At 51.0% G+C, this 115,343-nt stretch carries 96 protein-coding genes, 11 tRNA genes, 2 rRNA genes and 2 riboswitches (1 of these 111 running past the window's edge); of the genes, 17 read left to right on the top strand and 92 right to left on the bottom strand.

Translation table 11 applies throughout. The annotated features are described in order from the left end of the window. The 5 genes from OIN60_RS00545 to OIN60_RS00525 all read right to left on the bottom strand — a co-directional run. On the bottom strand, positions 1-1,253 hold the 5' portion of the coding sequence (locus tag OIN60_RS00545; RefSeq protein WP_305752917.1) for a P-loop NTPase family protein. 619 nt of this gene lie to the left of the window's left edge; only the first 1,253 of its 1,872 coding nucleotides appear in the window; the start codon lies at positions 1,251-1,253; its stop codon lies beyond the left edge, outside the window. After that, positions 1,253-2,092 carry a CpaE/TadZ family protein gene (locus OIN60_RS00540; protein ID WP_305752916.1) on the bottom strand — a complete coding sequence of 280 codons (840 nt, stop codon included), beginning with the start codon at positions 2,090-2,092 and terminating at the stop codon, positions 1,253-1,255. The genes OIN60_RS00545 and OIN60_RS00540 overlap by 1 nt, the downstream gene beginning before the upstream one ends. 2 nt (positions 2,093-2,094) lie before the next feature. Next, entirely contained in the window at positions 2,095-2,850 is a 756-nt protein-coding gene (locus OIN60_RS00535; RefSeq protein WP_305752915.1) for a hypothetical protein, read from the bottom strand. Between the two features lie 12 nt (positions 2,851-2,862). Then, positions 2,863-3,954: an SAF domain-containing protein gene (locus tag OIN60_RS00530; protein ID WP_305752914.1), complete on the bottom strand. Its 1,092-nt coding sequence runs from the start codon at positions 3,952-3,954 to the stop codon at positions 2,863-2,865. Between the two features lie 171 nt (positions 3,955-4,125). Further along, positions 4,126-5,013: a serine/threonine protein kinase gene (locus OIN60_RS00525; protein ID WP_305752913.1), complete on the bottom strand. Its 888-nt coding sequence runs from the start codon at positions 5,011-5,013 to the stop codon at positions 4,126-4,128. Positions 5,014-5,424: 411 nt separating this feature from the next. Between OIN60_RS00525 and OIN60_RS00520 the strand changes: the two genes are divergently transcribed. Together OIN60_RS00520 and OIN60_RS00515 are read left to right on the top strand one after the other, a co-directional pair. Further along, positions 5,425-6,021 carry a DUF1349 domain-containing protein gene (locus tag OIN60_RS00520; RefSeq protein WP_305752912.1) on the top strand — a complete coding sequence of 199 codons (597 nt, stop codon included), beginning with the start codon at positions 5,425-5,427 and terminating at the stop codon, positions 6,019-6,021. 148 nt (positions 6,022-6,169) lie between these two features. Next, positions 6,170-7,738, top strand: coding sequence for a choice-of-anchor I domain-containing protein (locus OIN60_RS00515; RefSeq protein ID WP_305752911.1), 1,569 nt, complete (start codon positions 6,170-6,172; stop codon positions 7,736-7,738). 100 nt (positions 7,739-7,838) lie between these two features. On the opposite strand, the gene OIN60_RS00510 is transcribed toward OIN60_RS00515, so the two are convergent. From OIN60_RS00510 to gcvH, 18 genes are all read right to left on the bottom strand, one after another. Continuing rightward, a complete protein-coding gene (locus OIN60_RS00510; protein WP_305752910.1) occupies positions 7,839-9,203 on the bottom strand; it encodes a hypothetical protein in 1,365 nt (454 codons plus the stop codon). A 224-nt stretch (positions 9,204-9,427) separates the two neighbouring features. After that, a complete protein-coding gene (locus OIN60_RS00505) occupies positions 9,428-10,027 on the bottom strand; it encodes an MSMEG_1061 family FMN-dependent PPOX-type flavoprotein (RefSeq protein ID WP_305752909.1) in 600 nt (199 codons plus the stop codon). Positions 10,028-10,049: 22 nt separating this feature from the next. Beyond that, positions 10,050-11,453 carry a M14 family zinc carboxypeptidase gene (locus OIN60_RS00500; protein ID WP_305752908.1) on the bottom strand — a complete coding sequence of 468 codons (1,404 nt, stop codon included), beginning with the start codon at positions 11,451-11,453 and terminating at the stop codon, positions 10,050-10,052. 21 nt (positions 11,454-11,474) lie between these two features. Beyond that, positions 11,475-13,064, bottom strand: a complete 1,590-nt coding sequence (locus tag OIN60_RS00495) for an ABC transporter substrate-binding protein (protein WP_305752907.1) — start codon at positions 13,062-13,064, stop codon at positions 11,475-11,477. Positions 13,065-13,123: 59 nt separating this feature from the next. Beyond that, entirely contained in the window at positions 13,124-14,140 is a 1,017-nt protein-coding gene (locus tag OIN60_RS00490) for an oligopeptide/dipeptide ABC transporter ATP-binding protein (protein WP_305752906.1), read from the bottom strand. Beyond that, positions 14,127-15,110, bottom strand: a complete 984-nt coding sequence (locus tag OIN60_RS00485) for an ABC transporter ATP-binding protein (RefSeq protein WP_305752905.1) — start codon at positions 15,108-15,110, stop codon at positions 14,127-14,129. Before OIN60_RS00485 ends, OIN60_RS00490 begins: the two co-directional genes overlap by 14 nt. 22 nt (positions 15,111-15,132) lie before the next feature. Continuing rightward, the gene (locus OIN60_RS00480) at positions 15,133-15,990 is read right to left on the bottom strand and encodes an ABC transporter permease (RefSeq protein ID WP_305752904.1); all 858 of its coding nucleotides are present in this window, start codon (positions 15,988-15,990) and stop codon (positions 15,133-15,135) included. A 70-nt stretch (positions 15,991-16,060) separates the two neighbouring features. Continuing rightward, the gene (locus OIN60_RS00475) at positions 16,061-17,026 is read right to left on the bottom strand and encodes an ABC transporter permease (protein ID WP_305752903.1); all 966 of its coding nucleotides are present in this window, start codon (positions 17,024-17,026) and stop codon (positions 16,061-16,063) included. A 175-nt stretch (positions 17,027-17,201) separates the two neighbouring features. Continuing rightward, complete coding sequence (locus OIN60_RS00470) at positions 17,202-18,395, bottom strand: ornithine--oxo-acid transaminase (RefSeq protein ID WP_305753171.1); 1,194 nt, start codon at positions 18,393-18,395, stop codon at positions 17,202-17,204. Between the two features lie 100 nt (positions 18,396-18,495). Beyond that, positions 18,496-20,154, bottom strand: coding sequence for a M20/M25/M40 family metallo-hydrolase (locus OIN60_RS00465; RefSeq protein WP_305752902.1), 1,659 nt, complete (start codon positions 20,152-20,154; stop codon positions 18,496-18,498). A gap of 283 nt (positions 20,155-20,437) precedes the next feature. Beyond that, positions 20,438-21,190: an IclR family transcriptional regulator gene (locus OIN60_RS00460; RefSeq protein WP_305752901.1), complete on the bottom strand. Its 753-nt coding sequence runs from the start codon at positions 21,188-21,190 to the stop codon at positions 20,438-20,440. Positions 21,191-21,598: 408 nt separating this feature from the next. Continuing rightward, positions 21,599-22,225 carry a 50S ribosomal protein L25 gene (locus OIN60_RS00455; RefSeq protein ID WP_305752900.1) on the bottom strand — a complete coding sequence of 209 codons (627 nt, stop codon included), beginning with the start codon at positions 22,223-22,225 and terminating at the stop codon, positions 21,599-21,601. A 169-nt stretch (positions 22,226-22,394) separates the two neighbouring features. After that, positions 22,395-24,785 carry a type I pullulanase gene (gene pulA, locus OIN60_RS00450; protein WP_305752899.1) on the bottom strand — a complete coding sequence of 797 codons (2,391 nt, stop codon included), beginning with the start codon at positions 24,783-24,785 and terminating at the stop codon, positions 22,395-22,397. A gap of 356 nt (positions 24,786-25,141) precedes the next feature. Beyond that, complete coding sequence (locus OIN60_RS00445; protein WP_305752898.1) at positions 25,142-26,287, bottom strand: mannitol-1-phosphate 5-dehydrogenase; 1,146 nt, start codon at positions 26,285-26,287, stop codon at positions 25,142-25,144. Further along, a complete protein-coding gene (locus OIN60_RS00440) occupies positions 26,284-26,718 on the bottom strand; it encodes a PTS mannitol transporter subunit IIA (protein ID WP_305752897.1) in 435 nt (144 codons plus the stop codon). The genes OIN60_RS00445 and OIN60_RS00440 overlap by 4 nt, the downstream gene beginning before the upstream one ends. Beyond that, entirely contained in the window at positions 26,715-28,799 is a 2,085-nt protein-coding gene (locus OIN60_RS00435) for a BglG family transcription antiterminator (protein WP_305752896.1), read from the bottom strand. The genes OIN60_RS00440 and OIN60_RS00435 overlap by 4 nt, the downstream gene beginning before the upstream one ends. A 79-nt stretch (positions 28,800-28,878) precedes the next feature. Next, positions 28,879-30,336, bottom strand: coding sequence for a PTS mannitol transporter subunit IIBC (locus tag OIN60_RS00430; RefSeq protein WP_305752895.1), 1,458 nt, complete (start codon positions 30,334-30,336; stop codon positions 28,879-28,881). A gap of 485 nt (positions 30,337-30,821) precedes the next feature. Next, positions 30,822-31,217, bottom strand: a complete 396-nt coding sequence (gene gcvH, locus OIN60_RS00425; RefSeq protein ID WP_305752894.1) for a glycine cleavage system protein GcvH — start codon at positions 31,215-31,217, stop codon at positions 30,822-30,824. A 271-nt stretch (positions 31,218-31,488) separates the two neighbouring features. Continuing rightward, a riboswitch (glycine riboswitch) is annotated at positions 31,489-31,610 on the top strand. Further along, positions 31,611-31,704, top strand: a riboswitch (glycine riboswitch). Positions 31,705-31,793: 89 nt separating this feature from the next. Here gcvH and gcvT point away from each other — a divergent pair. The 5 genes from gcvT to OIN60_RS00400 all read left to right on the top strand — a co-directional run bounded on the left by gcvT (position 31,794) and on the right by OIN60_RS00400 (position 37,313). Next, complete coding sequence (gcvT, locus tag OIN60_RS00420) at positions 31,794-32,894, top strand: glycine cleavage system aminomethyltransferase GcvT (protein WP_305752893.1); 1,101 nt, start codon at positions 31,794-31,796, stop codon at positions 32,892-32,894. A 40-nt stretch (positions 32,895-32,934) separates the two neighbouring features. Continuing rightward, a complete protein-coding gene (gene gcvPA, locus OIN60_RS00415) occupies positions 32,935-34,290 on the top strand; it encodes an aminomethyl-transferring glycine dehydrogenase subunit GcvPA (RefSeq protein WP_305752892.1) in 1,356 nt (451 codons plus the stop codon). Continuing rightward, on the top strand, positions 34,287-35,753 hold the full coding sequence (gene gcvPB, locus OIN60_RS00410) for an aminomethyl-transferring glycine dehydrogenase subunit GcvPB (protein WP_305752891.1): 1,467 nt from the start codon (positions 34,287-34,289) through the stop codon (positions 35,751-35,753). The genes gcvPA and gcvPB overlap by 4 nt, the downstream gene beginning before the upstream one ends. Positions 35,754-36,313: 560 nt before the next feature. Then, positions 36,314-37,057: a hypothetical protein gene (locus tag OIN60_RS00405; RefSeq protein ID WP_305752890.1), complete on the top strand. Its 744-nt coding sequence runs from the start codon at positions 36,314-36,316 to the stop codon at positions 37,055-37,057. Beyond that, on the top strand, positions 37,038-37,313 hold the full coding sequence (locus OIN60_RS00400) for a hypothetical protein (protein WP_305752889.1): 276 nt from the start codon (positions 37,038-37,040) through the stop codon (positions 37,311-37,313). The genes OIN60_RS00405 and OIN60_RS00400 overlap by 20 nt, the downstream gene beginning before the upstream one ends. Positions 37,314-37,792: 479 nt before the next feature. On the opposite strand, the gene ptsP is transcribed toward OIN60_RS00400, so the two are convergent. The 8 genes from ptsP to OIN60_RS00360 all read right to left on the bottom strand — a co-directional run bounded on the left by ptsP (position 37,793) and on the right by OIN60_RS00360 (position 48,423). Further along, positions 37,793-39,505 (bottom strand): phosphoenolpyruvate--protein phosphotransferase, encoded by a 1,713-nt coding sequence (gene ptsP, locus OIN60_RS00395; protein ID WP_305752888.1) that lies wholly within the window; start codon positions 39,503-39,505, stop codon positions 37,793-37,795. Continuing rightward, entirely contained in the window at positions 39,498-39,773 is a 276-nt protein-coding gene (locus OIN60_RS00390) for an HPr family phosphocarrier protein (RefSeq protein WP_305752887.1), read from the bottom strand. Before OIN60_RS00390 ends, ptsP begins: the two co-directional genes overlap by 8 nt. 137 nt (positions 39,774-39,910) lie before the next feature. Further along, the gene (gene ptsG, locus OIN60_RS00385) at positions 39,911-41,956 is read right to left on the bottom strand and encodes a glucose-specific PTS transporter subunit IIBC (protein ID WP_305752886.1); all 2,046 of its coding nucleotides are present in this window, start codon (positions 41,954-41,956) and stop codon (positions 39,911-39,913) included. 254 nt (positions 41,957-42,210) lie between these two features. Further along, positions 42,211-43,059 carry a glucose PTS transporter transcription antiterminator GlcT gene (gene glcT / locus OIN60_RS00380; protein WP_305752885.1) on the bottom strand — a complete coding sequence of 283 codons (849 nt, stop codon included), beginning with the start codon at positions 43,057-43,059 and terminating at the stop codon, positions 42,211-42,213. A gap of 204 nt (positions 43,060-43,263) precedes the next feature. Further along, positions 43,264-44,427: an iron-containing alcohol dehydrogenase gene (locus tag OIN60_RS00375; protein WP_305752884.1), complete on the bottom strand. Its 1,164-nt coding sequence runs from the start codon at positions 44,425-44,427 to the stop codon at positions 43,264-43,266. Between the two features lie 209 nt (positions 44,428-44,636). Continuing rightward, positions 44,637-46,238 carry a UDP-glucose--hexose-1-phosphate uridylyltransferase gene (locus tag OIN60_RS00370; protein ID WP_305752883.1) on the bottom strand — a complete coding sequence of 534 codons (1,602 nt, stop codon included), beginning with the start codon at positions 46,236-46,238 and terminating at the stop codon, positions 44,637-44,639. Between the two features lie 14 nt (positions 46,239-46,252). Next, entirely contained in the window at positions 46,253-47,242 is a 990-nt protein-coding gene (gene galE, locus OIN60_RS00365) for a UDP-glucose 4-epimerase GalE (protein WP_305752882.1), read from the bottom strand. Positions 47,243-47,244: 2 nt separating this feature from the next. After that, positions 47,245-48,423 carry a galactokinase gene (locus tag OIN60_RS00360; RefSeq protein WP_305752881.1) on the bottom strand — a complete coding sequence of 393 codons (1,179 nt, stop codon included), beginning with the start codon at positions 48,421-48,423 and terminating at the stop codon, positions 47,245-47,247. Between the two features lie 242 nt (positions 48,424-48,665). Here OIN60_RS00360 and OIN60_RS00355 point away from each other — a divergent pair, with 242 nt between their 5' ends. After that, positions 48,666-49,520, top strand: a complete 855-nt coding sequence (locus OIN60_RS00355) for an AraC family transcriptional regulator (protein ID WP_305752880.1) — start codon at positions 48,666-48,668, stop codon at positions 49,518-49,520. A gap of 79 nt (positions 49,521-49,599) precedes the next feature. On the opposite strand, the gene mgrA is transcribed toward OIN60_RS00355, so the two are convergent. The 3 genes from mgrA to OIN60_RS00340 form a co-directional block, all read right to left on the bottom strand. Then, positions 49,600-50,616 (bottom strand): L-glyceraldehyde 3-phosphate reductase, encoded by a 1,017-nt coding sequence (gene mgrA, locus OIN60_RS00350; RefSeq protein ID WP_305753170.1) that lies wholly within the window; start codon positions 50,614-50,616, stop codon positions 49,600-49,602. 118 nt (positions 50,617-50,734) lie between these two features. After that, the gene (locus tag OIN60_RS00345) at positions 50,735-51,481 is read right to left on the bottom strand and encodes an NAD-dependent protein deacylase (RefSeq protein ID WP_305752879.1); all 747 of its coding nucleotides are present in this window, start codon (positions 51,479-51,481) and stop codon (positions 50,735-50,737) included. Next, a complete protein-coding gene (locus tag OIN60_RS00340) occupies positions 51,478-52,281 on the bottom strand; it encodes an HAD family hydrolase (protein WP_305752878.1) in 804 nt (267 codons plus the stop codon). The genes OIN60_RS00345 and OIN60_RS00340 overlap by 4 nt, the downstream gene beginning before the upstream one ends. Positions 52,282-52,490: 209 nt before the next feature. Here OIN60_RS00340 and OIN60_RS00335 point away from each other — a divergent pair, with 209 nt between their 5' ends. From OIN60_RS00335 to OIN60_RS00325, 3 genes are all read left to right on the top strand, one after another. Further along, positions 52,491-53,564, top strand: coding sequence for an acyltransferase family protein (locus tag OIN60_RS00335; protein ID WP_305752877.1), 1,074 nt, complete (start codon positions 52,491-52,493; stop codon positions 53,562-53,564). A 206-nt stretch (positions 53,565-53,770) separates the two neighbouring features. Continuing rightward, positions 53,771-55,462, top strand: a complete 1,692-nt coding sequence (gene ilvD, locus OIN60_RS00330; RefSeq protein ID WP_305752876.1) for a dihydroxy-acid dehydratase — start codon at positions 53,771-53,773, stop codon at positions 55,460-55,462. Positions 55,463-55,702: 240 nt separating this feature from the next. Further along, positions 55,703-56,650 carry an alpha/beta hydrolase gene (locus OIN60_RS00325; protein WP_305752875.1) on the top strand — a complete coding sequence of 316 codons (948 nt, stop codon included), beginning with the start codon at positions 55,703-55,705 and terminating at the stop codon, positions 56,648-56,650. 71 nt (positions 56,651-56,721) lie between these two features. On the opposite strand, the gene OIN60_RS00320 is transcribed toward OIN60_RS00325, so the two are convergent. After that, positions 56,722-58,134, bottom strand: a complete 1,413-nt coding sequence (locus tag OIN60_RS00320; RefSeq protein WP_305753169.1) for a polysaccharide deacetylase family protein — start codon at positions 58,132-58,134, stop codon at positions 56,722-56,724. 165 nt (positions 58,135-58,299) lie between these two features. On the opposite strand from OIN60_RS00320, the gene ytvI reads away from it, so the two are divergent. Next, positions 58,300-59,460, top strand: a complete 1,161-nt coding sequence (gene ytvI / locus OIN60_RS00315) for a sporulation integral membrane protein YtvI (RefSeq protein WP_305752874.1) — start codon at positions 58,300-58,302, stop codon at positions 59,458-59,460. On the opposite strand, the gene OIN60_RS00310 is transcribed toward ytvI, so the two are convergent. The 15 genes from OIN60_RS00310 to cymR form a co-directional block, all read right to left on the bottom strand. After that, a complete protein-coding gene (locus tag OIN60_RS00310; RefSeq protein ID WP_370872328.1) occupies positions 59,409-61,178 on the bottom strand; it encodes a peptidoglycan D,D-transpeptidase FtsI family protein in 1,770 nt (589 codons plus the stop codon). The genes ytvI and OIN60_RS00310 overlap by 52 nt on opposite strands. A 172-nt stretch (positions 61,179-61,350) precedes the next feature. Continuing rightward, positions 61,351-63,567, bottom strand: a complete 2,217-nt coding sequence (locus OIN60_RS00305) for a methyl-accepting chemotaxis protein (RefSeq protein ID WP_305752873.1) — start codon at positions 63,565-63,567, stop codon at positions 61,351-61,353. Positions 63,568-63,771: 204 nt separating this feature from the next. Continuing rightward, positions 63,772-65,100: a peptidase U32 family protein gene (locus OIN60_RS00300; RefSeq protein ID WP_305752872.1), complete on the bottom strand. Its 1,329-nt coding sequence runs from the start codon at positions 65,098-65,100 to the stop codon at positions 63,772-63,774. A 30-nt stretch (positions 65,101-65,130) separates the two neighbouring features. Beyond that, complete coding sequence (locus OIN60_RS00295) at positions 65,131-66,060, bottom strand: peptidase U32 family protein (protein ID WP_305752871.1); 930 nt, start codon at positions 66,058-66,060, stop codon at positions 65,131-65,133. Between the two features lie 12 nt (positions 66,061-66,072). Then, complete coding sequence (gene mltG, locus OIN60_RS00290; RefSeq protein ID WP_305752870.1) at positions 66,073-67,122, bottom strand: endolytic transglycosylase MltG; 1,050 nt, start codon at positions 67,120-67,122, stop codon at positions 66,073-66,075. A gap of 90 nt (positions 67,123-67,212) precedes the next feature. Further along, the gene (locus OIN60_RS00285; RefSeq protein ID WP_305752869.1) at positions 67,213-67,509 is read right to left on the bottom strand and encodes a DUF1292 domain-containing protein; all 297 of its coding nucleotides are present in this window, start codon (positions 67,507-67,509) and stop codon (positions 67,213-67,215) included. Next, entirely contained in the window at positions 67,506-67,811 is a 306-nt protein-coding gene (locus tag OIN60_RS00280; RefSeq protein WP_305752868.1) for a DUF1292 domain-containing protein, read from the bottom strand. The genes OIN60_RS00285 and OIN60_RS00280 overlap by 4 nt, the downstream gene beginning before the upstream one ends. A gap of 13 nt (positions 67,812-67,824) precedes the next feature. Continuing rightward, positions 67,825-68,241 (bottom strand): Holliday junction resolvase RuvX, encoded by a 417-nt coding sequence (gene ruvX, locus OIN60_RS00275; RefSeq protein WP_305752867.1) that lies wholly within the window; start codon positions 68,239-68,241, stop codon positions 67,825-67,827. A gap of 11 nt (positions 68,242-68,252) precedes the next feature. Then, positions 68,253-68,513 (bottom strand): IreB family regulatory phosphoprotein, encoded by a 261-nt coding sequence (locus OIN60_RS00270; protein WP_305752866.1) that lies wholly within the window; start codon positions 68,511-68,513, stop codon positions 68,253-68,255. Between the two features lie 146 nt (positions 68,514-68,659). Further along, the gene (gene alaS / locus OIN60_RS00265; protein ID WP_305752865.1) at positions 68,660-71,293 is read right to left on the bottom strand and encodes an alanine--tRNA ligase; all 2,634 of its coding nucleotides are present in this window, start codon (positions 71,291-71,293) and stop codon (positions 68,660-68,662) included. Positions 71,294-71,644: 351 nt separating this feature from the next. Continuing rightward, positions 71,645-72,712 (bottom strand): AI-2E family transporter, encoded by a 1,068-nt coding sequence (locus OIN60_RS00260; protein WP_305752864.1) that lies wholly within the window; start codon positions 72,710-72,712, stop codon positions 71,645-71,647. A gap of 171 nt (positions 72,713-72,883) precedes the next feature. Beyond that, complete coding sequence (locus OIN60_RS00255; protein WP_305752863.1) at positions 72,884-73,093, bottom strand: YrzR-like zinc ribbon domain; 210 nt, start codon at positions 73,091-73,093, stop codon at positions 72,884-72,886. A gap of 9 nt (positions 73,094-73,102) precedes the next feature. Further along, the gene (locus tag OIN60_RS00250) at positions 73,103-73,624 is read right to left on the bottom strand and encodes a PRC-barrel domain-containing protein (protein WP_305752862.1); all 522 of its coding nucleotides are present in this window, start codon (positions 73,622-73,624) and stop codon (positions 73,103-73,105) included. Between the two features lie 131 nt (positions 73,625-73,755). Next, positions 73,756-74,907 carry a cysteine desulfurase family protein gene (locus OIN60_RS00245; protein WP_305752861.1) on the bottom strand — a complete coding sequence of 384 codons (1,152 nt, stop codon included), beginning with the start codon at positions 74,905-74,907 and terminating at the stop codon, positions 73,756-73,758. A gap of 14 nt (positions 74,908-74,921) precedes the next feature. Next, entirely contained in the window at positions 74,922-75,341 is a 420-nt protein-coding gene (gene cymR / locus OIN60_RS00240) for a cysteine metabolism transcriptional regulator CymR (protein WP_305752860.1), read from the bottom strand. A 210-nt stretch (positions 75,342-75,551) separates the two neighbouring features. On the opposite strand from cymR, the gene mnmA reads away from it, so the two are divergent. After that, positions 75,552-76,682, top strand: coding sequence for a tRNA 2-thiouridine(34) synthase MnmA (gene mnmA / locus OIN60_RS00235; protein ID WP_305752859.1), 1,131 nt, complete (start codon positions 75,552-75,554; stop codon positions 76,680-76,682). A gap of 82 nt (positions 76,683-76,764) precedes the next feature. Here mnmA and crcB (OIN60_RS00230) read toward each other — a convergent pair whose 3' ends face one another. From crcB (OIN60_RS00230) to OIN60_RS00210, 5 genes are all read right to left on the bottom strand, one after another. Next, positions 76,765-77,136, bottom strand: a complete 372-nt coding sequence (gene crcB, locus OIN60_RS00230; protein WP_305752858.1) for a fluoride efflux transporter CrcB — start codon at positions 77,134-77,136, stop codon at positions 76,765-76,767. Further along, positions 77,133-77,534 (bottom strand): fluoride efflux transporter CrcB, encoded by a 402-nt coding sequence (gene crcB, locus OIN60_RS00225; protein ID WP_305753167.1) that lies wholly within the window; start codon positions 77,532-77,534, stop codon positions 77,133-77,135. The genes crcB (OIN60_RS00230) and crcB (OIN60_RS00225) overlap by 4 nt, the downstream gene beginning before the upstream one ends. 47 nt (positions 77,535-77,581) lie before the next feature. Further along, positions 77,582-78,892, bottom strand: a complete 1,311-nt coding sequence (locus OIN60_RS00220) for a replication-associated recombination protein A (protein WP_305752857.1) — start codon at positions 78,890-78,892, stop codon at positions 77,582-77,584. A gap of 318 nt (positions 78,893-79,210) precedes the next feature. Further along, positions 79,211-81,337 carry a HelD family protein gene (locus tag OIN60_RS00215; RefSeq protein WP_305752856.1) on the bottom strand — a complete coding sequence of 709 codons (2,127 nt, stop codon included), beginning with the start codon at positions 81,335-81,337 and terminating at the stop codon, positions 79,211-79,213. 157 nt (positions 81,338-81,494) lie between these two features. After that, the gene (locus OIN60_RS00210) at positions 81,495-82,256 is read right to left on the bottom strand and encodes an SDR family oxidoreductase (RefSeq protein ID WP_305752855.1); all 762 of its coding nucleotides are present in this window, start codon (positions 82,254-82,256) and stop codon (positions 81,495-81,497) included. 147 nt (positions 82,257-82,403) lie between these two features. On the opposite strand from OIN60_RS00210, the gene OIN60_RS00205 reads away from it, so the two are divergent. Beyond that, on the top strand, positions 82,404-82,985 hold the full coding sequence (locus OIN60_RS00205; RefSeq protein ID WP_305752854.1) for a TetR family transcriptional regulator: 582 nt from the start codon (positions 82,404-82,406) through the stop codon (positions 82,983-82,985). A 68-nt stretch (positions 82,986-83,053) separates the two neighbouring features. Here the strand turns inward: OIN60_RS00205 and OIN60_RS00200 are convergent, their stop codons facing one another. The 9 genes from OIN60_RS00200 to OIN60_RS00160 all read right to left on the bottom strand — a co-directional run bounded on the left by OIN60_RS00200 (position 83,054) and on the right by OIN60_RS00160 (position 94,483). Continuing rightward, a complete protein-coding gene (locus tag OIN60_RS00200; protein WP_305752853.1) occupies positions 83,054-84,841 on the bottom strand; it encodes an ABC transporter ATP-binding protein in 1,788 nt (595 codons plus the stop codon). Between the two features lie 72 nt (positions 84,842-84,913). Beyond that, entirely contained in the window at positions 84,914-86,212 is a 1,299-nt protein-coding gene (locus tag OIN60_RS00195) for an NCS2 family permease (RefSeq protein ID WP_305752852.1), read from the bottom strand. A gap of 123 nt (positions 86,213-86,335) precedes the next feature. After that, positions 86,336-87,082 (bottom strand): tRNA threonylcarbamoyladenosine dehydratase, encoded by a 747-nt coding sequence (locus tag OIN60_RS00190; RefSeq protein ID WP_305752851.1) that lies wholly within the window; start codon positions 87,080-87,082, stop codon positions 86,336-86,338. 100 nt (positions 87,083-87,182) lie between these two features. Then, on the bottom strand, positions 87,183-88,961 hold the full coding sequence (gene aspS, locus OIN60_RS00185; RefSeq protein ID WP_305752850.1) for an aspartate--tRNA ligase: 1,779 nt from the start codon (positions 88,959-88,961) through the stop codon (positions 87,183-87,185). 39 nt (positions 88,962-89,000) lie between these two features. Next, on the bottom strand, positions 89,001-90,254 hold the full coding sequence (gene hisS / locus OIN60_RS00180) for a histidine--tRNA ligase (protein WP_305752849.1): 1,254 nt from the start codon (positions 90,252-90,254) through the stop codon (positions 89,001-89,003). 626 nt (positions 90,255-90,880) lie between these two features. Beyond that, positions 90,881-91,324, bottom strand: coding sequence for a hypothetical protein (locus OIN60_RS00175; protein WP_305752848.1), 444 nt, complete (start codon positions 91,322-91,324; stop codon positions 90,881-90,883). A gap of 159 nt (positions 91,325-91,483) precedes the next feature. Beyond that, complete coding sequence (locus tag OIN60_RS00170; RefSeq protein ID WP_305752847.1) at positions 91,484-91,663, bottom strand: hypothetical protein; 180 nt, start codon at positions 91,661-91,663, stop codon at positions 91,484-91,486. A 154-nt stretch (positions 91,664-91,817) separates the two neighbouring features. Further along, positions 91,818-92,264: a D-aminoacyl-tRNA deacylase gene (dtd, locus tag OIN60_RS00165; RefSeq protein WP_305752846.1), complete on the bottom strand. Its 447-nt coding sequence runs from the start codon at positions 92,262-92,264 to the stop codon at positions 91,818-91,820. A gap of 32 nt (positions 92,265-92,296) precedes the next feature. After that, positions 92,297-94,483 (bottom strand): RelA/SpoT family protein, encoded by a 2,187-nt coding sequence (locus OIN60_RS00160; RefSeq protein ID WP_305752845.1) that lies wholly within the window; start codon positions 94,481-94,483, stop codon positions 92,297-92,299. A gap of 294 nt (positions 94,484-94,777) precedes the next feature. Here OIN60_RS00160 and uraA point away from each other — a divergent pair, with 294 nt between their 5' ends. Then, positions 94,778-96,085 carry a uracil permease gene (uraA, locus tag OIN60_RS00155; RefSeq protein WP_305752844.1) on the top strand — a complete coding sequence of 436 codons (1,308 nt, stop codon included), beginning with the start codon at positions 94,778-94,780 and terminating at the stop codon, positions 96,083-96,085. A 129-nt stretch (positions 96,086-96,214) separates the two neighbouring features. On the opposite strand, the gene OIN60_RS00150 is transcribed toward uraA, so the two are convergent. From OIN60_RS00150 to OIN60_RS00125, 6 genes are all read right to left on the bottom strand, one after another. Next, positions 96,215-96,727, bottom strand: a complete 513-nt coding sequence (locus tag OIN60_RS00150; RefSeq protein ID WP_305752843.1) for an adenine phosphoribosyltransferase — start codon at positions 96,725-96,727, stop codon at positions 96,215-96,217. Positions 96,728-96,784: 57 nt separating this feature from the next. Beyond that, positions 96,785-99,184, bottom strand: coding sequence for a single-stranded-DNA-specific exonuclease RecJ (gene recJ, locus OIN60_RS00145; protein ID WP_305752842.1), 2,400 nt, complete (start codon positions 99,182-99,184; stop codon positions 96,785-96,787). Positions 99,185-99,220: 36 nt separating this feature from the next. Beyond that, positions 99,221-100,174, bottom strand: a complete 954-nt coding sequence (locus OIN60_RS00140) for a cation diffusion facilitator family transporter (RefSeq protein WP_305752841.1) — start codon at positions 100,172-100,174, stop codon at positions 99,221-99,223. A 101-nt stretch (positions 100,175-100,275) separates the two neighbouring features. Beyond that, positions 100,276-101,187: a protein translocase subunit SecF gene (gene secF / locus OIN60_RS00135; RefSeq protein WP_305752840.1), complete on the bottom strand. Its 912-nt coding sequence runs from the start codon at positions 101,185-101,187 to the stop codon at positions 100,276-100,278. Beyond that, complete coding sequence (gene secD / locus OIN60_RS00130; protein WP_305752839.1) at positions 101,177-102,427, bottom strand: protein translocase subunit SecD; 1,251 nt, start codon at positions 102,425-102,427, stop codon at positions 101,177-101,179. Before secD ends, secF begins: the two co-directional genes overlap by 11 nt. An 88-nt stretch (positions 102,428-102,515) precedes the next feature. Next, positions 102,516-102,773 (bottom strand): post-transcriptional regulator, encoded by a 258-nt coding sequence (locus OIN60_RS00125; protein ID WP_305752838.1) that lies wholly within the window; start codon positions 102,771-102,773, stop codon positions 102,516-102,518. Positions 102,774-102,981: 208 nt separating this feature from the next. On the opposite strand from OIN60_RS00125, the gene spoVB reads away from it, so the two are divergent. Further along, on the top strand, positions 102,982-104,553 hold the full coding sequence (gene spoVB / locus OIN60_RS00120; protein ID WP_305752837.1) for a stage V sporulation protein B: 1,572 nt from the start codon (positions 102,982-102,984) through the stop codon (positions 104,551-104,553). Between the two features lie 21 nt (positions 104,554-104,574). Here spoVB and OIN60_RS00115 read toward each other — a convergent pair whose 3' ends face one another. Continuing rightward, positions 104,575-105,324: a DUF421 domain-containing protein gene (locus OIN60_RS00115; protein ID WP_305752836.1), complete on the bottom strand. Its 750-nt coding sequence runs from the start codon at positions 105,322-105,324 to the stop codon at positions 104,575-104,577. 203 nt (positions 105,325-105,527) lie between these two features. On the opposite strand from OIN60_RS00115, the gene OIN60_RS00110 reads away from it, so the two are divergent. Then, complete coding sequence (locus OIN60_RS00110; RefSeq protein WP_305752835.1) at positions 105,528-105,920, top strand: TIGR04086 family membrane protein; 393 nt, start codon at positions 105,528-105,530, stop codon at positions 105,918-105,920. Between the two features lie 74 nt (positions 105,921-105,994). Here OIN60_RS00110 and yajC read toward each other — a convergent pair whose 3' ends face one another. From yajC to OIN60_RS00005, 21 genes are all read right to left on the bottom strand, one after another. Beyond that, positions 105,995-106,318: a preprotein translocase subunit YajC gene (gene yajC / locus OIN60_RS00105; protein WP_305752834.1), complete on the bottom strand. Its 324-nt coding sequence runs from the start codon at positions 106,316-106,318 to the stop codon at positions 105,995-105,997. A 42-nt stretch (positions 106,319-106,360) separates the two neighbouring features. Then, entirely contained in the window at positions 106,361-107,500 is a 1,140-nt protein-coding gene (gene tgt, locus OIN60_RS00100; protein WP_305752833.1) for a tRNA guanosine(34) transglycosylase Tgt, read from the bottom strand. A 24-nt stretch (positions 107,501-107,524) separates the two neighbouring features. Beyond that, positions 107,525-108,553 carry a tRNA preQ1(34) S-adenosylmethionine ribosyltransferase-isomerase QueA gene (gene queA, locus OIN60_RS00095; protein ID WP_305752832.1) on the bottom strand — a complete coding sequence of 343 codons (1,029 nt, stop codon included), beginning with the start codon at positions 108,551-108,553 and terminating at the stop codon, positions 107,525-107,527. 8 nt (positions 108,554-108,561) lie between these two features. Next, positions 108,562-110,646, bottom strand: a complete 2,085-nt coding sequence (locus OIN60_RS00090) for a SpoIID/LytB domain-containing protein (RefSeq protein ID WP_370872318.1) — start codon at positions 110,644-110,646, stop codon at positions 108,562-108,564. 47 nt (positions 110,647-110,693) lie between these two features. Then, positions 110,694-111,698 carry a Holliday junction branch migration DNA helicase RuvB gene (gene ruvB, locus OIN60_RS00085; RefSeq protein WP_305752831.1) on the bottom strand — a complete coding sequence of 335 codons (1,005 nt, stop codon included), beginning with the start codon at positions 111,696-111,698 and terminating at the stop codon, positions 110,694-110,696. Positions 111,699-111,734: 36 nt separating this feature from the next. Further along, complete coding sequence (ruvA, locus tag OIN60_RS00080; RefSeq protein WP_305752830.1) at positions 111,735-112,349, bottom strand: Holliday junction branch migration protein RuvA; 615 nt, start codon at positions 112,347-112,349, stop codon at positions 111,735-111,737. Continuing rightward, the gene (ruvC, locus tag OIN60_RS00075) at positions 112,346-112,849 is read right to left on the bottom strand and encodes a crossover junction endodeoxyribonuclease RuvC (protein WP_305752829.1); all 504 of its coding nucleotides are present in this window, start codon (positions 112,847-112,849) and stop codon (positions 112,346-112,348) included. The genes ruvA and ruvC overlap by 4 nt, the downstream gene beginning before the upstream one ends. A 147-nt stretch (positions 112,850-112,996) precedes the next feature. After that, on the bottom strand, positions 112,997-113,692 hold the full coding sequence (locus OIN60_RS00070; RefSeq protein WP_305752828.1) for a BofC C-terminal domain-containing protein: 696 nt from the start codon (positions 113,690-113,692) through the stop codon (positions 112,997-112,999). Between the two features lie 184 nt (positions 113,693-113,876). Next, positions 113,877-113,950, bottom strand: a tRNA-Pro gene (locus tag OIN60_RS00065). Positions 113,951-113,956: 6 nt separating this feature from the next. Then, positions 113,957-114,036, bottom strand: a tRNA-Leu gene (locus OIN60_RS00060). Between the two features lie 32 nt (positions 114,037-114,068). Further along, positions 114,069-114,145, bottom strand: a tRNA-Arg gene (locus OIN60_RS00055). Positions 114,146-114,152: 7 nt separating this feature from the next. Then, positions 114,153-114,227: transfer RNA gene (locus OIN60_RS00050), tRNA-Gly, on the bottom strand. A gap of 22 nt (positions 114,228-114,249) precedes the next feature. Continuing rightward, positions 114,250-114,325 (bottom strand) — tRNA-Lys (locus tag OIN60_RS00045). A 37-nt stretch (positions 114,326-114,362) separates the two neighbouring features. Next, positions 114,363-114,439, bottom strand: a tRNA-Asp gene (locus tag OIN60_RS00040). A gap of 27 nt (positions 114,440-114,466) precedes the next feature. After that, positions 114,467-114,540, bottom strand: a tRNA-Met gene (locus OIN60_RS00035). Positions 114,541-114,551: 11 nt separating this feature from the next. Next, positions 114,552-114,627, bottom strand: a tRNA-Val gene (locus OIN60_RS00030). A 3-nt stretch (positions 114,628-114,630) separates the two neighbouring features. Beyond that, a tRNA-Glu gene (locus tag OIN60_RS00025) sits at positions 114,631-114,702 on the bottom strand. A gap of 27 nt (positions 114,703-114,729) precedes the next feature. Then, positions 114,730-114,818 (bottom strand) — tRNA-Ser (locus tag OIN60_RS00020). A 2-nt stretch (positions 114,819-114,820) separates the two neighbouring features. Further along, positions 114,821-114,896 (bottom strand) — tRNA-Asn (locus OIN60_RS00015). A gap of 33 nt (positions 114,897-114,929) precedes the next feature. Next, a 5S ribosomal RNA gene (gene rrf / locus OIN60_RS00010) occupies positions 114,930-115,046 on the bottom strand. A gap of 189 nt (positions 115,047-115,235) precedes the next feature. Next, positions 115,236-115,343: ribosomal RNA gene (locus OIN60_RS00005) — 23S ribosomal RNA — on the bottom strand; the annotation flags it as partial.

Raw genomic sequence — 115,343 nt, 5'->3', positions numbered from 1 at the left:
AGCTCAAAGGCCATTTCCTGCACCCGAATCGTCAAGTAACCGGCGATATAACGTGCCATAGCCATCATTAAGGTTGATTTACCGGTTCCCTGGTCCCCTGTCACGGTAGTTACTCTTGCCCCCTTCATAAGAAAGGGAATCAACCGAATGGGCAATTCGGTATTATCAAACGCATATCCCCGATCCTTCGGATTCAGGAAGTTTTCCAGATCCGTGTACGTGAGGTTGAACTTCCGGTTGAAAAACACCCATGATTCCGCAAATGGGGGACGCATGACAACAATCCGTGAATGATCCTTCATATCGTTGACGATAAAACCATTCTGCTCAGTTAGCTGGCCCGGATTGTTCCATTTGTAGATAGATTGACAGATTCGCTTCAGCTCCAGCTCGCTGCCAAAGGACAAGAAGGACAAATGTATGGTTTTACCTCGATACATAATCCATACTGAATGGGTATTATCCTGCTTGGAATGGGTTCTCATGGCCTGCAGCATCTGTTCTTCATCCTCAATGTCCCGCATGGCGGCAGGAATACCGGATACACCGCCGGACACACCGTCAATTTCCATGTATCGGATTTCATCTATGACCCCAAACCCTTTAAATCCCTGGTAAATCCGCTGCACGATGACTTGCATCTTATCCTCAAAGGACACTGGACCCCTGGCTTTCTCCCTGTAAATCTTGTTAATCTCATCCTCCGTGATGATGTAGGATTCCGTCTGCCCGCCCTCGATGACGGCTTTGAGTTCATCCATACGATACTCCTCGATCATCCTTGGCAGCGCCTTATAGTTGTGCTTTTTCTTATACAATTGCATTAAAATATCGAATTTATCCCGGGCTGTGAGCTTGTCCGCTTCCTCAAAGGGAAGAACATAGTTTATATTTCGCTCATCCAGACCGTAATCCCGAAGCAGCAAATCATAAATCAAATCCTTGACGTACATTTTGTCGTACAAATCACCGCTGTTGCAGCCCTTCAGCGCGGCTTTAAGCTCGGTGCGCATGTGCTTCTGGCGGTTGAAATCCTCAAGATCCAGGGCGAGATCGTACAGATTCGCGCCTGTCATTTCATTGAATTTGTCTTTAATGTACCGGCTAATCTGCTTCATGCTATACCGCTCCAGATCCTCCACATTTTTCTTTTCTCGCGATACAGAGAGAGGATTCCTTAGCTTATAAATCAGGTAAGACAGAAGAACGATCAAAAGAATTCCTATGCCGATGCCATTCCACACTACAAGCATCAGGATACTCCCCTCTCAATATGCTTGATCTCTGTGTTAACCCCAATTTGTGCCAGGATCTCCTTGGCAGTCTTCCTGACCTCCTGAAAGAAAGGGTAACTCCCATGGCGTCGGCCGGCATTGCGGGAGCGCCGGAACCACCCAAGCACATCCCTATCATTGAATGCATCCCGGTACTCGGAGCAGTATGGAAGAGCAAAGACCGGGTCCTTGATTCCAAATTTCCGCCTAATATTCGTCATGTTGTACTTGGAGTGGGGATCATATTGTCCAAGTAAAATCATTCTGTTTGTTTCCTGCAATCCGGATGGCCACTGCTCTTTACTGATGTAGCGTTCCAGTGACATGATATCCTGGCTGAGATTTACTACGACCAGGTCCGAGCTTTTTAAAAGCTGATTCGACACAGCGTTGGTGCTGCCGCCTTCAATATCCAAAATAATGGCTTGATAATACCGTTTAGCTTCTTCAAATATGGCTGCAATAACATGCTCAATACCTTCATAGGCAGATTCATAAGACTTGCTTGTTCCGGTCAAAAGATCCAGCCGACCTGGCTCAAGCGACAAGGTATGATTGCTGATACTCGCCGCTTCCAGCCGTTTCGTTTTAAACAGCCGCTCCAGTGCGTCCATACCGGATGCGGTTGAGGCAGCGAAATTTCTCAACTGCAGCTCTTTGGATTTAAGAAAAGCGCCCTCCAGACTCGAATCCCCGAATTGAGTCCGTGCGATCAGCGTCCGGATATCATAATCCAGCCCTATCATAGCTCCTACCGCGGCGCTGTTCGAAGTGTTTCCCCGCCCATGCTCCGGACTCCAGAATGAAATAATCGACATGTTTACCTGCCCCTTTCTGCCGCTTTTAAAGCTAGTCTCAACGAACTTCTTTCCAGATCGGTTATAGCCGCGAGTACGCTGAGCAGTATCTTTTTCGTGCTTCTCGATAACCCTCTTAGCTTCAATCTGCTCTCATACTGCATACGCACCCACGCTATGTAATCCATCTCATCGTAGTACAATTCCAAATCCTGCTCGTCAGGAAATACTACGTTCAGTTGCTCCATGGAGGCTTCCATAAAAGCCTCGCTAACCGGAGGATCTGCAGCAGGATAGCGAATACGGACCATTTGCAAGCCGTCCTTCTGTTGGTCCTGAAGCAGTTTTTGCAGTAGCTCTGCATTACGCTGGATCGTGTACCGTTCGCCGTTGGTGACAAGCGCATACCGGCTAATGCTTCCCCACGAAGCTAGAAGTGAAGCTTCTAGTGCCTCCGTATGATCCACATCAATGAACACATAATCATAGCTTGTGTAATGCTCGTTGTTTCTGTGGAAATAGCTTTCCAGCGACTCATGAATTGAAATCCCTTCTTTGAAGCTGTGTTCAAAGCCTGTCGCTACATCAAAACCATCAAACTCTATGACTTTGTTGCTTTGCACCTCTCCTGCAGATATTTCTGGGATCGCGAACTGATATTTTTGCAGCACCGTGGCATCGATAACCAGCACCTTTTCTCCAGCCGAAGCCAGCACCTTGCCGAGCCAGAGAAGCAACCCACCCTTATCACAAGCACCTATAAACATAATGTTTTGCACACCTGCACCTCCTCACGGTTGAACACTGCTCTTGGGCGTCTGGCCATAAATGACTTCATCACCCGCTGCGGCTGCTTCCTCGGCTTCCTCTACAGGCTTCGGACTTTCAGCTTCCCCATTTGCTGACAGGCCGACGGTGGGACTGGATGATTGTTGACCTTCTTCATAAGCGTTCGGATCTGTTGCCAGCGCATCTTTGACAGGAGGCAACTGTGAGGAGTACCCTGTGCCGTCACTCTCTGCTGCTCTACTTGAGACCGGAGGGCCCTCGCTGGAGCTCCCTGTACCCGAGCTTCGATCTTCCTCGGACATAGCCGCCAGGTTCATTTCAAGAACGGATCTTTTTCTCGATTCGAGCTGCTCTGTCGCTACTTTCACAATGTTCGGGTCGGACTGAATCAGCTTCTTCACCTCATCCTTAGGAGGGTAGGTTACGATAGCCTTATCCTGCATATAGGGATCGACATAACTCAGCGCATATATCGTTGCCTCGTTGATATAGGCATCCACTACAGCACTGGACATCATCAGGATCTCCTGCTCATCCATCTCATAGGAGATCAGATTATTGGACAGATCCTTTACCTTCTTCTTGGACAGCACGATATAGTCTTCACCGGTCGGGAATTTGATCCGGACATCGACAAATTGATCAGGGCCCAGAGTGGCAGGCAATTGGATGAGCTTGAACTCCTGATTTCTCAAATCATCCGGGGTGACACCATTCTCAAACAGCATAGATTTTGTAATTGCAGTGTTTTTGGGAAGAGCAATCTTGGTGTATTTGCCGACAACGTCCTCCTTATTCAAAATATTTTCAGGCACAGATGCGGCAGGGATATTTACAAGCGCGATATCTGTTTCCGCCAAGGCGTCCCCGGCCTTGTGATCATTAATAACGACAGGAATCTGCCTCATTTCCTGCTGTAAAACCTTCTTCGTATCCGCAAGCTCCTGCTCCAGCTCCGCTGTTTCCTGCGAATAATCCGTCTCAAAATTTCTAAACAGAAGCACTCCGATGGTCAGGCATATGATCAGCATGACAACGGCACCCACTGCACAAGCCAAAATCAATTGCCTGTGCCGCACACGTAATCTGGACATATCTTCTCTCCTTTGCCGGAACGGAAACAAAAAAACACCGACCATTCTCCCAAGGAGATGATCGGTGCTTCCGATAGGTTCCGCTATTCAAATTATTTCCATTATAAAAATAAACGCTCATGCCGTCAACCCCCCAAACCAGCCCGCTTGAGGTGATCATCGGTCCATTGACTAACGGGACTTTCCCAAATGAATGACGTATTCTGCTTTAAGGGCGGCTTTGAACCATTTCAGCGAGCGGATTCTTTTCGTCGATTGTACGGCGAGCCCACGCTTGATCACATAAGGCAGTGGTGAAATGCCTCTTTTGACTGGCTCCATTTCATCCGAAAACAAGCGCACGGGCACTTCAGGAGGCGGAGTCCCTTTGCAGCAGTAGTACAAGGTTGCGGCAAGACTGTAAATATCGGATGCAGGTCCCTGCCTGGAACGGTTGGCGTAAAACTCCGGCGGCGAATATCCTGCCGAGACCGCAATCTGGTTCTCCCTGCCTTTATAATGAATGGCCGAGCCGAAACCGATCAGCTTGACGCTGCCGCTGTCATGAATCAAAATGTGGGCTGGTTTGATATCGCGGTGAATAATGCCCTGCCGATGGATATACTCAAGTGTTTCAATCAGCGGCTCAAGCGTTCGGAGCAGGAAGGCTGTATCCGCCCCCTGCCCCTGCTGTCTGACCACCTCGTCAAGCGAGCTGCCCGCACAGTATTCCATGACAAAATAGCAGGTGCCGTTTTCTTCAAAATGATCAATATACTGCACAACTCCGGAATGCTTCAGTTCCTTGATCAACTGTGCTTCGCGTAAAAATTGATGCATCAGTTCAACATATTTCGATTTCAAGGCATCGTCCTGGCAGATCACTGTCTTTTTGTCCTGCCACCTGCGGACAAGCGCCGCCGGAAAAAACTCCTTCACGACCACTTTCTCCCCGGTCTCCAGCAGTCTGGCCCCATAAACGATCGCTGTATCGCTGCAGGATAACACGGACCGCACCTGATAAGTGTTCCGAAGCTTTGTATTGCGGGCAAGCTGTTCCCCGCTGGCTATGCTGCTCATTATGCTCCCTCCTGCCTGTATTTTTCCCGTTTATGAAAATTGTTATTTTTTTGTTATATGACATTTTTCTACAATTACATAGAATTTACAACACAAAAAAATAGGGATGATCGCAGTTATTCAACATAACCTGCAGTCACCCCTATTGTCAACGAAAGTACGGACAGGTTCAACCCGCTTTCGTACCTGTTCGCATATTTCGCAAGTGCGCATGTTTATTTTCGCATTAATCTCGATGACGTTGCATTCCTGCTATGGTTCTTCAATCCTAAGAAATTGGCAGCACTCTTTCACTTCCTTATAATTATATACAACTACCTGAATATTATATTTATAAACGAAATCAATAAATTTAGAATGACATTATATTTATATCAAGACAGTTTCTCAACAAATGGAGGAATGCGATCTATGAGTCATAATTTATTTCAACCGGGAGCAAGAGAACAATTAAAGTGGTTAAATGAGCCTCAGTACTGGACGTTTACCGCAGAAGACGAGCTAATCATCGACGCCCCTCCCAAGGCTGATTTTTTCAAGGATCCTGGGGGCACACACGTGGCCCATTCCGCCCCCTTTCTTCACACGGATGTGGCTTCGACATTCCAGCTTACAACGCAGCTTCAGGTAGACATGCGTCATTTGTATGATTCCGGCTGCTTAATGATGATGGCGGATGAAAACAATTGGGCTAAACTATGCTTTGAATTCAATGGCGAGTTTGCTACGATCGTATCTGTTGTCACTCAGAATGGCTCCTCGGATGATTGCAATTCGGAGCGCGTCCTGGTGGATCACCCTTATTTAAGAATGACGAAGACTGAGAAAATTGTTTCTTTTCACTACTCTCCCGATGGTGAGGCCTGGAAGTTGATCCGCTATTTTGGAATGGAATCCTCGGCCCGGTTTAAAGCGGGAATAGTGGCACAATCACCGATGGGAGCAGGCTGCCGAGTCCAGTTTACATCTTTGCTTCTATCATTACCTGAAGAGGAAAGCAGGTTTTAACACCTGCATTTTACATTCATCCGACAAATTTTACGCACACCCCCTTCTCCTTTAACATTAAGGAAATATAATTTTTACAATCGGAGAGCCGTTGGTGGTGTGTTAAGCCCCCGGACTCATCATTATTTGTTTAAAGGAGAAGATTCGCTTGAAAACGAAAAAATTGCTGTATGCCATGGCAGCAGCCTCCATCACTGTAAGTGCCGCTTCCGCCGTACCTGCCGCACATGCCGCCGAACAGAAGTCCGAGGGAACAGCCGTCCGTGCGATGGTCACTGACATGCAGGGAACCTTGAAGTGGAATACAGAGGATAAAAGCGCGAATGTCAGCCTCGGCAATACAACCGCTGTTTTGCAGGCAGGGTCTGCGAAGGCTGTTCTGCAGGGCGCAAAGGTTACGCTGGATCAGGCACCCTATATTAAAGAAGGAAAATTATACATATCCGCCGCTGCTGCCAAGCAGTTGCGCAGCGGCGTGATCGCCGCCCAAAACCGGACTGGCTACGAGCTCGCCGGCTCGTTCCAAATGCCGAGCGGCAAAGCGGAGATCGCAGCTTCTACTCCGGACGGCAGCCGCCTACTCGTAACCGAGGCGGACGAGGGCAGTGTCAGCGTGTTGGATATCACCTACACGGACCGGGTAAGTGAGCTAAAGAAGATCAGCTTCCACAGCCTCTCCGACAAGGCGGAGGTTACTAGCGTTGCAGTTATGCCTGATGGCAAGCATGCTATTGCCGTCATCCGCGCTGGCGACAACTTCAATGATCCGAATCCTGGCATGGCTGCCGTCATCGATTTGAGTACCTACGAGATCGTCAAGGTATACGAGATCGGTATCGGCCCGGACTCCATCGCCATCTCCCGTGACGGCAGCTATGCCGTGATCGCTATTGAGGATGAAGAGCTGGACCCGGAGACAGAGGAATTTGATTATGCGGCCAATACACGTCCGGGCAGCATCGCTGTGCTTCATTTCCAGGGGGGCGACGTACTCGCGGGTGAGCTGGTCCAGGTGCCTGTCGATTTGAGCGGTATTAAAGGCGCTGTGTATCCGCATGAGCCACAGCCGGAATATGTCTCCATCAGCCCGGATAGCACGACTGCCGCAGTAACGATGCAGGAGAATAATACCATTGCGATTGTTGATCTGCCGACGCAAAAGCTTGTGCGTGTGTTCGCCCTCGGCACGACCACTCATGCTGCAGATGCGAAGGATGACGACCGGGTATCGTTGACGGACGAAATTACAGCCCGCTATGAGCCGGACGGCATCGCCTTCACCTCCGATGGCCAATATTTGCTGACAGCCAATGAGGGCGACCTTAGCGAGGATGAATTTACAGACGGCGTAAAGGCTGGCGGACGCAACATCGCCGTGTGGAGCCTTGAGGGAGAGAAAATTTACGATAGCGCCGATTTGATTGATAAAGCTGCGGCCCAGGTTGGATTGTATCCGGATGGACGAAGCGAGAAGAAGGGCAGCGAGGTGGAAAACCTGACCATCGCCCAGGTCAATGGACGTGATATTGCGGCCGTTGCCTCCGAACGTGCAGATGCTATTCTGTTCTTCGATCTGTCTGATCCCAAATCCCCGGCCCTGCTTGGACTGATCCCAACGGCCGGTGAATCACCAGAGGGGATTCACCACGTGAGCACAAGAGATATGTTCATCAGTGCCGATGAAGGTACAGGCACAATCAGCTTCTACAAGCGCTAATCTTAACAGACCGCGATTATGGAACAAAAGGCAGCCAGTCGGAATGTCCCAACTCCGCTTGGTTGCCTTTGTTTTTTAACAGGTTATCTTCTTCTCCCTATCACTCTTCTCGTCTAATCTTAATCCCGATCGTATCCCTCAACCCATAGAAATCGCCGGTAATGTGAATGGTTCCCGCAGGCGCACCAAGTAAGACCGTAAGCACACCCTCACCACTGATCACCGCGGTATTCGGGTTAGAGCTTGTAAATTCCACATCTCCATCCGTCAAATCCAGTGCCCGTTCCTCTCCGCCTTCCAAGATGACAGACGCCTCAATTTGCAGCGTTTCCCCTGCGTATACCGCATCTGTCACCGAACTCAGCTTCAATCCCTGCTGCAGCTCATAACGGATGGTCGGTTCACCGCTAGTGTACAACCAGTAGCTTCCGGGCCCCGGCGCAGGGGCCGCATCCACAATCTGATCGGGGACGGTGTAGCTCCAGATCGGTTCTCCGGTCTGTGGATTCAGCTTCATCAAATTCTGTTGGCCGTTTCTTCCGAGGATCAGCACATCTCCGTCCTCCAGCAGCCGGGCACGGCTCACCTGATACGGAAAATCGCGGCTTGCGACCTCCGTGCCGCTGGCGTTCACAGTAAATATTTTGCCTTCCGCGAAAATATAAGCTCCTCCATCGGCCAGCCCGGCTGCCGCATCCACAATTCTCGAATAACCATGCTCTTCCGTTCCCGGATAATCGACACTCCATTTTTTACCACAAGAACCAATCCTCGCAACTGTATAGGAGGTATACCATGGATCCTGAACCGTCACGACGAGCCCCCTGTCTGGCGTTTCCGAAATGTTACTCACCACGCCTAAACCAAGAGAAGTATCACGATAGGAGCCATCACTACCGAGAAGGGTGACTTCCACAGACGATCTGTTCGTGCCATCACTGCCGTAGAGAGCAAAGCCGCCGGATTGCAACTGCACAATCCCATGAACGCTGTACCAGCCTACAGGGGCGCTCCATAACACATTTCCTTCACCGTCCAGTTTATAGAACACGTAAGCCATCCGATCGCTCGGAATATGAAAGTCCCTAATTGCCACTGTATATGTACCATCGTTGTTCTCATATAGAGCAGCGGAGTATGGACCAAAGTAGGAATTGAGCGGAGTAAACCATTCTGTCTGCCCATCCGCATTTTGCTTAGTAACCTTCCAGAACACCTCGTCTGTATCCTCTGATCTACCTACATTCTGCAGAAACAATTGTCCGCCGTCACTTGTCTTCAGTCCATATGCCTGCTGACCATTGAATACGGTGGATTCATAGTGCTTCAGCGTATCCGCCGTTGGAGCCCACCGGTGATCCGCAGTGGCTTGGGCCTGCGCCTCATGCTGGAGTACACCAAAAAAGAGAAACACCGCAAATATGAAAGCTTTGAACAGATACCTCATCCATCCGCCCAACAACATCGCTTTTCCATCTCCTTTTTGTAAATGTTTACATACATTTCCTGGCATGATTATGCTGGATCATCCCGCCTCAAGTCAATGATTTAGTTTCGACAGTATTCTTATGCTTGTGTTCAAGCAAAAAAAAGAGGCTTCTCATAAGGAGAGACCACCCCGTCCTCTGGTTTAAAAAAAGTCGAGCACAGGAAAAAGTGAACCCCTGTTCTCGACCTTTTGTTACATTCTCAATCCCCTATTTGCCCACTTTTGTTCAACTGCACGTGAGCGCGAAACATTTCCATTATAGACGGCAGATGCTCCTTTTCAGGCCAAGCGTCCGGATTCCACAGCTTCGACTGCTTGAACGCGCGCGGACAATGTATGAAGCATTCCTCCACCTCAACCACTACGCACATGTCCATCGTTTTGCCATCCCACTGCATCTGCTCCAGCAGCTCCGGACTGCGAGTAACCCAGGCTTTTCCATTGATGCGAAGCACTTCATCCAGACCAGGGATGAGAAAAATCAAGCCGACCTGCGGATTGGCAATAATATTCAGCAGCGAGTCTATCCGCTTGTTCCCCGGACGTTCGGGGAACACCAGCCTGCGCTCATCCAGCACCTTGACGAAGCCCGGCGTATCGCCGCGCGGGGACGCATCACACCGTCCTTCGGCGTCGCTCGTTGCGAGGAAAAAGAGCGGCGACTGCTGCAGATATCCCCGGATATGCTCCTCTATGACAGATACAACCTTATGCTGCACGAGATCACTCGGAGTCCCGACAAGCCCCCTGAGCTCATCTGGGGATGTGATGGCCTGCTGCATCCATGATGGTGAATTCATATTTCATCCTCCCGTCTTCAGGTCAGAGGCTAATTTCCGCATCCTTATGCTTTTCCGCGATACGGCTTGACACAATTAATCCTCCTTCAACCTGAATGCGCACCAGCTTTTGAATAGGAATGACCGAATAATTCATTTCCAGCTCCAGTCTATCACATAAACGCTTCAATAACTCCAAGCCATGGTCTCTGGCCGCTTCCAGACGCTGCACGGCTGCACTCTCTGTTGCGCTAACAGAAAGACGGTCCAGCTCATATTCACAGGTGCGGATACTCAGTCCCAGCGACAGCCCGTGGTAAAAAGAAGCGATCTGCAGGTTGTCGAACACATGCGATACCTTCGCCGGGTGCTTGAAAGACGGGTCGCTTTCCGCCCACTTCAGTTTGGCAGCCCCGCCGGATTCGCCGTAGCGGAGTATCTGGTCCACCAGCTTGACAAACGGGTTGTCCGGGTGAATGCAGGACCGGATGCCTACAAGAATACTTTCCAGGTCGGCGTGCTGTTTCCGGCTCTGCTCGACATTTTTCTGCACAGCTTCCAGTCTCGTCATCCCGCTGTCGCTTAAATCCTCAATTCTCGGATCAAAGAAATACGGAAGCTCCGTAAGAAAGGTGACGCACTCCCCCGTCTCGGTCAATGCATAATCCGCGCTACTGGTGCCACAGTCATACACGGATGGATCTCCACCATACTGCTCCAGATAGTCGTACTCTTGACCCGCGCTGATGCAGCCGTAAATGGCTGGCGCAAATTCGGTAACCGATGGCACCTCAGGCTCCCCGAGGCTGATCGAGACCTCTTGCCTGCGCGCCGATTCGTACAAGTTCTCGTACAGCTCCGGCATGTCTTCGGAGATATACCAATACGCGCCGCCGAACCCCGCATTGTGCAGGGAATACATGAATTTCGGCTTTTTGTCCTTAATCAGCTTCATCAGGGCTTCCGTCTCGGGCAGCGGACTGTTGAAATGCAACGATTTGTGATCGACCGGAAAGGTCCATTCGACCTGCTCTTTCCCCACCGGACGGAAATAGTTCCGCATATAATGATATAAATTAAAAGGCCCCTTGAACCAGTTTTCATTCAATCTTGTGCCGTCCGGATCAATACATTTGATAATATACCAGGTATATCCCAGTTCCTCCCGGAGCTCCTTGTCTTCGGCAAGCGCCCTTGAGAAATATTCCATCGTCATTGCGCCGATCGGCTCGTTCGGATGCGGACAGGCGAAGCAGAGGGCGTTCAGCGGACCGTCCCCGATTTGGATGCAAAGCAGGGGATGCCCCTGCCGGGATACGCCCGCTTCAAAAACCGTCACGATATCAGGATACTCCTCCGCCAGCCGGCGGGTGCTTGCATCCATCTCGTCCACCGTCATAAAAGTCCCGTAATCGGGAACGCTGTCAATAATACGATGAAAATCCATGTTTCTTTCTCCCCTTCCGTTTTATTTCTCAATGCGCACATAATTGTACTCGCTAAAACCGGTGTGACCGATGGCCTCGTCGGAAGTAGGGTCACCTTTAATATAGGAATGAACGGGGATGTTGCTTACCCACTCGGATATTGGATAAATCGGCATGTCCTCGGACATAATGCGCTGAACCTCTTCATAATACGGCTTACGTTCTTCTTCTGTCGTTCTCGTGACGCCTTCTGCCAGCGCTTTATCGAGATCAGGGTTGCTGTAGCCCATAAAGTTGCTTGCCCCTTTACTGCCGACCCGCGATCCGACGGCCCCGACATCCGGTCCCTGATAACCGCCCATCATCGTTAATTCAAAATCGCGGCTGTTCACGACCTCTTCCTCCCAGGTGGCGTAATCCATCACATTCAGCTTGACATCGATCCCGACCTGGCTTAACTGGTCTTTAACGACGGTTGCGATATCTGAAAAGGCTCCTCCCTCAAACATCTTGAAGGTGACGGACAAATAATTGCCACTGCCGTCAGGTGTGAGCCCGGCTTCTTCCAGCAACTGCTTGGCACGCTCGGGATCGTATCCCGGCACCTTGTATTCATCGCTGAGTGCCCACTCATACACTGGAGAAATAAACGTTGTTGACGCCTGCCCTTGGCCCTTCATGGCCCGCGTAACCATCTCCTCATTGTTCAACGCATAAGCAATCGCCTGCCGAACCTGAGGCTTATCAAACGGCGCTTTCTCCATATTGAAGGTCAGATAATAACGTGAAGGAAACACCCTGGGATTCACAGTGACGTCCGGGTTATCCATCATGCTCTGCACCTCGGAGCTTGGCGGGTCGGTACCCAGGATATCCAGCTCACCGTTGTAAAAAGCCTGCACCATCGTATTCGGGTCAGTCATGATGGAGAATACAAGTCGGTCGACACTCGGAACCTGGCCGAAATAGTCGTCATTGCGCTCCAGAGTCAGGCTCACGCCTGTTTGATACTCCGCAAATTTGAATGGACCGGTGCCGACAGGCTCAACCGACGTTCCCGCATCCCAGTTGTCTCCGCCATAAATGTGCTCAGGAACGATAAATGTCGCATACCAGGCCAGATACCCGATGAAGGTCGCATCAGGCTTGGACAGCTTGATGACCACCGTACTATCGTCAGGCGTGGTTACTTCCTCCATGCTGCTCAGGTTGCTGACGGCAAAACCCGCCTTCTCGCGGATGGAATCCAATGTGAATTTGACGTCCGCCGAGGTGAACGGCTCGCCGTCATGCCATTTCACATCTCCATGCAGCTTAAACGTGATTTCAGTACCGTCCTCGGATACCGTCCATTCCTTGGCCAGATCCGGAACGATCTCCTGGTTGTTGTTAATCTTGATCAGCCTGCTGAAAATATTTTGCGCGGCGGCGTAAAAGTTGTCGTCCGCTCTGGCGCTCGGGTTAAAGGTCTGCGGATCGCCGCTTGCTCCAACCACAAGTGTACCGCCTCCGCCGGAGCCATCATCGCTGCCCTCTGCTTTCTCGCCGTTGTTCCCTGATCCAGCGCAGCCTGCGAGCAGGGAAACCAGCAGCAGCATCGCCAGCCAAACCATAGTCACTTTCTTCATCATCGATCCACTCCCTCACAGTCAAAGTTGGTGGTCTGTTATGCCGCTCTACGGGTCGCCGCTTATGAACTTACATCAGCGGAAGAATAAGGACATGCTACCTGATGCTCTGGCGACACCGTCCGATAGGTGGGATAATGCAGCCTGCACTCCTCCCGCCGCTGATAGCAGCGGTCGTAAAAGTAACAGCCTGGCCCCGTGTCCACCGGAGTGGGTGGCTCACCGTCAATGCGGATAATCTCCTGTTCGCCCGTAGCATCCAATGGTGCCGAATTGGAGATTAGCGCTTTAGTGTACGGATGCTGCGGACGATGAAGCACCTCGTCGGTCGGGCCGATCTCCACAAACCGTCCCAAATACATAACCGCTATCCTGTCCGATATATACCTTGTCGTTGTAATATCGTGGCTGATGAACACCATAGAGGTGTTCTGACTCCTGCACATATCCGACAGCATATTGATGATGTCGGCGCGGATGGACACGTCCAGCATAGAGATCGGCTCATCCGCCACTAGAAACAACGGGTCCAGCAGCATCGAACGCAAAATCGAAATACGCTGCAGTTGCCCCCCGGATAACTCATGGGGAAACCGGTGCAGATAGTCTCTGGCCGGGAACAGCCCGGCCTGCTCCATCCGCTGCTCGCACAAAACCAGCCGTTCTTCATGACTTCGTCCCACACCGTGAAGCCGCAGCGTGTCTGTCAATATACGGGCGATCGTATGGCGCGGATCAAAGGTATCGAACGGATTCTGAAAAATGATCTGCGCCTTACGACGGAATGCCAGTGGGCTGCGCTTCAGCATATCCCCGGAGGGTTCACCCAGAATGCCGATTTCTCCGCTCGTCGGGCTTTCCAGGTGCACCAGCAGCTTGCCGAGCGTAGATTTGCCGCAGCCGCTCTCCCCGATGACCCCGAGTACCTCACCCTTGCCAAGCGCAAAGCTGACCCCGTCAACCGACTTGATGGTGCCCGTTTTTTTTCCTCTTCCGAACAGAGATAAGGAATGTCCGCGTTGCTTGAAGTGCTTTTTGACATCTGTTACTACAACGATGGACTCGTTATTGTGCGGCATGCGCCTCACCTCCTATTAAGTGGCAGGCAACGCGCCTTGACCCGGAATAAGCGGTGTCCACAGGCTGCGCTTGTCGGCAGATCGGCATGGCATGCTCGCACCGGTCAGCAAACACGCAGCCCTGCAGCGGAGAGCTAAGGTCCGGCAGCGATCCGGGAATACCGCGGATATGGTCCTTAGCACCCTTGAAAGAAGGCAGTGACCGCAGCAGCCCTTGCGTATAAGGATGAAGCGGATGTCGCAGGACATCCTGAACCGGCCCGAATTCGACGAGATGGCCGGCATACATGACCGCAACCTTCTTACAGGCCGCCGCTACCACGGACATATCGTGGGTGATCATTATGCGGGCGAGACGGAGCTCCTGTTCCAGCTCCATCATCTCTCTAAGGATCTGCCCCTGGGTAACCACGTCCAGCGCTGTTGTCGCTTCATCCAGAATAAGCAATCTGGGCCGGTGCATGAGACCGAGGGCTATGGACACCCGCTGCATCATACCGCCTGACAGCTCATGCGGGTACAGGTCGTACACCCTGGCCGGGAGCCTTACGGATTCCAGCAATTTAATGATCCGTTCACGAACCTGCTTTTTACTCAGTCTCGTCTCATGCTCATGCAGTCGGTAGACATCCGCCATTTGCGTCCCGATGCGGTGAACCGGGCTGAGAGAGTTCATCGATTTCTGGAACACGACTGCCAGTTCCTTCCATCGCAAACAGGACAACTCCCGCTCTCCCAGTTCCAGCAGCGGTTGGCCGCCGAACAGAACTTCTCCCTCCACCTTTGCCGTCCGGCCGGGCAGGAGACGCAGCAGTGCCATGGCCAGCGTAGATTTTCCAGAGCCTGATTCCCCTACGATGCCTACAGAATCCTGCTCCTCGACGTCCAGCGTTACTCCGTTTACAGCCGTGACCGTCCTGCTTCCATTATGATAGACAACCGATAAATTGCGGATTTGCAAAAGTGTCATATCGTGCACCTCCCTAAGTTGATCAATTATGGTCGCGTAGCTTCGGGCTGAGCACCTTGTTAAGTCCATCGCCGAGCAGATAAAAGGCTAGCACCGTAATTACGATCATCAGGCCAGAGAACGTTGAGATCCACCAGCCGTTCGTCAAATAGGATCGGCCATTGTATACAATTTGCCCCCAGCTTACGATATTCGGGTCTCCCAGGCCGAGAAAGCTCAAACTGGACTCTGTCAGAATGGCAGCCGAAATATTCATCGTCGTATTGGCAATAATCGGGAAGATTCCATTAGGCATGATGTGTCTGAACAATATTCTTGTCCGGCTCTCACCTACAGCAAACGAGCTGAGCACAAAGGTCCGTTCCCGCAGGGACATCGCCTGGGCCCGCATCAGACGGGCGTTGCCCACCCAACTGGTAAGCCCGATGACAATCATGACGTTCAGCATGCTGCTGCCGAAAAAAGCGATGACGATCAGAATGAGAAAAAAAGTCGGCATCATGAGAAAGACGTTGTTCAGCTCGGTCAATAACGTGTCGGTCCTGCCGCGGTAAAATCCCGCAATTCCGCCCAGCACCGTGCCGATCACGCCGGATATGAGCGCAGCGGTCACGCCGATGACAAGCGAGGTACGGGCTCCATACACAATCATACTGAACACGTCCCGCCCGAGCCCATCCGTTCCAAGCCAATGCCCGCTGCCAGGCGGTACGGTCAGGTCATCCGTCAGCTCCTGCGGTCCATGGGTCGCAATCAGCGGGGCAAATACCGCCATCACCAGCAGCAGACAGAGGATGACTAGCCCTGCCTTTAGCTGTGTTACAGAGTTGATATGTTGCAAGACGCGCTGCAGCGTATGCGGCCTGCGTGTGATTTCCATCGTTGTTCATCCTCCTTCTTCAGCGGCGTGCACAGACTGCGGCACAAAGTGACTTCCCCCATTCACGGACTCAGTTATAGCGGATCCGGGGATCGATCCATGCATAAACGATATCCGTAAGAATCATATTGACGGCCACCGATACGGATAAAATCAGATAGAGTCCCATCAACAGCGGATAGTCGCGGCGGGAGATGGCATTCATCATGAAATTGCCCATACCTGGCCAGGAGAACACAATTTCAATAATGGCTACACCGGTAATGATATAAGCAAGCATAATGCCGAATACCGTCACCGTCGGAAGAATTGAATTTTTGAAGATATATTTGCTGAAAATCCGGCTTTCCTTCATGCCTGCTGCACGAAAGGTCGTGACGAAATCCTCGGACATGACCTGAATGACCGAAGCGCGCGCAATCCGGAAAAAATAAGGGATATTCAGCAGCGTGAGCGTCAGAGCGGGGAGAAACAGATGCCTAAGCACGTCCGCAACATACTGTATTCCTTCATAATCAGCCCGCATGTCCACCATGCCCGCTGTCGGGAACAGCTTGAGTGTGGACGCAAATACAAGAATGAACATCATGCCGAGCCAGAACGGCGGCATCGCGTCGAATAGATAGGATACGCCGCTCAGCGTTGTATCGAGCTTCGAGCCCTGCCGTCTTGCGCAGTGAATGCCTAGCGCCGTGCCGATGATGACCGACAAAATCGCCGTTGTCAGCGCGAGGAGCAGCGTGGGTCCGATGCGCTCCCCTATCATTTCCGCTACAGGACGGCCACTGAGAATGGATTCTCCCAAATCGCCCTGAAGCAGCGTCCGGATATAAGCGCCAAACTGCACCAGCACAGGCTGATCCAGGCCGTATTTGGCGCGCAGCGCCGCCTCCATTTCAGGGGAAGGGCTGTCCTTCCCGGATAAGATGCTGACAGGATCACCGGGAGCCAAATGAATCAGCATGAAGTTGAGAAAAATGGATACGAGCACGATCAGGGTGCCGGTAAGTGCTCTTCTGGCGATGTATCTGGTCACTCGCGTCACCTCCACAGTCAAATACTTTGGCGCTTGCACGTCCGCACAATTACCATTTCTCGAAAATCAACTTGAGCTGCGTAAACTACAGCAATTAATCCATGAAATCAATGGCCTTGGATACACGCCCGATGACTTCAGTTTTACGGGAAGGATTGATGGAAACGAGGTTTTTTTAATTTTGACACACGCGCTCTATTCTCTCGATGGCCCAATCCAGCTCCAGTTCGGAAATCGTCAACGGCGGGGCCAATCGGATCACATGATCATGGGTCTCTTTGCAGAGCAGCCCTTCTTGCTGCAGTCGTTCGCAGTATGGACGCGCCAGACCACCCACCTCGATAGCGATAAATAGCCCGCGACCGCGTACCTGCACAATGTCGGGATGATCCAATCTCTGTAATCGTTCAAGCAGTCGTGCTCCCAGACGCAGCGAACGTTCTGCCAGCCCTTCTTCCTCAATCACCTTGAGGGCAGCCACGGCGACCGCGCTTGCCAACGGGTTGCCGCCGAAGGTCGAGCCGTGAGAGCCGGGCTCAAACAGGCCAAGAATACTGCGGTCTGCGGCAACCGCAGATACCGGCAGCACACCGCCACCCAACGCCTTGCCCATAATGTACACGTCGGGCACAACCTGCTCCCAGTCACAGGCAAACCGCCGACCTGTCCGGCCGAACCCTGTCTGGATTTCATCCGCCATCAGCAGCACATTGTGCTCCGAGCACAGACTGCGAACCTGCTGCAAATAACCTTCCGGCGGAATCACAATCCCCGCTTCCCCCTGGATCGGTTCCAGCAGGAAGGCTGCCGTGCTGGGGCTGATCGCTTGCTTCAACGCATCGATATCACCGTACGGAATGATGCGGAAGCCCGGTGTAAACGGACCGAACTCCGTGCGGTACGCAGACTCCGAGGAGAACGAGGTAACGGTCAGCGTCCTGCCGTGGAAATTACCTTGACACACTATGATCTCCGCCTGATTGTCGGGAATTCCCTTCACCCGGTATCCCCAGCGACGGGCTGCTTTGAGGGCAGTCTCGACCGCTTCCGCCCCCGTGTTCATCGGCAGGATCATCTCCTTGCCGGTCAGACCGGTCAGCAGCTCCAGCAGCTCCGCCAGCGGTTCGTTGTAGAAGGCCCGCGAAGTCAGCGTAACCCGGTCCGCCTGCCTCTTCAGCGCTTCTATAATCCGCGGGTGGCGATGCCCTTGGTTCAGGGCAGAGTAGCCGCTTAGCATATCCATGTACCGCTTCCCGGCCGGATCGGTTACCCACACCCCTTCCGCCTGGGCAATGACGATTGGCAGCGGATGATAATTATGCGCCCCCAGGCGCTCCGTCTGCTCCATGATGGATTCCATTGTAGACATCATGCACCCCATTCCTAAAGCCGTGTTAGCAGCGTTCAGTTATTGGTCTTACCGTTTAAACATCGATTTCAGCACAAATAATACCGTAGGCATTTGGATCTCAAATAGCCGAGGCCGAAGCCCCACCAGCAGCCTCAAAGGATCTGCGGAATGCGGCATGAACGGCTTCCGGAAGCATCAACGCAAGCTTATCAAAGGCGTAGGCGCGGTCCAGACGCTCAGTCCATTTATGCGCGTCTTTTCCAACCGGTCCCACATTTAACACAGGCGCAGAGATACGCTTTAAATCCTCAATTGGGATGCTGTAGCCACGCCCCCAATTCGGCATATTGCTGGCCAGGGATTGCAGGGATGCCACATCCGCGGCGCTGGTGTAGCTCAGATCAGTAATTCCCGGCATATAATGCCTTGTTGTCAGTTCCACATCACATTCCGCACCCGCGAAGGCCTGTAAGTCTTCAACCACCTTCTCGACGAACGGATTGCCGCTGGAGCACACGGCGGGGTAATAAGGCGGGGCGAAGAACAGAACAATCATCGGCGTCAGCTCTTTGCACAACAGCGCCAGCTCATCCGTGAGCATGATTGCCACATCGCGGTCGTCTGCCGTTCCTCTGTCAGCTACGAGGCGATCCATAAGCTGCTCTACCCGTTCTGTTCCTTTCGTACGGCAAGCATAATCATACAGCTCATCATACGTCAGTGTTCGGATCTTCAAGTCCTTCATGGCCATACCGCCATGGGACAAGGCGTACTCCGCCTTTTGCGCATAGGCTTCCTCCATTCGCCGGGCCGCCTGTCTGGCAGCCGTCAGCAGCGGTTCCTTCACTTCATCGGCGGTCTTGTTCATCGTAAGCAGGTTAAAAAGCGTCACCGCACGAAACGGAGTCTGAACCGAATATTCCTTTTTCAGTCCGCGTTGAATCAAATTCGTCGGCGGTGATGTCGCCTCACTGTCCACCTTTTCGCAAAAAGTGGTATTCAGCTCAATTTCACAAGTAATTTGGGATGCCATGTAATTAGCGTTCAGTCCTGCCATCGACTCGCCGACATGCGTCTCCTTGCCAAAGCACAGAAAACCGGGGAGCACCTTGCCGATCGTCCCCGTGTATATATACCGGTTTGGATCTTGCGCATTCTGAAAAAGCATCGGTTCCGAATTCAAAAACAGCTTATAGTTCAAGCCATACAACTGCGCAAGGTGTGCCAGTATGCTTACCGCCGCCCTCATGCCGCTCGAATTAACCTCTTCATCGGGAACGGCCAGCAGGAGGATGTTACCTTCAAACTCATCAAGAGACGCCCTTTCCAGTAGCGACAAATGCAGGACGAGCCCGCATTTCATATCCATGACGCCCCGGCCAAACACCCAGTCACCCTTGACCAAATCTTCCCTGGCATCCTCGGGAAGCAGCCCGGGATTGGCCCGAAAATGCTCCGTCAGCGCTGTCATTTCAAAAGCCTGCCCGTCGAGCTCACCGTAGTCCTCCACGTCCACCACGTCAAAATGGCTAAGCAGCACAACCGTACTCTCGGTAGCCTTTGACGAACGGACCAATGCGGTCAATACGCTATTCCCGTCATCCAGGTGATGGGTTTGCACCAAATCAGGGCTTGCCTGAAAATAATCAAGCTCTCTGATCCGCTGCGCAAGCAGAAGAGGAAACTCTTTCTCGGACGGGCTGCCGGTAATGCTGGGAATACGGATAAGGTCAGCGAGCAGCCGGGTGAGTTGGTCCGGTGTTGACCATTTTTTCATCTTCTCCACTCCTTGCGGCTAACCGCCACATACCGATCACTTGAAGGAGCCGGTACAGCGGTTCCTGCTAAAATGCATTTAATTACTCTCCGTATGCTCATGGTGTGGGATAAGTCATTCTATGGTGGGTTGATATAAGTGATATAAGTGTCTGGTAGTAAGGATTACTACTGTAGTGTGATCATGCTTAGAGGATAAGAAGAGATGCTGCAGTTAGAGCAGTACAATCGGAAAGTGATCCAGCATTTTTCCGCAATGCGGAAACACTTTCCAAAAACAAGAATCAATAAATGGCGGTCTTCAAACCGCCCATCTTGGCCGAGATTTCCTTGGCCGAATTGATCACCATTTTACTGAGATAATCCAGTCTGGCCTCGGGTATTTCTCCTTTGGGGACCCCGATGCTAAGTGAACCGACCACCTTCTGTCCGAAACCGATGATTGAAGCAGCGACAGAGGCTGTTCCTTCGGTTCGTTCACTGTAGCTGACACAGAAGCCAGCTTCCCTGATCTCAGGGAGCCTGTTTAACAATTTACCGCGCTCAGCCGGATCGGAAATAAGAACAGCCAGAATTTCCTCCGCCTCAGCAGACGGCATGGAAGCAAGCATCGTTTTGTTCGGCGCTCCAATATGCATATCTATGCGTTGCCCCAGCGTATCAATGACTTTTAAGCTTGAGGGGCTATCGATGCGCTCAATCAGAATTGCATACAGACCGCTTGGAATGCTTAAATAGATGCTTTCCTTGACTTCCTCCGCAAGCCTCTCCATCACAGGCCGTGCAGCGGAGCGCAAATCCATTTGCTCCAACTGGCGCAGGCCGATTTCCATCCAACGGGGGCCAATGGTGTAGTGCTTCGTTTCGGCAGCCTGGCTGACCAACTCATGCTTCATCAATGTAGCGATCAAGCGATGGGTAGTGCTAAGCGGCAGGCCAAGTCGGTCGGAAATATCCGAAATCGGCCAGTAGCTTCTTTTGGAATCAGAGGTCAGCAGTTGGATGACCTGCATCGCCCGGTCGAACGACTGAATCATAGTCAAACCCCTCTTTTTCAGCAGCCTTTTCATGTTGTCTTACGATAATGGAGCCTCAGCCATTCCTGTGCATGTCAGATTGTTGGCATTTCACTAAGATGATAATGGCTTTCTTATTGACGATGTTAATTTTTATTCTGTATATTGTCAATAACATTTTGATAATGAACTTAATTTTTGTCTTATAGTGTAAATCAGCGTAATGAAACATAACACATCATACACCAGAAGCATCCGCCGGCAAAGGTCGCGTTGTGTGTCATAAGTCCATTTCTCCTTCAGTGTCGTTTTTGCGTTCACAAGATACAAAAAAGAAGTATTCCCTTGCTCGGGAATACTTCTAACTGTTTTTCTCCCCCACTCACTGAGCATTCAACCTTCGGAGATACCTGGGGATATCAGTCTATATTACGAACCCTCTTCTGTCGCCCTTTCTTCCTCTGCCGTATTCTCAGCCGCTTCATTCTCCGCTTCAACCGCACGTGGAATGACGATGGAAGCGAGCAGCTCTTCTGCGGGGGAGATCAGATGTACTTTGTCAGGCAGCTTGATATCTCCCGCTGTCAATTTGTCACCAACTGCCATAGCTGAGATGTCCGCCTCAATCACGGATGGCAGATTATCCGGCAGCGCCTCGACCTCAAGCTCTGTTTCCTGCACCTGCAGGATGCCGCCTGTTTTGGTGCCTTCCGCAGTACCTTGGTAGTCGATGGCTATGCGGACACGGATCGGCTTGTTTTTGGAAATTTTCAAAAAATCAGCATGCAGCCCTTTGCCGTCACGCTCCTGATAATCTTTAATCAGCACCGGCACCTTGCGGCCGCCTTCCAAGACAAGATCAAACATCTCCGAACGTCCTGTCCGGATCAATTTCTTAAATTCCTTGGCATCCACACTTACCGGAGTCCCCTCCATATCGGAGCCATACACGACCGCTGGAATACGGCCATTCAATCTCAGCTTGCGCAGCGCCGAGCCTTTCGTCTCTGTTCTCGGCTCTGCTGTCAGTTGATTGCCTTTGTTACCGCTAGCCATAGTATATAACCTCCTTCTGGTTCTCTTCACAAGCAGCAATGCCTTACAATAGGACTGTCTGAAGCAGCAAGCCTGCAAGCATAACGAGCCCATAAATATACCTTAACCATTTTACAGGGCATTGACACCTATACCAGATAAAAACAAAGAAACTATCTCGAAGTTCACTTTATACCGCTTGTATCGCCACCGTCCCGCTGCGAATGATAACCCGGACAGTCTCGTTCCCGTCACCAAGCTCCAGGTAGCGGTCCAGATCGATATCCTTGTCCTCCCATTGGTTCAGCCTGAAAATATAGCCAATCTTCCGCACACGAGGCGCTACTTGAATACGGGCTATGGCCCGTCCGTCGTCGGTCAAAATAAGCGGAACATGTCCATCCTGCATACCAGTCCCCCATACCCAGACGTTCCACCCCTCATATCGTCTGTCTGGACGCTCGTAGCACATCTCGACCATACGGAAATATTCAGTCTGCTCTTCCTCTCTGAGCATTTCACTGTCTGTAGCCCCATCCTGGTCTGATAGTGGATCATCATGCAGCACCATCATCGACCAGCGCGGGATCGTCACCCTGTCCCCTTCTGCAATCGAGAGTGTCTCCGTACCTGCCAGGCAATCATTAACAACAATATGCCACCGCTCTGAATCGGCAGGCAGAAACATAGTTTCTTCCCGCTCAGAGCCGTTATAAATGACCACAATATTTCTCCAGCTATCCCCATTGGCATGCCCGTGCAGCCGAAAAGCGACCACATGATCGGAGGCACGCAATACTTCCAGATGCCGTTCGATCTGCCCCCGGGTCGTCATGCGAAAAGCCGGGTGACTTCGCCGCAACGCAATCAATCCCTGATAGTATTTGAAAACAGGCAGAAAACGGGCTTTATTCGCCCAACGAATGGCATTGACCTCGTCGCCGCTGCGGTAGCTGTTATGATCCCCGTACTTGGAACGAAGCATTTCTTCGCCGGCATGGATAAACGGAACGCCCTGTGAGGTCAGAACCATACCGTTGGCAAGCAGCGAGCGGCGCACCGACTCTTCTTTCAGCAGATGCTCTTCAGAAATTCCATGGTAAGGATCTGCGGCTTTAACCGCTTCCGCGGCACTCCGCCCGTCCACGGGCACCCCCTGATTCCAATCCGGGAAAGAGCAGGCATGACGCAGATGGCGGATCGTAATCATTTTATCCCATAAATTCAAATTATCATGAGCAGTAACATAGTTGATCGTTTCCGAAGGAATTTCAGTAAAATCATATATCGCCCCACGGATTCCCTGCACCACATCATCTTCCTTGCCCCAGGCACCGCTGGAAAATCCTGTACCGTAGCCGTCGCTGTCCCCTTTGATCGCCGTGCGATAATTGTCGTTGAATACGGCAAATCCTTTGCCACGCTGCGATCCTTTAAGCGTTTTGTGCTGAAGCGGTGAATCTCCGCCAGTCCACGGTTCCCCATAAATCATCATGCCGGGGTACACTTCACTGCGCAGCTCTTTCGTAAGTTCTTCCACCGTAGGTGTATCGATCAGGCCAAGCAGATCAAAACGGAAGCCGTCCACATGATACTCCTTGGCCCAGAATCGCAGCGAATCTTTGATATACTTGCGGACCATCGGCCGCTCTGTCGCAAGCTCATTACCTACTCCCGAACCGTTGGAAAGTCTTCCATGCTCATCGGTACGGTAAAAATAGCCGGGAACAATCGGCTCAAACGGCCCGTCATCCACAGTAAAGGTATGATTGTACACCACATCCATAATGACACCGATGCCTGCGGCATGAAATGTCTGCACAACCTGCTTGAACTCGCGGATTCGCACAGCCGGATCGGCAAGGTCGCTGGCATAGGAGCCTTCAGGCACATTGTAATGCTGGGGATCATAGCCCCAGTTATAGCCTGAACGATCCCCGGTGGCCACCGCCAGCTCATTCACCGTCTTGTAATCCGAGACAGGCAGTAAATGCACATGTGTAATACCCAGCTCCTGCAGATGATCGATACCGATGCTGTTGCCCTGCGCATCCTTCAGTCCACTTTGCAGGAAGGCCCGAAAGCCTCCGCGCCCGTATGCAAAAGGAGCAGCCGGATCGGACGAAAAATCCCGCACATGCAGCTCATAAATGACGGCGTCCACCGGATCGCCATGCCGTGGGCGGACGTCATTTTCCCAACCGCTGGGGTTCGTATCATCCAAATCGACAATGGCGGAACGCTGTCCATTCGCCGAAACAGCAATGCTGTACGGATCTGCGACATAATGCGGCTCTCTGTCCGCCACAGTAACCTGATACATATAAAAATAGCCTTTCCAATCCCCTTGCAGCCGCACCGACCATACACCATATTCATTCCGGGTCATTGGAAATTCGCGGCCTCCGCCATGATCTGTCACATTTCCGTGTTCATTATATTGACCTGCATCTTCGTATAAAGCAAGAACGACACGCTCCGCTGTGGGAGCCCATATGTTAAAAAGACAATCATCCTTCGTATAAGTCAAACCAAGATCCCGGCCGCTGTATACCGGAATCAGAGATGCTTCGTTTCTCATTTGCATCACCACCATATTTTCAATCTAAAGCATAAGGGTAAAAGCCGCTTTAAAAATCACATAATAACCTGATAAGCCGCTTCTGTCCATGGACCATACTACCATTTATGCTTCATGAGCTTCTTTCGTATACCTTCACTCCGGCAGCTTATCTATCGGACTTCTTTCCTGCTATACTAGCTTGCCTGATTCCAGCTTGTGGATGATGTTCTCCTCTATCCTATGTCATATTGCGGGTTGCTCGACATAAATGGGCTTAGAATACCGATTTTCAGGCTTATCAGGCTTATATGTAATAAAAAAGCATTCAGGCCCCCACATGAGGGGCCCAAATGCTTTTTGTTCAGTAAGTCATATTATGCGTTTAATGTCTCGTATTGCTCCAAAATTTGACGATGCACAGGATGATCCTGCGGGATTGAAGTATAACGTGTAATTGCAGCTGCTAAGCCCTCGTTGTGGATGGCTTCCTGCAATTCCACAACTTCTGGATCTTCAGTCACATTGAACTTGCAGGCAGCCGCCATGCCGAGAGCCAAATGATCCGGATTAATGCCATATTCATAAGCCTGCAGAGCTGGCCGAACGAGACGGTCATTCGGGGACAGCTTCCGCAGCGGCGAGCGGCCCACACGGCTCACTTCATCGGTCAGGTTCGGGTTGATGAACCGGCCCAAAATTTTGTTAATATATTTATCATGCTCCGCCTGATCAAAACCGAAGCGTTTAACGAGGACAGCGCCTGTTTCTTCCAGCGCTCCACGCACAGATGCAACTACCTTCTCGTCGGCAATGGCACTCTGTATCGTTTCGAAGCCTGCCACATAACCAAGGTAAGCTGCAACACAGTGTCCTGTGTTCACAGTGAACAGCTTTCGCTCAATATATGGCTCCAAGTTGTCGACGTACAGCACACCTTCGATTTCCGCATGATCCGGAGCCATTTGAGAACGGTCAACCACCCACTCATAGAATGGTTCCACCTGCACATGCAGCGGATCTTCATGGTGCTGTATCGGAACAATCCGGTCTACAGCCGCGTTCGGGAAGTAGATGGAAGTCTCCGCTTTTGCACGGACATCTTCTTCCAGCAGCGCAAACACATGCTCCTTCAGTTGTGCGCTGCCGCCGATTGCATTTTCGCAGGCGATCACATGAAGCGGGGACGCTCCATCGGCAATGCGCTGCGTAATGCCTTTGGCAATTCCCGGTGCGATATGCTTGAGAATATTGACACCAACCGCAGTGGTCACCAAATCCGCAGTCGCTACCGCACTGGCCACCTCATCCACATTTTTTCCGTCAATGGCGGTTACATTGGTTACGATTTCGGTATCCTTGGCATCATTGGCCAATTCCACAGTGTACTGCTTGCGGCTGCGCAGCTCGGACACAAGTGTATCGTTAACATCAGAGAAAATCACTTCATATCCGGCGCGCGACAGCAGCAATCCGATAAATCCACGTCCGATGTTCCCTGCTCCGAAGTGGACCGCTCTCATAGTTCCATCTCGCTTTCAAACAAGTCGATAATTTCCTGTGCAGAAGTCGCATTACGCAGCTTATCCATATTCTCTTCTTCGGAGCATACCACAGCGATTCCGGTCAGAATCTCCATGTGTTCTCCTCCCTGTGCCGCGATGCCGATCACCATATATGCTTTCTCCCCGTTGAAATCCACACCCTGCGGGTACTGGATAATGGAGATGCCAGTAGAATTGATAAATTCCTTGGATTCTTTCGTTCCATGCGGAATCGCCAGTCCGTTGCCTACATAAGTGGACACGATTTCCTCACGCTCAACCATCTTGTCGATGTATGCTTCCGTAATATGGCCTGCATCCAGCAGGATCTGGCCTGCCATGCGGATAGCCTCGTATTTGTCACTCGCTGTTGCGTTCATTTTTACTTTGTCTGTGGACATAATGCTCATTGTATGGTCCTCCCTGTCTCTAATTTGCTGCGAAAAAAATCAGCCAACTGATCTGCCATATAACTGGTGATCTCATCCCGGCTTCCGTATTCCAGCAGCGTGATCATTTCTCCTTGAAGCAGCAATGCGCTGATCTCGCTGAGCACCTCCAGGCTTTCCTTGGACAGCTCACGCGGGCCCAGCATTAACAGCACTTGTTTTACCGCTTCTTGTGCTCCTTCCAACTCCAGCGGCTCGCTCAGCCTGTACAGCGAAAGCGAAGGCGTGCGGATGTGTCGGCTGCGTGTATGAAACAAGGCAAGCGGTGTATCTGGAATCACCTGGCTGCCCTGCTGCTCTCTTCCGGCCAGAAGTTCAGCCACGGCTTCCGGATCATGGACGGTTCCCCGTCCGACCTCGGAAATACACATGGCGTACAAAACCTCATTCATATCCATTTCCCGGTTATCCAGCGGATAAATATGAAAATTCTGCACGATCCGCACAATCTCTTGCAGACTGTCCTTCAACCCGACCAGCCACCCCAATCCCTGGTTCGGTTCTACAACCTGCCCTTGCCTACCGCTAACCTTCTTGAGTGTTATGTTCTGGATAAAATGACGCAGGCGGTCACTCTCCTCCTGCGTCAGCAGTGGACTGATCTTCAGATACCGGTCCTTCTCCAGCGGCAGATCGACGGTAGAAATGACCAGATCATAATCCTTCTTAGGGATTCGAGCCGCCTCGAACCATGAAGCGCGGTCCACGATCTTGATTTGCGGGAGCTCCTTTGCCAGCCGTGTCGCCAGCAGCCTGGAAGAGCCGATTCCGCTGGTACATACCACAATGGCGCGCACCTCTCGCTGCAACTGGCGGAAACGTTCAATGGAAGCGCCAAAGTGCATGACCAGAAATCCCACTTCTTCATCAGGCACATCCAGCTCGGTTATGCCCGCCACCGCCCCCTTGACTGCTTCAAAGAGATCGGTGTAATCCTTGCGGATCTGCTGTAAAAGCGGATTGCGGATGGAGCTTCCATCCTTCAGCCTTTGCAATACCGGCTCAACATGGGCAATCAGCCCTTCACGCAGGAGGCGATCCTCTCCAAAATGCACACCTGCGCGTTCCTCCACCCGACGGATTAGCTCATTCACAATTTCCAGCAGCACGAGGTCATCCAGCGGCAGCAGCCTTGTCGAGCGATCCTCGGCGGAACGGAACAAATTTCTAAAATACCGTTTCTCCTGTTCCGAAAACTGAAGAGACAGCGCAACCGACAATTCATCGCATATGCGCTCAACCATCGCCGCACGAATCTTCTCCTCTTCTTCATTAGTGCCTGTGCCCAGGAGCATTTCCGATTCCAGCCGCTCTGCCCCGTAGCTTCGACGGATTCGGGCAACGGCCACCGAGAGCTGGATCAGCAGTTCCATATACTTGCTCTCCACCATGTTCTCGAGCCATTTTTCATTAGGCTGCCACAGAGCGTTTTCCACCGTCAGCATCACATCTCTTCCAATCAATTCCATTAGCTTATCCATAGCATGAGATGAATGTCTGACCGTGTCCCTTCCAAACAAGTCGGATTCATCCAAATGCTCTAGCCCAAGCTCGGAAATGGCGCGTCTGATGTCCGATTCTCTGCCTGTAATTTGTACACCGTATCCACGCTTGCGCACCAGGGTAAGCCCACGCTTGCCGATCCAGGATTGCAGCTCGTCAAGATCATGGCTGACGGTAGCCACCGTCACCTTTAAATCTGCCGCCAGCGACAACAGCTTGATCGGCTCGCTGTCATCCAGCAGCATGCACAAGCTGTAAATTTTTCGTTCTTCCGCCGAATACTCCACCGATTCCGAACGGAACAGTTGCTGGCGAAGCTGGAAAAGCCGAGAGGGATCGGCATCCAAATGGATTCCGATCCCGGATTTTTTCTCCAGCCTTACCCCATGGGGCTCCAGCCATTTCTCCACCGCACTTAGCTCGCGGAGAATGGTTCTCGTACTGACATTAATGCGGGCGGCAATGTCGCCCGCCGTCACCTCTCTGGTCTGCTGCAGCAGGAATTCAAGGATTTCGCTTTGTCGTTTGGTAATGTTCATGATACTGCTCCTCCCGATTTCGCTCTTGAACTGCCTGTGCGATTGACCTGGAAAGCTCTGCCGATAGGCGTATTACGAGTTATTTTTTCAGACGTTCCACGAGTTCCTCATATTCAGGGCTCTTCAGGAAGTTGTCGATGGAAATATGCTCCGCCTTCGGCGCAACCGTTTTGGCACGGTCAGTCAGCGTTTTCTGTGTAATAACGATGTCGGCGTCTTGCGGAATTTCGCTGATTGCCGTGTTCGTTACGACCACATCCACGCCGGCCTCCTTCATTTTCTTGCGGAGGATGGATGCGCCCATTGCGCTTGATCCCATACCCGCATCACAGGAGAATACGATTTTGTTGACATTTGTTTTCACATTGCTGGAAGCTACTGCTGCGGCACGATCCGCTTCACGGTTATCGGCTGCCACGGCTGCATTACCTGTTTTGCCTTGATTTTTCATATCTTTCATACGATCTGCGGCATCTTCCAGACTCTCTTCTGTTTGCTTACCGGTTTTGAGCAGGATAGCTGCAATAACGAAAGATACAACCGCTGCTACAACGACACCCGCCAGCATCGGCAGATAACCGCCTTTTGGTGTCATAAGGAAGTAAGCGAAAATACTTCCTGGCGAAGGAGCTGCTACCAGACCGGCGCCTGTAATCATAAATGTAAACGTACCTGCAACACCGCCTGCCATTGCGGCCAGGATCAAAATCGGTCTCATCAGAATGTACGGGAAGTAGATCTCATGAATACCACCAAAGAAGTGGATGATCGCTGCACCTGGAGCGGAAGCTTTAGCCGTTCCGCGACCCAGGAAGCAATAAGCAAGCAGAATACCAAGACCTGGACCAGGATTGGACTCCAGCATGAACAAAATCGATTTGCCCATCTGTGAGGCCTGCTCGGTTGCAAGTGGTGTCAAAATGCCGTGATTAATAGCATTGTTCAGGAACAATACTTTACCCGGCTCAATGAGCAGGTTAACGAGCGGCAGAAGTCCTGCATCCATCAAAAACTGTACACCAGCAGATAACACACTGCTGATCGCTTGAATAACTGGACCTATAATTGTATGCGCAAGCAGTGCAAGCGCCCCACCGATAATACCAGCGGAGAAGTTGTTGACCAGCATCTCAAAACCGGACTTTATTTTACCTTCAACCGCTTTGTCAAACTGTTTGATTACCCAGGCACCAAAGGGGCCTGCAGCCATTGCGCCGAGGAACATCGGAATGTCTGCGCCGACAATGACACCGATGGTCATGATCGCGCCGACCACGCCACCACGCTGACCATGTACCATGGTACCACCCGTGTAACCAATAAGCAGCGGCAGCAGGTACGTAATCATTGGACCGACCAACGCTCCAAATGTTTCATTCGGGAACCAGCCTGTTGGAATAAAGAGGGCCGTGATTAACCCCCAGGCGATAAAGGCGCCCATGTTCGGCATAACCATACCGCTCAGAAAGCGTCCGAATTTTTGCACGCCGACCCGCAGGCCTCCGCCGTTTCCGGACTTAGCGTCCACTGAACTCATTCTAAAAACCTCCTCAATGTATTGAAACCTTTAAGCAAGGATTCGTCAAAATTCGATACTAAAACGAAGTTATTTGTCGCTTTTTGTGATTTTGTCAAACCCTTAGGTAAAAGGCCTCATATCCTTTTGCTTATTTCATCCTAATTGAAAACGGTATCTCCATCAATAAAATGAAAATGCAATTTCGTCATGAACCTTGATGACAAAATTTAAATTTAAGATTTTATACTTCATTTTAATGCCTCCGGCCAGGTGATTAACGAAAGCCTATCTTTAATATAAACGGACATCCACGTTATTAACCGCAATTTCCCACACAACATTTCATTATTGCAATTTGACGGCCAAAACAGCAAAAAGCATGGCTGCTGTATCTCCTATAATGAGGCATAACAGCATCCATGCTTCTTAACATTCCTGAGAAAACAAAACCAGCTTCATGTCGTTTTTTGAAGGACGAGCTGTAATATAGGACAAATATCCTATTAAGCCTCTTCTACGAGGCGGCTGTATGCTTCCGCACTCAGCAGCTTGCTCACTGCATCATTCACGTCTCCATCAATCTGAATCTCAAACATCCAGCCTTCCTCATACGGTGAGCTGTTAACCAGCTCGGGCGAGTCCTGCAGCGACTCGTTCACTTTAATCACCGTGCCGCTCACCGGCGCATACAGATCAGATACCGTTTTTACCGATTCGATCGTACCAACGCTTGCACCGAGTTCCAGCGCGGCCCCCTGTTCAGGCAGTTCGACAAATACAATGTCGCCAAGCTGATGCTGGGCAAAATCGGAAATGCCGACCAGCAAGGTACCTTCTTCCGTAATTTTTACCCATTCATGCTCTTCACTGTACAAATAATTTTCCTTAACTTCGCTCATGTATACCGCTCCATTTCCACTGGAATTTCTCACCATGAAAAGACTTGATCGTTGCTTAACCTGCTCTTTGCGCCTTCTCGTTTTCAACGTAAGATTAAGCTAAGCAAGATTTAAATGTCAATATAGCTTACAGAAAATCACGTCTTTTTTTCCGGATAGAAGCACTGTAGGAAGGGTAATGGCTTACATTTAGGGATTAAACTAAAAATATGACAAATTTATTGACATATCCTCGGTGATCGCGTATTAATGTTTATAGATTCTATTGCGGATGAACGTATAGGGAGAGATTACCGACATTCCGGGAAGGATATCCGCGGGATCAGCAGGTAACGCCGAAGGAGTAAGCCGACGAACGGTGAATCTCTCAGGCAAAAGGACCTTTACCGGACGCGACTCTGGAGAGAATCCGCGGCAGCGGGTCACCCAAGGGGAAACCTGTCATCATACAGGGTAACTCTCAGGTATCAAGGACAGAGCTGAAGAATGGAATAGCTGGGAAGCTATTTACCGTTCTTTGGCCTGTCCTTTTTTGGTTTCCACAGCATTGCCAACACTTTTGTGAGGTGAATGAACTTGACCGCATTGAAAAGAACACCGCTGTACCCGCTTTATGCCGATTACCCCGGCGCGCGCTGCATTGACTTTGGCGGATGGGATCTGCCTGTCCAGTTCAGCGGGATTCAAAAGGAACACGAGGCTGTACGGGAACGTGCCGGACTGTTCGATGTCTCCCATATGGGAGAGTTCAACGTTACAGGCGCTGGTGCGGAAAGCTTTCTGCAGCATGTAACCACCAACGACGTATCCCAGCTTGAAGACGGCCAGGCCCAGTATACACTGATGTGTTATCCCGACGGGGGAGTCGTTGACGATCTGCTTGTCTACAAGCGGAGCAGCGATTCCTACATGCTCGTTGTGAATGCCTCCAACATCGAGAAGGACTGGGAATGGCTGCTGCAGCATAAGCCAGCGGATTTGCATATGGAAAATGTATCGGATCAGACCGCGCTGCTGGCCCTGCAGGGGCCAGTAGCAGCCGAAATTATATCCGGTGCTGCGGATCGCGACGTGGCCTCACTCAGCTCCTTCCGTTTTCATGAACATGTTGGCTTATTCGGCGCTTCCGCGCTCGTATCCCGCACAGGATATACCGGAGAAGACGGCTTCGAGATCTACTGCCGCGCCGAGGATGCCCCACAGATCTGGCAGGGACTGATGAGAGCAGGTGAAGCGCATGGTCTCGTGCCGACTGGTCTTGGTGCCCGGGATACGCTGCGCTTTGAAGCGAAGCTCCCGCTGTACGGCCAGGAACTGTCCTCCACGATTTCCCCCCTGGAAGCGGGACTCGGTTTCTTCGTCAAGCTGAATAAAAGTCCGTTTATCGGACAGGAAGCACTGCTGGCCCAGAAAGAACAGGGAACACCACGCAAGCTGGTCGGCCTGGAAATGCTGGACCGCGGCATTCCGCGTTCCCATTACCCCGTCTTCGCCGGGGACGCTCAGATTGGCGAAGTGACGACAGGTACACAATCCCCTACGCTTAAACGGAATTTGGGACTTGCGTTAATCGATAGCCGCTTTGCAGAGCTGGGCACGCAGGTTGAAGTGGAAATTAGAGGCAAACGCCTGCAGGCTGAAATTATCAAGGCACCGTTTTATAAACGCACGAAATAGAGATGGCCGGTTCAACCGGATTTTGAAAGGAGCGCAGTCAATGAATCAGCACAGATACCTACCGATGACCGAACAGGATCGCGCCGAAATGCTTCGTACTGTTGGCGCTGACAGCATTGAGGACCTGTTCAAGGATATTCCTGAAAAGATTCGTTTCCGGGGAGATCTTCCCGTTTCTTCCAGATTGAATGAACGGGCCCTGACCCGTCATATGTCCGCGCTGGCTGGCAAAAATGCCAGCAGCGAAACCCATGCCAGCTTTCTGGGAGCCGGCATCTACGATCACCATGTTCCTTCTGTCATCAATCATGTCATCTCCCGCTCGGAATTTTACACCGCCTACACCCCGTATCAGCCGGAGGTAAGCCAAGGTGAACTGCAGGCCATTTTTGAATTCCAATCCTATATATGCGAGCTGACCGGCATGGCCGTAGCCAATGCCAGTATGTATGACGGAGCAACCGCGCTGGCCGAAGCTGGCAATCTTGCAGCAGCCGCCACACGCCGCAAACGGCTCGTCGTATCCCGTGCGGTTCATCCCGAGGCCCGTCAGGTGCTGAGCACTTATGCGCACGGCCTTAACCTGGACATCGTTGAAGTAGGCTGCAAAAACGGTGTAACGGATTTTGAAGCGCTCGCTGCAGCGGTAACCGAAGATACCGCCGCCGTGCTGGTTCAGAATCCTAACTTCTTCGGTTCTATTGAAAATCTTCGCCCGATGGCCGAACTGATTCATGCGCAGAAAGGCCTGCTCGTGGTCAGTTCCAATCCGCTCTCACTCGGTCTGCTTGAAGCACCGGGCAAACTGGGCGCTGACATCGTAGTCGGTGACGCACAACCGCTTGGCATCTCCTCTTCGCTCGGCGGTCCGACCTGCGGTTACTTTGCCGTGTCGCAGGAGCATATGCGCCGCATTCCGGGAAGAATCGTCGGCCAAACGAAGGACCGCAACGGCAAGCGTGGCTTTGTCCTGACCCTTCAAGCACGCGAACAGCATATCCGCCGGGAAAAGGCGACGTCCAATATTTGCTCTAACCAAGCGCTGTTGGCGCTCTCTGCATCTGTCTACATGTCCGTTATGGGGAGAAATGGCATGATTGAGGTCGCTGAGCTAAACCTCCACAAAAGCCGGTATGCCTTTGAACGCCTCACCTCCCTGCCTGGGGTTACGACACCGTTCACGTCCCCGACCTTTAACGAGTTCGTGCTCGTTCTGCCGCAGGACACAGATTTGTCGGACCTGCAATCGCGTCTTCTGGATGCCGGTTTCATCGGAGGTTATGATCTGGGCAGAGACTACGAGGAGTATAAAAATCACATGCTGATTGCCGTAACAGAGCAAAGAAGCAAAGAAGAGATTGACCAATTCGCATCTGTGCTGGAGGAATTGCTATGACTCAATCCGAACACGATATGCCGCTGATTTTTGAACTGAGCAGTCCGGGACGCGTTGCCTTTTCGCTGCCTGAATGCGACGTTCCGCGCCGTCCGGCGGAGGAGCTCATTCCGTCCGAGCTGCTACGCAGTGAGCCTGCCGCGCTGCCGGAAGTCTATGAGGTGGACGTAATCCGTCATTACACCGAGCTGTCCCGCCGCAACTTCGGCGTAGATAACGGCTTTTATCCACTGGGCTCCTGTACGATGAAATACAATCCGAAAGTAAATGAAGACGTTGCTCGTTATGCCGGATTAGCGAAAATCCATCCTTATCAGCCGGAAGAAAGCATTCAGGGCGCGCTTGAGCTGCTGTATACGCTGCAAAACGATCTGGCGGGACTCACAGGCATGGATGCCGTAACACTGCAGCCTGCTGCCGGAGCCCATGGCGAATGGACCGGCCTGATGATGATCCGCGCTTATCACGAAAGCCGCGGCGAGCACCGCACCAAAGTCATTGTGCCCGATTCCTCGCACGGAACCAATCCGGCGAGCGCGACGGTTGCGGGCTTTGAGACGGTCACGATTCCGTCGACCGCTAAGGGACTTGTCGACCTGGACGCCCTGCGCGCCGCCGTTGGCAGCGACACCGCCGCGCTCATGCTGACAAATCCGAATACGTTGGGACTGTTCGAAGAACAGATCACAGAAATTGCGGAAATCGTGCATGAAGCGGGAGGACTGCTTTATTATGACGGAGCTAACTCCAACGCCATTATGGGCATCACCCGCCCGGGCGACATGGGATTTGACGTTGTGCATTTGAATCTGCACAAGACGATGAGTACCCCACACGGCGGAGGCGGCCCCGGAGCAGGCCCAGTCGGCGTCAAGCAGCTACTTGTTCCTTTTCTGCCTAAGCCGATGGTCGTTAAAAACGAGGATGACACGTACAGTTGGGATACGGAGCAGGCCAATTCTATCGGCCGAGTAAAAGCGTACTACGGCAATTTCGGCATTCTCGTCCGTGCTTATGCATATATCCGCACTTACGGACCAGACGGCTTACGTGCCGTATCGGAAAATGCCGTGCTGAATGCCAACTACATGATGCACCGCCTGGCACCCTACTATGAGATCCCTTATCCGGGTGTCTGCAAGCATGAATTCGTAATGTCAGGCCGGGGCTTGAAACAATACGGCGTTCGCACTCTTGATGTCGCCAAAAGACTGCTCGATTTCGGCTACCACCCGCCGACCGTATACTTCCCGCTCAATGTGGAGGAATGCATCATGATCGAGCCAACCGAAACAGAGAGCAAGGAAACACTCGACGGCTTTATAGATACGATGATTCGCATTGCCAAGGAAGCGGAGGAGAATCCGGAGCTGGTGATCAATGCTCCTTATACTACAGTGGTCACACGCCTGGATGAAACCACCGCCGCACGCAAGCCGGTTTTGAACTGCGCCTGCAGTTAATCCATTCCCCATTTCTGGGTGTCCCAGAAGGTCCATGGACCTTTTGGGACACCCTTTTGAACGTTTGAGACGCTCCGATAACGAAGCATTCCTCCAATCGCTACTACCTCCCAATTTCTGATAAATGATGTGTATTTCCTCGTTTTCGCCGTAAATCTCATTAACATCGACAAGATCTCATTAAGTAACATTGTATGTTACGAATATACAATTATTCCTAAAATGGTTCTTTTTCCCTATTCACGAGGTAAAAAAATCCTGTTAAATTGTTCTCATATGAAAAATTAATTAAAATTTTGACATCTTACGACAATAGTAAACTCATTAAACAGTGCGGACGAAAATCTGCAAGAGCTATGTTGGCCATTGTTACGCCAGTAAGCCGCCTAGTTTCGGAATTCGACGGAAACCTCCGTCTTATTCATATTATTCCACGAAAGATTAGGGGGGGTTGCGTGCAAATAAAGGCGGCACTTGATTGATTACTAGTGGTGAATGTTGAGCAGACAGCCTTACAAAAACTTTTATTATGAGACCGACAACTATGAAGGAGGCTAACTATGAGTAATCAAAGAGGAAATTACATCGACTTAACGGAAACGGTAAGCCTGTCTGAACCAGCGAGGCCGTACAGCCAATATGCGCCGGACATGCATGTTTCGGTCGGCTGTATCCCGTGTACCAGAGCCCACTTGTCGGCGGTTTCCGCTGCGCTCAAAGCCGGGGATGCAGAGACTGCCCGTGAAGAGATCGCTGCTTTGTTGGAGTACGATTTAACACCGGAGAAGCTGGCCGCCACACCGGAGAAAGACCGTGAGGTTTTAGCCAAATATGCGGCAAGTATTTCCTCTATTCAGAAAAAGTTAGCCGAACCTGTACCGGAGTTGACTGCGATCGCTGCATCACTCAAAGAAGCGCTCCGCTTCGCCAGAGCAGACGGTTTAGAGCATCCCGAAGTTCAAATACGGCTTGAACGATCAGAAGAACATGCGAATGGCTTGGAAAGGATTCGTTTCGCGCCTGAGAATCTGCAGCTGCTGGACGCGAAGATGCGCGAAGAAATTAAACAGGTGCTGCCTGAAATCCGTGAAGCGCGCCATAAACTTTTGAATGGCATTGTCACACCGGATGACCTTGAATGGGTGGCAGCCCGTTATGCTCAAATCTCGCGTAAAGTCAACGAAGAACCGGATCCGGAGACATTAGAACTTGCCCGGAAGGAAGCGACGGAACTGAACTCAAGGTTTCGCATGGATGTACTGAAAGCCTGGGGAGGCCAATCGTATGAGTCAACCAGACAATGAGAAAGTGTATGACTTGAGCACGGCATGCAGCCTCGAAGACCATCGCCAGTGCCAGTTTTCCACTGTTGTCGGCATGGCGGCTGATATCAGTGAACAGGAAGGTCTGGATCTGTCGCCACAGCTCAAGGTGATAATGGAAACGAAGAAGCTAACGGAGAGCAGCATGAAATCGGCTCTCCGCGAATGGGTGAATACCATTCCAGAGAGCCAAAAAGAAGTTGCCGCAGATCTGCTCAATATCGCTGAAAACGGATAATGTTTAATCCGGTAATACAACAAGCCGCTAGGTGCGCAAAACCACAGAGACTGCGCTAGTTAAATTAATGCCAGGATACCAGCCAGTTGCCGAATACTATGGAGGGGAGTCCACCCCTCCATTTCTTATGTTCGTTTAATCGTTTCTTACTTACCCAGATATCCAACATTGTGTTGATTCTCCTCGAACCCAGCCCAAACCTCAAAGCATCCTTTAAACAAGCGAAGCGTTCAAGGAAGATACTCCCCTGCCAAGTGCCCGGAATTCTTCTGAAGAAGCGAAGCGTTCGCCTTTGTCCCCGGATTTCTACCCTTATCTAATACAATTCAGGAAATCCGGGGACAACAGCGATCGGAAGAAGAATCCGGGTACGCCCCACATAAAAAAACCGGTATCCCCTTAGGAATACCGGTTGCTGAAGGACTCAGCATGAGTATGTTTTGGAAAAAGATAACACCTTGTGAAAAACGGATAAGATTTTAACCTTCAATGCTTTGAACCAATGCCACAACCTCTTCGGCTGTCTGCATGTCCAATGCTTGAGCGGCCAGCTTCTCCATGTCCGCGCGGGACAGCTTGGAAATCTGGCTGCGGGCAGGCAGGATGGATGTTGCGCTCATGCTGAACTCGTCAAGTCCAAGACCGAGCAGCAATGGAATCGCTGTAGCATCCCCTGCCATCTCACCACACATGCCAGCCCAACGGCCATTTGCATGAGCTGCATCAATAACCATTTTAACCAGACGCAGGATCGCAGGGTTGTATGGCTGATACAAGTAAGATACCCGCTCGTTCATACGGTCTGCCGCCATCGTATATTGAATCAGGTCATTGGTACCAATACTGAAGAAATCGACTTCCTTCGCGAACTGGTCGGCCAGAACGGCCGTTGATGGAATTTCCACCATGATGCCCAGCTGAATTTCCTCGGACACCGCAACACCTTCGGAAGCCAGCTTCGCTTTCTCCTCCAGCAGAACTGCCTTAGCTTCACGGAATTCACCCAATGTAGCAATCATAGGAAACATGATACGCAGGTTGCCGTGTACGCTTGCTCTCAGCAGAGCACGCAGCTGTGTCCGGAAAATATCCTGGCGGTCCAGGCAAAGACGAATCGCCCGGAAGCCCAGGAACGGGTTCATTTCTTTCGGCAGGTCCAGGTAAGGAAGCTCCTTGTCGCCGCCGATATCGAGTGTACGGACAACGACTGGCTTGCCTTCCATTTTCTCCAGAACGGTTTTGTAGGCATTGTACTGTACGTCTTCTGAAGGAAGCTTATCGCGTCCCATGTACAGGAATTCCGTACGATACAGGCCTACACCTTCTCCACCATTCTCAAGCACACCTGTAACGTCGTTCGGTGTTCCGATGTTGGCGGCCAGCTCGACGTGAACGCCGTCTGTCGATACGGTCGCTTCATCGCGCAATTTTCGCCATTCTTCGCGCTGCTTGTCATAAGCCTGCTGTTTTTGACGATATTCGGCAACCAGCTCTTCGCTCGGATTCACAAATACGTCTCCATCCAAACCGTCAACGATGATCAAATCACCGCTTTTTGCTTGGGAAAGAACGTTTTTTGTACCGACTACAGCCGGGATTTCGAGCGAACGTGCCATAATAGCGGAGTGTGATGTACGACCTCCAATATTTGTCGCAAAACCTTTGACATATTTACGGTTCAATTGCGCTGTGTCGGAAGGTGTCAAATCTTCTGCAAGCACAATTGTTTCTTCGCTGATTTCAGCAGGGCTCATAAACTTCAGTCCGAGCAGGTGATTCAGCACACGTTTGGTAACGTCGCGCATATCAGCCGCCCGCTCCTGCAGATATTCACTCTTCATATTTTCAAACATGACAATGAATTGCGACGCTGTTTCATCCAGCGCAAATTCTGCATTCACTTGTTCGTCTTTAATTTTAGCCTTAACCGGATCAATCAGCTCAGGATCGTTCAGGATCAGGAGGTGGGAAGCGAAAATTTCAGCCTTCTTCTCCCCCATTTCCTGAAGGGTCCGTTCCTTGATTTTCTCCAGCTCGGATTGCGACTGGGCCAATGCGGCGTCCAGCTTCGCGATTTCCGCTTCGACATCCGTTACCGTGCGTTTTTCTACAGAGTAATTAGGGTGCTCCAAGATAAACGCCTTGGCAATAGCGATGCCTGCCGAGGCAGCGATCCCGGAGATTTTAAGCATTTACTTCGCCCAGCCCTTCTTTAACCATAACATCTTCCAGCGCTTGCAGGGCTTCTGCCTCGTCTCCGCCTTCGCAGATGATGGTGATCGTATCGCCTTTTTCCAGGCCCAGGGACAGTACGCCCAGGATGGATTTCAAAGTTACTTTTTTGCCGTTAGCTTCAGCAAAGGATTCTACACCGCTGAATTTTGTCGCAGTGTTAACCAAGGCAGTTGCCGGACGAGCATGGATACCGTCTTCGTCAGTGATTGTAAATGTTCTTTGCATGATGATTCTCCCACTTTCTGAAATATATTATTTGTAAATCTGCCGCTTGCTGATATGGCATCAACCGCTTCTTCCCATAGAACGCTCCAGCGGTTCCCGAACCGTACAGGAACGTTCCTATCGGAAGCAGATCGTTATTATTTTATCGTAATAATTTTATCTTCGCCAGCTTTGAGTGTTCCGCTCTTGTCCAGCGTGACTCCAGCGCCCTGTGGCAGGTTGGAGAAGATGATCGAAGAGATGATCGATTTGGCATTGGCCTCCACGTACTCCAGATCGACTTTCATGATGGGCTGACCAGCAGATACAAGATCTCCCTCGTTCACCAAAACCTCAAAGCCCTGCCCTTTCAGCTTCACTGTGTTAACGCCGATATGAACCAGAACTTCCTTGCCTCCGTCAGACATAATGCCTATGGCGTGCTTGCTCGGGAATACGTTAAACACTTTACCATATACCGGAGAAACAATGCTGCCGTCATGTGGCAGCACCGCAAAACCATCACCGGTCATACGCTCGGAGAATACCGGATCCGGTACTTCCGTGATGGACAGCAGTTCGCCGTTCACCGGCATTACAATATCTTCGGCGATAATCGCTTGTCCCGACTCGCCTGCTGCTCTTTCTTCCTCAGGAGAAGGATTAGCTGGAGTTGGAGCCGGTGTACGACCTGCCATAATATCCTGCATTTGCGATTTAATCGTATCAGAACGTGTACCGAAAATAGCCTGCACGTTATTGCCGACTTCCAGCACACCGGATGCGCCGAGCTGCTTCAGACGGTTTTTGTCGACATTGGCTTTTTCATTGACTTCGATACGCAGACGCGTGATACAAGCATCCAGATGCTTGATGTTGGACGCACCGCCGAATGCCGCCAAAATATTATGTGGAAGATCATCGGTGCTTCCTCCGCCAGTCCCGCCTTCAGCCTCATCCGTTTGCTCTTCGCGTCCCGGTGTCTTGAGATTGAACTTGCGGATGATAAAGCGGAAGCCAAAGTAGTAGATCACTGCCAGCACAAGACCAACGATAATCACATACCACCAAGGGGTCCGATTAGGCAGAATACCGAAGATCAGGAAATCGATAAAACCGCCGGAGAACGTCATACCAATTTTTACATTCAGCAGATACATCGTCATGAAGGACAAACCCGCAAAGATCGTATGCACTGCGAACAGCAGCGGAGCCACGAACAGGAAGGAGAATTCCAGCGGCTCCGTAATACCTGTCAGGAACGAAGTCAATGCGGCGGAACCCATGATACCTGCCACATATTTCTTGTGCTCCGGTCTTGCTTCGTGATACATGGCCAAAGCTGCTGCAGGAAGTCCGAACATCATGAACGGGAACTTACCAACCTGGAATGCGCCTGCCGTGAAGTCTACACCATCTCTTAGCTGAGCCATGAAAATCCGCTGATCCCCGCGGATAACCTGACCTGCATTGTTGACATATTCGCCAAACTCGTACCAGAACGGCGAGTAGAAAATATGGTGCAAGCCGAAAGGAATAAGCGCTCGTTCGATCACACCGAAGATAAACGTTGCCAATACAGGATTCGAATCCACCATAAAGTGGGATACAGCATTCAGGAACCCTTGAATCGGCGGCCAGATGACAACCAGCAGCAGGCCGATGATCAGTGCGCCTAGCGAGGTTACAATCGGGACAAACCGTTTGCCGGCAAAAAAGCCGAGATAGGACGGCAGTTCGATTTTGAAAAAACGGTTATACATGGCTGCGGCCAGGATACCGATAATGATACCGCCGAAGACGCCTGTTGAAAGCGTCGGAATCCCCAGCACGGTTGCGTATCCTGTTACCGATGAAGCGAGCTGAGGAGTTACGCCAACCGCAGTCCCCAGCGTTACGTTCATGATCAGATAGCCGATGATGGCGGCCAGACCCGCGACACCTTCACCGTTGGCCAAACCGACGGCAACACCCACCGCGAACAACAGCGCCAGATTGTCAAAAACAATTTGACCGGCATTCATCATGATGGTAGCAATGGATTCTACCCAGCCCGCGCCCAGGAAAGGCATATACTGAATCAAATCCGGGTTAATCAGGGCGTTACCAATCCCCAGCAGCAAACCGGCTGCAGGGAGAATGGCTACGGGAAGCATCAAAGCTTTACCGACACGCTGTAAAACGCCGAAAAGCTTTTTGAACATGGAGCCCACATCCTTCTTTAAAATATTCATTTCAAAACAACAACAGAAAAAGGCATGAGCGAAATAAAGCACGTTATTGGCAACCTTGGGATGTAGCTTTCCCCTTGTAGGCTGTCTCCAATCATACTTTAATCAACTCATGCCTGATCGAATCAGTAACACGTTTTCATCTTCAATTGTTGTTTTGCTAATTGACGAGAGTCATTGTAGCACACGTTCGACAAAAAATGCAATCCTTTTCATTACAAAAGATTTCAGATTTCTTCCTTCCGTTGCTGCAGCCGCTGAAGGTGCATCGTCAGATAGCTGACTTCCGCCGGATAAACGGGCTGATGCAATCGATTTTCCATAATTTTGGTCAACTGCCACGCAAGCATGTACATTTCCGGATATTCCGCATGCAGAAGCTTATCGAGCTTATGCATTTCCTCTACCTTCTCACCGCGCCGGATTCTCTCCAGCGTAAATCTCAAATGGGTCAGCAGCCTGGAATAATCCAGCGAATCCATAGGGATTTTATAATCAAGTGTCGTTTCAACCACCTGCACCATATCCGAAATGAGCTGGGAGTGCTCTTTGACCTGTGAGATATGCTGATTGGTCATGGCGCTGTAAATATGGAGGGCGATAAAACCGATTTCGTCATTGCCCAAATCAATGTTCAGCTTATTGCGGATCTTCATAACCGCGGATTCAGCCAATTTATATTCTTCCGGGTAGATCTCCTTCGTCTCGTATAAAAATGGATTATGAATCGTAATTCCCTGCTCCTTACGCTTCATAGCGAAGGCAATATGGTCGGTTAAAGCAATATGGATATGCTGGTTCAGGGCAGCGTTAACCTGATTTTCAATATCATGTATCACTTCGCCGATAATTTCAATCAGCTTCTCATCGACCTGGGGAATGAGCTGTTTGTACTGCTCCTGCTCTTCCTGATTCGTCAGGATGAACATTTTCTCCACTGCAGCCAATGAAATCTGATCTCTGGATTTACGATTGAAACCGATTCCTTTTCCGATGACGACAACTTCCTGATACTCCGGATGAATGCCTATAATAACGTTATTATTGAGTACCTTGGACACTTGTAGGCTGCTCACATTCGCACCTCATTTTTCAAACCCACTTCTATCAGCTAAAAGTAACAAATATTGCGCTACAGGTCAAATAGAAGTGCTTACCGCCCTGCAGAAGTTGTAACAAGGGTATCCATTTGCTTTGGAAATGTCCAATGAACACAAAAAAGCTGCCCTCAGTCAATAAATGACTGAAAGCAGCCTGGATAGTCGAAATAGTATGGACACCTACAAGGAAGCTTTATAGATAGCTACAACATCCTCGCGCTGCAGCTTGTTGAAGCCGCCGAAAGGCCCGAAGCGCATGGCTTTATCCGCCATCAGCTCAATGTCCTTATCCCCGATATCATAATCAGCCAGACGGCTTGGGGCACCAATGGAGCTCCAGAAGTCACGCAGTGCCTGAATGCCTTCTTCAGCCACCTGCTCATCAGACTTACCTGTCGGATTTACATTGAACACATTAACCGCAAGCCGCTTGAAGCGTTCCGGCTTCACATGCAGGTTATATTTCATCCAGTTCGGGAAGATAATCGCAAGGCCTCCGCCATGCGGAATATCGTATACAGCCGACACCGCATGTTCAATGTTATGCGTTGCCCAATCGCCCGTGAGTCCCATGCTCAGGAATCCGTTCAGCGCCATCGTGCCGCAGTACATAATCGCCTCACGCAGCTCGTAGTTTTCAAGATCCTCCACAAGCTGCGGAGCCGTTTCAATAACGGTACGCAGAACGGCTTCACACCAGCCCAGCTGCACATGGGTATTCGTATCCAGATGGAAATAATGCTCCAGAACATGGGTCATCATATCAACCATGCCGTATACCGTCTGATCTTTAGGCAACGTGAAGGTAAACGTAGGATCGAGAATGGAAAACGCCGGAAATGTAAGCGGACTGCTCCAGCCCATTTTCTCCTGGGTAGCTTCATTCGTAATGACCGATCCGCTGTTCATTTCGGACCCGGTCGCCGCCATCGTCAGCACGGTACCAAACGGCAGCGCATCCTGAGGAACGGCTTTGCGTTCAACAAAATCCCACATGTCCCCGTCATATTTGGCACCCACAGCAATCGCCTTGACACAATCAAGCACGCTGCCGCCGCCCACCGCCAAAATCAGGTCAATATGGTTATCCTTACACATTTCTACGCCTTTATGTACTGTGGAGAGGCGCGGATTCGGTTCAACGCCTGCCAGTTCAGTAACTTCCGCATCACTTTCGCGCAGCAGTCCAATCACCTGATCATACAGGCCGCTACGCTTAATGCTGCCGCCGCCATATACAAGAAGGATACGTTTACCGTATTTCGGAACCTCGCGTTTGAGCAGTTCAAGCTGACCCTTGCCAAAAATTAAGCGGGTCGGATTACGAAATTCAAATGCTTTCATCGTAAACGTTCGCCTCCAATGTTTAGATTAGTTTTTTTATCCGTACTCTAATATTATATTCCGATCGGAAAGGATAAACAAATTACGCTCTTAGATTGCTGTCAATTTAAGAGCGCAAAAGTTAAAGGTATCAGCAAAAGAAGGCCGCATTGGGCATGGGAACAGCTCCATACCAAATGCGGCTTTTCTGGTTACTATGCTTTTTAATGTCAGACCGGAAGATAACCGAGGCTGGAGAGGAAACGGTGAAACGCCTGCTGCCCTTCGTCGTCTCTTTTGAATACACCGGCGTGCTCCAGAATTGTGCTGAATTTCTGTCCGACCTCGTTCTGCAGCAAGCTCACAGCAGCTTCCTTGTCCATACCAGCCCCATATTTCCCGACTAGTTCATCGATCCAGCCGGCATGCTTGTGCAGAGAATGTTCAACCTGTGCCGCTGCATCCGCAAGGGCCGCATCTCCAGACAGGATATCCGCGATTGCGTCCAATTCTTCCTTCAGGCGTCCTGGAAGAATCGCAAGGCCCATAACCTCGATCAGACCGATATTTTCTTTCTTCAGATGATGCATCTCCCGATGTGGGTGAAAAATCCCTTCCGGATGCTGCTCATCGGTACGATTATTGCGCAGCACCAGATCCATTTCATAACGTCCGTCCACCCCCCGGCGTACAATCGGGGTCACCGTATTATGCCGCACCTTTTCCCCATCCGCTTCGGTGAAGGACAGCACGCCTACAGACGGATCGCTGTACTGCTTCCAGGCTTCATACAAAGCATCCCCAGCTTCCAGTAATTGCTCCGCATCAGCAGAGGTGAAGCGCACTACCGACATTGGCCACTTCACGACAGCCGCCTGCACAGTTGGGTAGGAAGGATGTGTGAACACCTGCTCTTTGTCCGCTCTTTGAATCGCAAACGTGTGCCGTCCGCCCTGAAAATGGTCATGGGTAAGTATCGACCCTCCCACAATCGGCAGATCCGCATTCGAGCCGATAAAATAATGCGGATAGGAATCGGTGAACGACAACAGTCGCCGGAGCGTCTCACGCGTTAATTTCATAGGCACATGATCATGATGGAATATGATGCAGTGCTCGTTATAGTACACATACGGCGAGTATTGGAAAAACCAAGGCTCTCCGTTCATTTCCAGCGGAATAGTACGCAGGTTTTGCCGCGCCGGATGGTTCAGGCGACCCGCATAACCGACATTCTCCCTGCACAATTGGCACTTAGGATACACAGGAGGCGGCAGCAGCTTCGCCATAGCGATTTCCTCAGGACTCTTCTCCGGCTTGGACAGATTAATCGTAATTTCCATGTCCCCATAAGGAGTAGACTGCTTCCAGTATACATTTTTGTTCACACGATCCATCCGAATGTAGTTGGAGTCAATCGACAGGCGGTAGAACCAGTCCGTCGCCGCTTCAATCCCCTCTTCTGCCGCCTTTTCCCGGAATGTCCGCACCACTTCTGACGGTCTGGCCATCAGCAAGCCCATAATTTTGGCATCCAGCAAATCCCGATACGTATCTGTGTTCTCAGGAATCAGTCCGATCTCATAGCCGTAATCAATCAACACATCCAGCGCCGGCTGCGGACTGTCCAGCACCGCATTGTCCGTCTCCATGGCATAGGGCTCGTCAAAGCCGAAACGCTCAAGCAGCAGGTTACGACCGTAATCGATATCAGCCTCCTCAATTAACCTGTGGGCTGCCGCAAAGACGGTCAAACGCTCAATGGCCTGAAGGGCCGCTTCACGCAAGTTGGATTGCTCTTCAGATACGGAATTCTTCAATCCGTCAGTCATGATATAGATCCTCCCTAGTTGTCACCATATCCGTTGGGACGGGACTGATGCCAGTTCCAGGCGCCACGGATAATGTCCTCAAGCTTCGTGCGGTTTGGAGTCCAGCCCAGCACGCTGCGGGCTTTGTCCGAGGAAGCCACCAGCACCGCCGGGTCACCGGCACGCCGTGCTTCCATAACGACCGGTATATCCAGCCCTGTTACTTGCTTGGCCGTATCAATAACCTGCTTGACCGAGAAGCCCTGGCCGATTCCGAGGTTGAAAACATCACTATTATTACCCTTACGCAGGTAATCTACCGCAAGCAAATGGGCGTCTGCCAGGTCGCTGACATGAATATAGTCGCGTATGCAGGTACCATCAGGAGTGTCATAGTCTTCTCCGAACACCGAGATATGAGCACGCTGCTTCAGGGCTGCCTGGAGCACAAGCGGAATCAAGTGACTCTCCGGGCGGTGATCCTCGCCGATTTTGCCGCTCTCATGCGCTCCGGCTGCATTGAAGTAACGAAGGGATACGTACCTGATGCCCAGCACTTTATCAAACCAGGCCATCATGCGCTCCATCATCAGCTTGGTTTCACCATATACATTGGTAGGCTCCGTACGGTCTCCTTCTTCGATTGGCACCTTCTCTGGCTCGCCATAGGTCGCCGCTGTGGAAGAGAATACGATTTTGGAAACATTCGCCTCTTTCATCGCCTCAAGCAGGCACAGCGTGCCGAATACATTGTTGTCGTAATACTTGCCAGGGTTCTGCATGCTTTCTCCGACGAGTGAATTTGCAGCAAAGTGAATGACTGCATCGATCTCATTTTCGCGGAATACTTTGGCAAGCAGCTCCTTGTCACGCAGGTCGCCTTCATACAGCTTACCGCCCAGCAGCGCACCACGATGGCCTGTCTGCAGGTTGTCTACAACTACAACATCTTCGCCTCTGTCCAGCAAAGCCGCTACTGTGTGGGAACCGATATAGCCGGCTCCTCCCGTTACCAAAATCGCCATTGTTACATGTCCCCTTTCCGTTCTTTAACTCCGTCGCCTACTCCACAAACGTAAAAGCTGGCTTCAAGTTCAGTACGTGTCCGGTAGGCCTCGCCGACCCGCTTCACGAACTCTTCCACATCTCCTTCATGCACCAGGGAGACCGTACAGCCGCCAAAACCCGCGCCCGTCATACGTGAACCGAGCGTTCCAGGAATGCGCCGCGCTTCTTCAACCATCACATCCAGTTCCTTGCAGCTCACCTCATAGAGGTCCCGCAAAGAATCATGGGACGCGTTCATCAACTGTCCGAATGTGACCAGATCGTTGTCGGCCAACGCTTCAACCGAGGCAAGCACACGGGCATTTTCTTCAACGACATGCCGAGCCCGTCTTCTGACCGTTTCGTCCCCGATCAGATCCTCCAGCGTCTGGAACTGTTCCACACTAAGCTGTGCCAGATAATTCAGCGACGGATGTTCTTTGCGCAAAATATCCAGCGCCTCCACACATTGAGTCCGGCGTTCGTTATAAGCGGAATCCACCAGACCGCGCCGTTTGTTCGTATTGCCAATAATCAATTTATAACTGCCTGTCTTAAACGGTACTCTCTTATATTCCAGTGTGTCGCACATCAACAGGATCGCATGATCCTTCGCGCCATTGGCCACGGCAAACTGGTCCATGATGCCGCAATTCACACCGACATAACGGTTCTCGGCCCGCTGCGAGAGCAGAGCAATCTCAACCGTGTCCGTTGCCTGTCCCTCCAGGGAAAGCAGCGTATAAGCCGTAACCACTTCAATCGAGGCTGAAGAAGACAGTCCCGCACCGTTCGGGATCTCCCCGTGGAACAGCATGTCATACCCGTTGGACAGCTCAATGCCCTTTTCTATCAGTTCAACGATTACCCCGACTGGGTAGTCAACCCATTCGCCCGTTTTCTGTTTGCCAGCATCCTTGACGGATATCACCGACTCATATTCAAAATTGGTGGAGGCAAAATGAAGCTCGTCATCCTCTCTTGCCCGAATCACCAGCGTCGTTCCGAATTCCAGCGCGGCAGGCAGCACATATCCACCATTATAGTCGATATGCTCTCCAATCAGGTTAACCCTTCCCGGTGCCTGAAACAGGCGCACGGGATGGGACCCGTCCCCGTATTTTTGTTTAAATTGTTCCGTCAGCTCATGTGTGTTCACGTATTATCCACCCCACTGCAATAGTCAGATCGTGCATCATGCGCGGCTTCGGCATAACCCGGATACCGCCCGTGGTACATTAGCATTTGATGATTCTGCTTTATGTAGCCAGTATAAATGAAAAACGTTTCCGATGTAATGCAGTCATGTGTTATTCATATGGATAAATGTGACCTTGGACGGTACAATGGAGATGAACGCAACCTAAGTCCCACACCTGTCCTTGGAAAGGAGAAGACGTTATGGATCAACCGGCCCATACTTATTCCGTAGCCTCTAATCCGGTCTATTACGAGAACAGTTCACTTCATGTGCTGTTCGCCGGAGAGAGCCAAACAAAGCCGGGTCATGCGCTTGGCCCCAAGCTGTATGATTATTATCTGCTCCATTACGTGGAATCCGGTTACGGACAGTTCCGGACCGAGCAGCGGACATATCATTTAAGCACAGGAGACTGCTTTCTGATCCACCCAGGCCAATTGGTCAGCTATGTATCTGACACGAATGATCCATGGCGGTACAGATGGTCTGCCTTCACTGGCAGCGAGGCAGAGAATCTTGTTGACGAAGCCGGATTTGTAACGGATGTACCGATATTCAAGGCTTTCGGGAACAGCCGGATAGCGCATTGGATCCATGCCATGCAACAGGCTTTTTACAGCAGGAAAACGAGCTCCCATCCAGCCTCCATCGGCTATCTATACCTGATCCTCGCCGAGGCGGGAGAGCACCTGACGGAAGCGGCCAAGCTGCCCGGGCCAGACTCGCAAGTCAGGATCACGGTCAAACAGATGATCCAGTATATGTCCACACAGTATGCCCACCCGGTTTCCATCGAACAGATGGCCGTCGGCCTCGGCTATAACCGGGCCTACTTGTCCCGCATTTTCAAGAAGGAAACCGGCCTGTCGCCGGTGACCTATCTGCTTAAGCTGCGAATCGATAAGTCGCGGCAGCTTTTGCGTGAACGACCGGAGCTGTCCATCGAGCAGGTTGCCGCCTCCGTGGGTCTGCCGGACGCCCTTTATTTCTCCCGCCAGTTCCGCCGCTTCTACGGGCAATCCCCTAGGGAGTACCGGATAACGGTCGGTAAGTGAAGGGCGAATATGGCAGCAGCCCGCTCTCATAAGCGGGCTGCTTTTCGAACGGCTTCCGGTACCGTCCTTGTTATACAGTTTATTTACTGCCTTCCTGCCCCCCTGCGGGCTGGAGGATGGAATCAATTCTCTCCAATTCGTCACGGGAGAATTCCAGGTTCGAAAGAGTCGCAACATTCTCTTCAATCTGCGATACCCGGCTTGCGCCGATCAGGGCCGAGGTGACGCGTCCGCCCCGCAGCACCCAGGCCAGCGCGAACTGGGCCAGGCTCTGTCCGCGTGCAGCCGCCATCTGATTCAAGGCGCGCACCTTCCGGATCGCTTCCGGCGTAATATGTTCTTCATTTAAAAATACCGATGTGCCAGCCGCGCGGGAATCCTCCGGCACTCCGTTCAAGTATTTGTTCGTCAGCATGCCCTGCGCAAGCGGGCAAAAGGCGATGCTTCCCATTCCGTTCTCATCCAACACATCCTGCAGCCCAGGTTCAATCCAGCGGTCCAGCAGCGAATACTTCGGCTGATGGATCAGCAAGGGCGTGCCCAAGTCCTTCAGAATACGGGCCGCTTCGGCGGTCTGTTCGGCATTGTAATTCGACACGCCTACATACAGCGCCTTGCCTGACCGAACGATCTGGTCGAGCGCCATCATCGTCTCCTCCAGCGGGGTCTCTGGATCGAAACGGTGGGAATAGAAAATATCCACGTACTCCAGCCCCATCCTCTTCAGGCTCTGATCCAGGCTGGAGATCAAATATTTGCGCGAGCCCCACTCGCCGTAAGGACCAGGCCACATATAATAACCAGCCTTCGTGGAGATGACGAGCTCATCACGGTAAGGCTTCAAATCGCTGGAGAGTACCTGGCCGAAGAATTGCTCCGCAGACCCAGCCGGAGGCCCGTAGTTATTCGCCAGATCAAAGTGGGTAATGCCCAAGTCAAACGCCCGGGTAATCATGCTGCGGCCGTTCTCAGCGCTATTGATCCCGCCGAAGTTATGCCATAATCCCAGCGAAATGGCCGGCAGCTTCAGCCCGGATTTTCCGGTACGGTTGTATTTCATGCCTTCATAGCGTTCATCGCTAGCCAAGTAAACCATACCCATCCCCTGCCTCTCTGACCGAAATTGGTAACTGATAAATGCTTCTAAGGATCATCATAGCTCTTTTAGCCTGCCTTTGACAAGAAACCGATTACAGCCACTATCCAGCCCAAAATCAGCCTAGGGACAACATCATCCCAACCCGCTCCATCACCTCTCCAATTGGCTCGGTGATCAGCAGATTCGCCCTTGAATCATAAGGGGTTGGATCCGCATTCAGAAGCACGGTCCTCGCTCCCTGAAAATACGTGATCAGTGACGCCGCCGGATGAACGGTTAGAGAGGTTCCTCCGATCATCAACAGGTCCGCCTGCGAGATCGCTTCAATGGAACGATAAAGCGTTTCCTGATTCAGCGACTCCTCGTACAAAACCACATCCGGCTTGATGATGCCGTCATCATCCTTACAGCGCGGAACCGTGTCCTCCGCCGCCATCATTTGTTCCAGACTATAAAAGCGCGAGCATTTCATACAGTAATTCCGGTGCACCGAACCGTGAAGCTCCAGCACCCGGCTGCTGCCTGCTTTCTGATGAAGGCCGTCAATGTTCTGCGTAACGACCGCCTTCAGTCTGCCACTCGTTTCAAGTTCGGCCAGCAGCCTATGACAGCCATTCGGTTCAGCGGCAGGATGCAGCATTTTGCTGCGGTAAAAATCGAAAAAAACGTCTGCATGCTCCATAAAGAACGTTCTGCTCAGCATCACTTCCGGTGGGTAAGGCAGCTCTTCCTCCTGCCGGTACAGACCCGCCGCAGACCTGAAATCAGGGATGCCACTTTCCGTCGACGTTCCCGCCCCTCCGAAAAATACAATATTGCGGCTTTCGCCGATCCATTCTGCCAGCCTTTCTTCCGGCTTCATCGTTTATCCGCCTCCATCACGTTGAACTCGTTAAGGTCTCTTACCTTTAGATGCTCATAGCTGTGGAAAATAAGATCCGCATCTGCCAGATGCTCCGTCAGCTTCGAGTCGGGAGCAAAGCCGAGCTTCAGCCTCACACCCGCCTGCTTTCCCATCAGCATATCCCCACTGCTGTCCCCAATGACCACCGTTTCGGCAGGGGCTACGCCCATTTCCGCACAGGCTTTCATTACCATTTCCGGTGAAGGCTTCCCTTCTCTGACGTCATCATAACCGATAACCGAGTCAAAATAGTGACGGAATCCGAGCCAGCGCAAATGCTCCTCCGCTTCCCTCCTGGAGTCCGAAGTCACGACCCCGAGCTTCAGTCCTGCGGCCCGGCATTGTTCAAGAAATACAGACAGGCCCGGAAAAGCCTGAGCGGGGCGGCTACTTCGAAGATCGGCCATAGCCGTTTGGCTGAAATGCCTGACCTGCATCACCGCCTCATCCCAGGGCACTCCTGCGGCGTAGAGCTGCCAGGCCAGCAGGCCGATCGTTTCATCAATCGTGCCCATCGCCAGCGGTCCGCGCACATCATAGCCGATAACATGCCCTTCCCGGTCAAGCGTGGTGCCCAGGACACGTTCCTTGCCACCGATGAATTCGGCACCCATCACAGTCAAATGCTGCTCCAGCATACTCAGAACGGAACTTGACCAGCCTCCCCACATCTGCAGGAAATGGAGCAGAGTTCCGTCTTTATCAAACAAGATGGCTCCACATGGCTCCGCACGTGTCCCAATCTGCAATTCAGGCATGCTCTTCCTCCTTTTCGGTATTCCTATAATTAAGGGTATCACCCTGGCAAGAAGCCGGTCAAATTCAAACAAACGACACAAATCAGGGGAATGTGAGCGTTTACTATTGTGAATTTGATCACAATTCATATCGCCGGAATAGCGTATGTTTTAAATATAAGATTTTTAGAAAATACGGCAGAGGTACCGTCCGTATGGAGGGATAGAATATGAGCGGAGTGTCGGCGCAGAGCAAGGATTCATTTTTTCTAAATTTAAGGTTTTTACTGATCGTATGTGTGTTTATCGCTAACGCGCTTGAGCCTCTTATAGGGATCAACACTTGGGCTGATCGATGGTACACCTGGATCTTTATGTTTCATATGCCTCTATTCGTGTGGGTCACCGGTTATTTCGCACGTCTGAGCCTGAAAGGGGAAGCTGGCGGGAGAGTGCTGCTGCAGATCATGGCACAATACATTATTTTTCAGAGTCTCTACTCCCTGCTGGATAAAGCTTTCTTCCATGTGCAGGGTCTTCATCATTCCTTTTTTGCTCCCTATCTGCTGTTGTGGTTCCTTGCCAGTCATTTCTGCTGGAGGCTGCTCCTGCTGGCCATGCGGCGGCTGCCACCAGCTGTACAGTTGACTGCCTCTATTACGCTGGGGGGACTTGCCGGATACCTCCCTTTTGAGGGGACGTGGTTGAGCATATCCAGAACTTTTATATTTCTTCCTTTTTTTATACTTGGTTATCATATGACCTATGAAAAAATATCCTTGCTCCTAACCCCCCGCATCAGATCCGCAGCCATCGCGATGTCCCTGCTGCTGTTTGCAGGAGCAGTCTGGGTATCGGCACATCTGCAGACAGGCTGGTTGTACGGAAGCATGACCTATACCGAGCTGGGACATGGGGAATGGTATGCGGGCTTCTACCGGATCGGCATCTATATGCTGCAGCTTACGGCCTCGGCCGCCTTTCTCGGCCTCGTCCCCTTGACGTCAGGGTGGCTGTCCCGGATGGGAAGCCGGACGCTGTATGTTTTTCTGCTGCACGGATTCATCATTCGTGGGGCTGCCGCATCGGGAATATACACCTATGTTCATACAACCTATGGCATCGCGTTCATTATGATCACCGCCTGCCTGCTGACTGTTCTACTTTCACTGCCCGGGATCAAACGAGCAGCACATCTGTTTATAGAACCCAATGTGGATTGGCTCCTCATGCTGTTCAACAGACTTGCCGAATTTTGTCCCAAAAGCTGGCGCACGGCAAGCCGCATCGAAACGAAGTCCTGAAAGGATGCGCGCAACAAAAATATACCTAGAGAGCCTGTCCCGCAGCAGCGGCGGCGGGCTTCTTTTTTTCGGAAAGGCCTCTCACCTTCTGTAATATATATAGAAAAAAAGCCACAGTTATGATAGACTTTCTAGAAACCATTCACCGCTTTCAAGCGTTGCTTTGCAGCGCTAAACCAATATAGGATTTTGGGAGGACAGACTTCATGACAGCTAACAAGAAGAAGATGCGATCAGATATGATCAAAAAAGGCTTTGACCGTGCGCCACACCGCAGCCTTCTGCGAGCAGCAGGCGTAAAGGAAGAGGATTTTGACAAACCGTTCATTGCCGTGTGCAACTCCTACATTGATATTGTTCCCGGGCATGTGCACTTGCAGGAATTTGGCAAAATTGTTAAAGAGGCGATTCGTGAAGCAGGCGGTGTACCTTTCGAATTCAATACCATCGGTGTGGACGACGGAATTGCGATGGGACATATCGGTATGCGGTATTCCCTGCCAAGCCGTGAAATTATCGCTGACTCTCTCGAAACTGTTGTATCTGCACACTGGTTCGATGGCATGGTCTGCATTCCCAACTGTGACAAAATCACGCCCGGCATGATGATGGGTGCGCTGCGCGTGAACATTCCAACGATCTTCGTCAGCGGCGGTCCGATGCAAGCCGGTAAAGACAAGAACGGCCGTTCCATCTCCCTGACTTCCGTGTTTGAAGGCGTAGGAGCTTATCAGGCCGGCAAGATTGATGATCAAAGCCTGTTGGAGCTTGAACAGTACGGATGTCCAACCTGTGGCTCCTGCTCAGGCATGTTCACGGCTAACTCCATGAACTGTCTCGCTGAAGCGTTAGGTCTGGCGCTTCCAGGCAACGGAACGATCCTGGCCGTGGCTCCGGAACGCAGAGAATTTGTCAAGCAGTCTGCAAAACAATTGATGGAACTGATCAAAATGGACCTGAAGCCGCGTGACATCGTGACCAAAGAAGCGATCGACAACGCCTTCGCGCTTGATATGGCCATGGGCGGCTCCACAAATACGGTACTGCATACCCTTGCACTGGCCAATGAAGCCGAGGTTGACTATCCGATCGAACGCATCAATGAGGTAGCCAACCGTGTACCACATCTTTCCAAGTTGGCTCCCGCTTCCGATTATCATATCGAGGATGTTCATAATGCCGGTGGCGTGAGCGCTGTGCTGAACGAGTTGTTGAAAAAGCCGGGTGCCCTTCATGCGGATTGCATTACTGTTACCGGCAAAACACTGCGCGAGAATGTGCAGGATCAGCCGATTCTGGACGAGAATGTTATCCATCGTCTTGATAACCCTTATTCCGAGCGCGGCGGGCTTGCCGTTCTATTCGGCAATCTTGCTCCGGAAGGCTCCATTATCAAGGTTGGTGCCGTGGATGCGTCCGTCGGCGGCTACCACAGAGGCCCTGCCATCTGCTTTGATTCTCAGGAAGATGCGCTAGCTGGCATCGCCAACGGTAAAGTCAAGGAAGGACATGTCGTCGTTATCCGTTATGAAGGACCCAAGGGGGGACCGGGTATGCCGGAAATGCTCGCTCCAACTTCCCAAATTGTTGGCATGGGTCTTGGCGCCAAGGTCGGCCTGATTACGGACGGACGCTTCTCCGGCGCTTCCCGAGGTATCTCCATTGGCCATATTTCTCCAGAGGCGGCTGAAGGCGGACCGATCGCTTTTGTTGAAGACGGTGATTTCATTGAATTGGACCTCAACAACCGCACCATTCAACTGGAAATCAGCGAAGAGGAATTTGCCAGCCGTCGCGCCAACTGGAAGGGCTTCGAGCCGAAGGTAAAAACAGGTTACCTGGCCAGATACTCCAAGCTTGTCACGAATGCAAGCAACGGCGGTATCATGAAAATCTAATCATGCTTAACCGCAGAAGTCCTACTCAGTTTTTTAAGAAACTGAGGGATTCTTGGTCTAGATTTCACAGAGAAACACAAAAAATCAGCCTGTCGTTGGACTGGCTGATTTTTTGTGTTTCTTATATTGAACCATCGTATTCATTTTCTCAGAATTGACATCCATCATAGACGATGATAGTTTAACTGTGATACCTAGCCACTATCAAAGTGTAGAGGCATGATTTGAGGAGGCAGTTGGATGAATTTTGACAACAAAGTAGCACCAGAATTAAGACCGATCTTATCGATGATTCCGCCAATGAAGTTGCCTGATGACTTGGCCAGATTAAGACAATCTCGCTCAAAATCTCCTTCTCAAAAATCTGACGACGTTCTCACCACTTCTCGTCTTATTTCCGGGGCAGATGGAAGGGAAATCCCAGTAAATATTTATGAACCGACCAAAAAAAACCAAGATCAACTGCCGGCCGTGCTTTGGATGCATGGCGGAGGGTTCGTTTTTGGTCTTTCTCCCGTGGATGATGGTTTATGCGAAACCCTCGTCAAAACAGCAGATTGTGTTGTCGTTTCCGTGGATTATCGTCTGGCACCGGAACATCCGTATCCGGCGGCAATTGAAGACTGCTACGAGGCTTTACTATGGATGTCAGAGGCCTCCGAAGAACTGAACATTGATTTGTCCCGCTTAGCTATAGCTGGCCAAAGTGCGGGTGGTGGATTGACGGCCGCCTTATCTTTGATGGCTCGTGATAAAGGCGGACCTGCGATCGCTTTTCAAATGCCCCTCTATCCCATGATTGATGATCGGCATACGACCCCATCAAGCTACGAAATTGCGGATGAAGTACCAGTGTGGAATCGCTCGCATAGTTTGGCCGCTTGGAATTTGTATTTAGGAGAGCATGCAACAGGAGATATTTCACCGTATGCCGCCCCTGCCCGGGCGCAGAATCTGGCTGGCCTGCCGCCCACCTATACTTGTGTAGGTCAATTGGACCCGTTTCGTGATGAAACCATCGAATATGTAACGAGACTGGCACAAGCTGGAGTAAATGTGGAATTTCATTTGTATCCTGGATGTTTCCACGGTTTTGATGTCATGGTTCCTACTGCTGAAGTGAGTGAGCGTGCCAGAAACGGATACATCAACGCTCTTGCCGAAGCTTTGAATCCTAAACAAGAGTAAGCTGGCATACACCAGCAACAGCCCTGCTCCTTTTCACGGAAGCAGGGCTGTTTTGGTTCATACATCTAATCTTACGCAATTGTGCTCGTAGAGCTGTTCACAGTCTGCGCTGAAGCGGTCCCCATCCCCATCTCTTCCGGATGCTCTGGGAGCGGATGATCGTTCAAAGTCATACCAGACCCTACAGAATCATTCTTCAGGAAACGGCCTGTTAATACAGATACCGGCATGACAATAAGCTTTGGTACGAGAACATCAGAACGACGCTTCAGTCGTTCTTGCCCAGACGGATGGATAACACTCAGCAGCAGCCGCAGATACAGCTTAGAAGATGAGGCAAAAAGGCCGCTTGGAAGATCACGGACCATAAAACCGAGCTTCTCCGCGCCGCGGTTGATCATGCTAACTCCGTAAACGGCTTTAACCTTTTCAAGCTGCGAATCAGCAGCCAATCTGGCCGCCAGATCCGGGAGTTGCTTCTCTACAGAACGGATCATTTGTATTGCTACATGCATCGGCGTCTTGGCTGTAGAGCCAATCTGGTACAGCCTTTCATTGTCGAAATGCAGCTCAAGCACGTCATCCCCCTTAACAAGTGAGACCCCATCCGCAAAATCTACAGGCTGGCCCTTATATTTGCGCCGTCTGAAATGCAGCATAGGCTCCTGAGGGTTGGCCGGCTCCAGTCGAAACAGCGTATGAAATGCGCGTTCGTACAGCAGCCAACTGCGAACAATGACTTTTTTGAACCAGCCTTCCGAATGAGTCGCATTCATTTCCACTGCACCTCCTGCCAACTCGTCTATCCTTACACTGCGCAGACCTCTGCGCCCCGCCTCGATCAACACACGCTCCAGCGCAACCAGCATATTTTGGGGAGCATCCGCATTGGCGCCGAGCGTCCTACCGCAGTCATGAAGCAGCATGATTTCTCCTCCACGCAGCTTTTGCAGCATTCTTCGGGTCAACCGATCTACCCCCGTTCTGACACGCCAATCCCCGAACATGGAAGACCACAGCACGATACGGCGTCCGTTCGATTTGGCGAAATCAAACAGATTCACAATTCCCCAAGGCGGGCGATAATAGGCCGCGCGGTCACCGGTGACTTCACGGATGATTTGCTCCGTGCATAAAATCTGCTTGCGAACGGTCGCCGGACGCATGAACCAGTTAGATTTATGCACATAATTATGAATACCGATCAAATGCCCTTCGTCATGGATTCTCCGCAAAATAGCCGGGTGCTTCTCGGCGTTCACACCCACGACAAAAAAAGTCGCTTTGGCGTCGAAACGCTGCAGCAAATCCAGTAATTGAGGGGTATACACGGGATCGGGCCCGTCGTCAAAGGTTAGAGCGAAGGCTTGCTCTTCTTTCTTTCCCCGACGGAATACCCGGAAGCCGAACAGGCGGCTGATGAGTCCAGGTATAAAAGCATAAAATGATGTGATGTAAAAAAGCCATAGCAGTACATTCTGCAGCACGTTGTATTCCCCACTTCTCTATTTTGACATAGCGTGCCGTTAGCCTGAAGAAAACTCACTAACTTTATTTTAACATAAAAGGTCAGGAAATTAGGCTGACTTTCTTTAAATGGTGTACAATATACAAAAATGATTCAGCCAAAAAAGGAGTCGTTGTATTCTATGCTGCCTTTGTATAAAAAGTATTGGCGCACAGCCTTCGATATTGCATTGATTGCGCTGACCGTCTATCTGATTTTGTTCATATCCAGCCAGTTATACCACATCGCAGCGCCGGTTTTTCTGTCTTTCGTGGTATTCCTGTGTATTGAACCGATGGCCCGCTATCTTCACAAAAAAGGAATGCGCAAGCCTTTTGCTTCCGCTATCTCTGTACTGCTGTTTCTCGTCATCCTGCTCGCATTATTTTTTGGGCTGGGGCTCATCATCGTTACACAGTTTGCACGGCTCGCTGACGATCTGCCCAATTACATGTCTATTACGCAGCAGGCATTTAAGGAACTGACTGCTTTTTTACAGGGGAAGATCGCCAGCTTGCCGCCGACGATTACGGATCGTATGAACGAGTATTTTGAAACTGTCACAAAGCTGCTCTCCACCTGGGGAACCAATGCGCTGCAGCGGATCATTGCATTTCTCGGCTCATTCTCTACGTTCATGGCCAATTTTGGAATTGCCATTATCTTGGCTTTCTTTCTCAGCATGGAGATTGACCTGTGGAAGGTCATCGCGCGCAAGAAGACACCACATACGCTTAAAACCGCTGTTAGCTTTTTCAGAAACCATGTTTTAAAAGCGATCGGGTCGTATATCAAAGCTCAGGCTATACTCGTGTCCATCACGTTTGTCATTGTTTTTGTGGGTCTTCTGATTCTGGGTGCCGGCAATGCCTTTACAATCGCGCTTGTCGCGGCTGTGTTTGATATTTTACCGCTGCTCGGGGTGCCTGTCATCTTCATCCCGTGGGCCGTTTATCTGTTCATCGTTGGCAATACCAGCCTAGCGATCGGGCTGCTGATACTGCTGGCTGTTGCGATGCTCGTTCGACAACTGGCCGAGCCGAAAATTTCGGGTAATTCTATTGGCGTCAGCTCGGCCTTTCTGATGCTGTCGTTTATGATCATCTCCCTTTCGATCTTCGGGGTAGCCGGTCTGATTCTCTCCCCGATCCTGCTCATATTGATCAAGGAGCTGTGGCAGCAAGGTTATCTGCAGCAATGGATTCGTTTTCCGAAAGAAGAGTTTGATGAGCCTCCGTTTCTGGCCAAGCTTCAGGAGGGAGATGCTCCACCTTCGGAAGAAGCCAGCAAATCCATGACTTGACCAAATAACGCCGTCGCCTGATTCGACGAATTTGCCGGAACATTCTGCACAAGGACAGCCACCGCATATCGCGGCTGCTCCACCGGACCATACCCAATAAACCACTGATTATTAACCGCCCTGCCGGCCTGTCCGGTCTGGGCGGTTCCTGATTTCCCAGCAAGCTTCCACTTGGCGGAGGCCAGTCCTTTGCCGGTTCCCTCCTGCACGACCTTCTCCATCCAGTACAAAATGGTGCGGGCAGTATGGGGGCTTATTCTCCCCTTGGAAGCAGGCAAGGCATGAGCAGGTAGCTCAAGCAGGGTGCCTCCGTCCGCATACTGGATGCGGCGTACCAGCCGCGGCGAGCGTACTTCGCCGTTATGGAGCAGAGAGACAATCAAGTTTGCCGCCTGTAGAGGCGTTACTTTCACATCCCTCTGCCCGATGGCTGTCTGTACACGTGCTCCAGTATCCTCCGCCTTGGTGCGGCTATCGAATATACGGCCAGCCTCTTCGCCATCAAACAAGCGAAGCTGCTTCATCCCAGCCAGATCCTTCCCTGCCCAGCCAACCTCCCGTCCCAAACCAAGAGCCTCCGCCATTTGAGCAAGCTGACTGGAAGTTAATCGCTCAGCCAGCTTGGCAAATACGGTGTTGCAGGATTCTGCAAAGCCTTGCTCTAGGTTCAGTCTGCCGTGACCTTCTTCTTTCCAGCAAGCAAGGCCATAGGCGCCATACTCACCACGACAATGAAAGGTTTCCCCTTTTCTCGCCGCCCCTGTCTCCAATGCGGCCGCGGCCGTGACAATTTTGAAAATGGAGCCGGGCACGGCTGCCTTTACAGCACGGTTGGACCAATCAGAGCCTTCCGGATTGACATGGTAGGGATCATAAAAAGGGCGTGATATCATGGCGAGCACATCCGCATTGCCAGCATCCAGCACAACCACAGCGCCTTCCTTCATCGGGCTGTGTGCAGTCAAATTCTCAATTTTGCGCTGCAGGGCAAGGTCGATGGTCGTCTGTACCTGCAGCGGATAATGGTGGTTGGAGGGTGTGCTAATGCGCAGTCCCGTGTCAGGAAGCGTATGACGCTCTGCATCCACCAAATGGGATATAAACGTCGCCCCTTCCCCCTTAAGCAACGGCTCAAGAGTTTTCTCCAGACCGGCAGCTCCACTGAGTGAATTCCCGGGACGTTCGTAAAGAAATCCAAGCCACTGCATGCCGTTTACCGATTTGTCATATCTTCTTCTGTATGGCACTACCTCTGCGGCCCCGGGAGCAAGCCGGGAAATATGAGCAGCTTCCTGATCGGTCAATTCAACAGGCGTGCCGTGGCTGTCTTTCCAGACTACAGGTGAACCGAGACTTTTCCAGCGGCGGAGCAGTTCAGAAGCATCGGTGTGAAGGACCCTGGCCAGCCGTCCTACCCTGTCATCCTGCTTCGCAGGCCCACCAGGAAACAGTACAGGAACCTGCACCCAGGCACCTGTGATGCTGTGCCCGCTTCTGTCCGTAAAATGTCCCCTGCCTGTATCGACCACAACCCCCTCCTGCCGCTGGACAACGGATTGCTCTCTAACGGTTCGGCTCCCGTTAGGCACAATGCTTCTCCCGGCGGCGATCTGAAGCCATCCTAAACGGATAATAAGGACAGCGATCAGGAAAGAAATCACGGTCGTTATCAATTGGATACGCTGGTGCCGTTCGATTCGGTTTGATTGATGATGCAACCTCGGTCTGCCTCCTCTGAGCTGATCTTGGCAATAGTATGTCCTCGCAAAGTTGACGGCAAACACCCGCGTTCTCTGAAGTGCAAATCATTGCTTAAAAACAGAAAGAGGAGCATTCCCGGTAGAAAAATCTACTTTCGGGATGCTCCCCTCATTTATCATAACAGTTACCTTAAACTCTGAAATTGGATAACGTCTGCTTCAGACTGCCTGATACGTTTTCAAGCTTTTCTGAAAGCTGTACAAGCTGACTGGCGACATTTTCCTGCTCGCTGCTCAGCGAGGCAACCTCCTCCGAGGTTGCGGAGGATTGCTCTGCTACAGCGCTGACATTACCCATGGCATCGGACAATACCTCCTGCGATTGGTTAAGCTCTTCAATCGAGCTGGTCACCGCAGTCAAGCTGCTGATGAAATCTTGCATCTGCTGCTGTACCGATTGGAAAATTTCTGAAGTCTCTTCAACAGCCTCAATTTGCTGTCTGAACAAAGGATATGCCTCCGTCAACGCCTCGACCGTTTCATTCATTTCGGTAACGATGTTATTAACGATGCCGCCAGCCATAATAATGGCCTGTCGCGATTGGTCAGCCAGCTGTCGGATTTCATCCGCCACCACCATGAACCCGCGTCCGGCTGCGCCTGCCCGTGCTGCTTCAATGGTCGCATTCAGGGACAGGATATTCGTCTGCTTTGTGATGTTCTGCAGCGCATCCAGCACCTGAAATACGGTGGAAGTGGTGTCTTTCAGCTTGTCCACTTTCGTGACGAGCGCACGTGTCGTTTCTTCCGTTGCCTTGGTTTTGCCCATCAGTTGCTTCAGTTGTTCACTGCCTGTTTCACTGGAGCGCCCCACATCCCGCGCAGCTTCTCCCATTTCCGAATTGTGGGTAATAACGTTCTCCATCTGGCGTGTAATATTTTCGGTCAGCGTATTGCCGCGCTCCGCTTCCGTAGCAAGGCTGGAGGCGCCATTGGCGATTTCTTCGGTCGCAACGGCAATTTCTCTGGCCGAAATGGCCGTCTTTCTGGAAGCATCGCTCAACTCGGAGGCTGTCACCAGAACATCCTGGGCTGTTGAATTCGTCTGTTCTACCAGCTCGGTAATCTGCTCCATCATCGCATTAAAGCTGACAGAGAGCTGGCCAATCTCATCTTGGGAGCGGTAATCGGTGCGGACACCAAGGTTGCCTTTGGCACCTTCGTTCATCAGATCCTTCATGTGCTTCAACGGACGGCCGATCATGCGCACCATCCACAACCCCAGAAGTACGGCGACCACCGCAGCCGCAATCATAAACACCCAGGTAAGAATCAGAATGCCTTTGGTGCTTTGCAGCAACGTGGAAACAGGTACAATTCCGTTCAAGATCCATTGGGATGTGCCAAGTGTAGTATGAACAGACATCACTTTCTGGTTTTTACCATTGAAATCTACACTTACCATATTGCTGCCCTGAGGCGTTTTTATTTCTTTCACATAATCCAGCGTCTGCCCGCTGCCGATTAGATCCGCCTGATTAGATGCAGTCGGTATACCCTCGCTAGTCACGAGATGGATCGCTCCGCCTTCTCCCAGGTCCAATCCTTGCAATTGCTCTTCAAGAGAGCTCAACTTGAGATCCATCACAAGTATATACTTGGCGCCTAACACGGAAAGGTCGTTCATCGAACGCACCAGCCGGTAAGTCTTGATCCCGGAGCTGCTGACTTCTGTTGGCAACCACCGCACCCCTGTAGTTTGAAGCATTTCATTGAACCAAGGCTCCGATCGCACATCTCTTTTATTGCCGGTTCCCATGATCACTCCATCCGGGTCTTCGGGATACAAATAAATGGATTCGATCGCCTTATTGTTAAATGCTAAGTTAGTCAACTTCTTCGTTACCGAGTCTGTCGCAAGAAACGCGTCATAAGAGGAAACGTCCGAATTACTCATCGTCCGCAGCAGTTCTCCAATCTCGTTATCAAAGAAGATTTGGGTTGAGGTATCCAAAAAACGCTCCAAAATAATGTCCAGCTTTTCGGCCGTCTGATTTACCGTCTGCTGATAAGCCAACGCGGCATTTTGCTCAATCGTGTTGCGAGCGGTTACATAAGAAATAACCCCCAAGCTGACCACTGCGATCATTATCGTTACAAAGAAAATCAAAAACAGCTTCATCCCGACAGATTTTACAGGATTCGCTTGTTTGATCAAAGAGATATATTCCTTTGGCGATTTTTTGAAATTCCAGCCTGGTCCGTTTCTCTTACCACGCTCGGGCAGCTTCCACTTTACCTTCAATGCAGGCAATTTCAGCTTGCTCTTCAGGTTTGGAATAACTTCCTTCTTTTCGTTGCTTCGTGCTTCTCTACTTTTATTCTCTCTTTTTGGCGTTAAGCCCATCTCTCTCACCTGCCGGATGTTATTCTTCCCCACATTATCCCTGAGATGCTATCTATGTATGTAACGATATTATACGACAAAAGTCAGGCTTGTCAGCCGTAATCCCCAAAATAAACTGAAACTTTTTTCCTATAAAACTATAAAAAAAAGAGGCCTCCCGACCGATATAGGAGGACCTCTTCACAAACTTCGTTTTGATGTACTTTATTTTTTCTTACGCATCATATCAAAATAAGAAACCGGCTGTTCTACGACCATCTTCACCGGCTGCAGTGGATGACGTGCAGCGTCCAGCTCGTTGCCTTCTTCGTCCCAGAGCGTACCGACCGTTTGCTTGAAGAACGTCCCGTTAGGCCCAAAAAATTCAATCTGCTGGCCTGGCTTGAAATGGTTGCGCTGCTGAATCGTCGCCCTACGCGTCTCTGGATCGTAATCCAGCACCAATCCAGCGAAGTCATAAGGTACAGCCTTCTCTTCCGGCTCATAAATATGATCTTCATGGTCTGGCGTATCATAGAAGAAGCCTGTGTTCAACGGACGGTTGGCCGCCTTGTTCATTTCTTCAACCCACTCTGGCTTCAGCACATAGTTATCAGGATCAGCCATGTAAGAATCAATAGCCTGGCGGTATACATTGATCACTGTTGCCACGTAATGGATGGATTTCATGCGTCCTTCTACTTTAAAGCTGTCCACACCCGCATCAATCAGATCCGGTATATGCTCAATCATACACAAATCCTTGGAGCCCATGCTGAAAGGATTGTCTTTCTCATCATAAAGCGGCAGTTGGTTCACCCCAAGACGGAACTGCTCCAGAACTCTGTTATCTCTAGCTTCTTCCTCCGATACCCATATTTCGGCGGAGCGAGCGTCTTCAAACAGATCATACTTCCAGCGGCAGGACTGACAGCAGCCGCCCCGGTTGGAGTCCCTGTCCGTAAAGTGATTGGACAGCACACAACGTCCCGAGAAAGAAGAGCACATCGCACCATGGATGAATGCTTCAATTTCGATATCCACATGATCCTTGATTTCCGCAATCTCTTCCAAGCTCGTCTCGCGACCCAATACGACACGCGGCAAGCCTTCTTCTTTCCAAAACTTCACGGCCTGCCAATTCAGTGTGGACTGCTGTGTGCTCAAGTGCACCTCCAGCTCCGGCACGGCTTTACGTGCCACCTGGATAATCGCCGGGTCTGCCGCAATGATGGCGGATATTCCAGCCTCATACAGCTTGCGCAAATACGCTTCAATTCCCTCAATATCTTCATTGTGGGCATAAATATTCGTAGCTACAAATACTTTAGCACCATACTTTTTGGCAAACTCAACGCCCTCCTTCATTTCTTCGAAACTGAAGTTGTCGGCGTTGGAGCGAAGGCCGTAGTGCTGACCGCCAATGTAAACAGCATCAGCACCATAATGAATTGCAAATTTCAGCTTTTCCAGATTTCCTGCGGGAGCGAGCAGTTCCGGCTTATCCAGACGATAACGCTTGCCTGTATATTTACGCTTGGTTAAGGTCCCCATCGTTTCGTTCACCCCTTTGTTCTTTAATCTTTAATAGACCTGTTCTTTATAGAAAAACCCGAAAGAAAGTTCCCTTTCCGGGTCCTGTAGTTTGCGGACTTCATCCAGCCAGGCTTCGTCAAATGCGTAGGCTTCCGGGTTGCTGAAATAGCTGTCGATGGCTGTGCGGTAAGCCCTGACCACTGCCTCATTGTAGGCTGTCGGCTTCAGAAGGCCCTCAATTTTGAAACTGTGAACCTCTGCTGCCATGAGCAGATGAAGGTCCTCGATAATGCATATATCATCAGAACTCATAATATGAGTTCCGTTAATATCCTCATAGATCGGAAATTTCTCTTCTCTGCGTTCTGCCTCGATCAGGAACAAGTGGCGGTCCTTCCCGAGATTCCCTTCCACCGGCCTGCCCTGATGCTGCATGTAGCTGGCCACTAGTCTGCGCTTTGAATGGTAAATATTAGTCAATCCGTGCACTTGAATCTGGGCTTCTACCTTCAGACTCGGGATCATTTCGGTGATCTCATCCATGCTGAGCTCTCTTGCAAGCACAACGCGGGAGGCGCCCTTTTCTCCCCAGTAATTCGCGGTTGAATAGTTGGTCGAGGTCATCTCCGCATTCCAGAACAGCGATATGTGCGGGGCATGCTCCTTCACCGCAGCAAGCACGGACGGATCATTGAACTCTATCGCATCCACTCCAATGGAACCGAGCATCTGTACATAACCCGGAATTTCAGGGAGCAGCTCGTTGGTCATCAGATTATTCATGGAAACATATACTTTGGCGCCGCGTGCATGCGCAGCCTCCACCGTATTTTTGATTTCGTCGAGTGTAAAGCTGCCTGCCAGACGCATTCCGAATCGGTCTTCTCCGATCAGCAGCGCATCCGCGCCCGCATCCAGCATCTGCACAGCTTCTCCCGGCGAAGCTGCCGTAACGAGCAGCTCGGGTTTATCAGCCACTGGACTTACCTCCTATTGTGTCACACTTTGACTTTTTTCGATATTGTTTAAATGTTCCTGATAGGTCTTGGCGAATAAATGCTCACGGGAGCCATCCTTCTTCGTCACATAGAAGAAATAATCCGTCTCGGCAGGTTCCAGCACCGCCTGGATGGAACCCAGGCTCGGACTGGCAATCGGACCTGCAGGGAGCCCCTCATTCGTATACGTATTATAGGGTGAGTCCACTCTCAGATCCTTGAATAACAGCCGTTCCTTCTGCTTATCCAGCATATATTGAACGGTTGCATCGATTTCGAGCTTTTGCCCCTTCTCCAGCCTGTTATAGATGATTCCGGCTACAATAGGTCGTTCTTGATCCACAACCACCTCTCGCTCCACTAGTGAAGCCACGGTTAGCAGCTCGTGAACTGTCTCTTGGCGTTCCTCAAGCTTCTGCTGCAGGTCTGGAATGCTGTCCAGCTCTTTCTGTGTCTGCTCCAGCATAGCCGTCATAATGTCTTTCACCGTGCTGTCCTTAGGCAGCTCATAGGTTTCCGGAAACAGATAACCTTCCAGCTTGTAACGTAATGACTTGTCCTCCGGGGTATACTCCAGCAGTGGCATGTTAAATTGTACCGGATCGTTCGCGAGCTTCAGAAACTCATCCTTATCCACAATGCCTTCCTGCTGCAATCGATCAGCGATTTGCAGCACGGTGTACCCTTCAGGAACTGTAAACCGGATCATTTCCTCCGGCACAACATCTCCACTGGACAACTTAGCGATCAGCTCCTTAAACGTGGCCCCAGGCTGTGCCTCATAATTACCGGCCTGAAAACCTCTGCCCTGCTCCGTAAACTTCAGGTAAGCTTTAAAAACGGTAGAATTCCGAATAAGCCCTTTTTTTTCAAGCAAATCTGCAATTTGCGATGATCCCATTCCTTGTTCTACGGTAAACGCAACCGTTTCCGCTTGCGATTGGACAGGCTGCATCATTTGCCGAAAATAGAATACCGCCCCTGCCACGAGCAGTAATAAAATGAGCAGGAGCAGCACTCCAGTCCTAGCTTTGCGCTTCAAAACATCCAACCCCTTCACAACCAAAAAGAGCGGACAAGTCCGCCCTTTCCGGGAATACATTCAGGCTAAAAGTCATTTTATAACCTCGGGTTATTCCGGGAAGGTACATTCGTCGTACAACTCCGCAATATCCTCCCACTCGTCATCATCTTCGATGACCGTCAGCTCGGGCTTGCCGTCTTGCCATATCACCCTGAAAAGCTCATACTCTCTCGAAGCTGCGATCTGCCCACGCAGAACCGCATATGCCTGTCCCCCGACCTCAAACTCAGCCTCTAACGAGTAAGGAACAGAATGTCCTTCCTCATCTTCAAGCTCCACTTCGGAACCAAAGGCCTCCTTCAAGCCGGTCGTCCAGGTTAGATCATTACGGGAATACATCGTCATTTCTCAAAATCCTCATCGTCTGCTTCTACAAAAGTATTAAATGTTTCTTCGACAATTTCCCATTCAGCATCATCCGTAATCGGAAACAATTTAATATCATCACCGTCTTCCTCATACCGGAAGGCGTAAACATCCGTTTCATTCTCTTCAGGTTCGACCGGTGCAACCATCATATATTTGGCATCAGAGCCATCCACTTCGAATTTCATAATGACCTCGAATTCTTCTTCGTTGCCTTCTTCGTCGTCGATATAAATAATTTCCGGTTGCTCTTCTTCCAAGTCCACTCGATTATCCGCCATTGCGAAATCCCCCTCACCTTCTAATGTTAGCATCCAAATAATTTTGCAAAATCAAGCCTGCGGCCATTTTGTCTACAACCTGCTTGCGCTTCTTCCGGCTGACGTCCGCTTCCAATAGCGTCCGTTCAGCCGCGACGGTTGTAAGCCGCTCATCCCAAAGGTGAACGGGGATGTTCAATAACTCGCGTAATTTTTCGGCAAAAGCCATCGCAATCTCACCACGCGGACCAATGGTTCCGTTCATATTCTTGGGAAGCCCAACAACAATCTCGGACACCTCATTGCCCCGCACCAGCTCGGCAATTTTGCCATACTCGCTTTCGTCCTTACGCCGTTCAACAACTTCCAATCCTTGAGCGGTCCAGCCGAAGGCATCGCTTATTGCGACGCCGATTCTGCGGTCCCCATAATCCAGTCCCATGACTCTCATTCAGTCTTCCCCTAACGATGGTTGGCTAAATAGGAACGGACTAGTTCTTCAATCAGTTCATCACGTTCTTTCTTGCGAACCAGACTTCTGGCGTTGTTGTGCCGAGGGATATAAGCTGGATCCCCTGACAGCAGATAGCCGACGATTTGATTGATCGGATTATATTCCTTCTCGACCAAAGCATCGTATACCGTCAGCAATATTTCTTGCGATGAAGCTTCTTTCTCGTCGGCCTTGACGTTAAACTTGACCGTCTTATCCATGGAATCCATGTAGACACCTCGCTTCCACAAAAACACATACACATGTTTATGCCAGCTTTTCTTCTATATCATATCATAACCTGGTACCCGCAAGGAAACAAACGACCCGGATTTCCCAGATTTCTGTATATTTTTTTACCTTATGGCTTGTTTATTCAGTTGCTGGAAGCTTGGGTCACCAGTTTTACAGCAAGGGCAAGCGCTTCGTCCAGCTTGGAAGCATCCCGGCCTCCGGCCTGGGCCATATCCGGGCGTCCTCCCCCGCCACCACCGGTGACGGCGGCAATTTCTTTCACCAGCTTACCGGCATGAAGACCCGCCTTAACCTGTTCGACAGGCACGGCTACGACGAAGTTCACTTTGTCCTCCATTGCAGCTCCAAGCACAAGCACCGTGGACGGCAGCGTGACCTTGAGCTCGTCGGCAATCGCACGTAGGCTGTCCATTGTGGATGCCTGTACCCGAACTGCCAGCAACTGCGTGCCTCCGGCCTGTACAACCTTGTCGGTTAACTGACCGGCCTCAATGGCGCTCAGCTTGCCCTGCAGCGACTCGTTCTCGCGGCTGAGCTCTTTGATCTGCTGGTGCAGTCCCTCAATCCGTTTTGGCACTTCATTGACATTCGATTTCAGAAGTGCGGACGCGGTCTTCAGCAGCTCAAGCTGGCCTTCCGAATATTCGTAGGCATAACGTCCAGTTACTGCTTCAATTCTGCGCACGCCGGAGCCGATGCCGCTCTCACTCATCAGCTTGAACAACCCGATTTGGGAGGTATTACCCACATGACAGCCACCGCAAAGCTCAATACTGTAATCTCCCGCTTGGACGACCCGTACAATGTCCCCGTACTTCTCACCGAAGAGAGCCATCGCTCCCCGCGCCTTGGCTTCATCGATCGGCATTAGATCAATGACGACTTTATCCTGGCTCCAGATATGGGAGTTGACTCTGCGTTCGATATCCGCCAGCTCTTCGGCGGAAATGCTGCCAAAGTGCGAGAAGTCAAAACGCAGGCGTGAAGCTTCCACCAGGGAACCCGCCTGATTAACATGCTCGCCTAACACCTCTTTCAGCGCTTTATGAAGGAGATGTGTGGCGGTATGGTTTTTCTCGATATCCTGACGGGCCTCCGCGTTCACTTCAGCACGCACGGTATCGCCTACGCGCAGTTCGCCTGCTTCCACCAGAATCTGATGGACATGCTGGCCTTGCGGCGCTTTGCTCATTCCCTCAACCTTGGCAGTTACCGTTCCTCCATGCAGCATCCCGTGGTCGCTGACCTGTCCGCCACTTTCCGCATAAAATGGGGTAACATCCAGCACAATCTGAGCCGTCTGTCCTTCACCTATAGTATCGACAAGCGCTTCCTCATAAATTATAGCCAGCACCTTGGACTCAGTTACGAGGTCATTATATCCAACAAATTCGCTTTTAACCGTCAGTTCGGAGAGCGCTCCGCCCTGTATCTTCATGCTGCCGTTGTCCTGGCGTGCGGCGCGGGCGCGGTCCCGCTGCTCCTGCATCGCCTGGTCGAAGCCTTCACGGTCAACAGTCAAGCCATGCTCGCTTGCATAATCCTCCGTAAGGTCAAAAGGAAATCCATACGTATCGTAAAGCTTGAAAGCGTCCGCGCCGCTGATGACCGTTTGCCCGGCCGCTTGGGCGCGCTCGCTGATCTCGGCCAGAATGGCAAGGCCGTCGCTCAGCGTCTCATGGAAACGCTCTTCTTCCGTTTTGATAACCTTCACAATGAAGTCCCGCTTGTCTACAACCTCTGGATAGTAGCCCCCCATCACGTCGCCGACGGTCTCCACCAGATCGTACATAAACGGCCGATCCAGCCCCAGCATTTTGCCGTAACGGACCGCACGGCGCAGCAGACGGCGGATGACATAGCCGCGTCCTTCATTGGAAGGCAGCACCCCGTCCCCAACCGCGAAGGTCACTGTACGAATATGATCCGCGATTACCTTAAGGGCGATATCCTTCTCCAGATCTTCGTTGTATTTTACACCAGCCATGGCAGCCGTCTTCTGAATCATCGGCTGGAACAGATCCGTATCAAAGTTGGAGTTCACATCCTGCAGGATGGAAGCGAAACGCTCCAGGCCTGCGCCTGTATCGATATTTTTGTTCGGGAGCGGCGTATAGCTGCCGTCCTTGTTGTGGTTGAACTGAGAGAACACGAGGTTCCACACTTCCAGATAGCGTTCATTCTCGCCGCCCGGATACATTTCCGGATCGGACATATCGTTGCCGTAAGCCTCGCCGCGGTCATAGAAAATTTCCGTACACGGACCGCATGGACCCTCGCCGATATCCCAGAAGTTATCCTCCAGCTTAATGATGCGCTCCGCCGGAAGGCCGATTTTCTCATTCCAGTATCTGTAGGCCTCTTCATCCTCCGGATACACCGTGACAGACAGCCGTTCAGGATCAAAGCCGATCCACTTCGGACTGGTAAGGAATTCCCATGCCCAGGTAATGATTTCTTCTTTAAAATAGTCTCCGATGGAGAAGTTGCCCAGCATCTCGAAAAAAGTATGGTGTCTGCGCGTTTTGCCGACATTCTCAATGTCATTGGTGCGGATACATTTCTGCGAATTCGCAATGCGCGGATTTTCAGGCTTTACCCTTCCATCGAAATAAGGCTTTAAAGGCGCCATTCCCGCATTGATCCACAGCAGCGTTGGGTCATTGTGCGGAACAAGCGAAGCGCTCGGTTCAATCGTATGCCCTTTTTCCTCAAAAAACTCCAGCCATTTGGAGCGAATTTCACTGGCTTTCATAACACATGCCTCCATCGGTTCAAAAGTAGGTGAAAACAGAAAAAAGCCCCTGAAAAATCAGGGACGAATGTATCGCGGTACCACCCTGGTTATCGCTGTCTCTGCCTGAGCAGGCACGAGCGATCGCCTTGTACGGACCCGTAACGGGGTTCCTGCCGGCGGGGATGAGCCGCACTCCGAAATGAGCTTTCCGCCGTTATCTGACACAGGCTCTTTCAGCCTTCACGGAAGAACCTGTGAAGAAGCCCGCTCTCTGGGAAAGGAACCCGGCGTACTTAATTTCATCAACGTTTTATCCTGTAAACATACATATTTGATTATACTTACGAGCATAACCCCTGTCAATAAAGTCTAAACTGGTTTTCGTTTCAGATAATAGGCGAAAAGCCTCTGTATTACTACTTTCAGTACAGCCATCACCGGCACGGCCAAAATAAGCCCCGGAATGCCTGCCACCTCTCCACCTACCAGAAGGGCAAAAATGATCGCCAAGGGATGCAAATGCAGCGTCCTGCCTACCACCTGCGGCGACACCACATTACTCTCCAGAATTTGGCACACGATATTCACGATTATGACCACTATCACCATTTTCATCGATATCGTTGAAGCCATAATAACCGCCGGTGCAGCTCCTAGGAAAGGTCCCAGATACGGAATGATATTAAAGAGCGCCACAATGCTGGCAAGGAGCAGAGCATAGGGCATTCCGGCAATCATGTACCCCGCATAAGCCAGCGCACCCATAATGACGCATACCAGAAATTGGCCCCGAATATAATGGCCTAGCGCCGTATCGATTTCCTTCAGCATGACCACGATTCCCTTGCGATGGGCGCCAGGAAGAATCGACACCACGGCCCGTTCGAACACATCAAAATCCTTGAGAATATAGAAAATCAAGAACGGCACGATGAAAATATTAAGCAGCGTATTGATCATGCCGCCGATATTATCCATAATCCCCGAAATGACTGAGGAAATCCGGTTCTCCAGTTGGAAAAACCATTGATTCATTCCGCTGCGAACGCCGCCAGGCATCATTTGATTGTCCAGATCGGTCAGCAATCCTTGCGCATGCATTGTTATTTCGGGCAAATGCTCATTTAATTCTTCGAGCTGCTCAATCAGCATAGGGATAATGTTCATCAGCACAACGCCAAGGCTGGTCAGGAAAAAAGCATAGATGAGTAGAACCGCTACTCCCCTCGGAACCTTTCTGCTGCTGAGCATATTCACAACAGGGTTAAGGACATAGGAAATGATCATAGCCACCGCGAAGGGCGCAATAATCGTTTTAATAAAACGGTATGTAGTGAAGAACAGCGGACGCAGGAGCCACAGGAAGTATAAAATCATCAAACCCAGCAGCAGCAGCACACCGTAACGAAAATATCTGTTTTTGGCTAAATGCTCCATATTCTGCTTCACCTTCTTTTTGGGACTGGCTTTCCGATTCAGTATATGCCGAAGCAGACCGGATTAACCCCCCACATTCCCGCCGTACAAAAAACGCGCCTGATCCTCCGGTATCCGAAAGAACAAGCGCGTATTAAACCACACCATACGAAGCCCGCAAGCCGCCATCACTCAAGAGGATGCCTGTGCCTGCGGGAATTCCTGGGTGTATTCCTCGCCAAAGAACAGATCGTCCAGCGAGCTGAGCGTTCCATCTTCTTCAACTTGGTAGACGGACATTTTGTCGCCATTTACCTGCAGTTCAATGTAGCAGCCCCAGCAGTAAAACTGGTGAGAGCCGATTTTGCCTATATCTTTGGAATTACAATTTGGACATTTCATAATTTCACCCTATCCGTTAACAGAATGTATAACTTTCTCCAATCGCTGCTCGCTCAGCGGGGGAACCATAATGGCATTCTCCCCGATGGACATGTCGTCAGTGCAGGGCAACCATTTCCGCCCTTCGATCAAGTCCGAAACGAAGCCGTCGCTTATTTCCAACCCCTTTACTTTGTTTCCCAATTCCTGGTCAAAATAAACATCGGTGACATGTCCAAGCATAAGTCCCTCCTCCGTCAGAACGGACAGATCCTTAAGCTTGCTGCCGCCAAGAAGGTAAGTATAATGTATGTCGTCGGCCTCCGTATTGCGGACAGCCTGCTGATTGCGAATCATAACGGCGTCTTCTCCATAAGCTACGATATCTTCCCAATCAACGGTCTTGACGTGAGAGGAAAAGAGACCCTTGCCCTCCAATTCAATCCCTTGAATGGTCCAGTCCGCCGTAAGTATAAAATCATGTATTTTACCAATCTGCTTGCCGTCCTCCACATCGAAAACAGCAAGACCGATCATATCCTGAAGCTTCATGCCGGGTGCCTCCTCATCATGTATATTCCGAACATGCGGTGAAGTCTTGCTCTTGAATGCCAGTACCTTTGCCGTTCGGCTGATGAAATGGAAATTAGCGCTACCCTCCTTATCCATATGCAGAGTTTCCCCTAGTGTCTATTACGCAATCTTTTCGCTATGGTTGCAATTTTTTCAGCCACGTATTCCATTTCTTTCGTAGTATTACCCAAACCGAAGCTAAAACGAATCGCAGAACGCAAAACATCTTCGGGAAGATTCATGGCCTCCAGGACATGAGACAGCTCAATCGAGCCGGACGTGCAAGCTGAACCGCTTGCCGCCGCGATTCCTTCCATATCCAGATTCATTAGCATCGTCTCCGTGCCACAGCCAGGAAAGCTGAGATTCACGATGTGCGGCAGGAAATGCTCACTGCTGCCGTTCAACGTAAATCCGTCGCTGCCGAGTCTCTCCTCCAGACCGTTCAGCAGCGTGCTGCGGAGAGACAGATCATGCGCTCTCCGCCCATGCACCGAGGCCGTTGCAATCGTGGCAGCCTTTGCAAAACCAGCGATGCCCGCCATATTTTCAGTGCCCGCCCGCCGCTGCTTCTCTTGCAATCCTCCGTAAAGCCGAGGTTGAATGGCTGTGCCGCGGCGGATATACAGAGCTCCAACCCCCTGTGGGCCGTTGATTTTATGCGCGGACACGCTCAGCAGGTCCACCGGCAAATCACGGCATGAAATCGGCAACGCTCCTAAGGCTTGTACAGCATCGACGTGAAACAGGATGCCCCTGCTTTGCGCCAGCTCTCCGATCTGGGCGACTGGCTGAACCGTTCCTACTTCATTATTGGCATACATCATGCTGATCAGGAACGTATCCGGCCGGATGGCAGCCTCGATCTCTTCCGGAAGCACACGCCCAGTGTGATCCACAGGCACATATGTAACTTCATAGCCCAGATGCTCGAGCTCGGAACAGCTATGGAGCACCGCATGATGTTCTATCGCTGTTGTTATGATATGCCCGTTCTTGCGCCCTTTGGCGAAAGCCGCTCCGAAGAGGGCCAGATTGTCGCTTTCCGTGCCCCCGGACGTAAAAATCAATTCTTCCGGCAGACAGCCTAAAGAAGCCGCAACGACGTCGCGTGCTTCACTGACGGTGCGCTTGGCGGCACGACCGAAAGCGTGCACGCTTGAAGCGTTGCCAAATTGACCGGTCATGATGTCCATCATGACCTGCGCAACCTCAGGATGTACGGGAGTCGATGCGGCATGGTCTACATAAATCCGTTTCATGGCAAGCCACCTCGTCAGATATAGAACATGTAATTGTCATTTTGATCTTTTTCCTGATACGTTATCAAGTCTTTCAGGGTTGTCGAATCCAGTACTTCAGCAATGCTGTCCCGGATACGAAGCCACAAATTCCGTTTCGCCGGATCGTCCTCTTCCGTAAAATCAACAGGTGAAATCGGCCCTTCAAGCACGCGGATGATATCCCCTGCGGTTACTTCCGCCGGATCGCCAGACAGAATATATCCACCATATGCCCCTCGGATGCTCTTAACTAGACCGGCATTGCGGAGCGGAGCGATCAACTGCTCCAGATAGTGCTCGGAGAGTTGATTTCTCTCGGCAATACTTTTTAAAGAAGTCGGCCCTTCTCCGTATTTCGCGGCAAGCTCCATCATGATCGTCAATCCGTAACGTCCTTTAGTCGATATCTTCAAAGGTGCCACCTCTTCATTAATAAATTGCTGCATAATGCAATAAAAAATCATTCTATTCCGATCATACCTCTTATGGTATCATATCCAGATCGTTTATGGTAACCATTCCTTGACTGATTGTCAATTTGTTTTTTGAACTTGCAACAAATTGTGTTACAATATGAGGGTTAAGGATTCATTCCCTTAACCAATCCAACGAAAGAAACGGTGATGACGATGGTAAAAGCCAATCAAGATACCCGTGTCGTCGTCGGTATGTCGGGAGGCGTCGACTCCTCCGTAACGGCCCTTCTGTTGAAGCAGCAGGGTTATGACGTAATCGGCATCTTCATGAAAAACTGGGATGACACGGATGAGTTCGGTCACTGTACGGCCGAAGAAGATGCGGAAGATGTACGCCGTGTCTGCGAGCAAATAGATATCCCCTACTATACCGTCAATTTTGAAAAAGAATACTATGATAAAGTATTCTCCTATTTTCTTGATGAATATAAGTCCGGACGCACTCCAAATCCGGACGTCCTGTGCAACCGCGAGATCAAATTCGGCGAGTTTCTGAATAAAGCGCTCGACTTGGGGGCTGACTACGTGGCAACAGGCCATTACGCAAGAGTAGTGGAGAATAACGGAGTCTTTTCTCTTTTGCGTGGTGTGGATAATAACAAGGATCAAACCTATTTTCTGAACGCGCTCAACCAGAAGCAGTTGTCCAGAGCGATGTTTCCCATAGGTCATATCCCCAAACCGGAAGTGCGGCGGATCGCTGAAGAAGCCGGTCTGTACACAGCCAAGAAAAAAGACAGCACTGGCGTATGCTTCATCGGCGAGCGCAACTTCAAGGAGTTCCTGAGCAATTATCTGCCTGCCAAAGGCGGTGACATGGTCGATATCGTAAGCGGTGAGGTCAAAGGCCGCCATGACGGCCTGATGTATTATACACTCGGGCAGCGCCAAGGGCTGGGTATCGGCGGATCAGGCACAGGTGAGCCGTGGTTTGTAGCCGATAAAGATCTGGAACGTAACATTTTGTACGTTGTTCAGGGGGACAAGCATCCGAGCCTGTACTCGACAGGACTGATTGCCGAGAGTGTGAACTGGATCGCTGGCACGGACGCCATTCCGTCCGCGCCACTGCACTGCACAGCGAAATTCCGTTACCGCCAGCCGGATCAAGGGGTTACGCTGACCTGGCGCGAAGACGGTTCGGTGCACGTTGACTTTGATCAGCATCAAAAGGCGGTCACACCGGGTCAGGCGGTCGTGTTCTATGACGGTGATGTTTGTCTTGGCGGCGGCACCATCGACAAGATCGAGAAGCTGCAGCCGCAGCTTCAAGCCTGATCGACGCGTCAAAGCCGGGATCATTTGGGCAAGCTAATAGCCACCTTTCCTTCGGGAGGGTGGCTTTTTCGTTGCTCCGTAATTAATTTATGAGCCAGGATGAAAGCTCCATCCCGAGCGCTGCTCCCGCTATCCCGAGAACCACCGAAGATAGTACATACAGTGCCGCCCGGCCGTTGCGGCCGCTATCGATCAGTTGAATCGTCTCGTAGCCAAAGGTCGAAAAGGTCGTATAAGCACCACAAAAGCCGACGCCCAGCATCCCCCACAGCGCAGGAGACAAGCTCCCTTGCGAATACAAATAATACAGCGCACCGAGCAGCAGCGAGCCCGAAATGTTAATAACCCACGTGCCCCATGGAAAAGCAGCACCCCAGCGGGCGGATACCGCCTTTCCCAATCCGAAACGCAGCACAGCTCCGGCGATGCCGCCCATTCCCGTCCACCAGATCATACGGCTGTTCCCCCTCCAGAGCGCGTAGCCATGTTTTGCCCCAGCCGTATTCCGGCCAAGGACATCAGAAGTCCGCCGAGCAAGCTCAACAGGATATACAGCAACGAGGTGGCTGCTTCACCTTCGCCCCATAACCGCAGCGCATCTACAGTGAAGGTCGAGAATGTAGTAAAAGCACCGGTAAAGCCCGTGCCGAGCGCAAGACGCAGCCGTGGCGGGATTCGCCATATTCCTGGAGTGACGGTGAAGAACCATCCCAGGAACAAGCAGCCTGACAGGTTAACGAGCAGAACAGGCAGCGGGAACCCGCCGGCTCCCACAGGAAACCACTGCTGTACAGCATACCTGCAAAGTGTTCCAATCAGCCCGCCGGCGCCTACAAAGATTAAATCTTTAATCATTCGTACAACTCCCTTTTCACTATCCAGCAACGTATTTGTTCTCTTTATTTCTGTGATTCCCGCCACTGCTGATTTTGCCGGATTTTGTTCTCGTTCCCCTGCTCCGTCGCCTTGTAGAAGGTCCGGTCTGCAATCTCATCCGGCAAATATTGCTGTTTAACAAAATGATTAGGAAAATTATGCGGATATTTGTAGCCTACATGCCCCAGCTTCTCCGCTCCTTTATAGTGGGCGTCCCGCAAGTGCAGGGGAACCTCGGCCGACTTGATCTCGTCCATAGCAGACATTGCAGATGAAATGGCCATCACCACAGCATTGGATTTTGGGCTCTCCACCGCGAACAGAATCGCTTGGGCAATATTCAGCTTCGCTTCCGGCCAGCCGTTATTGCGGTACGCCTCCAGAGCGCTGACGGCTTGTACCATCGCCTGCGGATTCGCCAGCCCGATATCCTCACTGCTGGCTGCAATCAGCCGCCGTAGGAACGTCATTGGGTCCATGCCCAGCTTTTCCACCGCATACAGAAACCAGAACAGTGCCGCATCGCTGGAGCCGCGTATACTCTTGTGGAAGGCGGACAGCACATCATACTGTGTGGATTCATCCGCCTTGACGATCGGTCGCCGGATCGACTCCTCCGCAACATCAAGCGTGATATGCACTGTGCCATCCGCTAGAGGAGAGGTTGTCATCGCAGCCAGCTCAAAGGCGTTCAATGCGCGGCGAATGTCCCCATTGGCCATGGAAGCGATATGATCGAGCGCCTCCTCATCCACCCTCAGTTCCATAAAGCCGAGCCCTTTTTCCGCATCATCGAGGGCGCGGCGCATGGCGGCCAGCGAATGCTCCTTAGTGAGGGCTTCCAGTTGAAACAAGGTGGACCGGCTCAGCAAGGCCCCATTAACATAGTGGAACGGATTTTCAGTTGTCGCTCCGATAAAGATGATTGTTCCCTTCTCCACTGCAGGCAGCAAGGCATCCTGCCTGGAGCTATTGAACCGGTGCACCTCATCCAGGAACAGGATCGTTTTCGTACCGTACATCGCTTTATTATTCTGAGCCTGCTCAATTATCTCACGGACATCCTTCACCGAGGCGTCGACCGCGTTCAGACGTACAAAGTTCCCTTGCGTATGATTCGATATGATATGTGCCAGCGTCGTCTTGCCACAGCCGGGTGGCCCATACAGCAGGATAGATGACACCTGGTCGGCTTCAATCGCTCTTCGCAGCAGCTTGCCCGGGCCTATGATATGCTCTTGTCCAACATATTCATCCAGACTTACCGGCCTCATCCGGTCCGCAAGCAGACGGCCACCGGGGGTCGATTCCTGGGAATAAGAAAATAAATCCATACGTTCACATCCTTGAAAGTTTGCGTAACCGTCCTTAACACCGTCTTCTATTTTAACATACCGCCGGACACGCTTTCGTAGAATGATGCACAAAAAGTCGAGAACAGGGTGAAGTTCTCGACTTTATTTACCACCCAAAAATCGCAGGCGATTGACGATTTATGTCTGGCATTTATTAAGTAGAAGGATGCACGCAGCAGCGGAAAGAACGAAGCAATTCCGGAAAAGCGCAGCGTTCGCCTTTGGCCCGAAGGGTCAACAGCGATTGCAGGAATGCTTCGTTCTTGGAGCGCCTCAGAGCATCCCAGCCCCCTTCATCTATGCTTCGACATACGCCGGCAAACGCTCCGAGTACAGCAGCCACAGTTCATGCAGTGCGCGCGTGCAACCGACATACAGCAGCTTCGCATCCATAGCATCAGGGGCATAATGCTGCTCATCGGCATCAGCCACGATGACTGCGTCAAACTCCAGCCCTTTGGACAGATATACAGGCAGCACCGACAGGCCGCCCTCATACTGCTTCATAGAGCCGTCAATCAGATGAATATCCATCCCCTGCTCCAAGAAATAAGCGTGAAGCTCCTCAGCCTCCCGCAGCGTACGGGTAAGAACAGACACGGTCCGATATTCTTTGCCAGCCAGCTCCCGCAGCGCGGACAACAAGTGCTCCCTCCGCCCCTGCGGGCCGTAAGGAAGCACACGGACAGGATCGCCGCTGCGAAAGACAGGCACGGCTGTAATGCCGCTGCGCACGCCCCGTTCCAGGATGACATTCGCGAACTCAATAATTTCCAGCGTCGACCGGTAGCTCCTTGTCAGCGCAAAATAACCCGTATCCCCGCTGTTGAACAGGGAGCCGACCTCATCCCAGCTGTGAACGCCTTTGTATTCGTGAATACCCTGAGACAAATCACCGAGGATCGTAAACGAGTGACCTTTCACGAACAAATCCAGCAGCGCGGTGTGAAACGGCGAGAAATCCTGGGCTTCATCGATTACCACATGATCGAACCGACTGCCCGAATCGATGTCATGCGTCAGAACATGAAGATAGACAAGCGCCGGAAGATCCTCTTCGCGCAGTACATTCTTTTTCAAATCCGCGGCCGTCTGCTTCAGTACGTTGACCGGAATTTCATCCATAATCGATGAAGGGACCGGCTGGCCCTTAACCGCCTGAAAAAGCTGCTTGTACATGGTCACCGCTTCAAACCGGGGCCATTTCTTAGCGTATGCCTTTTCCCGCTGTGCTGCTTTCTTCTTCCTTTCCTTGAGCACCACGGCGGATACCGGCTTTTTCAGTTCCATTTCAATCCAGCGATGGATTCTGGCCAGCACACGCTCTGTGCGCTTGGCAAGCGGGTAGGGTTTATACTCTTCGTTGAACCAATGCAGGATTTCTTTCCTCGCAAGCACGGCCCCGTCCCACGGACTAAAATCGCCCTCTGGCACTGACAACGGCTCAAGCTGCTGCACATATCCTTCCAGAAGACGCATGAAAACTAGCGCCCCCTTAAATCGGCCCGGTGTTGTCTCATCCACCGCCGGCCGGTTCGTGCCTGCTTCGAACCAGGTTTGGAGCGCCTCCTCGGCAGGAGCTGTCTGAAACTCCGTATCCAGAATCCCGAGCGCCCAATCATTGAAAGTACGCTGCTGAATGCTGCCGACGCCCAATTCGGGCAGTACGTCGGATATATAATCGAGAAACATATGGTTAGGCGCAAAAATGATCATTTTTTCAGCCGATACCTGCTCTTTATACTGGTACAGCAGGAATGCAAGCCGATGCAGCGCCACGGTAGTTTTCCCGCTGCCCGCCACGCCCTGAATCACGAGCGCCTTGCTGCGCTCTGCGCGGATAATCTGATCCTGCTCCGCCTGAATGGTGGAAACGATATCGCGCAGGCGGTTATCCTTATTCTCTCCAAGCCGATAGACGAGGAATTCATCCGACACAGCCGGCTCATCGCTTTCCCGCTTATAGGTATCGGCAACTCTTTCCAGAATCTGCTGCCGGATGACGACATTTCGCTTCAGATAGACCAGCCCCTCAATCAGGCCTTCGGGCGCTTCATAAGAGGCAAGGTCCTGCCCGCCGGTGAAGGAATAAAATAGGCTGGCCACAGGGGCGCGCCAATCGATCACGAGCGGATACTCCCCCACCTCTTCACGGTCTACCCCTATTTTTCCAATATAAAGGGGCTTTCGTTCCCCCTTGCCCTTCTCCTCAAAATCCAGCCTTCCGAAATACGGCTCATGCACACTTTTGGACAAAGCCTGCCTCCGTTCTTCACGTCCCGCTTCCAGCGCCTGCTCCGTGAAGTCGTGGCCAGTGTAGACCGGAACCGAGCGCAGCTTCTGCAATCTCCGGTCGATCTCCTCCATCACCTGCGTCAATCGCTGCTTTTCTTCTTGATAGGCACTTTGAAAATCATTGACCACTTTCAGTTACCTCCTAAGAGAGATTATTGTGAGCCTTATACACTTTTCAAAAAAAAGGAAGCTAAATCATACCATATCGAATCAGAAAAAGCCATAAGTTATTGCTGGTCTGCGGACCTGCATACAACTTATGGCTGAACCCTCTGCGCACTTGCGGTTATTCAATTGTGCTTTTCAGCGCCTTGTACATCTTATCCGTGTATTCATCGATTTCATCCCGCGACATGCGCAAGCGGTCTATCGAAGAACCGTATCCGATTTCTTGTTTTCCTTCCTCCAATCCTTTGAAAATCCCGTCCGCGAAGGCGTCCAGCGGTTCTCCGTGCACGTGCAGGCCATCTCCGCCCAAATCTGTATTCACAGCTGGCGGAGCGACTTCAATTACTTCGACGGATGTCCCGGCAAGCTGATGTCTCAGACTTATCGTAAAGGAATGAAGCGCCGCCTTGGTAGCCGAGTAGATCGGGGCGATCGCGAGCGGCGTAAACGCGAGTCCGGACGTCACATTAAGGATGGCCGCTTCTTCCTTTGCCGCAAAAAATGGAGCGAACAGCATAGAAAGATGGAACGGCGCTTCGGCATTGGCGGCAAGCTCTTGGCCGAAATAACTCCAATCATCCTTCGCATTTGCTTTCAACACATGGAAACGCTGCTGAATTCCGGCATTGTTAACTAACACATTTACCTCCGGGTAGTTTGTCGTTACCCAATTGAACAATGCTACCCGGTCGGATTCGAGCGTCAAATCGCCGACACGTGTGATGAGGCTGGGGTATTTTTCTTTCGCTTGCTGCAGCGCGCTTTCGCGTCGTCCGCAAACAATCACTTGGTTTCCGGCTTTGATGAAACGTTCCGCAAAAGCCAGACCGATTCCGGCACTTCCGCCTGTAATAAGGATCGTGTTTCCCGACAGTTTCAAAAACGATTCCTTCTTTCATTAGAAATACCAGCCTCATTAATTAACTAACTGGTTGGTTATAATATATAATGAACTAACCGGTTTGTCAAACAATTAATTAAATGATAAATTGTTTGATGAAAAATTCATGTATAAGGGGAGTATTCTTTGAGAAATGCTGAAGCAACAAAAGAACGGATTTTAGAGGCAGCTATGGCGGAGTTCTCATCCTACGGCATCGCGGGTGCACGGGTTGACCGCATTGCCAAAAATGCCGGATGCAACAAAAATATGATCTACATTTACTTTGAGAATAAGGAGACGCTTTTTATAACAGTTCTACAAAAGCACCTTACTCGCGTCTATGAAGAAGTCACCTTTACTCCTGAGGACCTTCCCGGTTATGCGGCAAAGGTGTTCGATTTTGCCATCGCCAATCCCGATCTGTACAGACTATTGGCCTGGTACGGCCTGGAACAAAAGAACATTCATTTAACCGAGCGTGCCTCCGTCCAGCAGAAGAAAATAAAAGAAGTCACGAATGCGCAAAACGAGGGGCTGATAGGAACGACGTTCACTCCCGGTTTTCTTTTGACCGCGATCATGGCCTTAGCCACCGCATGGACAGCTTCAAGTCCTTATGGTCCATCGTATGCCCCGGATGCCTTGAATAAACCAAATGAGACAAGGGAAGCCATCGCCAAGGCGGTTAGCCTGCTAGCTCAAGGTAAAGAAAATACTCCTAAATGAAAAGAGACCCTCATCATAAGAGTCTCTTCCGAAAGCAGCGATAATACCTAAACGGATGGAACGTCTGCTCAAATAAGCTCGGACGTTTCTCCGGACTGTCCTGCTTCTACGAACTGTTTTTGCGCCAGCTCACGATACACCTCGTGGGATTGCAGCAGCTCCTGATGAGTCCCCTCACCGGTGATGCGGCCGTTCTCAAGCACAACAATCTTGTCTGAGTGGACAACCGTCGATAGCCTATGGGCAATGACGATGGTTGTGCGGCCTTTCATCAAATTGGCGAGCGCCTTCTGCACCTCATGCTCGGACGAGCTGTCCAGCGCCGAGGTCGCCTCGTCCAGCATCAGAATATCCGGGCTGCGCAGAAAGGCGCGGGCTATCGCGATGCGCTGTCTTTGTCCGCCCGAAAGCTTGATGCCCCGTTCACCCACCTCGGTTTGGTACTGCTGCGGCAGCTTGTCAATGAAGGGAGCCGCATACGCCAGCTCTGCTGCCTGCCGCACTTCCTCCAGGGTCACCTCACGGGAAATGCCATACGTAATATTTTCAAGAATTGTTCCGGCCATCATGGGACTTTCCTGGGACACATAACCGATCTTCGCCCGCCAGCTTGCCAGCGTATATTCATCGATCCGGTCCTGGCCGTATCTGATTTCTCCTTCCACGGGAACATAAAATCTTTCCAGCAGAGCGAACAGGGTCGACTTGCCGCTCCCGCTCGGCCCAACGATGGCGGTCGTCTGGCGTGCGGGAATCACCAGATTAACATTGCGCAGTACCTCTTCCCCCGGGTTATAAGCAAAGCTGACATTCCTGAGCTCAATAGCTTCTCCCTCGGGAGCCGCCATTTTCCGGCTATCCTGCGGCTCCTCTTCATGCGCCAGAATGGCTTGGATTCGCTCCGTTGCGCCCAGCACCTTCTGCACTCTTGAATACAGTGTCGTGAACTGCGCCATGGGCGTAATGACTTGGAAGAGCAGCAGAATAAACGCGACCAGATCTCCCGCCGTCAGCAGGCCCGAGGCCACCCGGATTCCGCCGACCCCAAGAATAAGGACGAGCACAGCCGTCATCACAAAGGTGGAGAGCGGTCCGATCAGCGCAAGTATTCTCGCCTCCTGCAGGCCGAAAGCGAACATACGGCGGATTCGGTCCTCGCCAGAGCGTGCTTCCCTGTTCTCCGTACCGTAAGCTTTAACAAGACGGATCTCCCCGATGACCTGCCCCAGTATAGATGTCAGATCAGCCATCTCATCCTGCTGTTTTTTTGAAATGCGATACATTTTCCGGCCTACCGGCATCAAAATCAGCGCAGTTACCGGTACCACGGCGAGGATGATCAGCGTCATCACCCAGTCCAGATAGAACAGCAGCGCAATGCCGCCGACAATGGCGATAATATTGGATACGAAGCTGACCAGATATTCGGTGATCAGATTCATGATCAGGCTGGTATCGTTGGTCACCCTGCTCATCGTGTCCCCGGTACGGTTGCGGTCGAAAAAAGGAATCGGCAGCGCCAGCACCTTTTCCCAAAGCCGGGTGCGCAGATTGGCCACGATCCGCTGTCCTGCGTAATTCAGCATATAGATAGATACGGCGGAAGCGGCAGCCTGGAGTATAAATGCGGCGGCAAGCCCGATCAGCACCTGCCTGTTCAGGGAATCGGCCGTAAGTCCGTCAATCAGGCCCTTGGTCATTAAGGGTACGATCAGACCGGCTGCGGTCTGAATAAGTGTCAGCAGCAAGGCCACAGTGAGCACAACACGTGGCGGGTTGGCGTCGCTGATGAGCCGGGCAAACCGGCGCAGGCCGGCTGCATCCGGTCTTGCAGTTGCTGGCATGTTGGTTTCCATAACGACTCCCTCCATATCCACATCATCTATTGAACAGCCCATACTTACATCATACCGGATCTACACACCCGCTCACAGATTGGCATGCAGCACAAAATTGGCAATAAACAGCAGGGAAATGACGTACAATACACGCGGAACGTCCCTGCCCTTACCTGCAGCCAGCTTGGCGAGCGGGTATGCAATGAAGCCAAAGGCCATTCCATCCACGATGCTGTAGGTGAAAGGAATCATCACCATAATCAAAAATGCAGGAAATGCGTCGGTGAAGCTGGAAAAATCCATTTCGCGCACATTCTGTACCATGAGCCCTCCGATGATAATCAGCACGGGTGCAATCGCGCTGTCAGGGATATATGTCAGCATAGGGATGAAGAAGAAGGTCAGCCCGAACATCAGCGCGGTGACCAGCGGGGTCATGCCTGTCCTTCCGCCAGCGGCGATCCCCGCCGTAGACTCCGCTGCGGCAACTGTTGGACTGCTCCCGAACACCCCGGCCAGGATGTTGCTGACTGCCAGAGCCCTCAAGCTGCCCTTAAAGGTCTCCGGTCTGCCAATCATTCCCGTCTGACCTGCGATGAGACCGATATTTTCAAAAACGACGATCAGCAGCAGCAGAAACACAGCAATCCAGAAAGCGAGAGATACGAAGCCGGACAACGTAAGATGCGCAAAAAGCTCTCCGAACTGCTGAACCGTATTTTCGCTCTTCGCCATGCCTTGCGGATGCACGGCTCCCAGCACGTAAGCCAGGGCGGTTCCTGCCAGCATGCTGATCAGCAGTCCACCTTGTACTCTGCGGATAAAAAGAACCAGCGCCAGCATCAGCGTCATACAGGCCGTGATTACCCCTGGATCGCTGAAATGCCCGATTGCGACAAACGTTGTTTGGTGGGCGATGACGATTCCGCTCTTTTGCAGCCCGATAAAGGTCAGGAACAGCCCGATCCCTACGGTAATGCCATGCTGCAGGTTGTGCGGAATAGCCTCGCTAATGGTCCGGTACAAGGATGTAAACGCCACTATGGCAAACAGGATGCCGGTAATCGAAACAACGGTCAAGGCTTCCTGCCAGCTCAGCTTCATCGAATGCACCAGTGTATAGGTGAAAAAAGCGTTGATGCCCATCCCAGGCACGACCACAATCGGCGACTTGCCGCCAAACGCCATCAGCAGGCAGCCTGCAGCGGAAGTAAGCAGCGTAGCCAGCATGGCTCCCTGCAGCGGCATCCCCGCGTCCGAGAGAATGGTTGCATTCACCAGCACAATATATACGACCGAGAAATATGAAATCAGTCCTGCCGCGACTTCCTTTTTCCATAGATCCCCGGGCTTCAGCCCTAGGCTGCGGGATAAGAATCCCTTATTCATAAACGTATTGCCTCCACATCTGTTGAGTAGTCTAAGGGTAAAAGGCCTGCGAGCCTATTCGGAGGCTTCGCAGGCCTTTCGTCATTTTCTCTTGAGCTTGCGCTCGCGTTGCTACTTGTACTTCTATTTTCCCACAGCAAGCAGTTCTTTAACCACAACGCTCACCATAATCAGCCCTGCTACCGGAGGAACAAAGGCATTGCTGGCAGGCGGCTGCTTGGCTTTGCGAATCTCAGGCGCGTTCTCGGGCACAATCCGCTGTGTCACATCCTGACGGGGCTTCATCGGCTCTTCTGTAGAGAACACGACTTTAACACCCTTTTTGATCCCATCTTTGCGCAGCTTGGTGCGAATCACCCGTGCGATCGGGTCCATGGACGTTTTGGAAATGTCCGCAACCTGGAACTTGGTCGGGTCCATTTTATTGGCTGCTCCCATGCTGGAAATGATCGGAATGTTCCGTTTAAGACATTCCTTTATCAGATGGATTTTGTAAATGATTGTATCAGAAGCATCGACCACATAATCAAGTTTGTATTTGAACAACTCCTCATATGTCTCTTCTGTGTAAAACATATTTAGTGCGATCGCTTCGCACTCCGGGTTGATCAGCTTCACACGTTCAACCATCAAATCCGCTTTCTTTTGACCGACGGTTGTCGTCAGGGCATGGATCTGCCGGTTAATGTTCGTAATATCCACAACATCCTTATCAATCAGGATGATGCGCCCGATGCCCGTACGCGCCAATGCTTCAACGGCTATGGAGCCGACACCGCCGATGCCGAGCACGGCCACCGTGCTATTCTTCATCTTTTCCAGGCCCTCAGGGCCGATAGCCAATTCCGTGCGGGAAAATTGATGCAGCATACCCAGTACCTCCTTATAACATGTTGTGTATAGATGCGGAAAAAACCGAAAGCCGAACAAGGCATGAACCCATTATCTCAGGGATAACGGGTTCACGGTTTTATGCTTTCGTGCTTGCAGGCTTCGGCGCCAGACGAATATGCAGTTGCTCCAACTGGCTGGAATCCACCTCGGACGGCGCGTTCATCAGCAGGTCGGTTGCGCTTGCCGTTTTCGGGAACGCGATCGTTTCACGCAGATTCGTGCGTCCCGCCAGCAGCATGACCAGACGGTCGAAGCCAAACGCAATGCCGCCATGCGGCGGTGTGCCATATTCAAAGGCATCCAGCAGGTAGCCAAATTTCTCGTTGGCTTCTTCAGGGGACAAGCCGATCGCCTTGAACATTTTCTCCTGCACATCCCGCTTATAGATCCGCATGGAGCCGCCGCCCACCTCGTACCCGTTCAGGACAATGTCATAAGCCATCGCGCGGATTTTGCCCGGATCTGTGTCGAAGAATTCCATGTCCTCTTGCTTCGGACGTGTGAACGGATGATGCTCCGCTACATAACGTTTTTGCTCTTCGTCGTATCCAAGCAGCGGGAAGTCCACCACCCATACAAACTTGAATTTGCTGTCATCGATCAGACCAAGCTGACGGCCGATTTTAAGACGAAGCGCGCCAAGGACGTCTGCGACCACTTTTTTGCTGTCTGCCGAGAAGAGCAGCAGGTCGCCCTCTTCAGCACCGGTGCGTTCTCTTACCGCTTCAATCTCCTCCGGCGTAAAGAACTTCACGATTGGCCCTTTGAACTCGCCGTCTTTCACCTGAATCCAGGCCAGTCCCTTTGCGCCGTAACGCGCGGCATAAGGTCCGAGATCATCAATCTCCTTGCGCGTCCAGGTTCCGCAGCCCTTGGCGTTCAGTACCTTCACTTCTCCGCCTTTCTCAATAATGGAGGAAAATACCTTGACACCACTGTTCGCCAGCAAATCGTTCATCTCCACGAGTTCCAGGCCGAAGCGAAGATCCGGCTTATCGGAGCCGTATTTGCCCATTGCTTCCGCATGGGTGATACGCTGGAACGGCGTCTCGAGCTCCACGCCAATCGTCTCACGGAACAGCTTCACCATCAACTGCTCCATCATGCCCAGCAGATCATCCTGCTGCATGAAGGAGGTTTCGATGTCGACCTGTGTGAATTCCGGTTGACGGTCTGCGCGCAAGTCCTCATCACGGAAGCAGCGAGCAATTTGATAGTAGCGCTCAAGACCGCCCACCATCAGGAGCTGCTTGTAAATTTGCGGCGATTGCGGCAGCGCGAAAAATTCGCCCTCATGCACACGACTCGGCAGCAGATAATCCCGCGCCCCTTCCGGGCTGCTCTTCGTCAATATTGGTGTCTCTACCTCGATAAAGTCCTCTCCATCCAGGAAGTCACGGAATATCTTGGCTGCTTTGGAACGCAGCTTCAGTGTCTGGTGCATTTCGGGACGGCGCAGGTCCAGATAGCGATATTTCAGGCGGAGCGATTCGTCTACTTCCACTCCGTCCTCAATGAAGAACGGAGGAGTTTTGGCTGCGTTCAGCACCTCAATCTCGGTAATGCGGACCTCGATCTGCCCTGTAGGCAGATTCGGATTCACCGTTTCAGGGTCACGCTGTACAACTTCACCTTTGACCTCAAGCACATATTCACTGCGGACACGGTCCGCCACCTTCAGCGCCTCTCCCGAATAAGCAGGGTTAAACACGATTTGCACGATTCCACTGCGGTCACGAAAATCGATAAACAGTACGCCTCCCAGGTCACGGCGCGTCTGCACCCATCCGTTCAGGACGACGGTTTCTCCGATGTTGGCTGTGGTCAGCTCTCCACAATGATGAGTCCTTTTCATGCTCATATCCCCTTTTCCATTTTGATTTCAACTGCTGTGTTACGATTGTGGTTCCAATTCGTTGACTAGATTATCGAGACGGACCGTACGCTGCTCACCGCTGTCCATTGCCTTTAAAGCAATCTCCCCGCGTTCCAACTCATCATCCCCGAGAATTGCGGTATAACGGACACGGAAGCGGTCGGCCGATTTCATCTGCGCCTTCATCTTGCGCCCCAGGTAATCCCGTTCTGCAGAAAAGCCTGCTTGGCGCAACTTAAAGAGCTGCTTTGTTACTTCACGGTCAGCGGCCTCCCCGAGAGCCACCAGATATACATCCAGCGGTTTAACCGCCTCAAGTCCGACAGACTGGTGCTCCAGAATGAGCTGAATGCGCTCCAACCCGATGCCGAAGCCGATTCCCGGCTGATCCGGTCCTCCAAGCTCGCTGACAAGGCCGTTATATCTGCCACCGCCGCCAATCGTATCAATCGCGCCTATGCCTTCGGCTTTGAGCTCGAAGGCAGTCATCGTATAGTAATCAAGACCACGCACGAGCCGAGAATTCAGCTTATATTCAACTCCCATATCTGTCAGATACTGCTGTAGCTTTTGAAAATGCACGGTGCATTCCTCATCCAGACTGTCGAGAATAGACGGCGCATCTGTAAACTTGTCCTGATCCACCTTACAATCCAGCACACGCAGCGGGTTACGGTCCATCCGGGCTTGGCAGTCCTTACACAGCGTATCGCGCAGCGGATTCAGGAAATCCAGCAGCTTCTGACGGTATGCGGCCCGACTGGCCGGGTTGCCGACGGAATTCAACTCTACTTGCACGCCCTTCAATCCTAGGTCCAGGCAAAATTGATAACTCAGGGCAATGGCTTCCGCATCAATCGCCGGGTCAATGGCTCCGAATGCCTCCACGCCGAATTGATGGAACTGCCGCTGGCGTCCGGCTTGAGGCCGCTCGTAGCGGAACATCGGACCGATATAATACAGCTTGGTTACATCCGGCTCACCATACAGCTTGTTCTCCACGTAAGAGCGCACCACACCGGCCGTACCTTCCGGACGAAGCGTCAAGCTGCGATCACCCTTATCCTTAAACGTGTACATTTCTTTCTCTACAACATCCGTCGTCTCGCCTACACCGCGGATGAACAGCTCCGTCTGTTCGAACATCGGAGTACGGATTTCCCGGTAGTTAAAACGGCGACATATATCCCGCGCTTTGTCTTCGACAAACTGCCACTTTTCCACAATACCAGGAATCAGGTCCTGCGTACCCGTCGGTTTTTGAAAAGCCATGCCATCATTCCTCCATTTTTTCATCAGTGAGTAAACAAAAAATCTCCCTCCCTGTTCAATAACAGGGACGAGAGATTGCATTTAATAACATCACCCGTGGTACCACCCACATTCCGGAATATGCCGCTTGGCTGAAAAAAATAAGCCCATATCCGCTCAACGTATAACGCCCGTGCCGCGCAGCACGGCTACTAACCTCCGCCACCATAGCAAGTGACACGGATGTTCGCCGTCTGTTCTCAGGGAAGTCATTCGTCCGCTCATCAAGGGAGCTCTTACAGCCTGGAAGCTCCTCTCTGCGCTTGTGGGTTCGGATTACTTGGTCCCGTCATCAAATCATTATGCAGATTATTATTTCCTGATTTTAATGAACCGGCGTGTTAAAGTCAAGATGGTGTATCATTCTATGTAAGAAAAACATCTATCGACGTACTTTCACTAATCATAAGAAAATTGGGTATTCTGGACAAAAAAAACCTGCGGAAACGGTCCGCAGGTCCATAAAGGATATATTAAAGGGGGTCATGGTCTTATTATATACACGCAATATTAAGGGATTATGTTTCTAATGTTACAATTGTATTACAGCGGTTATTTTGACGATATTTGTTGGGCTGTGGCTTGCTTTAATCGTCGAATCGTTCCACATAGGCATGGTTGGCACGCAGCTTATGGACAATTTCCTCAACATCGGCATCCTCCACCTTCGCTGACAGCACGTACTGCAGGTTGGCATTATCCTCTGAAGAGAACACGTCCGCTGCATCCAGCATACCTGGTGTATTAGCTGAATCACTCTTTCGTACTCCTTCATCCTCCCTGTCCGATACAACCGGTGCGATATGGTTGCCATAGCCCGTACCGGTTGCGACAGCGCCTGTAGCACCTCCCGTGTTGATGGAACCGCCTGTGTTGTACGTTACGAAGGGAATCAACAAGCGTCTGTCTCGTCCAAGCGTGCCTTCCAGCTGTCCTACCTCCAAATGCTCTGTACGATACGCTTGCAGAGAGGTTCTAGCTCCTTCCGCCTCATCCTCGGTCTTAAAATAGGCTTGAATTTGTTTTGGCATGTCAAACCCTCCTCATAGAAAAGCTACTTTACTCATGTATGCAAATGTATGCAAAACTCCTTTCCAGTAAAATATTCATGTGCGTTATTACCCGAAATTTCGTCATGTCTAACATGGATGCTCACGGATCTTTCGATAGCTCCTACTTGCTGCCCATATTTAATACAGTTGTGCTCGCCGTCTTCTGGGAAGGTTTCCACCCGTTTCACGCCCCATGCCGAATACGCAGAATTCTGACGACTTCTCCTCCGCCTTCATGATGCTGACCGCCTCATTCCTGGTTCCCGGAAAAAGGATCGCGACACTTCTAGTACCCGCTTCCTTCGGAGCTTGCCGCATGGATGTTCACTCTCCTGCCCTCGATTTAGATGCAGCTATTAGCTTGTCCCCAACAAAAGCAGCTTATTAAGCACAAAACGTCCGTAGACCCGATCCAATAGGATCAGGTCTACGGACGTAATTGCCGTTAACCTATTGTGAATTTGAATTTCTTTCATTCACTGCGGCTGTCCAAGATCATCGTTACAGGCCCCCAATTCGTCAGGGACACATCCATCATCGCTCCGAACCTGCCCGTGTCCACGGTCAAGCCCCGCTCGCGCAGACGGCGGTTAAATACTTCATAGAGGCCTTCAGCGATCTCCGGTTTAGCGGCTGCCATAAAGTTAGGTCTTCTCCCTTTACGGCAATCTCCGTAAAGCGTGAATTGGGACACGGAAAGCACAGCACCTCCGGCCTCCAGCACACTGTAATTCATTTTCCCCGCTTCATCCTCAAAAATGCGAAGGTCGGCTGCTTTGTCGGCCAGGTACAGGGCATCCTTCTCCGTATCCTCGTGTGTGACACCAACGAGAATCATAAGACCTTCGGCGATCTGTCCTACAACCGTACCCTCAACGGCAACCTCCGCTTTTTTGCAACGTTGAATGACGATTCTCATGTCACAATCTCCGTTTCTTGCCCAATAATCTGTTACTGCATAATCCGATGAACGGTATACACATCTTTCACCCGTTTGATCCGTTCCACGACAGAATGCAGATGCTCCGTGTTGCGGATCAGAATAGTCAGATGCATCATAGCCATCTTGTTCTTGTCGGAGCGGCCTGTGATCGCTGCAAGATTGGTCTTGCTCTCCGATATCGCCTGCAGCACCTCATTCATCAACCCATTGCGGTCATGGCCCGTAATTTCGATATCCACACTGTAGTTAGCTTCAACCGCTTCTTCCCATTCAACATCGATAACCCTTGCCTGTTCTTCCCCATCGCCGCTGCTCGGAATGTTAGGACAATCACTGCGATGTACGGAAACGCCACGTCCTCTTGTGATGTATCCGATGATATCGTCCCCAGGCACAGGATTACAACAGCGTGCAAAACGGACCAGCAAATTGTCGATTCCTTCAACACGGACACCATTGGTCGGGCGTCCTTTTCGTTCAGTGTTCGGTTTGATTTCTTTCAGCTCAGATGACAGCTCAAGCTGCTTCGCTTCCTCCAGCTCTCTCTCTCTGCGCAGCTTCTCCGTCAAGCGTGTGCACACCTGCGCAGCGGTAATTCCGCCAAAGCCGATCGCCGAAAGCATGTCCTCCGTGTCGTTGAAAGCGAATTTCTGAGCTACTTCCTGCAGCTTGTCATCGGTCATCCAGGCAGAAGGATCGATTCCAAGGCGCTTCAACTCGCGTTCCAGATTCTCCCGGCCTTTTTCCACGTTCTCTTCCCGTTTTTCCTTCTTGAACCATTGCTTGATTTTGCTGCGGGCATGAGAAGACTGTACGATTTTCAACCAGTCCTGACTCGGGCCATACGAATGCTTGGAAGTCATAATTTCGACAATATCTCCGGTTTTGAGACGGTAATCGAGCGGAACGATGCGGCCGTTAACCTTTGAACCAATCGTCCGGTTGCCGACCTCTGTATGAATCCGATAGGCAAAATCAAGCGGAACCGAACCGGCAGGCAGCTCGATAACTTCTCCTTTGGGTGTAAAAACAAACACCAGATCTGAGAAAAAGTCCATTTTGAGCGATTCCACGAATTCTGAAGCATCCTGTGTTTCGTTCTGAAGCTCCAGAATTTCGCGAAAAAAAGTGATGGTATCTTCAGGATTCACATTTCCGTTGCTGCTGCCTTCTTTATATGCCCAGTGGGCTGCAATACCGTATTCGGCCGTCCGGTGCATCTCCGTGGTACGAATCTGCACCTCGGTAGGCTCACCGTTTGGTCCCACGACAGTCGTATGCAGAGATTGGTACATATTGGCCTTAGGCATGGCAATGTAATCCTTGAAACGCCCAGGCATCGGTTTCCAAAGCGTGTGGATAATACCCAATGTCGCATAGCAGTCCTTGATGTTGTCGACAATAATACGAATAGCAAGCAGATCGTAAATTTCGTTAAACTGCTTGTTCTTGGTCGTCATTTTCTTAAAGACGCTGTATATGTGCTTGGGACGTCCGGATAAATCGGCATGAATGCTCATTTCGTCCAATTTTTCCCGAATCCTAGCGATAACATTTTCTATAAATTGCTCCCGTTCCGCCCGCTTTTTGTGCATCAGATTAGCAATACGGTAATACTGCTGCGGGTTCAAATAACGGAGAGCGATGTCTTCCATCTCCCATTTGATGGCCGATATACCGAGACGGTTCGCCACAGGACAGAAGATCTCCAACGTCTCATAAGAAATCCGGCGCTGGCTCTCCTCTGACTGATATTTCAGCGTTCGCATATTGTGCAGACGATCCGCAAGCTTAATGACAATAACCCTGATATCCTGGGCCATTGCAATGAACATTTTGCGGTAGTTTTCATTCTGCTGCTCTTCCTTGGAGCGGAACTGGATGCGTTCGAGCTTCGTGAGTCCGTCCACCAGCATCGCGCAGGTATCGCCAAAATGTTCACGGATCTCATCCAGCGCTACCGTCGTATCCTCCACCACATCATGCAAAAGAGCCGCGATGATGGAAATTGTATCCATCTGCATGTTTACGACAATATCAGCTACAGCCAGCGGGTGAAGAATATAGGGTTCACCCGATTTACGAGTCTGGCCATGGTGAGCCTGATCTGCGAAGTCATATGCTTCCCGGATGCGGAGAAGATCGGGTTCCCGGATATAGGCTCCAGCCCTTTCAAGTAATTGCTCTATGCCCATTCTGCTCTTATCCGTGTCCTTTCTATACAAAATGGAACCCGACGGTTTACATAGCTCGTGCAGGTTCCCCCAAAAGTGATTTCCTATAATTATGACGGTTGCAGCCCGGAACGTCAACTGTCGGAGCATGAAGATTAATTAAGGGGATATATGACGAAAATCAGTGAATGAATGGATCATTTGATATTGAAAAAAAAGTTGAAAGTCTTTAATGTAAATAAGAATGACCAGAGGCAGGATTAAAGCTATGATTTTTTCCCGCCAACTATGTATCACTTAAGGAGTGAAATGGCTTTGCAGCGCGAAATTCAAGTACAAGAAAAGCTTTCGCTGGGCCCTGGGTTCCTACTCAGCCTTCAGCACCTGTTTGCGATGTTCGGTAGCACTGTGCTCGTGCCGAACATATTCGGTGTCGATCCAGGCATGATTCTGCTCATGAACGGCATCGGTACCCTGCTTTATATTTTCCTCTGCCGCGGTAAAATCCCTGCTTATCTCGGCTCCAGCTTTGCCTTCCTCGCTCCAGTGGGTTTGGTGCTGGCCGCCAACCCGGAATCGGGTTATTCGATGGCGCTCAGCGCATTTATTGTCACTGGCGTTGTTTTTTGCATCGTGGCTCTCATTGTAAAATTTGCGGGCTCCGCATGGCTGGATGTGGTATTCCCTCCGGCTGTCATGGGTGCAATCGTGGCCTTGATCGGCCTTGAGCTCGTTCCAACGGCGGCCGGTATGGCCGGTTTTATCAGCACCAATCCAACGCAACCCTGGACTCCCGATCCAAAGAGTATAACACTTGCAGTGGTTACGATGGCCGTGACCGTGCTGGGAGCTGTCCTGTTCCGCGGCTTTGCCAAAATCATTCATATCCTGCTTGGCATTATTGTCGGTTATTTGCTCGCTTACGCCATGGGGATGGTGAATACGGAAAATATTGCATCAGCAAAATTCCTTGATTTCCCGACTGTTACAACACCTACCTGGGATCTCACAGCCATTTTGACGATTCTGCCAGTAGCTCTTGTTGTCATCGTAGAGCATATCGGCCATCTGCTGGTAACCGGAAATATTGTCGGCAAGGATTTGTCCAAAGACCCCGGGCTTCATCGCTCCCTGCTCGGCAACGGAATATCAACCATTCTGTCCGGCTTTGTAGGCTCAACACCAAATACAACCTACGGGGAAAATATCGGTGTGATGGCTCTTACCAAAGTATATTCCGTATGGGTGATCGGGGGTGCAGCCATTATTGCGATATTGCTCTCCTTTTCCGGCACGTTCTCAGCGATCATCGCCAACATTCCGACTCCGGTCATGGGCGGCGTATCCTTACTGCTGTTTGGTGTCATCGCCGCATCCGGATTGCGTATCTTCGTAGAACAGAGAGTTGATTTCTCCAAAGCGACCAATATGCTGTTAACCACGCTCGTTCTGGTTATAGGCATCAGCGGTGTCAAGCTGACATTGGGAAGCGTTGAATTGAAAGGAATGGCTTTGGCCACTGTTGTGGGCATGCTGCTTAGCCTGCTGTTCAAGCTGTTTGAAGTGACTGGCTTATCCAATGACAGAAGCGATAAGCCCCTTGACGAAAAAGCAACGGATTGATCCTACACGAAAAAAGCCATCGTTTTCCGCTGTGGAAAACGATGGCTTTTTTTCTATCCGCCAAAGCACAGTATTTCCCGGGAAAAGCGGGGAATGTACAGTGGCCCTCAGCATGAAAGCTACTCTATTTTAATACGTAATCAACGAAGACACGTTCACATCAGGCAGCTTGGCCCGACCGTTCAGCTCAGCAAGCTCGATCAAAAAGGCTGCCCCTGCCACATTACCACCCAGCTGACGAACCAGGCTGACAGAAGTAGCGATTGTACCGCCGGTTGCCAGCAGATCATCCGCGATCAGCACATTTTGTCCAGGTTTAATGGCATCCTTATGCATGGCCAGTTTATCTGCTCCGTACTCCAGGTCATAACCGGTTTCAATCGTTTCGCCCGGCAGCTTGCCGCTTTTGCGAATCGGAACGAATCCCACGCCCAAGGCATAAGCCAAAGGAGCGCCTATCACAAAACCTCTAGCTTCAGGTCCGGCAATCAGATCGATTTTCAAATCCGATACCATAGCTCTCAGCTCGTCAATCGCTTTGCGGTAAATCTCTCCCTGATTCATCAACGTAGTAATGTCCTTAAAGCTGATGCCCGGCTGCGGAAAATCAGGAATAACACGAATATACTGTTTGTAGTCCAAAATAAATCCTCCTACCTGAAATAAAAATCTTTATGAAATGAACTGAATCGGTTCTGCTCAGGAAGCCCCTTTCAGCCTGGACATCATCCAACTGGCCAGTTGGGACGTTTCTGCATCCAGCAGATAACGCTCCATTTCGGCGGTTTCGTTTAGCTCATGAAATCGATGGGAAGCGGTCAGCTCTTTTTTAGGCGGATTGGGGACAAAGCTTAATTCCCCACCCGCTCTATGTACAAAACCGAGCTCTTCGAACACTTCCAGCACTTTGGACATCATTCTCATGGAAATCGAGCATTGCCGGCTTAATGCCGGAAGCATCGTTTTTTCATCAAGCGGGCCTGGTCCCATCTTCTTCAGCAGCACATAAATGCGCTTAAACTGCTCTCGGTCCGGGGCTTCCAGACGGCCCTGATAGCCATTTATCGAATGCATGACAACAATATTCTCCACCCTGCGAAATGTCATCCACAGAGCATTGAATTGTTCCTTAGTCTCCGGAGGGTCAAGCAGAAATACAGTGCGTACGGTGTCTTTAAGCATCAGACCCGCTGAGTCGTTCTCCGGTAAAATGCCGCCAGTCTTATCATATACCCAAATCCGGCCATCATTCAATGAACCTGCCTTCCGAAAAGGCGAAGTGGAATGAACAAGCGCAGCCACAGGTGCCTGATCAGCACTAGCCTGATGGAAGATGCGTATATAACGTTCAATTAGGGCGACCGGGTTCGCTTCTCCACGGAAATCAAATACCTGTGAAGCCGTGATCTGGATATCCTGCAGCATGAGCTGCAGTGAACGCTTGCCGTTCCACTCGTTGATGGACAACTCTCCAAGCACATCCACAAGGGAACCAGGCTGCAGAAAATCAGCAAGCTCACCGCGCCCGAAGGCGACCACATCCAGCGTAGAGCCATCCTGCTCCAGAACAAGCTTCAAGTGATTTTTCTCCTTGCCCATTTTCCTGGCCTCACGAAGCTGCAATTTACGCAGCACCAAGCGTGGGGACGGATTGGCCATACCAAACGGCTGCATCAGCTCAAGCTGCTCTGCCACGCTTACGTTAAGCTCGCCTAATCTGCACTCCGCATCCGCCTCGGCAACCGGAACGAAATGCTCAGGCAACAAACGAGCAGTCGCGAAGCGATGGAGGCTCTGCTCAAACAGCTCCAGCTCATCACGATGAAGACTCATTCCTGCGGCTGAAGGATGACCGCCGAAGTGGTGCATCAGCTCTTTGCAATCGGTCAGGGCCTCATAAATATCAAGGCCGGGAATCGAGCGGGCGGAGCCTTTACAGTTCCCGGTCTCCGGGTCCATATCTAAAATAATCGTTGGCCGGTAGTAACGTTCGAGCAGCTTGGATGCCACAATACCGACAACACCCACGTTCCATCCTTCCCCCGCCAGCACAATCACTGGTGGCAGCCCGGAGCCGTTCATTTTGGCTTCCAGCATATCAACAGCCTGATGCACGATATCGTTGACCACCTGCTGGCGTTCCTTATTCAGTAGATCAAGCTCATGGGCAAGCTTGTCCGCTTCCTCGGCATCTTCGGTCGTCAGAAGCGCCACTGCCCGTCCAGCATGATCCAGGCGTCCGCTCGCATTAATGCGCGGGGCAAGCGCAAACGCTATATTAACGGAGCTGACTGCGGCCATATCGACCCCGCTTATTTGCAGCAGCGATTCGATCCCTGGAAAAGCAGAAGCTCTCATCGACTCGATGCCGCGCCGGACAATGGTTCGGTTTTCATCATGCAACGGCATGAGATCAGCAACCGTTCCAATCGCCGCGATCTCGAACCATTCTGCTGGAACCTCTCCCAGTATTGCTTGGGCCAGCTTCAGCGCTACGCCAACCCCGGCAAGTCCTTTAAACGGATACGGACATCCGGGAAGCTTCGGATTGATCAATGCATAAGCCTCCGGCAGCACGGCCGGCGGCTCATGGTGGTCGGTCACAATCACATCCATACCGAGTGCCGAGGCATATGCAATTTGCTCCACCGCGCTGATTCCGGTATCCACCGTAATGGCAAGACTTACTCCCTGCTGATGAGCCCAATCCAGAGCATGATTATGGAGACCGTACCCTTCATTGGATCGATGAGGGATATAAATGTCATATGAAGCTCCTAAACGTTTCATTAAATGAATCATAAGCGCTGTACTAGACACCCCGTCCGCATCATAATCCCCGTAGATCAGTATATGCTCTTTACGCTCAAGAGCCTCCCGTATACGTGGGATCGCCTTCTCCATACCCAACAGCAAAAACGGGTCATGCAGCGATTCATCACGGCCGTGTAAAAAGCTTCTTGCTAATTCAGGCGTGTCTACTCCCCGATTGGCCAGCAGTGAAGCCAGCAGAGGAGAAACTTGCAGCTCACGGGCCAGTTCATCACTTACATAACGATCAGGCTCCGCGATTCTCCAGCGGTACTGCGATTGAAGCAATGGATTTCACCTTACTTTCCGTGCCGGCCTTCTCACTCACTGGATCAGTGGTGAAACATCATTCTCCGGCAGTTCATGATTCGTCTTGTACGGATAGACCGACTGATATGGGCTAAACTGTATTTTAACATCCGTTACCCTGGCGAAACGGGTCATCAGCAGCGTCTTGGCACGGTCCGCAATCTCCTGTGCCTCCTGCACTGTGATGCGCGGACTTACGCTAATCACAGCATCAATGGCTACCGTATCGCCAAGCTCCAATGCCTTCAGGCTTTCAATGGTAACAATACCACGTACTCTCTGGATCGTCTCCTTATATTGGCGGACATCCTCTTCCCGGAGTTCCTCGCCAAGGGAACCGTAAACGGGTTGAACAATCAACACATAACCCTTGCGTAACACCAGACAGGCAATCAGCAGGCTTGCAACTGGATCCAGATAGAGCAAAAACTCCACACCGAAAGCCTGACCAGCCATGGCTCCGATCATCCCAAGAAGTGCGGCTAAAGAAGAATATAAAGAGAAACGATGTCCATTAATGTGTGCATTGATTTCCGCTTCACCTTTTTTTTTGGCGAACCGATATTGAAACTGAAAAAAGGCTTCCTTCAATGCCAAACCGGCAAATGCGGTAACCAGCGCATACATCCCCGGCACAGAAGGCTCATCCGCACCCAGAGACCGGATAGCCGCGCTTGCCAGCTCCAGACCCGTCATCAATAACAGGACGGAAAACAATATAGGAACAGCTTGCCGCACCTTTGGATTACCGTAATGGAGACGGTCTTGTCCGCGCTCTTTAAGTTTGCCGGTAGTTAGGACTCGAGCCAGACTTGTGGCGGCATCCGAAGCCGCATACAGCCCATCCCCCATCAAAGCCTTACTGTTGAAAATGTATCCTGCGGAGCCTTTTAACAGGGCTAATATCAGGTCACCGGCGATCCCTGTCCACGCCGCCGTCTCCGATGACCGGCTACGTTCGCTTTTCACAACAGCTCCCCCTCATTCCTGTGCTCTACCTTAGACAAATGGACGGATATTAACTAGAAAACCGCGCCCTGTCAGACGCGGCTTCCTATGCTCAGTTACATTTATGGATTGACTGGCTTTGCTGCTTTTGCCGCAGGCGGCTTCTGCTTGGATTTCAAGCCAAGCCACAACGGTGCAGCGATAAAGATGGAGGAGTAGGCCCCGAACAGCAAACCAATAACCATAGAAAGCGAGAACATCCGGATGGAAGCACCGCCGAAAATCAGCAGACACACCGATGCAATAAAAACAGTAAAGACGGTGGCCAGTGACCGTGTCATCGTTTGGGCGATACTTTGGTTGACAATAGCCGCCAGGTCTGCCTTGGATTTTTTCTTGGCAAAGCGCAGATTTTCACGGATACGGTCAAAAATAACAATCGTATCGTTAATAGAGAAACCAACGATGGTCAAGATCGCGGTAATAAAGGTCAGGTCAATCTCCAGCCGGAAAATGGCAAAGATGGCGATGACCAGAATCGCGTCATGCAGCAGTGATACAATCGCCGCAATAGCAAAGCGCCATTCGAAACGGATAGATACGAAGATCGCGATCGCCACACAGGCAATAAGCACCGCGTATATAGCGTTGCGCTCCAATTCCTTGGCCATTTCCGTATCTACGGTATTGACCTCAAAGGAAGCGCCTTGATCCAGCTTCGAGTTAAAGGCAGTCTTTAACTGATTCACCTGTTGATCGGTAAGCACCTCGGAGAAACGGATCCCGAAGCGTTCATTCCCCGGGGTGTAATCGACATCTTCACCAATTCCTTGTGAATCCAGCAAGGATTGAATCTGAGCCTGACTTACCTGCTTGGTCAGATTTACGTCCACATTCGATCCGGAACGGAAATCAACGCCGTAGTTAAGGCCGAAGATGGACACGCATATCATACCAACGATAGCCAGCGCAATCGAGAATCCGTAAAAATACTTGCTGGCTTTCATGTAATCCCAATTCCAATTAAAGCGCACGAATCTCACTCTCCTTTACACCGAAATACTTCGGCTTCTTAATCACATCCGCCTTTATCAGGAGATTAAGCAGGAAGCGTGAGAAGAACACATTGGTGAGAATACTTACGACAATGTCCACAATCAGTACCAGCGCGAAACCTCTGACTGAGCCTGTACCGAGCGCAAACATGACGAGACCCGCGATGATCGTTGTAATATTTGCATCCATAACAGTACGGAAGGAGTTCTTGCCCCCTGCTTTCATGGAAGAACGGATGGACTTGCCGCTCAAAATTTCCTCTTTGATCCGTTCATAAGTTATGATGTTCGCATCTACCGCCATACCAATCCCGAGCACAAAGGCCGCAATGCCCGGCAATGTCAGCACAAAATCCCCCAGATAGAAGATGGCAAGCACCAACCAGGTGTGCAGGATCAGACAGAAGCTGGCAATCAGACCCGGTACACGGTACATCGCAATCATAAACAGCAAAATAATGACAGATGCGATCAGACCCGCACGTACGGTCTGCTGCAAAGACAGTTGGCCCAATGTCGCGCCCACACTCTGCGAATATTTTTCTGTAAGGCTGAGCGGCAGAGCACCCAGGTTGATCGTATCAGCGATCTTGTTCGCTTCTTCACGGGTATAACTCCCGGTGATTGACGCAGTGCCGTCTGTCAGTTGCTGTTGAACGGTCGGAGCCGAAAGTGGTACCTCATCCAGAAAAATCGCAAGTTCTTTACCGATCAACCGCTTAGTAATTTCGGCAAATTTTGCGCTATCCTTCACTTTGATGCTGATTTCAGGCTGATTTAGCTGATTTGAAACAACCGTTGCGCCATTTTCTACAAAATCCTCGCCACGCAATTCAACTTTGCTGTAGATCCCTGCAGGATCGCCTTCAGCCGCACTGCGGAAAGTCAATTCAGCCGGCTTCTTCAGCATTGCGCGCATTTCCGCTTCATTCGTGACACCAGCGATCCGTACACGGATACGATTAGTGCCCTCTGTGGTCACTTCAGGCTCGCTCGTCCCCATCGCATTGATTCGCGCCTCAAGACTTTGTGCAGTTTGCAAAAGCGACTCGCCGGTTACTGCTTGTCCTGCCTGCATGGGCTGAGCTTCATATAGAACTTCAAAGCCTCCCTTTAAGTCGAGGCCTAATTTTAAACTGTTCAATAAGCCCGGGCTTGTCCCGATCATAACCCCAGCGGTTACGAGCACGACCAGGATGAAACTTACCACTCTCTTCATGCCGTCCCATGATCCCCTTTCAATTCTCAATATTCCTATTATAGCACCTCAGCAAATGCAGTCAATTTGGCAAAAAAAGATCCTCTTTCTATTCGAAAGTGGATCCCCGGAGTGCGGACATCGTTAAATAGTTCATGAAATTGGTCGCTTTGAGAGAAAGAATGTCGTTTACAAGCTTATGCAGCGGGGGTATTCCTTCTTTCTCGTACTTTTCGCTAACACAGTCCCAGACATCCTTACTGGTCACATGCTCATAACCTACCATCCTGAGCTCCTCGGCTTTGCTGCGGCAAAGCATCTCGACGGCTTCTTCCAGATAGTTCTCATCCAGTTCTTCCATACCCATAACTTCAACCTCCTGAACCGTGCTATATAAACCGTACATGCAAACAATATATGTAATCCGCTATCCCGTCAATACTGCGAGCCTGCCTTTCTTAATTTACCATCAGGATATTTAGAGGCTTGTCATGAAAGGGGACAGGTTGGGCATATCCATTTACTACATGCTGTAAGCGGGTCCAGCCCAAATCTGACGGAAGAGGGAGTTGCGGTTGAGAAAACAAACCTTTATTCAAGGAGCCATTATACTGCTTGCCGCAGGCATCATCAACCGGCTGCTTGGCTTCGTTCCGCGCATTGTGCTTCCCCGAATTATCGGGCCTGAAGGTGTCGGATTGTACCAGCAAGGATATCCGTTTTTCATCGTCATTATAACACTGATAACAGGTGGAATTCCTTTAGCTGTGGCCAAGCTGGTCGCTGAAGCCGAGACGGAGGGTCGTCCGGAACGATCCAGACAAATCCTTCACACGGCTCTCCAGTTTACGGTAACCCTAGGCACAATATTTCTGATTCTCTGTCTTGTCTTCGCCCCTTGGATTACGAACCATATTCTTACGGATAACCGTGTATATCATACTTTTGTCAGCATGACGCCTATGATCATCATTGTGGCGGTATCATCCGTATACCGCGGTTATTTTCAAGGAAAACAAAACATGATTCCGTCCGCTGCCTCTTCTATAGCCGAAACCGTGATCCGCATCATTTGTGTCATCTGGTTTTCCTATCTTCTTTTGCCCAAGGGAATTGCTTTCGCTGCGGCCGGCGCCATGCTCGGAGCTATGGTTGGCGAATTGATTGGCATGTTCGTGCTGCTGTGGCAGTATGCCAGACACCATAATGATCCCCCTAAAGAAATAGGGAGTGTTCCACAGAAGGAAGAGAACAATTCCGCGAAAGGTAAAATACTTAAACCCATGCTCTCTTTATCCATACCAGTTACCGCCAGCAGGCTGGTCGGTTCATTTTCTTATCTGCTTGAATCTATCGTGCTCATGCGCAGCCTTGCGGCGGCTGGAATTGCAACCGCGGTTGCAACCGCCCAGTACGGAGCACTACAGGGCATGATCATTCCTTTGCTGCTCCTTCCCGGCGCCTTGACCACTTCACTTGCTATCTCGCTCGTTCCTTCTCTATCGGAGGCTTCAGCAGGCGGAAGTTGGGCGGTTGTTCACAGCAGGCTGAACCAGTCCCTCCGCCTATCTCTTGTAGCCGGCGCTCCGTTCGCCGTACTGATGTACGTGCTTGCTGATCCAGTATGCATGCTGCTGTACAACAGCACGGAGGCCGCAGGAATGCTAAAACTTATGGCACCATTTGCGCTCTTCATCTATATTCAGGCCCCGCTGCAAGCTGCCTTGCAGGCTCTGAACCGTCCCGGCCAGGCGCTCATAAATACCGCTGTCGGCGCTATTATCAAAATCGCCCTGATCATTGCCCTCGCTTCCCGGCCCGAATACGGCATTTACGGCGGCGTAGCCGCCATTTGTGTGAACAGCACGGCAGTAACCCTACTCCATGGATACAGCGTAAGCAGACTGCTAGGCTATCAAATGAAGGCAGGGGACTGGTTCAAAACAGCCGCAGGGATGCTTTTGATGGGCGGAGCCGTGTTATATGCTTATCTCCATCTGCCTTTCGGTGGTACGCTTTGGCTGCAGTTTATCTGTTCGTCTCTGATCGGAATAGCCCTGTATTTGGTGTTTATGAGTTGTACAGGCATGATCCTCTGGGATCAGTTACACCGCATTCCAATTGTGCGGAGGTGGTTTAGAACCTGAAGGGGATACCTTTAAGGCCGCCTATTCCTTCTTGTCCCCCATACTACTGACATAAAGCTTACCATTATGGTCCACGGAGCAAAGAAAAATATCCTTGAAATCGTTATGCCCCTGAAGCTGAATTTGATTTTTCAGCCAGAACCTGGTTTTGTCGATTTTTTCGAGATTCGCATCCTGCACTTTTCCATCCATGATCAACGGAATCGGCAGTCCTTCGTACTTGAATTTCTGCAATTCTTTCCTGCCGATGGGGGGGACATTCGTCTCATCGGCTGCCTGTCGGCTACCCTGTGGGTTACCCGTTTCCTGAGCCTTGTCCATTTTCGGAATAACTGTAAGCTTACCGCTTGTCTCCAGAACCGCATAATCAACCTCCGATATGCTGGCTATATTTTGCTCCCTGAGCTGCAGCATCAAATCGTCCAGATTGTATCGCTGCTTTGCCATCATGCCGCGGTTCAGCTTCCCTCCAGAAATAAGAACGGCAGGTTTTCCGTCGAACAGCAGCCGTATGCTGCGGTTTTTGAGACTTATATAAGCTATGCTGATCTGAAGGATCACCAGCGTTGCTAGAGGTATGAACGCATCGTAAAGGGGGCGTTTAATATCCTCCAGCGCAAAGACGGCGATCTCCGCCATCATGATTGAAATAATCAAATCAAACAGGGACAGCTTGCCGATTTCCCGTTTACCCATAATCCGCATAATTACAACCAGCACTGCGTACATCAGCACCGTCCGAAAGATATGCATTCCTACATGGTTCAGCATAGCAAATCTCATCCTCCTGTGTTCCCGGCTTGGGAGATCAGAATGCGTATTTGGTATTCTCACCCTCAACTTGATGCAGCATACAAAAAAATAGCTTTTAAATTAATGGAAAAAGAATTGATAAAGGAGCTTAAGCTTGTACTATCCGCTGCGGTCCGGCCATAGAATGGGATATATCATTTTTTTCGGAGGAGGTCTGTAAAATGGATATGATCCGCCGCTGGTCCTATCGAGTGTCGAGCCCCCTTTTATCCGGTCTGTTCTATGCTTTTATATGGATGATGGCCGGGGCGCTTGTGTTATCTCTGCTCCTTTGGCTCACCGGCATGCAGGAGCAGGATTTATCCCTTTTCACCTACATTATTCATGGCATCTCCATGCTGGCGGGCGGTTTTGTATCAGGCAAGAGATCGGGGAAAAAAGGCTGGTACCGGGGGGGAGTGACGGGCTTGGTTTACGGGGTAGCCGTCCTGGTCATCGGCTTTTTGGCCTTGGATTCACGTATGAACGTACAGGATCTGTTGCATCTATCCGCAGCCTTTATCCTAGGTGCCTTTGGAGGAATGCTGGGGATCAACTTAAGTAAAACAGCCTAAAGCTGTGATAAGTTATATAAAATGCAAAAAACCGGACTCTCCCCAAGAAGAGCTCGGTTTTTTTAGAAAGTAGATTATTTGCTCGCTCCGCCCGTTGCATCATTCACGACGGTCGCCGTGCTAATCGCGCTGCGGTCGAATGTCAGCTTGGTAACGTCGTTTACACGCAGAACCACGATATCATCTGTGATCTCTGCGATTGTACCATGAAGTCCACCGATGGTAACGACCTTATCCCCTTTTTTCAAAGCATTCAGCATGGAGTTACGCTGTTTCTGTTTCTTTTGCTGTGGACGGATGAGCAGGAAGTAAAAGATAGCAAACATCAAAACGAACGGCAGTACCATTCCCCAGATGCTGTTAGTCCCACCAGCAGCCGCTGCTGTAAAATTCAACATATTATAGTTTCCCCCCTTTCAAGACTTATACATTCTTATCTTTCAGAATCCTTTATCATTATCATGAAGACCATACTGCTCGAAAAATTCGTCCCTGAAGTCCAGCAATCTGTCATCCATGATGGCCTGTCTCACATTGCGCATCAGGTTAAGCAGAAAATGCAGATTATGATATGTTGTCAGCCGGAGGCCAAATGTTTCGTCAGCTTTGATCAAATGACGCAAATAAGCGCGTGAATAATTTCTGCATGTATAGCAGTCGCAGGCGGGGTCCAGAGGACCGAAATCACGCATATATTGGGCATTGCGAACTACCAGGCGTCCCTGGCTTGTCATCGTGGTGCCATTACGGGCAATGCGAGTAGGAAGCACACAGTCAAACATATCGATACCGCGGATAGCGCCTTCAATCAGCGCGTCAGGCGATCCTACGCCCATCAAATAGCGGGGCTTCCCTGAAGGAAGCAGCGGCACAGTAGACTCCAGCACCTCATACATCATATGCTTCGGCTCGCCTACGCTCAGTCCACCAATAGCATACCCCGGGAAATCCATGGAAGTCAAATCAGCCGCACTTTGCTTTCTGAGGTCTGCATGCATGCCGCCCTGTACAATCGCGAACAAACCTTGATCATGCGGACGAGCATGACTTGTAAGGCAACGTTCCGCCCAACGGCTCGTGCGTTCCAGAGACTTTTTGACATATTCGTAATCCGCCGGATATGGAGGACATTCATCAAATGCCATCATAATATCTGAGCCGAGCGCATTCTGAATTTCCATAGCGACTTCCGGTGAGAGGAATTTTTTATCCCCGTTTAGATGGGAGCGGAATTGAACCCCTTCCTCAGTGATTTTGCGCATTTCGCTCAATGAAAAGACCTGGAAGCCGCCGCTGTCCGTCAGGATTGGCCGGTCCCAGTTCATGAATTTATGCAGTCCGCCAGCTTCCTTTACGATATCGTGACCGGGACGAAGAAACAAATGATAAGTATTGCTCAGGATAATCTGGGCATCCATCTCTTTCAGCTCTTCGGGACTCATCGTCTTGACCGTTGCTTGGGTCCCTACCGGCATGAACGTCGGGGTTTCAATTACGCCGTGCGGCGTATGCACTCTTCCGAGCCGTGCTCCGGATTGCTTGCAGGTTTTGATATGCTCATACGTAATTGCTGGTGCCATTATATATACTCCTCTAGGCTTAAATTAATAAATAAACATGGCATCTCCGAAGCTGAAAAACCGGTATTTACGGTCAATCGCTTCTTCATAGGCTGTCATGATATGCTCGCGGCCGGCAAGAGCGCTGACCAGCATGACGAGTGTAGACTTGGGCAGATGAAAGTTGGTGATCAGCGCATCAACCACTTTAAACTCATAACCCGGATACATAAAAATCTTGGTCCAACCACTCATTTCCTTAAGCGGACCACCCTCGCACACGCCGCCCACCGTCTCAAGCGTTCTGCAGCTTGTCGTTCCGATAGCTATAATACGACCGCCCCGTGCCTTCGTAGCATTCAACAGCTCAGCCGTTTCCTTGGACAAAGAGTAATATTCCTCATGCATTTCATGCTCTTCGACCACTTCAGCCGACACGGGCCGGAATGTGCCCAATCCGACATGAAGCGTAACAAATGCAATGGATACCCCACGACTGCGGATCTTATCCAATAGCTCTTCGGTAAAATGTAATCCGGCCGTCGGAGCGGCGGCAGACCCTTCGTGCTTCGCATACACAGTCTGATAGCGTTCCTTGTCATCCAGCTTCTCACGGATGTACGGAGGCAGCGGCATTTGCCCCAGCCGGTCTAAAATCTCCTGGAACACTCCCTGATATGAAAAGGTAATGGTTCTGGCACCCATGTCGCCTTCTTCTTCGATTTGTGCCTTTAATTCTTCACCAAAAAGGATCACGGTACCCTTTTTTAGTTTTTTGCCCGGTTTCACGAGCGCTTCCCATCGGTCACCCTCCAGATTCTTGAGCAGCAGCACTTCGGCCTTGGCTCCCGTATCCTCCTTGACGCCGAATAGGCGGGCCGGTATTACCCTGGTATCATTCAACACCAAGGTATCTCCCGGATTCAGAAAATTCACTATATCCTTAAACGTATGATGCCCGAGTTCACCGTTTTGCTTGTTTAAAGTCAGCAGTCTGGAAGAGCTTCGCTCCTTCAGCGGTGTCTGCGCAATCAGTTCTTCTGGAAGATGAAAATCATATAAGTTTACGTCCATCTATATCTTCATTCCTTAACTATAGAAACATTTTGGTAATAGTGTTGCAAAATTTGCTTATAATCATACCCTTCATCCGCCATGCCTTTGGCCCCCCATTGGGATAATCCAAGGCCGTGACCATTACCCTGACCGGTAATAATGAAGCGCTGCTCCTTATCAATTACACGAGCTTCATGAGACCCGTTCATGACAACCATTCCACTCCCGGACCATGTGCTCTTTCCGCTGCCGAAAATCAGGTCAGCCCCCGCAGCACCGCTGATATGGCTGGTTTGTCCATCAGCGCCTAATACAGTATAACTGCCCGTTCCGCTAATATCAAACTTCGTGCTTGGCAGACTGCCCATTGCCGAACGGTACATATCCGGATATTTTACAGTCAGCGGCTGTCCGTTGGCTTCCACTTCCATGACTCTGCCGGAAGGCCCCCGCTCCGTGACATCCAAATGCTGAATCTCTGCAGGAAGCGTGCTGGTGATTTTTCCCTGCATGGATTTCAGAAGCTGGTCTGATGTAAACGGTCCTCTTACCCAGGCGTAGCTTCCAGACTCAGGCACCTTGCCAAGCACCACGGCCTCATCCCCGGGATTCATCTGTGCCACAGCCGCCACAGCCGACTGGATTTGTGGGATCGGCCGCACATTCGTGCTGTCCGCTGTAACGGTCATTTGTGCCAGCCCCGCTCCGGTTACACCCTCAATCTCGCTTACGTTGTCTTCCCGGACGTAACCGGTTTTGCCATTGTCCAGCAGAACGTGATACCACATCTTGGTACCTTCCTGCGCACTCGCATCCCCCAGGCTGTCCACGCTTGCAAACACTGTGCCTCCCCCATTCCATACTTCAGAAGGATCAGCGGTAGCACCACCGGCGTTGGCGGAAAAAACGGCTTCAATCACTTCGCCCCCGCTCATCAATACTTCACCTGAGGTGGCATCCACAGCATCACTTACATCTTCATTCTCGCTGCCCAGCCCGTTATAGGCCTGACTGAGCGTTGTATCCACCACATCCGCAATGTTAAACTTATTGCTTTTATACAGCGCATAACTGCGGGCAGCTACCGCTTGAGCCTTCAATGCTTCATCCGGCCAGGATGCATAAACCTCTGCTCCTACTACGGAATACAGGTATTGATCCACAGGCAGTTCATTAACTAAGGCTACTTGCCCGGACACTTTGCTGATTTCAAAATCGCCACGGTATGTACGTTCGGATCTCTCAATGACCTGAATACCCTTTCCATCACCGTGGACCGTGACTTTTCCGTTATCCGAACCGCTCAACATGTAATGCCTCAGGTTCTGTGCACTGCCACCCACCGTACCTGCATCCTGTCTGATAATAAGGGCGGTCCCGGACAAGTCGGCGTCCATAAAAATAATTTCCGGCAAAGCTCCGGCTAATGCTTCACGGATACTGGACAACTGGCCGCTTGATGCCGCTTCGCCGACCCATACCGCATAATCGCCGCTGGACATCAGAACCGTATATGCGTCAAATCCGACTGACTGGATATCGTTCCTCACCCTGTTTGCTTCTTGCTCATCTGCAAACGTTCCCGCAGACAAATGATAATTGCCTGTTGCCACTGGCATCTGTCCGTTCAACTGAGCAGCCGCAGACACAGCAATCCTGGCTGCAGCCGTCTGCGCCGCCGCTGCGCTAGCATACATGCCGGTGTACAACTGATACACCGTTCCTCCGTTCTTCGAATCCGTAAATATCATCGGTTTATCACTCGTACCCTGCAGTACCTTTGCGGCGGCGGCCGCTGCTTGGTAATCCCAAGTCTCCATGACCTTTACCCGAAAGCCGTCAACACTGAAACGAACGGCTTGCCCGGACGAGAGCTGAAGCCACGCCCGGTGCTCGTCGCCGATTCCTTCTCCTATACTCCAGTCGCCATTCGATTTCAAAGTAACCGCAGGAGTAGTTGATTTATACGTGCTTCCAAGATCAGCGAACATGGCTACCCGTATTGTGTCCGGTGTATCGTCACCATACGCCGGATTGTACATGCTGCCAGTAGACATCAATACGGTCGCTCCCAGCACGATATAACGCATCCATTTGTAACCTTTTTTCATTTCCGCCGTATTCCTCCCCAAAGTTGCATACCGCTTTTTATAGCTGTTCAGTTCCCCTCCGGTATAGGCAGTCCCAAATGAGCGTAGGCCGCCGGTGTAGCGATTCTTCCACGTGGTGTCCTTTGCAGCATGCCGATCTGCAGCAAATACGGCTCATATACATCCTCGATCGTCTGACTTTCTTCTCCGATCGTCGCCGCAATGGTATCCAGCCCGACAGGTCCTCCACGGAAATTCAGAATCATCGCTTTCAACATTTTATGGTCAATTTCATCCATACCGCGCGGATCGATCTGCAGGCGCTTGAGGGCCTCTTCAGCAACAGTCTGAGTAATCATTCCGTCCCCTTGGACCTGTGCAAAATCTCTGACTCTCTTGAGCAGCCTATTGGCGATCCGTGGTGTCCCGCGTGAACGCAGCGCAATTTCTTCGGCTGCATTTCCAACAATGCCGATCCCCAAAATATCAGCCCCACGCGACACAATATAAGCAAGCTCGTCCGTTGTATAGAATTCCAGACGGCTGATCACACCGAAACGGTCGCGAAGCGGGGCCGATAGAAGGCCTGCCCTGGTTGTTGCTCCTATTAGAGTGAAGGGGGGCAGATCCAATCTCACCGAGCGTGCGCTAGGGCCTTTGCCGATCATGATATCCAGGGCAAAATCCTCCATTGCCGGGTACATCACCTCTTCAACGGTTCTATGCAGCCGGTGAATCTCATCGATAAACAGAACATCGCCTTCCTGAAGATTGGTGAGCAGAGCAGCCAGATCACCCGGACGCTCAATGGCAGGTCCTGATGTCGTTCTTAAATTCACGCCCAATTCATTGGCGATAATGTTAGCCAGCGTTGTTTTCCCTAGCCCGGGAGGGCCATACAAAAGCACATGATCCAGCGCCTCACTCCGCATTTTTGCGGCTTCTATATAGATTTTAAGATTTTCCTTGATCTGATTCTGTCCGATATATTCATTCAAAAAGCGGGGACGCAAACTCAGCTCCACCGCCTGGTCTTCCATCATTAAATTCGCCGAAATAATCCGGTCTTCCATATGGCATCGCTCCTATTCTGCTGTCAGTCTTTCCGACTAACCTGCGAACAGCATCTGCAGCGCCCGTTTCATCAGGATATCTACAGAGTCGTCCGGCGAAGTATCTTTCTTCATCTTGGCCCATGCTTTATCCAATTCCGTGTCCGTATAGCCTAGAGCTTTCAAGGCTTCGCGGGCCTCACTCCAGTACGAGCCATCCCCTTCCTCCACGACCGGAGGCGCAAACAATCCGGTAGCCATAGAAGCCGAACCGATTCCATCCAGCTTGTCCTTCAGATCCAGAATCATACGCTGCGCCGTCTTCTTGCCGATGCCCGGCAGTTTCGTCAGGAAAGTTATATTCTCCTGGTAAATAGCGGACACAACATGTGCAGGCGTTCCGCCCCCCAAAATACCCAAAGCAACCTTCGGTCCGATTCCGGATACTTCAATCAGCTTCCGGAACAGTTGCTGCTCCTCACGGGTAGGAAAGCCAAACAGCAGGATGGCGTCCTCACGCACATGATGGTGGATATACACCGTTACTCCTCCCTCAGTCTTGGCAAAGGCATAAGGATTGGGGCAAAATACGCGGTATCCAACCCCCTGAACGTCCACTACAATATATTCATTCTCCAAATGGGCGACATGCCCCCGTAAAAAATCGATCATCTTCTCAATACCTCATTCAGTTTGGAATTTAAAGTATAGGAATGCGCGTGACATATGGCAACAGCCAATGCGTCGGCTACATCATCCGGCTTGGGCACGACCTGCAGTTTCAGAAACATCCGGACCATCTCCTGCACTTGCTTCTTCTCTGCTTTGCCATAACCTACAATGGCCTGCTTGACCTGCATTGGCGTGTATTCAGCAACCGGCAGGCCACTCTGGACGGCAGCAAGCACAAGCACTCCCCGAGCCTGGCTGACCGCCATCGCGGTCGTGACATTCCGGTTAAAAAAAAGCTTTTCCAATGCGACAGCATCGGGTTTATATTTATCAATGAGCTGCTTCATTCCTTCATAGACATGCAGCAGACGTTCCTCTTCAGGTGTATGTGCTTCCGTCTGGATACATCCGTATTGAACCGGAACCACTTTACTGCCCTGCTTATCCACAAATCCGAAGCCCACAATAGCGATGCCCGGATCTATCCCCAAAATGCGCAAAACCATCTCTCCTCTACGTACAAAAGCGAACATATGTATTGTTCATTTCATTATAACAAATGTTAGGGTCCACGGTCGAAAAAGTTTCTTTTTCTATGCACAACAAAAAGAGACGCGTTCTGCGCCTCTCCGAAGTGTGAACAATTATTAATATTCCTGTCCCATTACTTTACGCGTCTGTTCCACCGCATAATCGCTAAAGGTCGAGATCACACTGTTATATTCCTCTATATCCTGTATTCGGATCCCCTCTCGCAGTTGTTGAAAAACACCTTCAGGCAGGGACGTTTCCATGCTCCCGATATCAAGCTGAAAAAAAGTACGGATCACCTTTTCCTTTTGCGGTGGTCCCTCAAACAGAGTTAACTGCTTCCCGGAGCCGATGCCCATATACGAGTTTTTCTTGCACATCGGCGAAAGATCTGCAACCTCCCGTTCAAGCCACACTTCGCCCTTGGCGTTCAAACGTCCGCTCCAATCCGGATGCTGCTCCAGCAATGAAGCCAGATCCTCAGCCCGGTAATTCCCGAGCAACGCAGTTTCAACCCCGCAGACATAGTTTGTAAGCAAATGAACTTCTCTGTTTAAACCGGTACTCCGTACCGTTCCGATAAACTTCTTCTGCTGCTGGGAGAGTTCATCCTTCGAATCACCCTCTGTGACTTGCACCATAGCCTCCATCGCCGCGGGTCCCTCATCTGTCAGAAGGTCCTCAAGATTATCCGACAGTATCACCGTATAAAAAGCAAAAGCTGCAGCGCCCGCCATAAAGAAGGTCCAAAGTGCCTTTCTCCATTGTCTCCATCGGCGTCTGAACTGTTTTTTCAGTTTGAATCGATTCATATGAATCCCTTCTATCCCACTTTTTGTGTTAGTGTGACCGAGGGAACATGAATTTATACGTTTACAACGCGGCTAACTCCTTCATTACAAATGGTGGCGTTCACCAGCTAAATGACGCTCATGCTGAGTGTGCAACAAAAAGAAGTCCGCTAAGATGTTTAGCGGACTTCTTTTTGTTTATGAATCGGGACGACACGATTTGAACATGCGACCCCCTGGTCCCAAACCAGGTGCTCTACCAAGCTGAGCTACGTCCCGTTATAATGCCGGTAAGAGGACTCGAACCTCCACGGTTTCCCTCACGATTTTGAGTCGCGCGCGTCTGCCAATTCCGCCATACCGGCTTATTTAAATTATAATTTCATTGAAGTAAGAATGGCGTCCCCTGAGAGATTCGAACTCCCGACCTTTTGATTCGTAGTCAAACGCTCTATCCAGCTGAGCTAAGGGGACAAACTAATGGAGCGGACGACGGGAATCGAACCCGCGACCCTCGCCTTGGCAAGGCGATGCTCTACCGCTGAGCCACGTCCGCAATTCATTATGAAAATTTAAACTGGTGAGCCATGAAGGACTCGAACCTTCGACACCCTGATTAAAAGTCAGGTGCTCTACCGACTGAGCTAATGGCTCGCAATACTTGGATTCTCATTTCTGAAGCATGTTATTATGGCGGAACCGACGGGATTCGAACCCGCGATCTCCTGCGTGACAGGCAGGCATGTTAGGCCTCTACACCACGGTTCCAAAGGTGTTTTCTTAAATTAAAAACAATTGCGGGGGCAGGATTTGAACCTGCGACCTTCGGGTTATGAGCCCGACGAGCTACCGAACTGCTCCACCCCGCGATATTAAGTTATGGTGGAGGCTGAGGGGATCGAACCCCCGACCCTCTGCTTGTAAGGCAGATGCTCTCCCAGCTGAGCTAAGCCTCCATATGACCCGTAGGGGATTCGAACCCCTGTTACCTCCGTGAAAGGGAGGTGTCTTAACCCCTTGACCAACGGGCCACACATCTACAAAGAAATGAATCAGAACGGAGAGAGAGGGATTCGAACCCTCGAGACGCTTTTGGCGCCTACACGATTTCCAATCGTGCTCCTTCGGCCAACTCGGACACCTCTCCAATGGCTCCCCGAACAGGACTCGAACCTGTGACAACTCGATTAACAGTCGAGTGCTCTACCAACTGAGCTATCAGGGAATACTACGCTTGTTGAACAAGCATAAGGGCTTTGCCTGGCAACGTCCTACTCTCCCAGGACCCTTCGGTCCAAGTACCATCGGCGCTGGAGGGCTTAACGGTCGTGTTCGGGATGGGTACGTGTGGAACCCCTCCGCTATCGCCACCAGACAGGTTTTTTCCGGTCGAATTACTCCCCGAATCACTTCAGGAAAATAACCAACTACAGAAAAGACATGCAGCTTCATGTTGCCGCGAGAAATTCGGTACATCACGTACAGTGTGTATGAATTTCATAGCGCTCAAGGCTATTACGCCCTGAAAACTGGATCCGAAACGTCCATTGCCTTTTAGAACCTTTAGGATAAGCCCTCGACCGATTAGTACTGGTCAGCTCCATGCATTGCTGCACTTCCACCCCCAGCCTATCTACCTCGTCGTCTTCAAGGGGTCTTACATACTGGGAAA

The sequence above is a fragment of the Paenibacillus zeirhizosphaerae genome (assembly GCF_030705605.1).
Taxonomy (GTDB): domain Bacteria; phylum Bacillota; class Bacilli; order Paenibacillales; family Paenibacillaceae; genus Paenibacillus; species Paenibacillus zeirhizosphaerae.
The sequence above is the reverse complement of the archived record's forward strand: the minus strand, read 5'-3'. Positions and strand labels throughout refer to the sequence as shown.

Coding starts and splice junctions, on each gene's coding strand:
- OIN60_RS00540 (WP_305752916.1), bottom strand. CDS start 2,092: ATGTCGATTATTTCATTCTGGAGTCCGGAGCATGGGCGGGGAAACACT.
- OIN60_RS00530 (WP_305752914.1), bottom strand. CDS start 3,954: ATGTCCAGATTACGTGTGCGGCACAGGCAATTGATTTTGGCTTGTGCA.
- OIN60_RS00525 (WP_305752913.1), bottom strand. CDS start 5,013: ATGAGCAGCATAGCCAGCGGGGAACAGCTTGCCCGCAATACAAAGCTT.
- OIN60_RS00520 (WP_305752912.1), top strand. CDS start 5,425: ATGAGTCATAATTTATTTCAACCGGGAGCAAGAGAACAATTAAAGTGG.
- OIN60_RS00510 (WP_305752910.1), bottom strand. CDS start 9,203: ATGTTGTTGGGCGGATGGATGAGGTATCTGTTCAAAGCTTTCATATTT.
- OIN60_RS00505 (WP_305752909.1), bottom strand. CDS start 10,027: ATGAATTCACCATCATGGATGCAGCAGGCCATCACATCCCCAGATGAG.
- OIN60_RS00500 (WP_305752908.1), bottom strand. CDS start 11,453: ATGGATTTTCATCGTATTATTGACAGCGTTCCCGATTACGGGACTTTT.
- OIN60_RS00495 (WP_305752907.1), bottom strand. CDS start 13,064: ATGATGAAGAAAGTGACTATGGTTTGGCTGGCGATGCTGCTGCTGGTT.
- OIN60_RS00490 (WP_305752906.1), bottom strand. CDS start 14,140: ATGCCGCACAATAACGAGTCCATCGTTGTAGTAACAGATGTCAAAAAG.
- OIN60_RS00485 (WP_305752905.1), bottom strand. CDS start 15,110: ATGACACTTTTGCAAATCCGCAATTTATCGGTTGTCTATCATAATGGA.
- OIN60_RS00480 (WP_305752904.1), bottom strand. CDS start 15,990: ATGGAAATCACACGCAGGCCGCATACGCTGCAGCGCGTCTTGCAACAT.
- OIN60_RS00470 (WP_305753171.1), bottom strand. CDS start 18,395: ATGTCTACAATGGAATCCATCATGGAGCAGACGGAGCGCCTGGGGGCG.
- OIN60_RS00465 (WP_305752902.1), bottom strand. CDS start 20,154: ATGAAAAAATGGTCAACACCGGACCAACTCACCCGGCTGCTCGCTGAC.
- OIN60_RS00460 (WP_305752901.1), bottom strand. CDS start 21,190: ATGATTCAGTCGTTCGACCGGGCGATGCAGGTCATCCAACTGCTGACC.
- OIN60_RS00455 (WP_305752900.1), bottom strand. CDS start 22,225: ATGGCTAGCGGTAACAAAGGCAATCAACTGACAGCAGAGCCGAGAACA.
- pulA (WP_305752899.1), bottom strand. CDS start 24,785: ATGAGAAACGAAGCATCTCTGATTCCGGTATACAGCGGCCGGGATCTT.
- OIN60_RS00445 (WP_305752898.1), bottom strand. CDS start 26,287: ATGAGAGCGGTCCACTTCGGAGCAGGGAACATCGGACGTGGATTTATC.
- OIN60_RS00440 (WP_305752897.1), bottom strand. CDS start 26,718: ATGAGCATTATGTCCACAGACAAAGTAAAAATGAACGCAACAGCGAGT.
- OIN60_RS00435 (WP_305752896.1), bottom strand. CDS start 28,799: ATGAACATTACCAAACGACAAAGCGAAATCCTTGAATTCCTGCTGCAG.
- OIN60_RS00430 (WP_305752895.1), bottom strand. CDS start 30,336: ATGAGTTCAGTGGACGCTAAGTCCGGAAACGGCGGAGGCCTGCGGGTC.
- gcvH (WP_305752894.1), bottom strand. CDS start 31,217: ATGAGCGAAGTTAAGGAAAATTATTTGTACAGTGAAGAGCATGAATGG.
- gcvPA (WP_305752892.1), top strand. CDS start 32,935: ATGAATCAGCACAGATACCTACCGATGACCGAACAGGATCGCGCCGAA.
- gcvPB (WP_305752891.1), top strand. CDS start 34,287: ATGACTCAATCCGAACACGATATGCCGCTGATTTTTGAACTGAGCAGT.
- OIN60_RS00405 (WP_305752890.1), top strand. CDS start 36,314: ATGAGTAATCAAAGAGGAAATTACATCGACTTAACGGAAACGGTAAGC.
- OIN60_RS00400 (WP_305752889.1), top strand. CDS start 37,038: ATGAGTCAACCAGACAATGAGAAAGTGTATGACTTGAGCACGGCATGC.
- ptsP (WP_305752888.1), bottom strand. CDS start 39,505: ATGCTTAAAATCTCCGGGATCGCTGCCTCGGCAGGCATCGCTATTGCC.
- OIN60_RS00390 (WP_305752887.1), bottom strand. CDS start 39,773: ATGCAAAGAACATTTACAATCACTGACGAAGACGGTATCCATGCTCGT.
- ptsG (WP_305752886.1), bottom strand. CDS start 41,956: ATGTTCAAAAAGCTTTTCGGCGTTTTACAGCGTGTCGGTAAAGCTTTG.
- OIN60_RS00375 (WP_305752884.1), bottom strand. CDS start 44,427: ATGAAAGCATTTGAATTTCGTAATCCGACCCGCTTAATTTTTGGCAAG.
- OIN60_RS00370 (WP_305752883.1), bottom strand. CDS start 46,238: ATGACTGACGGATTGAAGAATTCCGTATCTGAAGAGCAATCCAACTTG.
- galE (WP_305752882.1), bottom strand. CDS start 47,242: ATGGCGATTTTGGTAACGGGAGGAGCCGGCTATATCGGTTCCCACACA.
- OIN60_RS00355 (WP_305752880.1), top strand. CDS start 48,666: ATGGATCAACCGGCCCATACTTATTCCGTAGCCTCTAATCCGGTCTAT.
- mgrA (WP_305753170.1), bottom strand. CDS start 50,616: ATGGTTTACTTGGCTAGCGATGAACGCTATGAAGGCATGAAATACAAC.
- OIN60_RS00345 (WP_305752879.1), bottom strand. CDS start 51,481: ATGAAGCCGGAAGAAAGGCTGGCAGAATGGATCGGCGAAAGCCGCAAT.
- OIN60_RS00340 (WP_305752878.1), bottom strand. CDS start 52,281: ATGCCTGAATTGCAGATTGGGACACGTGCGGAGCCATGTGGAGCCATC.
- OIN60_RS00335 (WP_305752877.1), top strand. CDS start 52,491: ATGAGCGGAGTGTCGGCGCAGAGCAAGGATTCATTTTTTCTAAATTTA.
- ilvD (WP_305752876.1), top strand. CDS start 53,771: ATGACAGCTAACAAGAAGAAGATGCGATCAGATATGATCAAAAAAGGC.
- OIN60_RS00325 (WP_305752875.1), top strand. CDS start 55,703: ATGAATTTTGACAACAAAGTAGCACCAGAATTAAGACCGATCTTATCG.
- ytvI (WP_305752874.1), top strand. CDS start 58,300: ATGCTGCCTTTGTATAAAAAGTATTGGCGCACAGCCTTCGATATTGCA.
- OIN60_RS00305 (WP_305752873.1), bottom strand. CDS start 63,567: ATGGGCTTAACGCCAAAAAGAGAGAATAAAAGTAGAGAAGCACGAAGC.
- OIN60_RS00300 (WP_305752872.1), bottom strand. CDS start 65,100: ATGGGGACCTTAACCAAGCGTAAATATACAGGCAAGCGTTATCGTCTG.
- OIN60_RS00285 (WP_305752869.1), bottom strand. CDS start 67,509: ATGACGATGTATTCCCGTAATGATCTAACCTGGACGACCGGCTTGAAG.
- OIN60_RS00280 (WP_305752868.1), bottom strand. CDS start 67,811: ATGGCGGATAATCGAGTGGACTTGGAAGAAGAGCAACCGGAAATTATT.
- ruvX (WP_305752867.1), bottom strand. CDS start 68,241: ATGAGAGTCATGGGACTGGATTATGGGGACCGCAGAATCGGCGTCGCA.
- OIN60_RS00270 (WP_305752866.1), bottom strand. CDS start 68,513: ATGGATTCCATGGATAAGACGGTCAAGTTTAACGTCAAGGCCGACGAG.
- alaS (WP_305752865.1), bottom strand. CDS start 71,293: ATGAAAGCCAGTGAAATTCGCTCCAAATGGCTGGAGTTTTTTGAGGAA.
- OIN60_RS00260 (WP_305752864.1), bottom strand. CDS start 72,712: ATGGAGCATTTAGCCAAAAACAGATATTTTCGTTACGGTGTGCTGCTG.
- OIN60_RS00255 (WP_305752863.1), bottom strand. CDS start 73,093: ATGAAATGTCCAAATTGTAATTCCAAAGATATAGGCAAAATCGGCTCT.
- OIN60_RS00250 (WP_305752862.1), bottom strand. CDS start 73,624: ATGAAGCTTCAGGATATGATCGGTCTTGCTGTTTTCGATGTGGAGGAC.
- OIN60_RS00245 (WP_305752861.1), bottom strand. CDS start 74,907: ATGAAACGGATTTATGTAGACCATGCCGCATCGACTCCCGTACATCCT.
- mnmA (WP_305752859.1), top strand. CDS start 75,552: ATGACGATGGTAAAAGCCAATCAAGATACCCGTGTCGTCGTCGGTATG.
- crcB (WP_305752858.1), bottom strand. CDS start 77,136: ATGATCTGGTGGACGGGAATGGGCGGCATCGCCGGAGCTGTGCTGCGT.
- OIN60_RS00220 (WP_305752857.1), bottom strand. CDS start 78,892: ATGGATTTATTTTCTTATTCCCAGGAATCGACCCCCGGTGGCCGTCTG.
- OIN60_RS00200 (WP_305752853.1), bottom strand. CDS start 84,841: ATGGAAACCAACATGCCAGCAACTGCAAGACCGGATGCAGCCGGCCTG.
- OIN60_RS00195 (WP_305752852.1), bottom strand. CDS start 86,212: ATGAATAAGGGATTCTTATCCCGCAGCCTAGGGCTGAAGCCCGGGGAT.
- OIN60_RS00190 (WP_305752851.1), bottom strand. CDS start 87,082: ATGCTGCATCAATTTTCCCGCACGGAATTGGCTATCGGCCCTGAGGGC.
- aspS (WP_305752850.1), bottom strand. CDS start 88,961: ATGAAAAGGACTCATCATTGTGGAGAGCTGACCACAGCCAACATCGGA.
- hisS (WP_305752849.1), bottom strand. CDS start 90,254: ATGGCTTTTCAAAAACCGACGGGTACGCAGGACCTGATTCCTGGTATT.
- OIN60_RS00175 (WP_305752848.1), bottom strand. CDS start 91,324: ATGCCAAAACAAATTCAAGCCTATTTTAAGACCGAGGATGAGGCGGAA.
- OIN60_RS00170 (WP_305752847.1), bottom strand. CDS start 91,663: ATGCGGCAAGCTCCGAAGGAAGCGGGTACTAGAAGTGTCGCGATCCTT.
- dtd (WP_305752846.1), bottom strand. CDS start 92,264: ATGAGAATCGTCATTCAACGTTGCAAAAAAGCGGAGGTTGCCGTTGAG.
- OIN60_RS00160 (WP_305752845.1), bottom strand. CDS start 94,483: ATGGGCATAGAGCAATTACTTGAAAGGGCTGGAGCCTATATCCGGGAA.
- secD (WP_305752839.1), bottom strand. CDS start 102,427: ATGAAGAGAGTGGTAAGTTTCATCCTGGTCGTGCTCGTAACCGCTGGG.
- OIN60_RS00125 (WP_305752838.1), bottom strand. CDS start 102,773: ATGGGTATGGAAGAACTGGATGAGAACTATCTGGAAGAAGCCGTCGAG.
- OIN60_RS00115 (WP_305752836.1), bottom strand. CDS start 105,324: ATGCTGAACCATGTAGGAATGCATATCTTTCGGACGGTGCTGATGTAC.
- OIN60_RS00110 (WP_305752835.1), top strand. CDS start 105,528: ATGGATATGATCCGCCGCTGGTCCTATCGAGTGTCGAGCCCCCTTTTA.
- yajC (WP_305752834.1), bottom strand. CDS start 106,318: ATGTTGAATTTTACAGCAGCGGCTGCTGGTGGGACTAACAGCATCTGG.
- tgt (WP_305752833.1), bottom strand. CDS start 107,500: ATGGCACCAGCAATTACGTATGAGCATATCAAAACCTGCAAGCAATCC.
- queA (WP_305752832.1), bottom strand. CDS start 108,553: ATGGACGTAAACTTATATGATTTTCATCTTCCAGAAGAACTGATTGCG.
- OIN60_RS00090 (WP_370872318.1), bottom strand. CDS start 110,646: ATGAAAAAAGGTTACAAATGGATGCGTTATATCGTGCTGGGAGCGACC.
- ruvB (WP_305752831.1), bottom strand. CDS start 111,698: ATGGAAGACCGGATTATTTCGGCGAATTTAATGATGGAAGACCAGGCG.
- ruvA (WP_305752830.1), bottom strand. CDS start 112,349: ATGATCGATTTTTTACGGGGGCATGTCGCCCATTTGGAGAATGAATAT.
- OIN60_RS00070 (WP_305752828.1), bottom strand. CDS start 113,692: ATGAATCGATTCAAACTGAAAAAACAGTTCAGACGCCGATGGAGACAA.